101 protein-coding genes and 2 pseudogenes (1 of these 103 running past the window's edge) are annotated in these 115,343 nt (G+C 57.5%); 54 read left to right on the top strand and 49 right to left on the bottom strand.

What is annotated here, in order from left to right:
• A protein-coding gene (locus EO133_RS19040) for an efflux RND transporter permease subunit (protein ID WP_127074230.1) crosses the window boundary here: on the top strand, window positions 1–695 show its 3' end. Its footprint begins 2,671 nt before the window's first position; only the last 695 of its 3,366 coding nucleotides appear in the window; its start codon lies off the left edge, out of view; the stop codon is at window positions 693–695.
• A gap of 327 nt (window positions 696–1,022) precedes the next feature.
• On the opposite strand, the gene EO133_RS19035 is transcribed toward EO133_RS19040, so the two are convergent.
• Window positions 1,023–1,655 carry a LysE family translocator gene (locus EO133_RS19035; protein WP_127074229.1) on the bottom strand — a complete coding sequence of 211 codons (633 nt, stop codon included), beginning with the start codon at window positions 1,653–1,655 and terminating at the stop codon, window positions 1,023–1,025.
• 156 nt (window positions 1,656–1,811) lie between these two features.
• Between EO133_RS19035 and EO133_RS19030 the strand changes: the two genes are divergently transcribed.
• Window positions 1,812–2,267 (top strand): Lrp/AsnC family transcriptional regulator, encoded by a 456-nt coding sequence (locus EO133_RS19030; RefSeq protein WP_127074228.1) that lies wholly within the window; start codon window positions 1,812–1,814, stop codon window positions 2,265–2,267.
• A 208-nt stretch (window positions 2,268–2,475) separates the two neighbouring features.
• On the opposite strand, the gene EO133_RS19025 is transcribed toward EO133_RS19030, so the two are convergent.
• From EO133_RS19025 to EO133_RS18960, 14 genes are all read right to left on the bottom strand, one after another.
• Window positions 2,476–2,892, bottom strand: coding sequence for a GFA family protein (locus tag EO133_RS19025; protein WP_127074227.1), 417 nt, complete (start codon window positions 2,890–2,892; stop codon window positions 2,476–2,478).
• A gap of 47 nt (window positions 2,893–2,939) precedes the next feature.
• Window positions 2,940–4,835, bottom strand: coding sequence for an ABCB family ABC transporter ATP-binding protein/permease (locus tag EO133_RS19020; protein ID WP_127074226.1), 1,896 nt, complete (start codon window positions 4,833–4,835; stop codon window positions 2,940–2,942).
• Between the two features lie 56 nt (window positions 4,836–4,891).
• Window positions 4,892–5,218: an ArsR/SmtB family transcription factor gene (locus EO133_RS19015; protein ID WP_244640743.1), complete on the bottom strand. Its 327-nt coding sequence runs from the start codon at window positions 5,216–5,218 to the stop codon at window positions 4,892–4,894.
• Between the two features lie 96 nt (window positions 5,219–5,314).
• Window positions 5,315–7,288 (bottom strand): LysM peptidoglycan-binding domain-containing protein, encoded by a 1,974-nt coding sequence (locus tag EO133_RS20655; protein WP_244640741.1) that lies wholly within the window; start codon window positions 7,286–7,288, stop codon window positions 5,315–5,317.
• A gap of 62 nt (window positions 7,289–7,350) precedes the next feature.
• Window positions 7,351–8,946, bottom strand: coding sequence for a citramalate synthase (gene cimA / locus EO133_RS19005; RefSeq protein WP_127074224.1), 1,596 nt, complete (start codon window positions 8,944–8,946; stop codon window positions 7,351–7,353).
• A gap of 29 nt (window positions 8,947–8,975) precedes the next feature.
• A complete protein-coding gene (locus tag EO133_RS19000) occupies window positions 8,976–9,347 on the bottom strand; it encodes a VOC family protein (protein ID WP_127074406.1) in 372 nt (123 codons plus the stop codon).
• A gap of 2 nt (window positions 9,348–9,349) precedes the next feature.
• Entirely contained in the window at window positions 9,350–9,850 is a 501-nt protein-coding gene (locus EO133_RS18995) for a GFA family protein (RefSeq protein ID WP_127074223.1), read from the bottom strand.
• Window positions 9,831–10,328 (bottom strand): GFA family protein, encoded by a 498-nt coding sequence (locus tag EO133_RS18990; RefSeq protein WP_127074222.1) that lies wholly within the window; start codon window positions 10,326–10,328, stop codon window positions 9,831–9,833. The genes EO133_RS18995 and EO133_RS18990 overlap by 20 nt, the downstream gene beginning before the upstream one ends.
• Window positions 10,321–11,064, bottom strand: a complete 744-nt coding sequence (locus tag EO133_RS20715) for an endonuclease domain-containing protein (protein ID WP_127074221.1) — start codon at window positions 11,062–11,064, stop codon at window positions 10,321–10,323. Before EO133_RS20715 ends, EO133_RS18990 begins: the two co-directional genes overlap by 8 nt.
• A complete protein-coding gene (gene cysS / locus EO133_RS18980; protein WP_127074220.1) occupies window positions 11,046–12,452 on the bottom strand; it encodes a cysteine--tRNA ligase in 1,407 nt (468 codons plus the stop codon). The genes EO133_RS20715 and cysS overlap by 19 nt, the downstream gene beginning before the upstream one ends.
• Before the next feature lie 245 nt (window positions 12,453–12,697).
• Window positions 12,698–13,123, bottom strand: a complete 426-nt coding sequence (locus EO133_RS18975; RefSeq protein ID WP_127074219.1) for a cytochrome c — start codon at window positions 13,121–13,123, stop codon at window positions 12,698–12,700.
• A gap of 125 nt (window positions 13,124–13,248) precedes the next feature.
• Entirely contained in the window at window positions 13,249–13,584 is a 336-nt protein-coding gene (locus tag EO133_RS18970; RefSeq protein WP_127074218.1) for a VOC family protein, read from the bottom strand.
• Entirely contained in the window at window positions 13,584–14,339 is a 756-nt protein-coding gene (locus tag EO133_RS18965; protein ID WP_127074217.1) for an ABC transporter permease, read from the bottom strand. Before EO133_RS18965 ends, EO133_RS18970 begins: the two co-directional genes overlap by 1 nt.
• Before the next feature lie 41 nt (window positions 14,340–14,380).
• On the bottom strand, window positions 14,381–15,343 hold the full coding sequence (locus EO133_RS18960) for an ATP-binding cassette domain-containing protein (protein ID WP_127074216.1): 963 nt from the start codon (window positions 15,341–15,343) through the stop codon (window positions 14,381–14,383).
• Window positions 15,344–15,522: 179 nt separating this feature from the next.
• On the opposite strand from EO133_RS18960, the gene EO133_RS18955 reads away from it, so the two are divergent.
• On the top strand, window positions 15,523–16,290 hold the full coding sequence (locus tag EO133_RS18955; protein WP_127074215.1) for a TetR/AcrR family transcriptional regulator: 768 nt from the start codon (window positions 15,523–15,525) through the stop codon (window positions 16,288–16,290).
• A 141-nt stretch (window positions 16,291–16,431) separates the two neighbouring features.
• On the opposite strand, the gene EO133_RS18950 is transcribed toward EO133_RS18955, so the two are convergent.
• On the bottom strand, window positions 16,432–17,439 hold the full coding sequence (locus tag EO133_RS18950) for a fumarylacetoacetate hydrolase family protein (protein ID WP_127074214.1): 1,008 nt from the start codon (window positions 17,437–17,439) through the stop codon (window positions 16,432–16,434).
• A gap of 175 nt (window positions 17,440–17,614) precedes the next feature.
• On the opposite strand from EO133_RS18950, the gene EO133_RS18945 reads away from it, so the two are divergent.
• Window positions 17,615–18,751, top strand: coding sequence for a DUF2865 domain-containing protein (locus EO133_RS18945; protein ID WP_164735102.1), 1,137 nt, complete (start codon window positions 17,615–17,617; stop codon window positions 18,749–18,751).
• Here the strand turns inward: EO133_RS18945 and gltX are convergent.
• The 7 genes from gltX to rpiA form a co-directional block, all read right to left on the bottom strand.
• Window positions 18,696–20,024 (bottom strand): glutamate--tRNA ligase, encoded by a 1,329-nt coding sequence (gene gltX, locus EO133_RS18940; RefSeq protein ID WP_127074212.1) that lies wholly within the window; start codon window positions 20,022–20,024, stop codon window positions 18,696–18,698. The two genes, EO133_RS18945 and gltX, sit on opposite strands and share 56 nt — an antisense overlap.
• Window positions 20,021–21,691: an NAD+ synthase gene (locus EO133_RS18935; protein ID WP_127074211.1), complete on the bottom strand. Its 1,671-nt coding sequence runs from the start codon at window positions 21,689–21,691 to the stop codon at window positions 20,021–20,023. Before EO133_RS18935 ends, gltX begins: the two co-directional genes overlap by 4 nt.
• Before the next feature lie 128 nt (window positions 21,692–21,819).
• Window positions 21,820–22,644 carry a hypothetical protein gene (locus EO133_RS18930; protein ID WP_127074210.1) on the bottom strand — a complete coding sequence of 275 codons (825 nt, stop codon included), beginning with the start codon at window positions 22,642–22,644 and terminating at the stop codon, window positions 21,820–21,822.
• A 131-nt stretch (window positions 22,645–22,775) separates the two neighbouring features.
• On the bottom strand, window positions 22,776–24,152 hold the full coding sequence (locus EO133_RS18925) for a class II 3-deoxy-7-phosphoheptulonate synthase (protein WP_127074209.1): 1,377 nt from the start codon (window positions 24,150–24,152) through the stop codon (window positions 22,776–22,778).
• 148 nt (window positions 24,153–24,300) lie between these two features.
• Complete coding sequence (gene gor, locus EO133_RS18920; protein WP_127074208.1) at window positions 24,301–25,680, bottom strand: glutathione-disulfide reductase; 1,380 nt, start codon at window positions 25,678–25,680, stop codon at window positions 24,301–24,303.
• Between the two features lie 112 nt (window positions 25,681–25,792).
• Complete coding sequence (locus EO133_RS18915; protein WP_164735101.1) at window positions 25,793–26,311, bottom strand: DUF2059 domain-containing protein; 519 nt, start codon at window positions 26,309–26,311, stop codon at window positions 25,793–25,795.
• A 38-nt stretch (window positions 26,312–26,349) separates the two neighbouring features.
• A complete protein-coding gene (rpiA, locus tag EO133_RS18910; protein ID WP_127074206.1) occupies window positions 26,350–27,042 on the bottom strand; it encodes a ribose-5-phosphate isomerase RpiA in 693 nt (230 codons plus the stop codon).
• A 151-nt stretch (window positions 27,043–27,193) separates the two neighbouring features.
• Between rpiA and moaA the strand changes: the two genes are divergently transcribed.
• The gene (moaA, locus tag EO133_RS18905) at window positions 27,194–28,216 is read left to right on the top strand and encodes a GTP 3',8-cyclase MoaA (protein WP_244640739.1); all 1,023 of its coding nucleotides are present in this window, start codon (window positions 27,194–27,196) and stop codon (window positions 28,214–28,216) included.
• 61 nt (window positions 28,217–28,277) lie between these two features.
• Here moaA and EO133_RS18900 read toward each other — a convergent pair whose 3' ends face one another.
• Together EO133_RS18900 and EO133_RS18895 are read right to left on the bottom strand one after the other, a co-directional pair.
• Window positions 28,278–28,964, bottom strand: a complete 687-nt coding sequence (locus tag EO133_RS18900) for a retropepsin-like aspartic protease family protein (RefSeq protein ID WP_127074205.1) — start codon at window positions 28,962–28,964, stop codon at window positions 28,278–28,280.
• Window positions 28,965–28,977: 13 nt separating this feature from the next.
• Entirely contained in the window at window positions 28,978–29,811 is an 834-nt protein-coding gene (locus tag EO133_RS18895; protein ID WP_127074204.1) for an adenosylcobinamide-GDP ribazoletransferase, read from the bottom strand.
• Between the two features lie 66 nt (window positions 29,812–29,877).
• Here EO133_RS18895 and cobT point away from each other — a divergent pair, with 66 nt between their 5' ends.
• Together cobT and EO133_RS18885 are read left to right on the top strand one after the other, a co-directional pair.
• Complete coding sequence (gene cobT / locus EO133_RS18890) at window positions 29,878–30,894, top strand: nicotinate-nucleotide--dimethylbenzimidazole phosphoribosyltransferase (protein WP_127074203.1); 1,017 nt, start codon at window positions 29,878–29,880, stop codon at window positions 30,892–30,894.
• Between the two features lie 50 nt (window positions 30,895–30,944).
• Window positions 30,945–31,634: a glutathione S-transferase family protein gene (locus EO133_RS18885; RefSeq protein ID WP_127074202.1), complete on the top strand. Its 690-nt coding sequence runs from the start codon at window positions 30,945–30,947 to the stop codon at window positions 31,632–31,634.
• A gap of 6 nt (window positions 31,635–31,640) precedes the next feature.
• Here the strand turns inward: EO133_RS18885 and EO133_RS18880 are convergent, their stop codons facing one another.
• Window positions 31,641–33,167 (bottom strand): sensor histidine kinase, encoded by a 1,527-nt coding sequence (locus tag EO133_RS18880; RefSeq protein ID WP_127074201.1) that lies wholly within the window; start codon window positions 33,165–33,167, stop codon window positions 31,641–31,643.
• 297 nt (window positions 33,168–33,464) lie between these two features.
• Here EO133_RS18880 and EO133_RS18875 point away from each other — a divergent pair, with 297 nt between their 5' ends.
• Window positions 33,465–33,947, top strand: coding sequence for an Lrp/AsnC family transcriptional regulator (locus EO133_RS18875; protein WP_127074200.1), 483 nt, complete (start codon window positions 33,465–33,467; stop codon window positions 33,945–33,947).
• Window positions 33,948–33,950: 3 nt separating this feature from the next.
• Here the strand turns inward: EO133_RS18875 and dusA are convergent, their stop codons facing one another.
• Window positions 33,951–34,973 carry a tRNA dihydrouridine(20/20a) synthase DusA gene (gene dusA / locus EO133_RS18870; protein WP_280516110.1) on the bottom strand — a complete coding sequence of 341 codons (1,023 nt, stop codon included), beginning with the start codon at window positions 34,971–34,973 and terminating at the stop codon, window positions 33,951–33,953.
• An 87-nt stretch (window positions 34,974–35,060) separates the two neighbouring features.
• Between dusA and EO133_RS18865 the strand changes: the two genes are divergently transcribed.
• Window positions 35,061–36,134 (top strand): site-specific integrase, encoded by a 1,074-nt coding sequence (locus EO133_RS18865; protein WP_127074198.1) that lies wholly within the window; start codon window positions 35,061–35,063, stop codon window positions 36,132–36,134.
• 246 nt (window positions 36,135–36,380) lie between these two features.
• Here the strand turns inward: EO133_RS18865 and EO133_RS18860 are convergent, their stop codons facing one another.
• Entirely contained in the window at window positions 36,381–36,671 is a 291-nt protein-coding gene (locus EO133_RS18860) for a DCL family protein (RefSeq protein WP_127074197.1), read from the bottom strand.
• Window positions 36,672–36,743: 72 nt separating this feature from the next.
• Here EO133_RS18860 and EO133_RS18855 point away from each other — a divergent pair, with 72 nt between their 5' ends.
• Together EO133_RS18855 and EO133_RS18850 are read left to right on the top strand one after the other, a co-directional pair.
• Window positions 36,744–37,529, top strand: a complete 786-nt coding sequence (locus tag EO133_RS18855; protein ID WP_127074196.1) for a hypothetical protein — start codon at window positions 36,744–36,746, stop codon at window positions 37,527–37,529.
• The gene (locus EO133_RS18850) at window positions 37,526–40,693 is read left to right on the top strand and encodes a DEAD/DEAH box helicase (RefSeq protein ID WP_127074195.1); all 3,168 of its coding nucleotides are present in this window, start codon (window positions 37,526–37,528) and stop codon (window positions 40,691–40,693) included. The genes EO133_RS18855 and EO133_RS18850 overlap by 4 nt, the downstream gene beginning before the upstream one ends.
• A 497-nt stretch (window positions 40,694–41,190) precedes the next feature.
• On the opposite strand, the gene EO133_RS18845 is transcribed toward EO133_RS18850, so the two are convergent.
• Window positions 41,191–41,859, bottom strand: coding sequence for an ArsR/SmtB family transcription factor (locus EO133_RS18845; protein ID WP_127074194.1), 669 nt, complete (start codon window positions 41,857–41,859; stop codon window positions 41,191–41,193).
• Window positions 41,860–41,940: 81 nt separating this feature from the next.
• Between EO133_RS18845 and EO133_RS18840 the strand changes: the two genes are divergently transcribed.
• Window positions 41,941–42,669, top strand: coding sequence for an MBL fold metallo-hydrolase (locus tag EO133_RS18840; RefSeq protein WP_127074193.1), 729 nt, complete (start codon window positions 41,941–41,943; stop codon window positions 42,667–42,669).
• 6 nt (window positions 42,670–42,675) lie between these two features.
• Window positions 42,676–43,911 carry an MFS transporter gene (locus tag EO133_RS18835; RefSeq protein ID WP_127074192.1) on the top strand — a complete coding sequence of 412 codons (1,236 nt, stop codon included), beginning with the start codon at window positions 42,676–42,678 and terminating at the stop codon, window positions 43,909–43,911.
• A 225-nt stretch (window positions 43,912–44,136) separates the two neighbouring features.
• On the opposite strand, the gene EO133_RS18830 is transcribed toward EO133_RS18835, so the two are convergent.
• The 4 genes from EO133_RS18830 to EO133_RS18815 all read right to left on the bottom strand — a co-directional run bounded on the left by EO133_RS18830 (window position 44,137) and on the right by EO133_RS18815 (window position 54,106).
• On the bottom strand, window positions 44,137–45,588 hold the full coding sequence (locus tag EO133_RS18830; RefSeq protein WP_127074191.1) for an MBL fold metallo-hydrolase: 1,452 nt from the start codon (window positions 45,586–45,588) through the stop codon (window positions 44,137–44,139).
• Between the two features lie 4 nt (window positions 45,589–45,592).
• Window positions 45,593–49,192, bottom strand: coding sequence for a S8 family serine peptidase (locus tag EO133_RS18825; protein ID WP_244640738.1), 3,600 nt, complete (start codon window positions 49,190–49,192; stop codon window positions 45,593–45,595).
• A gap of 186 nt (window positions 49,193–49,378) precedes the next feature.
• Window positions 49,379–51,967, bottom strand: a complete 2,589-nt coding sequence (locus EO133_RS18820; RefSeq protein ID WP_127074190.1) for a DEAD/DEAH box helicase — start codon at window positions 51,965–51,967, stop codon at window positions 49,379–49,381.
• Window positions 51,968–51,970: 3 nt separating this feature from the next.
• Window positions 51,971–54,106 carry a site-specific DNA-methyltransferase gene (locus EO133_RS18815; RefSeq protein WP_127074189.1) on the bottom strand — a complete coding sequence of 712 codons (2,136 nt, stop codon included), beginning with the start codon at window positions 54,104–54,106 and terminating at the stop codon, window positions 51,971–51,973.
• 684 nt (window positions 54,107–54,790) lie between these two features.
• On the opposite strand from EO133_RS18815, the gene EO133_RS18810 reads away from it, so the two are divergent.
• From EO133_RS18810 to EO133_RS18795, 4 genes are all read left to right on the top strand, one after another.
• On the top strand, window positions 54,791–55,687 hold the full coding sequence (locus EO133_RS18810; RefSeq protein ID WP_127074188.1) for an ArdC family protein: 897 nt from the start codon (window positions 54,791–54,793) through the stop codon (window positions 55,685–55,687).
• A gap of 179 nt (window positions 55,688–55,866) precedes the next feature.
• Window positions 55,867–57,132: a metallophosphoesterase family protein gene (locus EO133_RS18805; protein ID WP_127074187.1), complete on the top strand. Its 1,266-nt coding sequence runs from the start codon at window positions 55,867–55,869 to the stop codon at window positions 57,130–57,132.
• On the top strand, window positions 57,132–60,614 hold the full coding sequence (locus EO133_RS18800; RefSeq protein ID WP_127074186.1) for an ATP-binding protein: 3,483 nt from the start codon (window positions 57,132–57,134) through the stop codon (window positions 60,612–60,614). The genes EO133_RS18805 and EO133_RS18800 overlap by 1 nt, the downstream gene beginning before the upstream one ends.
• A gap of 404 nt (window positions 60,615–61,018) precedes the next feature.
• On the top strand, window positions 61,019–61,345 hold the full coding sequence (locus EO133_RS18795; protein WP_127074185.1) for a DUF736 domain-containing protein: 327 nt from the start codon (window positions 61,019–61,021) through the stop codon (window positions 61,343–61,345).
• Between the two features lie 81 nt (window positions 61,346–61,426).
• Here the strand turns inward: EO133_RS18795 and EO133_RS18790 are convergent, their stop codons facing one another.
• Window positions 61,427–61,654, bottom strand: a complete 228-nt coding sequence (locus EO133_RS18790) for a helix-turn-helix domain-containing protein (protein ID WP_127074184.1) — start codon at window positions 61,652–61,654, stop codon at window positions 61,427–61,429.
• A gap of 69 nt (window positions 61,655–61,723) precedes the next feature.
• Window positions 61,724–61,972, bottom strand: a complete 249-nt coding sequence (locus EO133_RS18785) for a helix-turn-helix domain-containing protein (RefSeq protein ID WP_127074183.1) — start codon at window positions 61,970–61,972, stop codon at window positions 61,724–61,726.
• 121 nt (window positions 61,973–62,093) lie between these two features.
• On the opposite strand from EO133_RS18785, the gene EO133_RS18780 reads away from it, so the two are divergent.
• A complete protein-coding gene (locus tag EO133_RS18780) occupies window positions 62,094–62,369 on the top strand; it encodes a DNA -binding domain-containing protein (protein ID WP_127074182.1) in 276 nt (91 codons plus the stop codon).
• 56 nt (window positions 62,370–62,425) lie between these two features.
• Here EO133_RS18780 and EO133_RS18775 read toward each other — a convergent pair whose 3' ends face one another.
• Entirely contained in the window at window positions 62,426–62,668 is a 243-nt protein-coding gene (locus tag EO133_RS18775; RefSeq protein WP_127074181.1) for a helix-turn-helix domain-containing protein, read from the bottom strand.
• A gap of 150 nt (window positions 62,669–62,818) precedes the next feature.
• Here EO133_RS18775 and EO133_RS18770 point away from each other — a divergent pair, with 150 nt between their 5' ends.
• The 14 genes and pseudogenes from EO133_RS18770 to EO133_RS18710 all read left to right on the top strand — a co-directional run bounded on the left by EO133_RS18770 (window position 62,819) and on the right by EO133_RS18710 (window position 74,476).
• Window positions 62,819–63,094 (top strand): DNA -binding domain-containing protein, encoded by a 276-nt coding sequence (locus EO133_RS18770; protein ID WP_127074180.1) that lies wholly within the window; start codon window positions 62,819–62,821, stop codon window positions 63,092–63,094.
• 110 nt (window positions 63,095–63,204) lie between these two features.
• On the top strand, window positions 63,205–63,429 hold the full coding sequence (locus EO133_RS20645) for a transcriptional regulator domain-containing protein (RefSeq protein ID WP_244640737.1): 225 nt from the start codon (window positions 63,205–63,207) through the stop codon (window positions 63,427–63,429).
• A 43-nt stretch (window positions 63,430–63,472) separates the two neighbouring features.
• Window positions 63,473–63,976, top strand: coding sequence for a DUF2285 domain-containing protein (locus EO133_RS18765; protein WP_244640735.1), 504 nt, complete (start codon window positions 63,473–63,475; stop codon window positions 63,974–63,976).
• 138 nt (window positions 63,977–64,114) lie between these two features.
• Window positions 64,115–64,396 (top strand): helix-turn-helix transcriptional regulator, encoded by a 282-nt coding sequence (locus EO133_RS18760; protein ID WP_127074179.1) that lies wholly within the window; start codon window positions 64,115–64,117, stop codon window positions 64,394–64,396.
• A gap of 10 nt (window positions 64,397–64,406) precedes the next feature.
• A pseudogene (locus EO133_RS18755) lies at window positions 64,407–65,531 on the top strand (replication initiator protein A).
• A complete protein-coding gene (locus EO133_RS18750; RefSeq protein ID WP_127074177.1) occupies window positions 65,483–65,983 on the top strand; it encodes a DUF2840 domain-containing protein in 501 nt (166 codons plus the stop codon). The pseudogene EO133_RS18755 and the gene EO133_RS18750 overlap by 49 nt, the downstream one beginning before the upstream one ends.
• Window positions 65,980–66,531 carry a S26 family signal peptidase gene (locus tag EO133_RS18745; protein WP_127074176.1) on the top strand — a complete coding sequence of 184 codons (552 nt, stop codon included), beginning with the start codon at window positions 65,980–65,982 and terminating at the stop codon, window positions 66,529–66,531. The genes EO133_RS18750 and EO133_RS18745 overlap by 4 nt, the downstream gene beginning before the upstream one ends.
• A gap of 40 nt (window positions 66,532–66,571) precedes the next feature.
• Complete coding sequence (locus EO133_RS18740) at window positions 66,572–66,910, top strand: DUF736 domain-containing protein (protein ID WP_127074175.1); 339 nt, start codon at window positions 66,572–66,574, stop codon at window positions 66,908–66,910.
• Window positions 66,911–66,913: 3 nt separating this feature from the next.
• Window positions 66,914–67,693: a lytic transglycosylase domain-containing protein gene (locus EO133_RS18735; protein ID WP_127074174.1), complete on the top strand. Its 780-nt coding sequence runs from the start codon at window positions 66,914–66,916 to the stop codon at window positions 67,691–67,693.
• 243 nt (window positions 67,694–67,936) lie between these two features.
• Entirely contained in the window at window positions 67,937–69,673 is a 1,737-nt protein-coding gene (locus EO133_RS18730; RefSeq protein WP_127074173.1) for a relaxase/mobilization nuclease domain-containing protein, read from the top strand.
• Window positions 69,674–69,687: 14 nt separating this feature from the next.
• Window positions 69,688–71,667 (top strand): conjugal transfer protein TraG, encoded by a 1,980-nt coding sequence (locus EO133_RS18725; protein WP_127074172.1) that lies wholly within the window; start codon window positions 69,688–69,690, stop codon window positions 71,665–71,667.
• A gap of 3 nt (window positions 71,668–71,670) precedes the next feature.
• Window positions 71,671–72,093, top strand: coding sequence for a CopG family transcriptional regulator (locus EO133_RS18720; protein ID WP_127074171.1), 423 nt, complete (start codon window positions 71,671–71,673; stop codon window positions 72,091–72,093).
• A gap of 218 nt (window positions 72,094–72,311) precedes the next feature.
• Entirely contained in the window at window positions 72,312–73,820 is a 1,509-nt protein-coding gene (locus tag EO133_RS18715) for an AAA family ATPase (protein WP_127074170.1), read from the top strand.
• Window positions 73,817–74,476 carry an HNH endonuclease gene (locus EO133_RS18710; RefSeq protein ID WP_127074169.1) on the top strand — a complete coding sequence of 220 codons (660 nt, stop codon included), beginning with the start codon at window positions 73,817–73,819 and terminating at the stop codon, window positions 74,474–74,476. Before EO133_RS18715 ends, EO133_RS18710 begins: the two co-directional genes overlap by 4 nt.
• 93 nt (window positions 74,477–74,569) lie before the next feature.
• Here EO133_RS18710 and EO133_RS18705 read toward each other — a convergent pair whose 3' ends face one another.
• Both EO133_RS18705 and EO133_RS18700 read right to left on the bottom strand, forming a co-directional pair.
• On the bottom strand, window positions 74,570–76,918 hold the full coding sequence (locus EO133_RS18705; RefSeq protein WP_244640734.1) for an nSTAND3 domain-containing NTPase: 2,349 nt from the start codon (window positions 76,916–76,918) through the stop codon (window positions 74,570–74,572).
• 3 nt (window positions 76,919–76,921) lie between these two features.
• Window positions 76,922–78,790 carry an ATP-dependent nuclease gene (locus tag EO133_RS18700; RefSeq protein WP_206513551.1) on the bottom strand — a complete coding sequence of 623 codons (1,869 nt, stop codon included), beginning with the start codon at window positions 78,788–78,790 and terminating at the stop codon, window positions 76,922–76,924.
• A gap of 249 nt (window positions 78,791–79,039) precedes the next feature.
• Between EO133_RS18700 and EO133_RS18695 the strand changes: the two genes are divergently transcribed.
• From EO133_RS18695 to EO133_RS18630, 14 genes are all read left to right on the top strand, one after another.
• Window positions 79,040–79,909: a hypothetical protein gene (locus EO133_RS18695; protein WP_127074167.1), complete on the top strand. Its 870-nt coding sequence runs from the start codon at window positions 79,040–79,042 to the stop codon at window positions 79,907–79,909.
• Between the two features lie 99 nt (window positions 79,910–80,008).
• The gene (locus tag EO133_RS18690) at window positions 80,009–82,765 is read left to right on the top strand and encodes a UvrD-helicase domain-containing protein (RefSeq protein WP_127074166.1); all 2,757 of its coding nucleotides are present in this window, start codon (window positions 80,009–80,011) and stop codon (window positions 82,763–82,765) included.
• 197 nt (window positions 82,766–82,962) lie between these two features.
• Window positions 82,963–83,943: a P-type conjugative transfer ATPase TrbB gene (gene trbB / locus EO133_RS18685; RefSeq protein ID WP_127074165.1), complete on the top strand. Its 981-nt coding sequence runs from the start codon at window positions 82,963–82,965 to the stop codon at window positions 83,941–83,943.
• Window positions 83,940–84,272, top strand: coding sequence for a TrbC/VirB2 family type IV secretion system protein (locus EO133_RS18680; RefSeq protein ID WP_127074164.1), 333 nt, complete (start codon window positions 83,940–83,942; stop codon window positions 84,270–84,272). The genes trbB and EO133_RS18680 overlap by 4 nt, the downstream gene beginning before the upstream one ends.
• A complete protein-coding gene (locus EO133_RS18675) occupies window positions 84,272–84,553 on the top strand; it encodes a VirB3 family type IV secretion system protein (RefSeq protein ID WP_127074163.1) in 282 nt (93 codons plus the stop codon). The genes EO133_RS18680 and EO133_RS18675 overlap by 1 nt, the downstream gene beginning before the upstream one ends.
• 9 nt (window positions 84,554–84,562) lie before the next feature.
• Entirely contained in the window at window positions 84,563–87,079 is a 2,517-nt protein-coding gene (trbE, locus tag EO133_RS18670; RefSeq protein WP_127074401.1) for a conjugal transfer protein TrbE, read from the top strand.
• A complete protein-coding gene (trbJ, locus tag EO133_RS18665) occupies window positions 87,076–87,861 on the top strand; it encodes a P-type conjugative transfer protein TrbJ (protein WP_127074162.1) in 786 nt (261 codons plus the stop codon). Before trbE ends, trbJ begins: the two co-directional genes overlap by 4 nt.
• Before the next feature lie 23 nt (window positions 87,862–87,884).
• Window positions 87,885–88,142 (top strand): putative entry exclusion protein TrbK-alt, encoded by a 258-nt coding sequence (gene trbK-alt, locus EO133_RS18660; protein ID WP_244640733.1) that lies wholly within the window; start codon window positions 87,885–87,887, stop codon window positions 88,140–88,142.
• Window positions 88,143–88,145: 3 nt separating this feature from the next.
• On the top strand, window positions 88,146–89,417 hold the full coding sequence (trbL, locus tag EO133_RS18655; protein WP_127074161.1) for a P-type conjugative transfer protein TrbL: 1,272 nt from the start codon (window positions 88,146–88,148) through the stop codon (window positions 89,415–89,417).
• The gene (trbF, locus tag EO133_RS18650; protein WP_127074160.1) at window positions 89,414–90,103 is read left to right on the top strand and encodes a conjugal transfer protein TrbF; all 690 of its coding nucleotides are present in this window, start codon (window positions 89,414–89,416) and stop codon (window positions 90,101–90,103) included. The genes trbL and trbF overlap by 4 nt, the downstream gene beginning before the upstream one ends.
• The gene (gene trbG, locus EO133_RS18645) at window positions 90,100–91,110 is read left to right on the top strand and encodes a P-type conjugative transfer protein TrbG (protein ID WP_127074159.1); all 1,011 of its coding nucleotides are present in this window, start codon (window positions 90,100–90,102) and stop codon (window positions 91,108–91,110) included. The genes trbF and trbG overlap by 4 nt, the downstream gene beginning before the upstream one ends.
• Entirely contained in the window at window positions 91,107–92,261 is a 1,155-nt protein-coding gene (locus EO133_RS18640; protein WP_127074158.1) for a TraB/TrbI/VirB10 family type IV secretion system protein, read from the top strand. Before trbG ends, EO133_RS18640 begins: the two co-directional genes overlap by 4 nt.
• An 11-nt stretch (window positions 92,262–92,272) precedes the next feature.
• A complete protein-coding gene (locus tag EO133_RS18635) occupies window positions 92,273–92,494 on the top strand; it encodes a DUF2274 domain-containing protein (protein WP_127074157.1) in 222 nt (73 codons plus the stop codon).
• Window positions 92,495–92,751: 257 nt separating this feature from the next.
• Window positions 92,752–94,755, top strand: a complete 2,004-nt coding sequence (locus EO133_RS18630; RefSeq protein WP_127074156.1) for a lipase family protein — start codon at window positions 92,752–92,754, stop codon at window positions 94,753–94,755.
• Window positions 94,756–94,870: 115 nt separating this feature from the next.
• Here the strand turns inward: EO133_RS18630 and EO133_RS18625 are convergent, their stop codons facing one another.
• From EO133_RS18625 to EO133_RS18590, 9 genes and pseudogenes are all read right to left on the bottom strand, one after another.
• Entirely contained in the window at window positions 94,871–96,100 is a 1,230-nt protein-coding gene (locus EO133_RS18625) for a type II toxin-antitoxin system HipA family toxin (RefSeq protein WP_127074155.1), read from the bottom strand.
• Entirely contained in the window at window positions 96,093–96,683 is a 591-nt protein-coding gene (locus EO133_RS18620) for a helix-turn-helix domain-containing protein (RefSeq protein ID WP_127074154.1), read from the bottom strand. The genes EO133_RS18625 and EO133_RS18620 overlap by 8 nt, the downstream gene beginning before the upstream one ends.
• Before the next feature lie 205 nt (window positions 96,684–96,888).
• Window positions 96,889–97,581 (bottom strand): LysR family substrate-binding domain-containing protein, encoded by a 693-nt coding sequence (locus EO133_RS18615; RefSeq protein ID WP_248298021.1) that lies wholly within the window; start codon window positions 97,579–97,581, stop codon window positions 96,889–96,891.
• A 39-nt stretch (window positions 97,582–97,620) separates the two neighbouring features.
• A pseudogene (locus EO133_RS20890) lies at window positions 97,621–97,851 on the bottom strand (helix-turn-helix domain-containing protein); the annotation flags it as partial.
• A gap of 26 nt (window positions 97,852–97,877) precedes the next feature.
• Window positions 97,878–98,696, bottom strand: coding sequence for an ATP-binding cassette domain-containing protein (locus tag EO133_RS18610; protein ID WP_127074152.1), 819 nt, complete (start codon window positions 98,694–98,696; stop codon window positions 97,878–97,880).
• Entirely contained in the window at window positions 98,693–100,600 is a 1,908-nt protein-coding gene (locus EO133_RS18605) for a dipeptide/oligopeptide/nickel ABC transporter permease/ATP-binding protein (RefSeq protein WP_127074151.1), read from the bottom strand. The genes EO133_RS18610 and EO133_RS18605 overlap by 4 nt, the downstream gene beginning before the upstream one ends.
• Window positions 100,597–101,544 (bottom strand): ABC transporter permease, encoded by a 948-nt coding sequence (locus tag EO133_RS18600; protein WP_127074150.1) that lies wholly within the window; start codon window positions 101,542–101,544, stop codon window positions 100,597–100,599. Before EO133_RS18600 ends, EO133_RS18605 begins: the two co-directional genes overlap by 4 nt.
• A 78-nt stretch (window positions 101,545–101,622) precedes the next feature.
• Window positions 101,623–103,194, bottom strand: coding sequence for an ABC transporter substrate-binding protein (locus tag EO133_RS18595; protein WP_127074149.1), 1,572 nt, complete (start codon window positions 103,192–103,194; stop codon window positions 101,623–101,625).
• A gap of 137 nt (window positions 103,195–103,331) precedes the next feature.
• Window positions 103,332–104,540 carry an ROK family transcriptional regulator gene (locus EO133_RS18590; protein WP_127074148.1) on the bottom strand — a complete coding sequence of 403 codons (1,209 nt, stop codon included), beginning with the start codon at window positions 104,538–104,540 and terminating at the stop codon, window positions 103,332–103,334.
• A gap of 109 nt (window positions 104,541–104,649) precedes the next feature.
• Between EO133_RS18590 and EO133_RS18585 the strand changes: the two genes are divergently transcribed.
• From EO133_RS18585 to EO133_RS18570, 4 genes are read left to right on the top strand one after another with little or no spacing between them, the layout of a single operon-like run.
• Complete coding sequence (locus tag EO133_RS18585; RefSeq protein ID WP_164735100.1) at window positions 104,650–105,639, top strand: substrate-binding domain-containing protein; 990 nt, start codon at window positions 104,650–104,652, stop codon at window positions 105,637–105,639.
• Window positions 105,578–106,747, top strand: a complete 1,170-nt coding sequence (locus tag EO133_RS18580) for an ABC transporter permease (protein ID WP_206513550.1) — start codon at window positions 105,578–105,580, stop codon at window positions 106,745–106,747. The genes EO133_RS18585 and EO133_RS18580 overlap by 62 nt, the downstream gene beginning before the upstream one ends.
• A gap of 5 nt (window positions 106,748–106,752) precedes the next feature.
• Entirely contained in the window at window positions 106,753–107,550 is a 798-nt protein-coding gene (locus EO133_RS18575; protein ID WP_127074145.1) for an ATP-binding cassette domain-containing protein, read from the top strand.
• Window positions 107,551–107,601: 51 nt separating this feature from the next.
• On the top strand, window positions 107,602–109,212 hold the full coding sequence (locus EO133_RS18570) for an alpha/beta fold hydrolase (protein WP_127074144.1): 1,611 nt from the start codon (window positions 107,602–107,604) through the stop codon (window positions 109,210–109,212).
• A 453-nt stretch (window positions 109,213–109,665) separates the two neighbouring features.
• Here EO133_RS18570 and EO133_RS18565 read toward each other — a convergent pair whose 3' ends face one another.
• Both EO133_RS18565 and EO133_RS18560 read right to left on the bottom strand, forming a co-directional pair.
• Window positions 109,666–110,583, bottom strand: a complete 918-nt coding sequence (locus EO133_RS18565; RefSeq protein ID WP_127074143.1) for a nucleotidyl transferase AbiEii/AbiGii toxin family protein — start codon at window positions 110,581–110,583, stop codon at window positions 109,666–109,668.
• Window positions 110,584–110,585: 2 nt separating this feature from the next.
• Entirely contained in the window at window positions 110,586–111,296 is a 711-nt protein-coding gene (locus tag EO133_RS18560) for a type IV toxin-antitoxin system AbiEi family antitoxin domain-containing protein (protein ID WP_127074142.1), read from the bottom strand.
• A 423-nt stretch (window positions 111,297–111,719) separates the two neighbouring features.
• Between EO133_RS18560 and EO133_RS18555 the strand changes: the two genes are divergently transcribed.
• The 4 genes from EO133_RS18555 to istB all read left to right on the top strand — a co-directional run bounded on the left by EO133_RS18555 (window position 111,720) and on the right by istB (window position 115,266).
• Window positions 111,720–112,262 carry a MarR family winged helix-turn-helix transcriptional regulator gene (locus tag EO133_RS18555; RefSeq protein ID WP_127074141.1) on the top strand — a complete coding sequence of 181 codons (543 nt, stop codon included), beginning with the start codon at window positions 111,720–111,722 and terminating at the stop codon, window positions 112,260–112,262.
• Window positions 112,259–112,792, top strand: a complete 534-nt coding sequence (locus EO133_RS18550) for a flavin reductase family protein (RefSeq protein ID WP_127074140.1) — start codon at window positions 112,259–112,261, stop codon at window positions 112,790–112,792. The genes EO133_RS18555 and EO133_RS18550 overlap by 4 nt, the downstream gene beginning before the upstream one ends.
• 166 nt (window positions 112,793–112,958) lie before the next feature.
• On the top strand, window positions 112,959–114,485 hold the full coding sequence (gene istA / locus EO133_RS18545; RefSeq protein ID WP_127071377.1) for an IS21 family transposase: 1,527 nt from the start codon (window positions 112,959–112,961) through the stop codon (window positions 114,483–114,485).
• Complete coding sequence (gene istB / locus EO133_RS18540) at window positions 114,475–115,266, top strand: IS21-like element helper ATPase IstB (RefSeq protein WP_127071376.1); 792 nt, start codon at window positions 114,475–114,477, stop codon at window positions 115,264–115,266. Before istA ends, istB begins: the two co-directional genes overlap by 11 nt.
• Window positions 115,267–115,343: the final 77 nt, after the last annotated feature.

Below are 115,343 nucleotides of genomic sequence, written 5' to 3'. Positions count from 1 at the left end.
ACAGTTTCTATCAGGTGTTTCTCACGCTCTCGACCGTCGTTCTTGCAACCGCAGGCGTCGTTCTCGGGATGCTGATCACCGGCCAGTCCTTCTCGGCCATTATGACCGGCATCGGCATCATTTCGCTGGCGGGTATCGTTGTGAACAACGCGATCATTCTGATCGATACGTTCAACCGATTCCGCTCCGATGGTGTCGAGACTGTTGCAGCCACGCTCATGACTGCGAGCCAGCGTCTGCGCCCAATCATGCTCACCACCATTACAACGGTGATGGGCCTTATCCCGATGGCCATCGGGCTGAACCTGGACTTCTTCAATCGCGTTGTCGAAATCAACGGATTGTCGGGCGCCTGGTGGCTGCACCTCACCAGTGCAGTGATCTTCGGCCTGACCTTCTCGGCCATCCTGACGCTGGTGTTGATTCCGGTACTGCTGGCTGCACCCTCGATCTGGAAGGCTCAGATCATCGGCATAGGCCGGTTCGTCGCTGCGGCCTGGTCGTTCATCATGGGTCTATTCATCCGGCCCAAGACGGCGGTAACTGCTGATGGCGTCGAGGTCGAATTCCCCGACGAGATGACACCCGATCAGCGCGAAGCTGCCCGTCTCATCGCCAACGATGTGGATACGACTGGCCTGGTGGAAACCGAGAAAAACGGCGTCACTGTCGTCTCGCGTCAGGCGGCCGAATAACCGTCACGCGCGTCTGTTCGACTTGGACGCGCAACAGAAAGCCCTGGGTACGCGTCTTGATCGATGCGTGCCCTAACCTCCAAAGAGCCCAACTAAAGCCCCGCTCCCGCCCGAGCGGGGCTTTTTTATTGCGCGCTTCCACAATAAGCGTGCACCGTTTATTCGGCTCGAAAGCGCGCCAAACAATGGCTCAAAGGCATACGGTTGCAGTTGTAAAAAACGGACGCTTGGTACCGGCATGCAAGGGCCGAAATCTGACGCAATATTTGCCGTAACAATCCTACCCACAGCCACCCGAAAGCGGCCGCAAGGAAGATTGCAGTATCCTCATGCTGCTCGCCTGTCGGTCAGCAGACGCAGGGCGAAGAAGATCAATACACCGCCGGTAGCGCCGTCGAGAATTCGGGGCAGTCGCGTTCTGGTCAGTGCCATATGGAAAGGCGCTGTAGCAGCCGTAATCGTCGCAAAAAAAACCAACCCCATCGCGGCATGAATACCCGCAAGAAGAACGCTGAAAGGTACGACCGGAACCGCAGTGGGCAGGAACTGCGGCAGCAAGCTCATATAGAACACGCCGACCTTTGGGTTGAGCAGGTTGGTCATTACTCCGCGCAGAAACCAGTTCGGTGTCTTTGGCGCGTTTACGGTTGCAGCGCCCTGCGGCTTGGGCCGGATTGCAGCGCGCAGCATGCCCACGCCCAGCCAGATCAAGTAAGCCGCCCCTGCAAGCTGGAGGGTACGAAATGCGATCTCAGAAATCGCCAGCACCGCTCCTAGTCCTAGTGCCGCGATCACCCCCCATGCAAGGACACCCGTGACTACCCCGGCACCTGCCAGCATCGCCCGGCGTGGACCTTCGACTGCGGACGTGCGCAACACCAGCGCCGTGTCGAGCCCGGGCGTGATCGTCAACAATGCCGCCGCGATCGAAAAACTAACAAGCGCCGTGGTGATATCCATAAGCTGTCTCTCCGGTGTTGATGATTATAGTGGACCGGCGAGGGTTCCCTGACGATCCAAGCTCGTGAGCTTCACCGCAGTGGAATGAACATGGAATAGCAATTCATCGGAACGGATGCTATTTTTCCGATAATTTAACGGAACTTCGGACAGATCATGATGAGAAATGAACTAGATCGCCTTGATATTTCTATCCTCGAGGCATTGCAGGAAAATGCCCGCATGCCTTTATCGGAAGTTGGCCGACGCATCGGCCTGTCGCAACCAGCAACGTCGGAGAGGGTCAAACGTCTGGAGGAGCGAGGGGCCATATCAGGCTATGGTGCGCGGCTGGATGCGGCTGCCCTCGGGCTCGGCATGATGGCGATCATCAGGGTCAAGACCATACATGAGCAAATCCAACCAGCGCTGCGTGCCTTTGCCGATATGCCGCATGTAATAGAGGTGCATCGCATGACGGGCGAGGACTGTTTTCTACTAAAGGTATTGGTCCCAACGCCCGAACAGCTTGAGTCCATTGTCGACACGATCGCGCGTTTCGGAGCAGTCACCACGTCGCTCGTCTTGCGGTCCGAACCCGTGAAAGGGTTGGGCAAGGCCCTTCTCGGCTAGAAAGTTGCAAAGCGGTTTCTTGCCCCATCTGAACGATGTAAGCGTATTCAGCGAAACTTGTGGCACCCAACTCAGACGAGTATCCGCAGAAGATCAAAATCTGCCCTATACTTAAAACCGCAGCGCAAATACCGTCCGCTTAACAACATCATGGTACTAAAGCTGACCGTCTCCTGCCCACCCCTTTTTAGCCCTGAAACAACAGGGCCTATTGTTTGAAGACAGTTCCATTCTCTGCAATCCAAGGAAACGACGGCAACCAAGGAAGCACGGACCGATACCAGAATTGTCTTTTTGGCGTCAATTCGCGCCTTTGAGCCAAAGTTCCTAACCGGAGGCCGAAGCGCCGTGAACCCGGAGGTTCATCAGAAGTCGCGTAAATCGGAGAGCCGCAATCAGCGCAGAATGCCTGCTGTCGTTTTCTCCCGCTCTCGGCGACCTTGACGTAGATTTTCGGCTCACCTGTGAGGAGAAGGAACAGGCTTTCCTGGCAGGGGGCCGTGACCCGAAAAGCAGTGCCCGAAAGCTGCTGGCAATCTGTGCAATGGCAAACACGGACTTCATCTGGATTAATATCCGCCTCAAAAGTGATGGCACCGCAGTGACACGATCCGTCGACCTTCATGCTATCCTCCTCCACACCAAGGCATCTCCCTGGCTTGGTGCCTGGCTCTATGTGGTGTCATTCTCCCGGTCGCGCTTGCGGGTCAGAAAGCCTTCCGGGTCGTTCTGTGCGGCCGCAAGCCGTTCGCTGGCTTCGGCAGCTTCGCGCTGGCGGTTCCACATTTGGGCATAAAGCCCGTCAAGCGCGATCAGGTCGCCATGACGGCCACGTTCGGCGATCTGTCCGTCTCGCAAGACAATAATCTCATCGGCGTTGACCACTGTTGAAAGCCTGTGGGCAATCACCAGCGTTGTGCGGCCCTTGGAAACCGTATCGAGCGCGGTCTGGATTTCTTGTTCGGTTTGCGTATCGAGCGCCGAAGTGGCTTCATCGAGAATGAGGATCGGCGGAGCCTTCAGGATCGTGCGGGCAATTGCGACACGCTGCTTCTCACCACCGGACAGTTTCAGCCCTCGTTCCCCGACCTGTGTATCGTAGCCTTGCGGCAGGCTTTCGATGAAGTCGCCGATCTGCGCCATTTGCGCGGCTGCCCGCACATCCTCGTCCGTCGCGTCGGGCCGACCGTACCGAATGTTGTAGGCGATGGTGTCGTTAAACAACACCGTATCCTGCGGCACCATGCCGATGGCTGCGCGCAGGGACTTTTGCGTCACGTCGCGCAAATCCTGGCCATCGATAGTGATCTTTCCCTCGATGGTGTCGTAAAACCGGTAGATTAGGCGCGAGATTGTCGACTTGCCTGCTCCCGATGGTCCGACGACCGCAATTGTCTTGCCGGCAGGCACCTCGAAACTGACACCCTTGAGGATGGGGCGATTAGAATCGTAATGAAACCGCACATCTTCAAAGCGCAAAACCGGCCCTGTGATGGCCAATGGAGCGGCATCAGGCCGATCCTCGATTTCAGGGTCCTGATCGAGCAGCGCGAACATCGCTTCGATATCGGCCAGCCCTTGCCGGATTTCGCGATAGACGAAGCCGATCTGGTTGAGAGGACGCTGTATCTGCATCATGAAGGCATTGAGCAGAACAAAATCGCCCACGCTCAGGTTGCCGTTCATTACGCCAAAGGCAGACATCAGCATGAGCACGACCATGCCGCTCCAGAAGATCACGCCCTGCCCGAAATTGAGCACGCCCAGCGACGTCCAGATGCTAACCGCTGATCGCTCGTAGCCGGCCATGGCCCCGTCAAACCGGCGCAGTTCGAGGCCTTCGTTGCCGAAATACTTGACCGTTTCAAAATTGAGAAGGCTGTCGATGGCTTTGGAGTTGGCGTCCGTATCGCTCTCGTTCATCGCCCGCCGGATACTGATGCGCCAGTTCGATGCCTTGATGGTGAAATAGACATACAGCGCAATGGTGGCTGCCAGCACGGCGAGATAGGACCAACCGAACATCCAGACAAAGACCACGCCCACGACCACGAACTCGACAAGCGTTGGTGCCGTGGTGAGGATGGTGAAACGGACAATCGTTTCAATGCCCTTGGTGCCGCGCTCGATAACCCGGCTCAGCCCGCCAGTGCGCCGCGCCAGGTGAAAGCGCAAGGAAAGCGCGTGCATGTGGCTGAACGTGCGATGAGCCAACTGGCGCACGGCGTGCTGGCCAACCGAGGCAAAAAGAATGTCCCGCAATTGCTGAAAGCCATTGTCGACGATCTGACCGATACCGTAAGCGAGGACCAGCACGATCGGGATTGCAAGGCCAAGGATCACCATCTGGTCAGGGCCGGTCGCATCGAATGCATCGACAATGCCCTTATAGGCGAAGGGCACAAGCGTTGAAGCCGCCTTGGCCAAAAGCAACGCGCCACCGGCCTGTATGACGCGAAGCCTCAGATCGGACCGGTCAGCGGGCCAGATATAGCGCCAAAGACTGCGGATGGTGGAAAAAATTGCGCTGTCATCGGCGCTTACCGATGCCTTGCGATCCTCCGTCATGGGATTGTCTTTCTTTTGCCCGTGCGTGCAGTGAGGAAGGGCGGTCCGCCGACTGGTCAGCCAGCGGCTTCAAGCGTCCGGTCGCAGGATGATGTCTGGGCATCAAGATCATGTACATAGCCGGAAAATGCGCTGTTGAACGCCGTCAGGCGGTCGGTCCGCACCCGGTAATTGTTGCGCGTTCCCTTGGCCTCGCGCTCGATCACACCGGCATCAAGTAACACCTTGAGATGCTGGGATACGGTGCTTTGCGCCAGAGACAGGCAATCGGTCACGTCGTTGCAACAGCAGTTATTTGCACTTTTTGCCAGAATCGCAAGAATTTCCAAGCGCACCGGGTGCCCCAATGCGCGCATCATTCCTGCGAGATCATCCTTTTCCATCTCAGCCTCTTTCATCGTTATATAACGATAAAAGATTAAATGGCACCGTGCAAGTCATATGAGGAAAAGAAAAAGGGGGCCACAGCCCCCATTTCCTTATTCGCCGTCCTCGCCGATCACCATATCGGTTTCGGGCAGATCGAACACTTGCCCTGGATAGATCAGGTTCGGATCGCGGATCTGAGCGACATTGGCGTCATAGATCTGGGTGTAGCGAATGCCTTCACCATAGACACGCCGCGCAATCGTCCAGAGGTTGTCGCCTCGCCGAATGATGACACGCCCCGACATCGTGCGTTCGCCATCGGTCACGCCCACCATGGTTGGCACTTCGGCCTCTTGCGGCTCGACAATCGCGGCGGGCTCTTCAACGGCAGGCGTCTCAGTCGCCGCTTCGATCTGCTCATCGGCCACAACCTCGACAGGTTCCTCCACAACCGGAGTTTCCGTCATCGACTCTTGCACCTGGACCGGGTCGGCCTGGGCAGCCGCCTCAGGCTCCGATGCTTCGTCGCTGACCGGTTCGGCCGCAGGCGTAGGTTCGGCTTCAACAGCAGGCTCGGGTTCTGTAACAGGTTCCGGTGTGGACGGCGCCTGACTATCTTCGGCCACCACAATCGGCGCGTCGGTTTCGTCGGCCATGACGGGCAGATCGAGCACGAAATTGACTTCTGCACGCCCGGCGACAACGCCATCGTCATCGAGCATATCGACGCGCACGCGCTGGTTCCGTTCGGTCAGCACATTTATCGCCTCAACCAGCCAACGGCCATCGGTCACGGTTGTCGTAGCAACAACGCGATTGTCCACATAAAGCCTGACCGCGTAACCCTCAGTGCCAGATCCCGCAAAGAAGTTCCGGTCCCCATCGATCTCCACAGCATCGATTGAAGGTGGCGTGATAACGACTTCGGCTACCTGTGACTCATCGGCAGGCGCAGCAGGCTCTGCCGCAGCACCGGCGTCATGCTCTACAATTGCCGCAGCAACATCATTTTGCTCCACTACAGGCTCGGCGGCGGCATCCGGCTCAACCGGCGCGACGGCCAATTCAGCCTCCGCAGGCTCCGGTGTTGTAGATGCTTCAATCTCGGGTTGTGCCGGAGTGGAAGTCTCTGCAACCACAATATCCTCGTCAGCCGTTGCAGCGGGTAGTTCCGGTTCCGTGGCATCGGGCGTTTCGGTCACAGGCTCGTCCTGAGCCGCCGCAACTGGCACGTCCGGAGTTTCGCTCACTGCTTCGGCCAGAGCTTCGACGACAGGCACTTCTGCTTCAGTATCGGCTGGCGCGACCGGTTCATCCTGAGCAGCTTCAGAAGGCACCTGAGCCACTTCAAGCGCCGGCTGTTCCGCTGCAGCCTCGAGTTCAGCGATCTCGGCAACAGGATCTTCTTCTACGGCAGTCTCGGCTTCGGCAACACTTGCGCTGTCCACAATACCGGCCGAAAGCCCCTGCAGAATTTCGCTGGCTGCGCCGGGTTCGGAAGCCACGACCAGCGGCTCGGATTGCCGGTCTTCGTGAACGATCACCACCACCGAGGTTCCGGAATACTGCTCGCTCAGCGTGTCATAAACGCGCAGTTCCACCCCGCCACCGGGCAGCGGAGTGTCGGTCACAAATGCCCACTCGCCAGCGCTCGAAGTTTCTTCGCTGCCGATTTCATCTTCATTGGCAAAAATCTGTACGGCACCGGAGGGCGTAGCGACCCCTGCAATCACCGCCGACCCATCGGGCTCAACCCGCACCACATCGAATTGAGGCGCCACGAGCGCTACCGCTTCCACAACCTCTTGCTCGGCCACATCGTCAACGGCCTCAGCGATCTCGTCCTCCGCAGCATCCTCGCTCGCCTCGGTCACGGCAGGCTCGACAGCCTCCTGATCGGCGACCGCAACCGCAGGCTGGGCCCCAAAGAACGTCTCATTGATGCACTGGCTGAAATCATCGGTCTGCGAACAGGCGACAAGCCCCGGACCTGCGACAATACCAACGACAGCCGTACCGGTAATGACGGCAGCGCCGACGACAAGAACCAGAGGAGAGAAAGGACCGGCCAGCTTAGCCTCCATAGATGTTCGGGCCGCCGCATCGACTCGATGTTACAATTGCAGTGCTTTTACACTGTCATGAACTATAAGCGAGTCTTTGTCTTCATCAACTTATAGGTGAATGACTCATAAAGCGCTTCGAACGAAGCATCAATAATGTTCGGGGAGACGCCAACGGTAAACCAACGATCACCCGTATCGTCCCGGCTCTCGATCAGCACACGGGTGACCGCGCCCGTGCCGCCGTCCAGGATACGCACCTTGAAGTCCACAAGCTCAAGATCGTCAATGACTTGTGAATACTTGCCCAGGTCCTTGCGCAACGCAACGTCAAGTGCGTTGACCGGGCCGTTGCCTTCCGCCACCGACATGTATTCGGCCCCGTCCACATCGATCTTCACCACCGCTTCGGAGACAGTAACCAGTTCCCCCTTTGCGTTGAACCGGCGTTCGACCGCGGCACGGTAGGACGTTACCTTGAAAAATTCCGGCAGCGTTCCCAGCAGCTTATGGGCCAACAAGACAAACGAAGCTTCTGCCCCGTCGTAGGAGTAGCCGCGTGCCTCGCGTTCCTTGACGTGCCGCAGCAGCATGTTGAGCTTGGGGTCGTCCTTTTCCATGACGATGCCGAAGCGCTTGAGCGTTGTCAGAAGGTTGGATTTCCCTGCCTGCTGGCTGACCATGATCGCGCGCTCATTGCCCACGCTTTCGGGCGCCACATGTTCATAGGTCGAGGGGTCCTTGGCAATTGCCGAAGCGTGGATGCCCGCCTTGGTCGCGAAGGCGGAGGCCCCTACATAGGGGGCCTGTCGGTTGGGCGCGCGGTTGAGAATTTCATCGAACGCGCGCGAGACATGAGTGAGGCTCTGCAACTGCTCGGGCGAAACGCCGGTTTCAAAGCGCTCGGCAAGGCTGTCCTTGAGCACCAGCGTCGGGATCAATGTCACGAGATTGGCATTGCCGCAGCGCTCGCCCAGCCCGTTGAGCGTGCCCTGAATCTGTCGCACACCTGCTTTTACCGCGGCCAGCGAGTTGGCCACCGCCTGCCCTGTATCGTCATGGGCATGGATGCCTAACTTGTCGCCCGGCGCGACACTCAGCACATCGGCAACGATCTCCTCGACCTCGGCGGGCAGCGTGCCGCCATTGGTATCGCACAGCACGACCCAGCGCGCACCGGCATCCATCGCCGTCTTTACGCAGTCGAGCGCATAGCTGCGATTGGCTTTGTAGCCATCGAAGAAGTGCTCGCAATCGACATAGGCTTCCCGGCCTGAGGCGATTGCCGCTTCGACGCTTTGGCGTAGGCTGTCAAGGTTCTCCTTTGTCGAAATGCCCAGCGCTAGCTTTACCTGATGGTCCCATGCCTTCGAGACATAGCAGATCGCGCTCGCCTTCGATTGCAGCAGGTCCTGCAGGCCGGGATCGTTGTCGACCGACCGCCCTGCCCGCTTGGTCATCCCGAACGCGACAAATTTGGCGTTTCTCGTCCGCTCCTTGGCAAAGAACTCGGTGTCGATGACGTTGGCGCCAGGATAGCCGCCTTCGATATAATCGATACCGATCCCGTCGAGCAGTTTGGCAATTGCCAACTTGTCCTCAAGCGAAAATTCGACGCCCGTTGTCTGGGCGCCATCACGCAGGGTGGTATCGAAAAGATAAAGGCGTTCTTTTGTCATTTTTCTGCTTTGGTTCTTGAAAATCTCGATCAGGCCGGGCCGTGACACACTGCTTCGATATTGTGCCCGTCAGGGTCCAGCACGAAGGCGCCGTAATAGTTTTCGTGGTAAATCGGGCGCGGCCCCGGCGCTCCATTATCCATGCCGCCAGCGGCCAACGCCGCCTCATAAAAGGCATCCACCTTGGCGCGGCTGTCGGCGGCAAAAGCCACATGAATCTTGTCCACTGCCGCACCCTTGCTCACCCAGAAGTCGGGTTTTGAAATCCCGTAACCGGCGAAAGTGCCGTTCTCTGTGTCAAAGGCCATCAACTCATTGATGCCCAGCGGTGCCAAGGCCCTTACATAAAAGGCCCGCGCGCGATCCATATCCGTAACTGAGATCCCCATATGATCGATAATGCTCATGGTTTGTCCTCCTCTGGTGGCCAGGTATCAGTGTCGTGATCGGGGTGCTGGCGGTTGCTGGCCGCGATGGCCTCCGCCCAGGATTCGCCATTGCTTTCGGTCGGGCCGCTGTTTTCGATTGCCGTTATGGTGTCAAACCATCGCACCATGTTTTCCGTGCAGGTATTGGCACCCGGCGGAAACGCATGCGGGTCATCGAGCGACCCGATGGTCAGGTTGGTCCTGCCATTATTGAGGTCGTGATAGAAAAGCGGGGTGCCGCAATTGGCACAAAATCCGCGTTCCACATGCTCTGAGCTTTTCCAGATCGCAGGCTTGCCGCGCGTCCAGATCAGCTTTTCGTCAGGCGCTGCCACGAGGGCCACAAAGATGTTGCCAACCGCCTTCTGGCACATGCGGCAGTGGCACAGATGGGAATTATCGAGCATCTGGGTTGTGTGATAGCGCACCGCGCCGCATTGGCAGCCGCCGGAAACTTCAATATCGAGCCGTTCCATCGTCCTCACGCCCCTCAAGGTTTGATGCCACCGGCCAATCCTCGGTGTCATGGTCCGGGTGCTGGTTGGAATGAATGCCGGCCATGAAATCCTTCCACTCGTCGGTGGTTTCGCGCACCGGCAGGGCCGTCAGTTCACCGAAGAAACTCAGTCGGTCGCTCAGGTTCACCTGAATTTCGGGCGCGACCTTTTCGGGTTCGTCGAAAGCACCGATAGACAATTCCAATCCGAATTTGGTTTCATAGGCCAGCGGTGTGCCGCATTCACCGCAAAAAGCGCGCCGGGCGGCATTGGACGACTGGAACCATTTCGGTTCGCCGCGCGTCCAGTGCCCGTCATGGGTTGTCACCAGCGGACCGAAAAAGCCGCCATAGGCTTTCTGGCACATACGGCAATGGCAGATCGACCCGCGCCCCACCAGTTTGGTGGCAAAGCGCACTGCACCACACTGGCAGCCTCCCGTCAGCATATCAGCCATGCTGTTTCTCCTGTAATTTCGCCCACACGGCGTCAGAAACCGATTCCGGACTTTCGCTCAAATCGTTGTTCCATATGCGCAAAGTGGCAAAGCCTTTCGCCTCGAACCAATCGTCCCGCATCCGATCTGTATCCGCACCGTGATGCTGGGAGCCGTCAAGTTCAACGACCAACCGCGCCGAATGACAAACGAAATCGGCAATATAGCGCCCGATCGGCACCTGCCTGCGAAACTTGTATCCGTCAAACCGGCGATCCTTGAGCAATAGCCACATCTTGCGCTCCGCCTCGGTCGGATTGCGCCGCATTGCCTTTGCAAACCCGCGATTGCGCTTGGGATTTTCGTGGCGCCAGTTCGCGCCCGCCTTGGGTGTTGGCGCCCTTGACCCCTCATCCGTCTCGGGCCGTCGGCCCGATCCACCTTCTCCCTCAAGGGGAGAAGGGTTTCCGGGGCTCCGCAACGCTGGTGCAGATGTCAACGCTGCCGATCGAGGTTCGACCAGTGTACCCTTCGCCTTACTTTTTCCAGCAATTGTTGGCGGCACTGCCGTTCGCTGAGCTTGCGACTCTTTAGCCCCTCCCTGCCCAGCGATTGCCGATGGCGGTTCCTGATGCCGAGTCTGAGGCTCTTTAGCCCCCCTCTCCCCTTGAGGGAGAGGGGTCGGGGGTGAGGGGGTAACGCCCTCCGCCCCGCCACTTAGCGATGGCTTATGTTCGCTCACCGCTTGACCTCCCATTTGGTGCGGCGCTCACCGGTTTCCGGGTCCTTGTAATCCATCAACTGGATGCCCTGTTCGGCCAGCTTGTTCCTTATTCCATCAGCAAATGAGAAGTCCTTTGCCGCAAGTGCCCCAAGCCTTGCTTGGATCTGGTCGTCAACGCTCCATGTATCAACGGCATCAGACGTGATCAGGCTATCAAGAGGCAGCCCAAGGAATGTCAATGTTGCGGCCAGGCAATGGGCGGCGCCGCTCTCTCCACGATTCGCCTTTCGCGCCATTGCGTCGATTACGCTAGCCGAACGGCTGAAATTAATGTCGTCGGACAATTCCGTCAGCGCAGATGCGTCCGGCTCCACAGCTTTGGATCCATCTGCGGCCCGCTGCCATCCGGCAAGACGGTTTTCTGCCTCCTCCAACCGCGCCACGGAGAAATCAATCGGCTCTCGGTAGTGCGTCATCAGCATGGCCAGCCGCAGCACTTCGCCCGGCCATTTCCGACCGCCAAACTTTTCTGTCTCCAGCAAATCGTGGATGGTGACGAAATTGCCCTCCGACTTGCTCATCTTCTTGCCTTCGACCTGCAAGTAGCCGTTATGCATCCAGTAGCGGGCCATCTGCGAGGTGTCGTTGGCGCAGCAGCTTTGCGCGATTTCGTTCTCGTGATGCGGGAAAATGAGATCCAGCCCACCGCCGTGAATATCGAACGTCTCACCCAGAAGCGCCTTGCTCATGGCCGAGCATTCGATATGCCAACCCGGACGCCCGCGGCCCCAGGGGCTATCCCAGCCCGGCTCATTCTCGCTCGATTGCTTCCAGAGCACGAAATCGGCCGGGTTCTCCTTGTGACTTTCCACCGCCACACGCGCGCCCGCGATGTTGTCCTCAAGATTGCGGCCCGAAAGCTGTCCATATTCAGCCATCGAGGATACGCGAAACAACACCTCCCCACCCGCCGCATAGGCATGGCCCTTGGCAATCAGCGTTTCGATCATTGCGATCATACCGTCGATATGGGCGGTCGCGCGCGGCTCATAGGTGGGTTCGAGGCAACCGAGTGCGGCCACATCCTTGTGGAACTGGCTGGCGGTCGTTTCCGTGACCTTTGCGATCGCCTCGTTGAGCGGCAGGTCCGGGAAATCGCGCACCGCGCGTGCGTTTATCTTGTCGTCCACATCCGTGATGTTGCGCGCATAGATAACCCTTTCCGCCCCATAAAGGTGCCGCAGCAGCCGATAGAGCACATCGAACACGATCACCGGGCGCGCGTTGCCGATATGGGCGAAGTCATAGACAGTCGGCCCACAGACATACATGCGCACAGTGTTGGGATCGAGAGGCTCGAAAGCCTCCTTTTTCCGCGTCAGCGTATTGTAAAGTTTCAGCTTTGGCGCGTCTGCCGGCATCTAAGGTGTTCCCTGACGAAAGAGATAAGGCTCACGCTGGCAGCGGGTCCACTCGTTCTTTGAGAAGGGAAAAGGAAAACCGCGCCGCCAACAATGGTTAGCGGATAATGATGCAGCCGATAATACAAATCGGGTTAACGGTTTTCATGACGCGCACCATGGACGCGAAATAACATCAAATCAAGCATGAAAAAGGGGCGGGGTATGTCCCCGCCCCAGGCCATCTTCTGGCTTTGGAGTCTCGCTTATTGCCGGCGATAGGGGCCGTGGCAGGCGCTGCATGTCGCCGCAACGGTCTGGATGCCGGCAGAATATCCGTTCATGTCTCCGGCCTGAGCTGCTGCAAGTGCGGCTTCGGCCCCTTGACGCGCTTCGTCGAAAATGCCGACGAAGGCATCGAAATTGTCCCAGGCGGCCGGTTGTGTATTGCCTGGAAATGCCGGGTCCTCGAACAGAGCCGGCAAGGCCGCGAAATTATCTACAAAAGTCTGCGCGGCGGCAATCGCTTCATCGCCGGACGCCCGCGGCGCGGCGCGCAGCACCATGCCGTTAGACCGCATGATCGGTATGCGCTCGGCGGCAGGATCGTCGCTCTGGGCCTGAAGGCCGACCGGTGCGCTCAGTGTCACTGCCGCAGCCAGTACCAGTGCTGGAAAAATCTTGAAGTTCATTTATGCCCAGTCCCCTTTGTCGTTCGAGCCGCACTCGGCTTATGACCAAGTGCGCCCGATACGCAGCCCCGCGAGTCGCAGGCTCGCATGTGGTGGGGCTGCGTGGGAAGCGGCTCACGCAAATGTTAGGCTGTGATCTCCACCGTGAAGTTGCCCGGCGCCTCGACATAGACCGAATAGCCGTGATCGCGCGATGGTGCCGTCGGCTCGAAGCCACCCTCCTTGAGCTTTGCGGCAATGGCATCCACTTCCGCCTCACTTTGCGGGTAAAAGCCGATATGGAAGGTTTTGGGATAGTCGACCTTCTTGGCCTTCATCAGGGTGATGACCATGTCGTTGTCGTCGCGTACCAGCATGAAGCTCTTGCTGCCGCCCTCATTGCGCAATCCGAAATAGGTGCAGAGAAAATCCGCGGTCGCCGATGGGTCGGTCGATGTCAGGTTGATATGTTCGAGTTTCATTACAGGCTCGCTCTCTTGACTGTTACCGTGCCAACGGCAATTCCGGCTATGGCGACCAGCACGGCAACGAGTGCGCCATAACCCACGATGGGCGTGAAGACTTCCCCCATAAACAATGCGCGCTCCGCTTCCACCAGATAGGTCAGCGGATTGAACCGCGACGCGATATAGAGCCAGTCCGGCGCCATCTGCATGGGCAGCAGTACGCCGCCGAGCAGCATCAGTGGCAGGGATACCGAATGGGACACCATGTAGAACAGGCCGCCATCGTTCTTGGATGCAATCGCCAGCGCATAAGAGAACGATGCAACGCCAATCCCGAATATCATCAACAGCGCAAGCCCGATCAACATCGGCACTGGATACAGGTGCAGGCCGAAAGGCGCAGCCACCACGATCAGGATCAGGGCCTGAATCAGAAGCGGCGCCAATTCCTTGAGCGCACGTCCCACAAGCAGACCTGGCCGGCTTGCCGGAGTCGCCAGAAAGCGCTCGAAACTGCCGCTCACCAGCTCTTCGGTCAGTGCCCATCCGCACGAAACGGTTGTGAAAAGCACCAGCATCACCATCATGCCGGGCACGAACCATTGTAGTGCATTGCCGTCGCCGCCCATCGGCATGGCGGTCAGTAGCGGGACGAAAAGCCCCAAATACAACAATGGCTGAACGACACCGAAGACAATGTAATACCAGCTTCGCATAGTAGGACCGATTTCACGCCGGAATGATAGAAAAGTGTCTGAAATGAAAGTCATGGGAGGAAATCCTGAGATTTTGAATCGCGCATGAGAACCGGTTAGGCCGCTATTGCATTTTCGCGCAGCGAGCGCCCGGTGAGGTTGAGAAACACATCGTCGAGCGTTGGCTGCCTGACACTGGCAGTCGCAATATCCACGCCCCGTTCATGCAGGGCGCGCAGGAAGTGTGGCATGACCGCGGCCCCATCGCGCACCGTCACTGAGAAACTTCTGCCATTGGGGGCAATATCGCGGGCGTTGGGAAGGTTGGCCGCAACTTCCGCCGCGATCAACGTTTCACCTTCGCTCACCATGGCCAGCCGGATCGTATCGCCGGCCAGTTCGGCTTTAAGACGCTCTGGGGTATCGTCGGCGATCATTTTGCCATGGTCCATGACCATCACACGCTCGGCCATCGTGTCGGCCTCGTCGAGATAATGGGTGGTGAGAAAGATCGTCATGCCCGTCTCGCGGCGGATACGCATGACATGATCCCAGAGATTGGCCCTGCTGTGCGGATCGAGCCCGGTCGAAGGCTCATCGAGAAACAGGATTTTCGGGGTATGCATCAGCCCCAGGGCCACATCGAGCCTGCGCTTCTGCCCGCCGGAAAGCGAGTTGCAGTCGCGATCGGCCAGGTCTTCGAGTTCAAGCATGCCCAGAAGCTCATTGGCGCGCTTGCGTGACTCGGATTCGCTCATACGCTGCGCCCTGCCCTGAATGATCAGTTCATCGCGCACGCGATGATATGGGCCTGATCCGGTTTTCTGGCCCACATAACCGATCATGCGGCGCACTTTCTCGGGCGCTCGCGTGACGTCGTGGCCGCCAACGCTCGCGGCCCCGGAGGTCATCGGCAGCAGTGTGGTCAGCATACGTACCGATGTCGATTTTCCGGCACCGTTCGGCCCCAGAAAGGCCACCAGTTCACCTTCGCCCACATCGAGGTTCAAACCACGCACCGCTTCGACAGTGCCGGTCTTGGTCTTGAAAGTTCGTGTAATATCGCGCCCATGTATCATCGAATCCGCTCCATTGGTTCGTCGAATTCCGACAGCGATACCCGACACCGCTGACAGTGCGTGTCAGCAGGTGGAAACAGGTGTAAGAATTCAACGTAACGGCACAAGGGCACTAACCTTGTGCGCCGCACAGAGTTAGTGTAATTTATGTACGGTGTAAATAGTTTGTTGGAGAAAAAATGACGTCCGAGATTTCCGGCCGGGGCGATCCCGTCAAATTGCTTGAACTGATGTGGGGCAAGGAAGGCCAGAAACGTCGTGGACCCAAACCGAAAGTTGCGCTGGCCGATATTGTCGGTGCGGCCGTGGCCATTGCCGATAGTGAAGGGCTAGACGCGGTATCCACCCGCCGGGTTGCCGAGGCCGTCGGTATCTCGCCGATGTCATTTTACACCTATGTGCCCAGCAAGGCCGAGTTGCTCGATCTCATGCTCGATCACGTTGCAGAGCCCGGCAGAGCCGCACCGCCAGATTGGGCCGATATGGATTGGCGCGCACGCATGACCGTCATTGCCGAGGCTATGTGGGCCTTTTACCTGCAACACCCCTGGGTGCTCCAGTTTCAGACCCACCGCCCGGTGCTTGGCCCCAACACACTTGCATCCTATGAGGTTGCACTGAGCGCGGTCGATGGCATTGGCCTTGATGAAATCGAGATGGACCTTTCGATCACCGCTCTGATGGATTTTGTGGTTGGCGCCGTGCGCAATGCCGCGCGTCAGAAGTTCGTCTTTGAAGCGACCGGCATGAGCGACGATGACTGGTGGTATTCCATCCTGCCCTTTGTCGAAACCATCGACTATTCGCCTTATCCGATCTCAGAGCGCGTCGGCACGATAACAGGCGAGGAATACGGACCGGGCGATCCTGAACGCGTATTCCGCTTCGGACTGGAACGCTTTCTCGACGGCATGGCGATCATGATTGCCCGAAAACAGAAGGCATAGCGTCTTTGGCAGCCATAGTTCTTGCTTTCCGTGTCCGCTGGCTCACCTATTCACCCATTGTCATTCCGGGGTTTATCCCCGGAATCCAAGGGCAAAGAACACAAGCAGCGGCAGGCGGCGCAAACGCGCCAGAACGTGTACCTACTTCCCGAGCAGCGTGATCTGCTGATCCATGGCCCCAAAAACCGAGCGGCCATTGCGGTCTATTGCTTCGATCCTTATGCGGTCGCCTTCCTTCAGAAACGGCGTGCGTGCCTTGCCGATCCTGATCTTTTCGACCGTGCGCGCTTCCGCGATGCAGCCAAAGCCGATCCCGTCGCGCTTTAGGGGCAGAATATCGTCATGGGCGTTGGCAACCGTGCCTGAACCGATAATCGTACCAATACCCAATTCGCGTGTCTGCGCTGCCGCTACGATCAGATCGACGAAATCGAAACGAACGTCCTTTCCGGCGTCGGGCTGACCGTAAAGGTTATCGTTGACCGATATGCGCACTTTTAGATTGAGCCGGCTATTCCACCAGTAATCGCTTAGTTCCTCCGGTGTGGCAAAAACCGGCGCAAAACTGGTTGCCGGCTTGGCGTGGAAAAACCCGAATCCGTTCTGCAAATCGTCCACCACAAGCCGACGCAAGGACACATCGTTGCAGATCCCGATCAACCTTATCGAATTCGCCGCTTCTTCCCGCGTCGGGCGCATCGGCACATGCCCTGTCACCACGACCACTTCGGCCTCATAATCCACCGCCAGATCGTCGGACGGCACGACAATGGGTGAGCGCGGCGCAATGAAGCTGTCAGATCCGCCCTGATACATCAGCGGGCGCTCTTGCTGCAGTTCAGCATCCTTGCTGCCCTTGAGCGAGCGAACGCGCTCCAGGTGGGTCATATAGCCCGAACCATCGATCCACTGATAGGCGCGCGGCAGCGGGGCCAGTGCTTCCTCCGGGTTGAACACCATGCCCGAAATTTCACGATTGTTGAGCTGATCGCTCACAGCTTTCAATATCGGTGCGCAGCGGCTCCAGTCATCAAGCGCGTCCTGCAGGTTGGACGCGATGCGTCCTGCCGAGGCAAAGCGCGTCAGGTCCCGCGAGACGATGATGAGGTGCCCGTCGGGGCGGCCGTTGCGAAGCGAAGCGAGTTTCATGAAGCGTTTTCTACTCGAATTTGTTTGGGCGGGCGGATGAGTGCCAGTAAGATGCCCTATAAGACCTATTTCTTAAAGCCTTGCTTTGGTAGTGGCTGGGCACTACTCACCCCTTGATGACAGATGGTGATAAACGAATCGGAATATGAGCCTGTACCGTAGACTTTTTGGCAGTATGGGCCGTTTGGCCGTCCTTTCGGTGGTCGGCTCCGGTCTGGTTTTGGGCAATGTGGGCATGGTTCTGGCCCAGAATCAAAGCTGCACGCAGATAGCGAACATGCTGCGCAGCATCGACAACAATCGTTCATATGCAAATTACGAGGCGGCAGTATCCAATCTGCGGCTTATCGGCGGTCAGGTTCAGCAGGCGGAAAGCCAGTTCGTGCGCTTCGGATGCCAGGTCATGCTCAATTCGGGTCAGCAGCTAAGCCGCGAATGTATGGCCGTTGCTCAAACCATCACCAGCGGAAGAACGGAAGTTCAGCGTCTCACGGCCATGGCGCGAGAAGGTCAATCGCTTGCACAGAACCGTCAGGCACTGTTGCAGGATTATGCGCGCTTCAATTGCCGGGCCGGCGGCGGGTCGGGTGTTACCATCACCCGGCAGACCAATGATGGGCTGACGCGCCGGGGCAATCTCTTGCAGGAGATTTTCGGCGTCGCGCCGGAAGCTGACGGCATCGATTTTTACGACGATTTTGTCGATCCCTGGACTAGTATGCAGACACGCCGTACGGTTTGCGTGCGCACCACCGACGGTTATTTCTGGCCCATCAGCTTTGCCACCTCCGACGATTACATCGCGCAGGACGCCATCAAGTGCCACGAGATGTGTCCAGGTAGCGAGGTCATCTTGTTTTCCTATCGCAATCCCGGCGAGGAACCCGAGGACATGATTTCGCTTTCGGGCGTACCTTATCGTTCGACACCCTATGCTTTCGCCTATCGCGAGAATTTCGACAGCGAATCCTCATGCCAGCCACGCCCGACAACCGGTATAGTGACCCTTGCCGACCGAGGCGGGCAAAACCGCTCGATCATCTCGCTTGAAGATCTGGCCTTCCCGCTGCCCCAGCGTGATCCGCGCATTCGCGCTGCAGCAACACCAACGGTTGCGACGGCACCCGCCGCGTTAGCCGAGGCGGCTTATGTGCCCCTGCCCCGTCCGCGGCCACGCGAGGACGGGTCGGCGCCGGTTACGCCGACAACCTCTACGCCGAACTCTCTGCGCATTATCGAGATGAACAACCGGCCAGTCAGGATAGTCGGTCCACAGACACCTTTCGCCCCAGAACCGGCAGGAGAGACTTGAGTTCAGGACCGTCGGCCCGGCCGGTCAGAGCCAGTCGCAGCGGCAGGAACAACGCCTTGCCCTTGCGCCCGGTTTTTTCCTTTATCGCGCCGGTCCATTGCCCCCATGTTTCCTCGCTCCAGGGTTCCTCCGGTAGTAATTCGCGCGCCGTGTTTATGAAGTCGCGATCTTCCTCCGCGACCCCATTTTCAATCGGGCCCGTAACAATTGGCAGAAACTCTGAGAAATCGGAGATTTTTGACAGATTGGGCCGAAAAACTGCCCATAATTCTGCGTTTAGGGGTTCGATTCCAGCCAGCTTGGGCGCTGCGGTCTCAAAATCCATCGCGTGAATGATCCGCGCGTTCAACGAAGCCAGTTCGGCGGTATCGAACCGCGCGGCGCCGTGCGAAATCATTGAAAAGTCCAGCTTTCCGGCAATCGCCTCCAGGCTGTCATAGGGCTCAACCGGCAACGATGTGCCGGTGATCGCCGCCATGGTCGCAACAGCCAGCGGCTCGAAACCGTCCTCGCGCAATTGCGAAAGTGACAATGACCCCAATCGCTTGGAAAAGCCCTGCCCTTCGGAATCGGTCAAGAGATTGTGGTGGGCGAAGATCGGCGCGCTGCTGCCCAGAGCCTCGAAAATCTCAATCTGGGTTCCGGTATTGGAAACATGGTCTTCACCCCGGATTACATGGGTTACGCCCATCTCGATATCATCGACAACCGAGGGCAATGTGTAGAGATAACTGCCGTCTTCACGGATCAGCACCGGGTCCGACATCGACGCGGTATTGACCGTCTGCTCACCTTTTATGAGATCGACAAAATGCACCGGGCGCCCATCGAGCTTGAAGCGCCAGTGGGGCTTGCGCCCTTCCGCTTCGAGCTTTGCCTTATCTTCAGCGGTCAGGTTTAGCGCGGCACGATCGTAGATCGGCGGCTTGCCCAAAGCCCTGGCGCGCTTGCGCTTGCGGTCCAGTTCGTCGGCGGTTTCATAGCATGGATAAAGCCGCCCATCGGCGATCAGCCGGTCGCGGGCGGCATCGTAAAGCGCAAAGCGGTCGGACTGGCGAAACTTGGCGTCCGGCGTAATGCCGAGCCACTCCAGATCGGTCTCGATCCCTTGCGCAAATTCCTCGGTCGAGCGTGCGGTGTCGGTATCGTCGAGGCGCAGGATATATTGTCCGCCCTTGGATTTTGCGAAGAGCCAGTTCAGAATCGCGGGCCGCGCATTGCCCAAATGCAGCCGCCCGGTTGGCGATGGCGCATAGCGAACGATGACACTCATTTACAAAGACTCCCGTCACGATAGCCCGATGTGATCGGGTATTTGCGCCCGATGCCGAACGCCTTGGGGGTGAGTTTCGGCCCCGGCGCTGCCTGTCGGCGTTTGAATTCAGCGATATAGATCAACCGCTCGATGCGCTTGACCAGTTCCGGCTCAAAGCCCTGTTCCACGATCTCGGCCAGCGATTGTTCTTTTTCGACAATGGCTTCGATAATGGCGTCGAGCACCGGATAGGGCGGCAGCGAATCCTGATCGGTTTGATCGGGCCGCAACTCTGCGCTTGGGGCCTTGGCAATGATGTTGGGCGGGATCACAATACCAGCCGGCCCCCGAACATCGGATGGCTGATAGGAGTTGCGCCATTCTGCCAGCCCATAAACCTGCATCTTGAGCATGTCCTTGATCGGGTTATAGGCCCCGTTCATGTCCCCATAGATCGTCGCGTACCCCACGGCCATTTCCGACTTGTTGCCGGTGGTGATGAGCAGCGAGCCCAGCTTGTTGGAAATTGCCATCAGGATGGTGCCGCGCATGCGCGATTGCAGGTTTTCTTCGGTGATGTCGGGCTTCCGACCGGCGAAAATTTCGCTCAGGTTCTCGTTGACCGCATCAACCGGAGCGCCGATCGGCACGATGTCGTAACGCACGCCAAGCGTTTCCGCGCAGGCCTTGGCGTCGTGCAGGCTCGCCTCGGACGTGTAGCGATAAGGCAGCATGACGCAGTGGACATTTTCCGCACCTAGAGCATCGACGGCGATAGCGGCCACCACAGCGGAATCGATACCACCAGAAAGGCCCAGCACAACCGAAGTAAAGCCGTTCTTATGAACGTAATCGCGCAGGCCGAGCATCGCTGCATGCCATGGCGCTTCATTGACAGGCACCAGATCGGTGACTTTGCCCTCAACGCAATGCCAGCCCGTGATGCGCTTTTCCCAGTCGGAGATCACGAGTTCTTCAATGAAGCTCTTACCTTGGAAGGCCAGAGAGCCATCGATGTTGATACCGAAGCTGGCGCCGTCGAATATAAGTTCGTCCTGCCCGCCAACCTGATTGGAATACAGAATCGGAACACCGGCATCTGCGACGCGCTTTTTGACGAGATCAACCCTGATGCGTTGCTTGTTACGCCAATAGGGCGAACCGTTGGGACAAAGCAGCAATTCGGCGCCCTGCTCTGCCAGCGTCTTGCAGACCGGTTCGTGCCAGACATCTTCGCAGATCGGCACACCGATCGAGATACCCGCAATCGTCATCGGCTGAGGCAAGGGACCGGGGGTGAAATAGCGGCGCTCATAAAAGATATCGTCATTGGGCAATTCGACCTTGTAGCGCCGGTCGATGATTGCGCCGTCCTCCGCCAAGATGACAGCATTATAGAGATTGCCGTCTGCGCTCCAGATCGTAGGCAAGACCAGCGAGAGGTTGAGCCCTCTGGTTTCCTGCGCCAGCGCCTTGGCCGCTTCCATAGCCTCGGTTACGAATTGGCGCTTGAACAACAGATCTTCGGGGAAATAGCCGGTCAGATAAAGCTCGGTGAACATCAGGATGTCCACCTCCTGCGCTTCTGCCTCTGCAATGGCTTTTCTTGCCTTTTCCAGATTGGCGGAAATCGCCCCCACGGTCGGGTTCAACTGGGCGAGCGCAATACGAAGACGTTCGGTCACAACAACAGCAATCCATAGCCAGAACAAGCGGCGCAAGACTTATCCCGCCCGCCGCCCAAGAGCAAGGACGCAAAAGAAAACACCGGGCGTTCAGACCCGGTGTCGGAAAACTGCTATCGAAGCGATTTCTAGAAGCGGTAGGTCAACTCGACAACCGGCCCCCAGCGGAAGGTCTCGACATATTGTTCGCCCGGCTCATCGGATGAGACATAGCCATTGAGATATGTCCCGCGAGCACCAGCGCGAATAGTGAACTCATCGGTCGGATGGAAACCGACCATGACTTCTGCGGCACCGCCGTAGAGCGCCCCATCAATGCCAGTCAACGACTGACCAGGCGGGACGGGCAGGACATCTATATTTCCACTTACCCAAGCATAGGGAATGGCTGCAATTTCAGCACTGATGTCGAGCATGTCACTCAGTTCCGCGCGACCGGCAATACCAAGACGAAGGCCATGAATGTCTAAACCAGAATCCTGTGGCGATTCATTCGCGTACATGTAGCCAGCAAAAAAACCTGCGCGTGCGGCGCCCGTATCGAGTGGCGTATAGCCAAAGTCGGCAAGAGCGTAGGCAAGCCGTCCGGTCTGAAATGAATCTATTTCTGTGCCATTCTCTTTGTAAGTGCCATCTGTGATAGCGCCAAACCCAAAGTGCCCTTTGAGGTAGGTGGACGTTGATCGGTCGTCGATCCTGAGATGCGCTTCTAGAGAATGGGATTGATCGTCAGCTGAAAAGGTCGAACCGCCAAGCTGGAACGACTGGCTGCCGATGCCATAAAAATACCGCATACCGACCTCGAAGCCGAGCGGGCTTTCTTCTTCCCAATGCACGGGATAGGCAGGTTTGAAAACAGGGTCCTTGGAAACGCCCCAGTCTGCGGCATTGGCCGCTCCCATTCCTGCCACCAACACGCCCCCGGCGGCGAGGCCAACGAGAAGTCGGGACATTGAACCCTCCGATACTCAAAAACACGTTCGTATTCTTATGCATCGATTAGGGTTAATGTTCTCCTAAGTCGAAAAAGCAAAAAAGGCGCCTCAAACGAGACGCCTTTTGCAACTTTACTTGAGAATACTTTTTAGTATCCGACGGCCTTTGCGGCGCCATTTGTGCGCGCGCCGTGCATTTCCTCGGCGATGAGGAAAGCCAACTCCAACGCCTGGCTGGCGTTGAGGCGCGGGTCGCAATGAGTATGGTAACGATCGGACAACGAGGCTTCCGTTACAGCGGAAACGCCGCCCGTGCATTCGGTCACGTCACGCCCGGTCATTTCCACATGGACGCCACCGGCAATCGTGCCCATCTGGCGATGGATTTCAAAAAAGGACTTCACTTCCGACAATATCCGGTCAAACGGCCGGGTCTTGAAGCCCGACGAAGCCTTGATGACGTTGCCATGCATCGGATCACAGCACCACACAACGGTGCGGCCTTCGGCCTTTACCGTTTCGATCAGACGCGGCAGATGCTCTTCCACCTTGTCGGAACCAAAGCGCGCGATCAGCGTCAGGCGTCCTGCTTCGTCCTTGGGATTGAGCGTTTCCATCAGACGCTTGAGATCGTCGCTGGACATGGACGGTCCGCACTTCACGCCAATGGGATTGTTGATGCCGCGGAAGTATTCGACATGTGCGTGGTCGGGATTGCGCGTGCGATCGCCGATCCAGAGCATGTGGCCCGAGGTCGCGTACCAATCGTTTGTAATCGAATCCCGGCGAGTCAGCGCCTGCTCGTAGCCGAGCAGCAGGGCTTCATGCGAGGTGAAGAACTTGGTCTCACGCATCGCGGGCGTGTTTTCGGGATTGAGGCCGAGCGCGCCGAGGAACTCGATGGCGTCATCGATCTTGCGCGCGACCTCTTCATAACGCGGATACCAGTTGGAGTCCTTCATAAAGCCCATCGTCCATTCGTGGACGCGCGCAAGATTAGCAAAGCCGCCCGACGAAAATGCCCGCAACAGATTGAGCGTCGCCGCAGACTGGCGATAGGCCTCAAGCTGGCGAGCCGGATCGGGGATGCGCGCTTCGGGCGTAAACTCGATGCCGTTTATGATATCGCCGCGGTAAGATGGCAGTTCCACGCCATCGATGACCTCGGTGTCGGCGGAACGCGGCTTGGCAAACTGCCCGGCAATGCGGCCAACCTTGACCACGGGCTTGGAAGCGCCATGCGTCAGCACCACCGCCATCTGCAGGAACGCGCGGAAGAAATCGCGGATATGGTCGGCATGGTGTTCGGCAAAGCTCTCGGCGCAATCGCCGCCCTGCAACAGGAATGCTTTACCGGCTGCGACGTCGGCCAGTTGGGCCCTGAGGTCGCGCGCCTCGCCTGCAAAAACCAAGGGAGGAAACGACGCGAGCTTGGCCTCGACCGCCTCAAGCGCATCGGCGCTTGGATAGGTCGGGACCTGCAGGATTGGCTTGTTCCTCCAACTGTCAGGTGTCCACGTGCTCATCGTTTTTCTCGCTTACAAAAAGTGCAAAAGGCCCACGCAAACGCTGCGTGAGGCTGGCGGCATAGCAAGTGTAGGCCGCAATGCCAAGCATTCTATAGTCGAACATGGCGCCAGTGCGACCTGAAAAGCACGATCGCCAGACCATGTGTCAGGCGTTCACCTGCTTGCCATCACGCACGCAATAGGTCGGCGCCTTGAGCGTCACGAGTTCTTCGGCCGCCGTGGGATGCACCGCAATGGCCCGGTCGAGATCGGCCTTTGTCGCCCCCATGCCAATCGGAATGGCGACAAGCTGGATCATTTCGGCGGCGCCCGGACCAAAAATGTGGCAGCCGAGCACCCGGCCCGTTTCACTCTCCGTAATGAGCTTGAGCATCATCTTGTCCTGCTTGTCGGTCAGCGTATTTTGCATGGGCCGGAAGCGCGAAACATAAACGTCGATCGAGCGATAGCGCTCGACGGCTAACTCTTCGGAAAGGCCAACCGTGCCGATTTCAGGCTCGGAGAATACGGCTGTCGGGATCAGGTCGTAGGGCACGGTTGTCGGCGTATGATTAAAGACCGTCTGGGCAAAGGCTGAGCCCTCGCGGATCGCCACCGGGGTCAATGCCGCCCTGCCCGTCACATCGCCCACCGCATAGATCGAGGGGCAGCTTGAGCGCGAATATTCGTCCACAACGATTGCGCCGGCCTGGTCACGTTCGACATCGGCTGTTTCAAGGCCTAGTCCATCGGTGTTGGGATGGCGTCCGGTCGCAAACATGACGGCGCCAAAGGTGGCTTCTTCCCCATGGGAGAAGCTCACACAAACGCCGTCGCCGTCTTTGCGCAGACTGGCAATGTGGTAGCCATAGCGCAGGCGAATACCGCGCCCTTGCATCGCATCTTCAAGGCCCTGGCGCAGATCATGATCGAAACCGCGCAATATCCGGTCGCCGCGATAGACAAGGGTCGTTTCAACACCCAGCCCGGCAAAGATCGTGGCGAATTCCACGGCAATATAGCCGCCGCCCTCAATGAGGATAGTCTTGGGCAGGGTTTTAAGATGAAAGGCTTCGTTGGAGGTTATGCCGAGTTCGGCCCCCTCGATATGCGGCTTGAAGGGCGTGCCACCCGTCGCGATCAGGATGTATTTCCCTGTGAGTTCTTCGCCAGATTTCAACTTGACCGAATTGGGGCCGGTCACCATCGCACGGTCGTGATAAAGCGTTACGCCGGAGCCATCGAGCAGCGTTTCATAGATGTTTTCGAGCCGGTCGATTTCCTTGTCTTTATTGGCAAGAAGAGTCGACCAGTCGAAACTCGCATCGACTTGCCAGCCGAAACCGGCAGCCGTTTCAAACGTATCCTTGAACCGCGAAGCATAGACGAACAGCTTCTTGGGTACACAGCCGCGAATGACGCAGGTGCCGCCGTAACGGTATTCCTCGATGATCGCGACTTTGGCGCCGAAACCGGCCGCCATGCGAGCAGCCCTTACACCACCTGATCCACCGCCAATTACAATCAGGTCGTATTGCTCGCTCATCGCTTATTCCCCCGTCATCGGTAAATTGCGTTGTCCTATATGGGGAGCGGGTTCGCACAAAAAAACCCCGCGCACAAGGCGCGGGGTTTGTCATGACTTAATGTCAAGAAGATCAGACGTCATAGCCCTCTTCACGCAGAACCGCCCGGACGCGCGAAAGGAATTCGGTGCGTGCATTCTGTTCCCAGATGTTGAGCACGTTCTGCATGTCATTATTGATGCCGGGATTCTGCGCCAACAGCTTCTGACCGACATCGGATTCGTAAAACGTCACGATTTCGGTCAATTCTTCATGGGTGAAGCGCGACGCATAGATGCGCGCAAACTGATTGTAGAGCTCACCCTTGCGGGCGGAGTATTCCTCGACAACCTTCTGCACCGCATCGGGAAGAGGCTCAACCAGCGCTGCATCCTGCTGCACCAGCGTGCGCATGACCGCCATGCCCAACTCGATAAGGGCCAGTTCATAAACATTGGAGCGGTCCGACATATCGACATACTGGCGGGCAGTCGCCAGGTGCTCGGGCGAAATTTCCTGCTGCGCAAAGGAAACCGATGCAGTGGAAACGGAAATGGCTGCCGCAAGGCAGATCGCGGCGGGCAGACGATAGAGTTTGGACATGTATGACATGATGCTCGATCCCTTACGGTTTGTTGATTTCAGGCACATTACCTGGACAATTGAATTACACCATTTGGCGTTGCCAGATAGGCCTGCTGGCACAGACCGATGAACAGGCCATGCTGCACCACTCCCGGTATCTCAAGCAACGCGGTCGAGAGTGCTTTTGCGTCCGAAATGCGGCCAAATGATGCGTCCAGAATGTAATGCCCCCCATCTGTGATCAGTATTTCGCCATCGGTCGACTTGCGCAAGACCAGCCCGCCGGTTGCCCCCATATTGCTCAGGACCTTGGCCACTGACCTTTGCGTTGCGGCAAGTCCAAACGGGTTCACTTCGATGGGAAGCGGAAATTTCCCCAGGTGTTCGACCAGCTTGGAGTCGTCGGCAATAACGACCATGCGGGCGGACGCGGCAGCAACGATTTTTTCGCGCAAAAGAGCCGCCCCGCCGCCCTTTATGAGTTGGAAGTCGCGGTCGATCTCATCGGTTCCGTCGACGGTCAGGTCCAGCGAATCGATCTCTTCGAGCGTCGTGAGCGGGATAGCGAGGTCTCTGGCCTGGCATTCGGTCGCAATCGAGGTGGGCACGCAAAGGCAATCGAAGCCCTGAGCCACCTTTTCGCCGAGCAGATCGACGAAGTGCTTTGCTGTCGAGCCCGTACCAAGACCGATGCGCATGCCGGACCGGACTTCATCCAATGCGGCCCTCGCGGCCTCTCGCTTGAGTGCGTCGCTCATGGTTTCTCCCAAGGATTTCGATTTTGGCGCACACTTGTTTGCGATTGGCACAAAAGTCAATTGTCGTAAGGTCCATGTTTCTTCACGGCGTCTTTTATCTCTGGCCGACCTTTCAACCCAGTCGCGCTGCACCTATACTCGATTCATGAACATGCACGCGCGCCAAACCGGTGAGATTCAACGCCCGCTCATAGACAGCTATGGACGGCAGGTGAACTATCTGCGGGTGTCGGTAACTGATCGCTGCGATTTCCGCTGCACCTATTGCATGGGCGAGAACATGGTGTTTTTGCCCAAGAGCGAAGTGCTCAGCTTTGAGGAAATCCAGACCATTATTGCGCAATTTGTTGCTCGTGGCGTGCGCAAGGTGCGGCTGACAGGCGGTGAGCCGCTTGTGCGGCGCGACATCATGAAACTTATCGCAGCCCTGTCTGAAAGCCATCTGGCGCAGGGCACACTGGATGAATTGACGATCACCACCAACGGTAGCCAACTGGCGCGACATGCAGCAGAACTTGCGCGTCTTGGCATCCGCCGCATCAATGTTTCGCTCGACACGCTCGACAATGCTCTATTCACCGAGATCACCCGGCGCGGACGGCTTTCGCAGGTTCTTGAGGGTATTGAAGCCGCACAAGCTGTGGGCATTGCCGTCAAACTCAACATGGTGGCCATGAAGGGCGTCAACGAGGATGAGATCATCCCGATGATGGAATGGGCACATGCCCGTGGATACGAGCTTACGCTGATCGAGGCCATGCCACTTGGCGAGGTTGCCCTTGATCGCGCGGACGCTCATCTTTCGCTCAAGCAGGTGCACGATCGCATAGCCGAGCGCTTTACGCTCGAACATATCGCCAAGCGCACCGGCGGCCCTGCCCGGTACAAGCGCGTCACCGAAACCGGCGGCACCCTGGGCTTCATCACCCCGCTCAGCCACAATTTCTGTGAAAGCTGCAACCGCGTCAGGCTCACCTGCACGGGCCAACTCTATATGTGTCTTGGGCAGGATGACCGTGTCGACTTACGTGCTGCGTTACGGGAAGGCGGCGTCGAGGCGCTCGATGCCGCGCTTGATCGAGCCATGATCGCCAAGCCCAAGGGCCACGATTTCGTGGCCGAACGTATCCAGACTCCATCGGTGGTGCGGCATATGTCGGTGACGGGTGGGTAGAGCATTTGTTTTGTCGCGTTTCCGAACCGGATAAGTGGTGTCCACTTATCCTGGAAACACTCTAGTTTTCCAGTTCCAGCAGGTCCTGGCTGACCGAGAAACGTGACAGCGTATCGAGGAAGGTCATGCCCAGCAGTGAGGTTTCGAGCGCGCCTTGCGGTAGCACGAAGGCGCGAATGCGGCTGCGATCAATCGAACCGATCCGCATGGAATCAAGCGTTACTCCCGCCGCTGTCGCCAAACCGTTGGCGGTTTGCACCGGCACCGTATAGCTCAATCTGTCTATGTCGATACCAACCCTGCGGGCATCGGCTCGCGTGAGCACGACCGCCGTGGCGCCGGTATCGAAAATCATGGGAACTTCAACGCCGTTGATGGCGGTGTTAACCCTGAAACTGCCACCGAATGAGCGATTGATCCGCACCCGTTGTCCGTCGGCCTCGACAATCGCCACACCAGGTTGCAACTCCCCCATAATGCGTTGGCCCACACGGCTGAAATCGTCCCTGTAGCTGTAGCCGAGAATAAGCAGCGCACCGATTGCGGCCCAAATTGCGAAACCCGCAATGATCTCTCCTATCCGGTGCCGGCGTCCAACCACGGCGCTCGCCACCAGCGTCAGAATGATCAGCAGTGGAATGATCCGCGCTGCCTGGTTCTGGGTCAGGCCGACCACGGCTCCCAAATCGGCGCTTATTGCCAAGGCAATGCCAACCATTATCAGAATTGCAAAGGCAACAAACAGCATCAAAATATCCGATCTATCCAACCACCATACGCATAAAGGTGCCCAAAAGGACAATTTCAAGCAGCGCCTGAAGAGCGCCGATCAAATCTCCGGTGGAACCGCCCACAAGCCTTTCACAAAGCCGTGTCCAGCCCCACGCGACCGCCGCCGCCAGCGCCAGCCCGACGCCGAGCCCCATAAGGCCGGTAAATCGCGCAGCCAGCACGACACCGATGATCGAAGCAAAAACGAGCCCAAGTACGAATGCGTTCCGTGACAGTTCTCCGACTGCCGCCGCAGCGCCGGTTTTCCTTGCCGGAGCAAGCCGGAATGCAACATAAAGCGAACCCGAACGGGCGATCATGCCGGCTGCCATCCATATCAGCGCTGCCGCAAAGACATTGACTGCCGCGATCGCAGCGAGCGCGGAAACCTTTAGCCCGACGACAAAGACAATGGCCAGCACCCCATAGGTTCCGTGGCGGCTATCCTTGAGTATCTCCAATCGCCGCTCGGGTGAGGCGCCGCCGAACAATCCGTCGGCCGCATCGGCCGCCGCATCCTCGCTCATGGCGCCGGTGATAACGGCAAAGACCGCGACAGCCAGAACGGCAGAGAACAGCGGCGGCATTCCGCCGAGGACGCATATGAAAAGCACCGCTGCTCCGGGCAGCCCCATGATCAGGCTGGCCAACGGCACCGCCATAGCGATCCGGTTCAAGCTGGGCACCTCATGCGGACTCGAGCCGGTGGGCAGGCGGGAATAGAACCGAAGCGCCATTACCATATCGGCAAATAGATTGCCGCTCTCGGGGGGCGAAAGATTATCGTTCCGGGCGTTTTGCGCCCCATTGTTGTCATCGTTCACATTGCGTTTCCATCGACTATGGCTCACAAGAGACGCCCCTCATATCATCCGAATCCTGGAGCCGCCATGTCCGCAAAAGCCTATGCCGATTTTCAAGACCTTCTGATGCTGGGGCCGGAAGGCGACGAGGCCGCTGTCGCTGCCGTCCGCGCACGCGACGCACAACTGACCAAGCCGGCCGGATCACTGGGTGAAATGGAACGGCTTGTGGAGTTCATGGCACGCTGGCAGGGCAAGGCCGAGCCGACATTCGAGGACCCGATGGTGGCGATTTTTGCCGCAAATCATGGCGTTACCGATCAGGGTGTTTCTGCATTCCCGCGCGAAGTGACCAAGCAGATGGTCAACAATTTCACCAAAGGCGGGGCGGCCATTTCGCAAATCTGCGCTCTGCATGAAATCAATCTGCGGGTGTTCGAGCTTGCACTCGATATGCCAACTGGCGACATCACGATTGTCCCAGCTATGGACGAACGCACCTGCGCGGCCACAATCGCTTACGGCATGGAAGCGATAGCGGGCGAGGTTGACCTCCTCTGCATCGGGGAAATGGGCATCGGCAACACCACCGTAGCGGCCGCAGTCTATGCTGGTCTGTTCGGCGGCAGTGGAGCCGATTGGGTTGGCCGGGGCACCGGCGTGGATGATGAAGGCCTTGCCCGCAAGGCCAATGCGGTCGACCGCGCACTGGAACGCCATGCCGGGCGCCTCAATTCACCATTCGAGGTGCTTGCGCATCTGGGCGGTCGTGAAATCGCTGCCATGCTCGGCGCCATCATCGCCGCGCAGCACAATCGTATCCCCGTGATCGTTGACGGATTTGTTGCCACCAGCGCTGCGGCGATTGCTCAGGCTGTCGCGCCGGGATCGATCGATCACTGCATCTTTGCCCACACATCCGCCGAAACCGGCCACAAGCGCGCACTGGAACACATGGGCAAGACGGGGCTTCTTGATCTTGGTATGCGTCTTGGCGAGGGCAGCGGTGCGGCTCTGGGCGCGGTTTTATGCAAGACAGCCCTGCACCTGCACAAGAATATGGCGACATTTGCCGAAGCCGCGGTCGACGAGAAGCTGGACTGAACACCAGTATCTAGGTAAGTATTGCTTACTAATTTAAGGGAGGCTGCGCCATGTATGCGCTTTATATCGCCAACAAGAACTATTCCTCTTGGTCCCTGCGGCCTTGGGTGCTGCTCAAGGCACTCGGTATCGCGTTTGAGGAACGATTCGTGCCGTTCCTTGAGGGTGAAACTTACGAGGCTTTCCGCAAGTTTTCGCCGACCGGGCTGGTCCCCTGCCTTGTCGATGGCGATGTGACGGTGTGGGACTCGCTCGCGATCACCGAATATGTTGCGGAAGATCACCCCAATGTCTGGCCGGCGGATCGCACAGCCCGCGCATGGGCGCGTTCAGCCACTGCAGAAATGCACTCCGGTTTTTTCGCTCTGCGCAATATCTGCGGCATGAATGTCGGTCTGCGGGTTACCTTGAATGAGGTTTCACCCGCCTTGGCCCGAGACCAGGCACGGATCGAAGAACTCTGGTCCGAAGGTCTGAAGCGCTTTGGCGGCCCGTTCTTGACCGGAGAAAGGTTTACTGCCGTCGATGCTTTTTTCTGCCCCGTCGCCTTCCGCATTCAGACCTACGGGCTCGACGTCGGACCAGAGGCAAAGGCCTATGCCGAACGCCTGTTGAACCTTCCGGCTATGCAGCAATGGTATGCCGAAGGGATAGCGGAAACGCTACGCGATCAGCCCCATGATGCGGAAGTTCCGCTTGTCGGAACGGTGACAGCCGATTACCGCGCTGTGGCCAAGTAAACGGGTCTAACCGGCTTCGGAATAGATTTCGAGGCGGTTGCGGGGCTCGACGACCGGAGCCAGACCTTCCATCACGCGCGCGCGGGGGAAGGTTGCGATTGCTTCTGTTCCGAAGCGCAGCTTCGAGAACAGATCGAACCGCCCCTGATGCAGGTCCATGATCTTTTGAACGATGGGCAGGCCCAGCCCTGCCCCTTGTTCTGCGGTTTTCTGCGCCAGTGAACCCTGCCCGAACGAAGACAGTACGGTTTCAATTTCGTCGTCAGGTATGCCGGGGCCGTTATCCTTGACCGAGACAAACTGGCCGCCGTCGTCGCTGCGCCCCACCGAGAGCAGGACCTTGCCTGATTGTGGAGTAAATTTGATCGCGTTTGACAGCAGGTTGAGCACAACCTGCCGCACTGCGCGCTCGTCCGCCCATAGCTTTGGTAGGTCATCGTCTACTTCAAAGCCCAGCTCCAGCTCCTTGCCCCTTGCACGGATCTCAAGCATCCGACGGCAATCGGCTGCGATATCGGTCAGGCTGACAGCTTCTTCATTAAGGTCATATCGCCCGGCCTCAATGCGGGAGAGGTCGAGCAACTCGTTGATGAGATTCAAAAGGTGCTGGCCGCTGGCGTGAATGTCGCCCGCATATTCTTTGTACTGGGGCACGGTATGGGCGCCCAGAAGCTCGGATTTCAGAACTTCGGAAAAGCCGATGATCGCATTGAGCGGGGTGCGCAATTCATGGCTCATTGTGGCCAGAAAACGCGATTTGGCGATATTGGCCTGTTCGGCATGACGGCGCGCCTCGTCGGACATGTTGCGCGCTTCTTCGAGTTCGAGGATCAGGCTGTCTTTTTCAGCCTTGTGCTCCAGATGGGCGATTTGCGCCTTATGTAGCTGACGGGCGAGGAACATGAAAAAGAAGAACGCGCTGGCGGACACCGAAGCAAGCGCATAGTTCAGTGTGCCACCCGCGAAAAGCAGCGTCGCACTGACGGCCAGACTTGCAGGCAGGGTTGAAACCAGTGTCGCGCGTGGCAGGGCGCGGGTCGAAATGGAATTCGCGGCGGTGCCGACAAGCAGCATTGCGAACATGATGACGTGAACGCCTTCCCCTTCCGCCGCAAAGGAGAGCAGCGGCAGAAGCGCCCACGCAAGGCCGAACGCACTTTCCGCGAAAATGAATATTGCGGTCCAGCGGCGTGCATTGAATCTGTCACGCGGCTCCTGCGTAAACTTCCAGCAGGCAAAGGTCACAGCCAGATTGGCCGCGATCACCAGAACGGCCCAGAGCAGCGCCATTGCCGGCGTGACCCAAAGCGCGGCGAAACCAGCCAGAAAAACGAGCACCACCAGCATCGGCGCAAGTCCGGCAAGACGCGCTGAAGCATAGTCATCGAGCAGATCATAATCGAAGGATGCGCGTGTACCGGAAGTCGATGTCAGGCGCTGGCGCGCATCGAACACGGTTCGCTGCGCGTCACGCCGCGTGTCGCGGCCAGACGGCGAGGCCTCTTTCGCACGATTTGCCTGGCGGAACGCCATTTGGGTACTCAATACACACAACTCGAAATTAAGGGCTCATCAACTTTTAAGATGAACCGGTACGCAGGGAGCCAAACTATCGGACTTGTAGTTAATGAGCGGTTGAACGCTATGGTTAACGCTTTCCTACTTCGCCTTGGGCAATTGCGTTATCAACAGACTTCAAGTCCCGGCAAAACTTCAATTCCTCGCCTTGACATACGCAAGATCAACCCATCAAATAGCGGGCGAGGCGGACATTTTTCCTCTAGCGTGAAATTTTACGTCAAATTTAGGAAATTAATTTCAGGGGCACACATGGCGCTCGATAAGCTCGATCGCAAGATTCTTCAGCTGCTACAAAAAGATGCTACCATGCCGGTAGCCGAAATCGGCCGAAAGGTCGGTTTGTCCACGACGCCTTGCTGGCGGCGTATCCAGAAAATGGAAGAAGAAGGCGTCATCAAGCGCCGGGTTGCGGTTCTCAACCCCGAAAAGGTCAATGCCGGTGTGACCGTCTTTGTGGCCGTGCGCACTAACGAGCATAACGATGCCTGGTTGCGCAAATTCGCTTCTGTCGTCGAGGAATTTTCCGAGGTTGTCGAGTTTTATCGCATGAGCGGCGAGGTCGACTATCTGCTAAGGGTCGTAGTGCCTTCGATCCAGGCTTATGACGTTTTCTACAAGAAGCTGATCTCCAAAATCCCGCTTTCGGACGTCAGTTCATCCTTTGCGATGGAGCAGATCAAATATACCACCGCCCTGCCGCTCGAATTTGCTGTCCTTAGCGACGATAAATAGAAGCTACGCAGTCGCCATCGCTTTGGCAGGTTCAAGAGCGGCAAAGGCGTCAGCGATGACCTGCGGGCTTGCGCCTGGTATGCATGCTTTTACGCTCAATATCTGGCGGAAGCGCCTTGCGCCCGGCATACCGTTGGCAAGCCCCAGCATATGGCGCGTGATCTGGTTCAGGCGCGCGCCTTTGGCCAGTTCACGTTCGGCATAGGCCGTCATCGCGGCTTCGATCTGCGTAAGCGTTTTGGCCGGTGCATCCTCGCCGAATATCGCGCGATCCACGTCCGCCAGGATCATCGGGTCGTGATAGGCGGAACGGCCAAGCATAACGCCATCGACATAGCGCAGATGCACCTGGCACTCTTGAAGCGTCTTGATGCCGCCATTGATGAACACCGGAAAATCGCCCAGCCGCTCCTTTAGCCGATAGACACGCTCATAATCGAGTGGCGGAATATCGCGGTTTTCCTTGGGTGAAAGCCCCTGAAGCCACGCCTTGCGCGCGTGAATATAGAGCGCTTCGATCCCGCTTTGCAGCACGATATTCACGAACCGGTCGAGGTCGGCCTCGCTATCCTGATCGTCGATCCCGATCCTGCATTTGGCCGTCACCGGGGTATCCGTTGCATCACGCATGGCAACCAGGCAGTCGCGCACCAGTTCAGGCTCGGCCATGAGGCAGGCCCCGAACCTGCCTGATTGTACCCGGTCGGACGGGCAGCCCACATTGAGGTTGATTTCGTCATAATCGAAACGATCACAGATCCTGACGGCTTCGGCCAATTCAACAGCGTCCGAGCCACCGAGTTGCACTGCAACAGGATATTCGCCTGCATCACGCGCAAGCAGGCGCTCGGGATCACCGTGAACCAGTGCGGCGCTCGTCACCATTTCAGTGAACAACAAGCTCCGGCCCGTTAATTGCCGGTGCAGATAGCGGCAATGACGATCCGTCCAGTCCATCATAGGGGCCGTGGAGAACCTACGCGCTTGTTTTAAAACGGTTTTTTTAGTATCTTCAGAACGTTGCACGGCGGTAGAGGCACCCTATTTTTCGATCCGATACGACCTTTTTCGCCACGTTTCGATTCTTCATTGCACACACAGCGCACACGAAAAATGGCTACGCTTACGAAACTCAAGTCCGGCTCATGGCGAGCCCAAATCAGACGCAAAGGAAAGTATGCAAGTGATACTTTTCTGCGTCGCGGCGATGCAGAGGCCTGGGCGCGCAAACTCGAACACAAGATTGATCGTGGCGATCCTATACTATGCGATCCCGAAACCACAAAATCCTTCGCAAGCCTTATTGATCTGCACTGCAAAGATCTCTCGCAGGTAGGAAAGAAGTTGGGGCGTTCCAAGGCAGCAAGTCTGGCAATGCTTTCAAGGCGGCTCGGGAGTCTTCGGCCAGTTGAGCTCGATCGCGAACGCATTATCGAATTCGGAAAGCAGCGGGCCAAGGAGGGCGCGGGGCCCGTGACCGTGTCGATCGACGTCGGATACATCAAAACAATACTATCGCACGCGGCCGCCGTGCACGGCGTGGTGGTCTCAACGGAGGGCATCGATCTCGCGCGGATAGCGCTGGGCAGGTTAGGCCTCGTGGGCAAAAGCAACGAACGCGATCGCCGCCCGACGGACGCAGAACTGGATGCTATCATCGCTCACCTCGAAGCCAATCCCCTTCTAACAATTCCGGTGGGCAGGATAGTGCGGTTCGCTGTGGCAACAGCAATGAGGCAGGATGAAATTTGTCGCGTTACCTGGGACGACTACAACCCCAGAACGAAAATGCTCTTCATTCGAGATCGAAAGGACCCGCGGAAAAAGGAGGGAAATAATCAGCGAATTCCCCTTCTCAACGTGTCAGGCTACGATGCGTGCGCGCTCATTGAGGAGCAAGGACAGCTGGTCGGCAACTGTCGCGGCAAGATCTTTCCGTACAATAGCAAGTCCGTCGGCACAGCATTTCGTCGAGCTTGTCGCGCCTTGGACATTGAGGATTTGCATTTTCATGACTTGCGTCATGAGGCCACCAGCCGATTGTTCGAGGCTGGTTTTGCAATCGAGCAGGTTTCGCTCGTCACTGGGCACAAGGACTGGAAGATGCTGCGCAGATATACGCACATTCGACCTGAGAGCTTGCATGCAGTTGCCGCCCGAAGCACCTTAATTGCGGGTCGGTTCTAGCTGTGGATTTTTTACCAGAACTGTGGGTCTTTGCCTGGCGCAGAAGCGCCAAATCGAGAACTATATAGTCGACTTTGCTCACGAAGCGACCGAGCGCCTCGGGAGCAGATTTTATGGGCGTATATGTTCGAATCCCACGCGGCCCGCCGAACACCGCCGTTTTGTTGCGCTGGAGGGCGCTGCTGGCGACATGGCAAAGCTCCCTCCGCCGCTGATGCAATGGCTGGCGACGGTCCGGGGACCCTGTCAGACCAGACTCTTGTACGAGAACCGGTTGGTCGTACTATCCGTCCGCACCACCCAGAAGCATTGCTTCCCGTACTCATCACTACGCACTAGGAAGTGATCAACTCCCGCTCCGATCTTTTCGTCCGCCTCTGGGTGACGTGGGAGTGCGGCCTTGAGAAATGCTGCATCGTCTTCCGCCACCCGGTCGCCCGGGGAGTAACGCCAGAGCATCATGCGCAGATGCTCGAGGGCATCTCCCTTGCGTGGAAAATGAATGCCTCCGATCGTAACCGGCATGCCTCTGGCCATTTTCACTCCCTCAACGTTTTATTGTAGCTCTTACCGTTATATAATTATACTTGGCGTGTGACAGGGGGAATCATGCCACTCGCTTTGAGTATCACTCAGGCCTATCCAGCTGCGGGCGTTGCCCAATGCTGGCGCGGGGTGAACATCGACAACGCGGACGAGTTCGACGTCTATTTGCGTGGACCAGTATGGAATCGGGTCAACGACGCGGAGTTCGAGGCCGACCTGGCCCAGGATCTTCAGGCGCTCGCGACAACCGACATGGCGACACAGACGCTAGAATCGTTGCTCAATGCCGTGGTCTCGCCACAAGACTGGGAGATTGGTGAGGCTATGGCCGAATGTCTCTTGAGTGACGAAGTGGGCGCGGTCTGGCCATGGAACGAGAACCGCGATCGGAAGACGCCGAAGGCCTCCCTGCCTGGCGCCGACATCGTCGGCTTCATCGGCGAGGACGATGACACCACCTTCCTGTTCGGCGAGGTCAAAACATCGTCTCACGCTGGAACACCTCCCGGCGTCATGAACGGTCGCAGCGGACTGGCCCATCAGATCGATACGCTCGCCACGACCCCGAGCCATCACTTCACCCTCATCAAGTGGATCAGCGCGCGCTGCACGACCGACGACTTGCGCGGTCGCTTCCGCACGGCCGCCCAGCGCTATCTGACTTCCGAGGGGAAGGATTTCGCGATCATCGGCGTGCTCCTGCGCGACACCGATGCCCATCAAGATGATCTTCGGACCCGTGGACAGACGTTTGGCGCTGGACCGATCCAGCCCCGAATTCGCCTTGACGCCTGGTATACACCGCGCCCGATCGCGGACTGGGTCAACATCGCGTCCACCGCAGCATGACCGCCTGGCTCTACGAGGCGCTGGGCGACGACCGACGGCGACTAGCTGAGCAGGCTGTCGGAGCGCATCTGCTTTCTGATCTGGGTTTCGAGCGCCCCCCGTCCTCCCCTGAATATCAATTTACGACCAACGCCTATGCGCTGGCCGTCCACACTTTGCTGGACACGCCAGACGCAGCCGATCAGTTGCGAAAGGCCTCCGAACTCGCCTTCGAGACGTTGAGAGTGACGGACACGCCGCCAGCCGACGACGAAGCGCTGCACCTCCTTCATACAGCCTGTTACGGAATTCTCGGCGACCGGACCCCCGATGTTGCGCGGTTCCTGCGTGCTTTGCCGCTCCCCGAAGCACTCGACGCGGAGGCGGATTGGGGCGCACGTGTTCGTGTGGCTGTCAGCCGTCTGTGGCTGCTGTTGATGCGGAAGGACGGCTGGGCCGATCTGGACGCGCTCCTAGCGGAAGTCGTCGCGCTGCGCGAGGCGCAGCGGATCGCGGAGACGGCCTATCTGGAAGCGTCCGAAAGCCCGAGGGTGGATGCTTGGCGCCTGATCGTGTCCTACCACCTCTCCAAGGCGGCCGAGATTCTTGCCACCTACTCCGCGCAAGGCTCAGTGGCCGGCGGCTTCAATGTCCGCGAGCAGCTCCAGGCTCAGTTCGACCGCAGTCTGATAGCGTGCGAACGGGCCGAGCTCGCCCAGCTCCATGCCACCGTTCGTCTGCTCTCCGCGACCGCCGAGCGTATGGTCTCCAATAGCATCTGGACAGTCACGCGAGGGACGGGCAGCCGCATCAGCCGCTTTGTCGAGGGGCTCGCAAACAGGGGCCAGGATCGGCCAGTGTTCGAGATGCTGCCGCCTCAGCGGATCACGCTTCGCGACCAAGGGCTGCTGACGACTGGCGCCCGCGCGGTCGTGCTCAGTTTGCCGACGTCCAGCGGCAAGACGTTCATTGCGCAGTTCCGCATTCTGCAGGCCTTGAACCAGTTCGACGCGGATCGCGGATGGATAGCCTATGTGGCCCCCACGCGCGCACTCGTGAATCAGATTTGCGCGCGCCTTCGCCGCGACTTCGCCCCGCTGGGGATCGTGGTTGAACGGGTCAGCCCCGCGCTCGACATCGACGGCGTGGAAGCCGAACTGCTCGTGGAAGCCGACCCGGCGGCGGCGTTCCGCATCCTGGTCGGTACGCCGGAAAAGATCGATCTTCTGTTGCGGGGCGGTTGGGAGGCTAAGATCGGCCGCCCCCTCACGCTGGTGGTCGTAGACGAGGCGCATAATCTTTCCAGCGGCGATCGAGGCCTGAAGCTTGAACTATTGCTGGCGACGATCAACCGCGAATGCCGCAACTCGCAGTTCCTTCTGATGACGCCCTTCATCGAGAACGGCGACGAGGTTGCGCGTTGGCTTTCGCCGGACAGTTACGCCGACATGTCGGTGCATTTCGACTGGCAACCCAACGACCGCGCCATCGTCATCGCCCAGCCGGAGAAGGCTGAGGGCCGCGGCGCGTTCAAGCTGTCTCTCAAGACAGTCAGCACCTCTCGTTCGACGATCGAGGTCGATGACGCGCTCTCGCTGTGCGAGGGACGGGAACTCGGACTTAGCTGGTCCCGCGTCCACGCCTCCCAGTCTAACGTCGCGGCGGTCACCGCGACCTGCCTGAACCGCAGGGGGCCGATCATCGTGGTCGCGGGCAAGGTCCCGCACACATGGCCGATCGCGCGCGTGTTGGCCGAAGACCCGGCCCTGACGGATAAGGCTGCCGAGCGAGATCGGCGGCTTGGCGCCAGGGACGACGCTGACATTCAGTTCGTCGCTGACTTCGTCGCGCAGGAGTTCGGCGCTGAGTTCGAACTCATCGAACTGCTCAAGAAGCGCATCGGCCTGCATCACAGCGGACTGTCGGACGACACACGCGTCCTGATGGAATGGCTGATGGAGAAGGGCGAGCTCGACACATTGGTAGCAACGACAACGATCGCTCAGGGCCTGAACTTTCCCGTCACGGGCGTCGTGATGGCGTCGCACCAGTATCCCTATGGCGCGGATATGCCGCCAGAGGACTTCTGGAATCTGGCAGGCCGCGTGGGCCGCGCGGATCAGGCTGGGACCGGTATCGTGGCGCTGGCCGCCACCAACGATGAGAAGGCCGAAGTCCTGAGCGAGTACGTTCGACGGAACGTGTCACACCTCAACTCTACGCTGGTGGCCATGGTGCGGCGTGCGCTTGAGCGATCTCCCCAGTTGGAGCTGCACGCTCTCTTCCACATGAAGGAATGGTCCGCATTTCTTCAGTATCTCGCCCATACCTACCGTCAGATCGGCGATCACGCTGAGTTCGCCAACCAGATCGAACAGGTTCTCCGCGGAAGCTTCGGTTTTCAGACACTCCGGCGCGAGGACCAGGCCGTCGCCAATCGCCTGGTCGCTGCCGTCAACGATTACGCTGCCGTAATCCGAGGCAAGCCGTTGGCCCTCGTCGATAGCACCGGGTTTTCTTGGGAGAGCGTCAGCTTGGCGTTGCACGGCGTGCGAGATGCGGGGATCCGTGCGGATTCGTGGGACTCGGAGCGCCTGTTCACTGACAACGACACGACTCTACAGCGCACCTTCGGAGTCCTGTTCAGAATCCCGGAACTGCGTCAGGAACTGGCTGAGGTTACGGGCGGCGGGCGCGGCAATGGCGATATTCTGGCCCGTATCGTCAAAGACTGGGTGAAAGGCGCTTCGCTCCCTGATCTGGCGGAAGCCTATTTCTCGGGCGATGACGATGATCCGACTGCGGCGATCTCCAAAGCTTGCCGGCTGGTATATGGCCGTCTTACTTCAACGGCATCCTGGGGTCTCTCCGCGATCCAGAGCATAACGGTCGGCGACGCGCTCGATGGGATGAGCGAGGCTGAGCAGAAGCGCTTCCGGAACCTTCCATCGCGCATCTTCTACGGCGTGAACTCGGATATCGCGATCGACCTGCGCCTTTTGGGCGTTCCGAGAAACGCCGCCCAGCCGCTTTCAGACTATCTGGCAAACCAGCGCGTCGATGGTGGACTCAGATCCATGCGCAATACCCTCAATGGCCTGACAGATGCGGACTGGCGGCGCGCGGTGGGCCCCGCGGGACCCACTTATCAGAAGGCATGGAAAATTCTCGAAGGCTACTCCTAAGCCCGCCGACTCAAGTTTGGCTGCAGGCTCCGGAACATTACGCCCGTCGGCGCGCATGTCGGTTCTCAAGGGTCTGACGAGATGCTAGGGCTCCGGTAGCATGGCTTATTAAGGCTGAGAATCCCTCTTCAATCGCCATCTTGCATCGGATTTTGTTCCGGTGTCAGAAGAGCCATGCGCTCATCCAGACGGGACTATCATGAGAGGGCTATAGCGTAGGTGTAGTTCTCAGTTTCTTCGGCTTCGGCCCGCCAAACACCGCCGATTGCCCTCTATAGCGCGATATAGCCGCCGATCATCGCATTCCACCGGGTGAGATAGCAAACCGCCGCGTCTACGATGCAGCCCGATATATCTTAAAAGTCAGAGACGTCAGCTTTCAGCCCCGATGTCTCTGTTGTGCTGATGGTGGAATCCCCGCATGGATGACCAAGCTGGGGTGGGAAGGGGACTGTCGGCTTATGCCTTCATTGGCCGCAAATCAGCCGTTCGCACTATCATGTCAAGTCACGTGAGATTTCTAGCCCGGCCGTACGCCATTGCGGCAAGCCGCCTTTCAACCGACGCGCAGAGAACCCGGCTTGACGCAGCGCGGCCACAGCCTCGAAGGCGTAAACACAGTAGGGTCCACGGCAATAGGCAATGATCTCGCGATCCTTTGTCAGGTCGCCAAGGCGCTGTTCCAGTTCCGACAACGGAATGTTGGTTGCCCCCGGAATATGTCCTGCCGCGTATTCATCGGCTGGTCGAACATCCAGCACCGTCACAAGGCCCGCCCGAGCACGTTCGAGTAAGTCCTCGCGTGAGACTGGCTCCATCCCGTCTCGCTTGTCGAAATAGCCCCGGACGATGCGGTCCATCTCTGCCGCATGCTGCTCGGTCACCACTCTTAGCGCCGAGATCAGAGCTATCACCTCGTCTCCTGACACCGAATAGAGGATGAACTTTCCATCCCGCCGCGCGCTCACCAGCCCGGCGCGCTTGAGCGTTTGCAGATGCTGTGAGGTGGTTGCAACCGTCATCCCAGTGCGCTCTGCCACGGCCTCGACGCTCCGCTCTCCTTGTGCCAGTAACTCGATGATTTCGATCCTGCCCGCATGGCCAAGGCACTTGGCGGTCTTGGCAAACTCCTCAAAGACAGCGCGTTTGGGGGAGGTGGTTGACATGGTCATTCAATTCACATTATTACATTCAACATAACTATTGAATGTCTGAATTCGAAGTTCCTGTCAAGGAGAGAACAAGCCATGATCGTCCGCCAATTCCTGCACACCGATCCAGTCGGCGCATCCTATCTTCTCGGCTGCGGCGGAAAGGCCGCGGGTGCCGTCATCGATCCCATCGGCCCGATCGAGCCCTATCTTGAGGCGGCTGAGCAAACAGGCACGAAAATCCTCTATGTCATCGACACTCACGTCCACGCCGATCATATTTCGGCAGGACGCCAATTGGCCGAGGTGTCTGGCGGCAGGTACGTGCTGCACGAAAGCGCCGATGTTACGTTCGACTTTCACAAAGTTGCAGAAGGAGATGTGCTCGAGCTCGGCAATGTAACACTGAAGATCATGCACACGCCGGGCCATACGCCCGAACACATTTCGCTGCTCGTCACAGACCGCACCCGCGCGAGCGAACCCTGGTTCGTCGTCACCGGCCACACGCTGATGGTCGGCGACCTTGGCCGCACCGAACTGGCCAGCAGCGCCGAGGACGGCGCGCGCAATCTGTTCGCCAGCGCCCAGCGGCTCAAAACCCTACCGGATCATATAGAAGTGTTGCCCGGTGCTTTTTCGGGTTCGGTCTGCGGCCGCAAATTGTCGGGCAAACCAACATCAACCATAGGGTTCGAGCGCCGTTTCAACACTGCCTTCGCCATTGAGGGCGAGGCCGATTTCGTTGCCGCAATGGTTGCCGACATTCCGCCGCCCCCGCCCGGCGCGGCGCAGACCCGCGCCCGCAATGCCGGACGCGATTGATCCACGATGACGGCGGCCACGCACCAATTCGGTATTGTCGCGAACCGCGCCCAGTTTGCCCATCAACTCGGGCAGGTTCTGCTCGTCGGCTTTGCCATCGGCATGACCCGCACAGTCGTTCCCGCCTTGGCTGAAAGCGAATTCGGGTTGGAACGTGGCTCCTTTCTGCTCCTGTCGGCCTTTGTCGTCGCCTTCGGGGTGGTCAAGGGCGTGCTGAACTTCGTTGCGGGGCGCCTCTCGGAGCGGATCGGGCGCAAGAAGGTTTTGGTGCTCGGTTGGCTCGTTGCTCTCCCCATCCCTGTGATGATCGCCTTCGCACCAGACTGGAACTGGATTGTCGCCGCCACGGTTTTGCTGGGCGTCAACCAGGGTCTTTGTTGGTCCATGGCGCAAACGTCCAAACTGGACCTTACCCGACCAAACCAGCGGGGCGTCGTCATTGGGCTCAATGAGTTCTCCGGCTATGTTGGCGTTGCCCTCGCCGGGATCATCACCGCCTACGCCGCCACCCTAGTGGGACCGCGTGAGGGGCTGCTTGCCTTTGGCTTGGTCGTTGTCGGGCTCGGGTTAATCCTGTCCGTATTTTTCGTCCGTGACACGCTCCCATGGGCGCATTCCGAGGCCAGGTCGGCAGCTGCTACCGCGCCACTTTCCACGTGGGAAGTCTTCACGTTGATGTCCTGGCGCGACCGCAGGCTGGCCGCGATATCACAGGCAGGGCTGGTCGAAAAATTCGTCGACGCGCTTGTCTGGGTCATCTACCCCGTCTTTCTGTTCTCGCGCGGCTTGAGCCTGCCGGAAATCGGCTGGGTCGTCGGCATTTACGGCGTTGTCTGGGGCGGCTCGCAACTGCTCACCGGCCCACTCTCGGACAAGGTTGGTCGTCACTGGCCCAATGTATCGGGCATGTGGATATGCGGCGTCGGGGTGGCCATGATGGTCCTTGGAGAAGGCTTCATCTGGTGGTCCCTGTCGGCGGCGGTTTCGGGTCTGGGCATGGCGCTTCTGTATCCCAACCTTTCTGCCGCCGTGGCCGATATCGCGGCCCCGACCTGGCGCGGTTCGGCGATTGGGATCTACCGCTTCTGGCGCGACCTCGGATATGCCATTGGCGCACTCGGCTTCGCGCTGGCCGCAAATCTTTCCGGTCAGATCGAGACGACCTTCTGGTTTGTTGCCGCTGCAATGCTGATATCAGGCACGGTCCTGCTCATTTGGGGTGAAGAAACGCGACCGACTTGAAGCAAGGTCGAAGTGGCGCGTTGTTCGCGTGCCCTGGGACAGGCAGCTTTTGAGCTTGCTTCCGACAATAACGAACGGCCAAAATGAGGTCGACTGCGGAATGGCGGCTTACCTGGCTCTATGGCTGGAACCGGACAGGCAGATTGCGGCCCCCAACTAGACATGCGATAGGGCCGTATGCAGGTGGATCCGCGCAGCGCAGATTGCCCAGCCCCATCAACCTGATCAACCGATTTCCAGTTCAATCCATAGGCCACCGGGGTCATGATTTAGTTTGCGGATTGAACCTGATGGAGCAGCGAAGGCCGGCTCCTTGCCTGTTGTGAGCCAATTATCGTCTGCTCTGATTACGCGCCCCGAGGCTCTCCGCTCAAGTGCCCCAAGTATCGGACCATACGGCATATGTTTCCATCCTACCTTTAAGGCCTGCTCCTTGTTGGTTGGTATGAAAGCCGACAGATCGGGATGCGTCATCAATTCGAGCCCCTTTTCCTCAAGCGTCGCGTTTTCGCTCCCGTGGTGAGCAACCTTGAAATAAACTGTGCGGCTCAAAAGGTCTCCAGCTGTCGTGGTCGTTTCGGCTATCGTCCATGACAGGTTGTGCCAACTCAACCAGTTGCCAACCTGTGCATCGCCTGGGAAGAGCACGACCCGCCCGCTATCCGTGAATTCAAACGCCAGAACGAGGCTGGTGTTATTCACTCCCCGATCGAGCTGCAAAGCCAAATCCTCGGCTACACCGAGCCAGTCTGCGTCAATCCGGCGCCATCCATCGTCGAGTTCAACATCGCCCTCGCTTGCGTAGTGGTTCCTTACAAAGTCAATTACCTCGGGTTCCCCCTCCTCTGCCGGCTGGGCGGCCTGAGAAAGAACGGTGTTCAGATCAGCGCCTTGCTGAGAATCGAAGGGTGCGCCCCAGTCGCCGCCGCTACTCCTATGGATTCCCAGCCCTGGTGCGGCTGCAAGCGTCCCAGCGAGCGCCCAACCTCCGCCCATTCCCGGCCCGTACATTTCGGAGGTCCTCGTCTCTATGTTGAATAGAGCGGCATCGAGCGGAGGACCCAGCACAAAAATACGGAGACCTGGAACGCTCTCGAGGTGAAGAGGAGCATCAGACGGTGCAAGATAGGTGACGGACTTTGCCAGATCACGCGCCTTGTTGCGGGCCGTGCGAACGCGATCGCCTTTGGCACCCAACTCAAAGCCCAATAGGGATTCCAGTTGTTCGCCTTTGGTGCGCAGTGCCGGCGAACCGGATCGTTCCAGTTTGCCCATCACCGATCGCAACGCGGCAAAAGCCTGCCCCTTATAGCTGTCAAGCCGGCGTGCGAGTGGGTTTTGCGGGTCTTCCGTCCAAGGCATCCAAACTTCGTCGACGTCTAGGCCCTCGAGTGCTTCGGCGGCATAGAGAAATCCGGACACGTGATCCCAATGCTCGTGTGTGACGACCAAAAGATCGATCTTTTTTGTTTGGGCGAGAATGTCCTTGGCGATTGCGCGCAGAACCTCCGTGCCGCCCTTCACCGATGAGTGGACGCCAAAGTCGATGAGTATCCAGAAGGGACCGTCTTCACCTGCGAGACGCAAGAGGTGGCAATCTCCAATCCCTTGGCAATAGTGCCGGATCGTCATCTTCCCGTCTGTGGTGTGGTCACTTGATTGGGTAGTTCGACTCATGGTCCTATCCCCGCCCCATACCGTGCACCAGCGCAAACGGCTCCGCTGCAGGCTCGCCTCGCAGGTAAAGAGAACGAAGCGGCGACTGCAGCTGGCCCAAAGCGGTCCTCCGCTGACGCTCTTCACGCGTCCTGCTGTTTGTGTTCTTGATTAGGCTATAGCGAACCACTTCATTGCCTTTGCAGGGATCAATCAACAACGTCGCTCCGCCCCGGAACCAGAACCATTCCCCAGTGGGATCTTTGGGGTCCAGGAGGACGGGTCTGCGCTGATGGATGACTGCGACCAGCTCAGTGCGCACAGAACCGTCGGGCAGATTGCGGCGGGTCGGTCGAACACTGAAAACGTCAAATGTTGTGCCCGACCGATTTCGTGAGGCTTGTTCACGCCCATTTTCGTCATAGCGTGGCAGTCCCGGGGTTAGCCCGAACTGCGCACAAAGCTCAGGATCCTTTGCGAATTCCTGGTTAAGTCGTCTCCAAAGTGCCCAGCGATTGGCTTCATCAAGCTCGAATTGTTCGGATCGAGATGGATCCCAGTTCCACGCTAGGTCAACGTTCTCAAGCACGCGCCCCAGCCACCCCGGCTTAGGATCCAGAAAAGTATTCCAAGTGAGGGACTCTTCGGAGACCGTTCTCACGTCACGAGGCAAGATACCCCGATGCCGGAAGGCTTCCATTAGAGCCACCCGATAGCCTAGCCGGTCTTCCGGCATCACATCGATATCCGCGGTGATCAAGGCGCGCAGATACTCGCCGAAAGTGATGTCAACGGCCGGGCAATAGTCCAAAGCGCGGATGCACATATGCAGCATATGCCGGGCGGTGTTTGACGCCTCGATGGTCAGTCGATTGACGAGATCTGGATGCAGTGCCCCGGGGGAAAGTACTCCCGAGCCGCCAGTTGCCAGTCGCAGCAGGTCCTGAATACGCCGCTCAAAAATCTTAAGGAAAGCGTCATAGACAGCAAACACCAGTATCGAGCCACGATCGTGAGAGCCGCTCGCTTCGTCATAACGCTTCGCCATCGTGGGATCGGTGTATCGGCGCAGGGCGCCCCTGCGACCGCTTCCCTCACCAAACTGCCGCGCAATACCACCAAGCAGAGTTGCGGCAGAAAGATCACCCCGCGCCCGACCGATCTCGAAGCGAACTAATTCGGTCAATGTGAAATGCTGAAAGAGCGCTACGATGTCGGCAAAAGCCTCGTGGAAAGCGAGAACGTCAGGATTGGAAGCCTCTAGAAAGCGCCGGTGCAATCCATCGAGCAATGCATGCGACATTTCATGGACGATGATATCGCTCGATAGGCACGAGAAGACCATTGAGCCTGGTGCCGTCCAATCTGAATCGGAGGATTCAGCCGGAAAATAACCAAACAACAGCGCCTTCTTGTCAGGACTGTAGTAGGCATTGGAGGTCCGCAATGCGTGAGGATAAATGCGCAGACGCCTGACTTCTTCAGCCTTACCGTCCTTGTTCCTGCGCGGTGCCCAAAGCGCCTTCCGTCCGAGTGCTTCCTCGAAATGCTTTATGGTGGTCATCCCGACCGCATATACCATCTGCTGATGAAACTGCGGATTGCCTTCTGACGGTGCCCACCCGTCCTGGGCTAGCAGCAGCGGGTCATTGAGATCGACGGGCTCGTATACCTTGTTCGACGCCGGGTCGACATCGATAACCTCCAGATATTCACCGATCGGGCCGGGAAGCAGCTTTTCCTCGGCCTCAGGCAAATCATCCCAGGGTACCGAAAGCGTCGCTTCACGAACTTCAAAAAAGTCGTTGCTTTGGGCCACGCTGGGGTCAAGTGCATAGACGCGCAGCCGGCGCTTAGGTACCGGCATGGCGCGTATTTCACGCTGCACCACTGGCCGTTCTGCTAGCTCAGCGCCAGATGCGCCGGGCCGGCCAACCAACGTTTCAAGAAGCGTCTTAAGAGGTTTCGACGGGTTGCCATAGTCGAGCGCGGCTTCGAGATAACGATTTTTGGCGCTGTTAGGGATCTGATCGTCTGGGCGATCTGGATCATCGATCGCCTCATCTACTTCCCTAATCCGCTGCGCAATTTGGGTCAGTTCGAGAGCGAGCATCTTGCGACCGGCCGGGCTCCGTGAAAGTTCAGGCGCAAGCGTTACACCGCCACCAAACAGCATGTTCAACCACGACCAAGTGGGTCGTGCGGCCGGCAGCTTTTGCAGTTGGCTCGCTTCAGGTGGGCGAATGTCGAGTGCATCCAAGGCGCGCAAAACGCCATTGCCAGCTTTCTCGATGGTTTCTAGCTCGCTCATTAGGGCCGTGCGTCTTGCTGCCGAACCGAACAGCGCGGTACGGGCAGCCTCGACCCGCATCCATGGTTCGGGGTATGCGCGCAGCTTCTCGAAATGTTCAGCCATCCAGAGCGCCGCAGCGGCAGCAAGTTGCGGCGTCACAGAGGACGTACCAGCGCCGTTAAGATCGACTGTCGTCGGGCATCCAATTTGCGCCCAAAGGATATTGGGAGAATACGCCCCCATCGCTGTCGGCATTTTTTCTGCCGGTCCGTAATTGCCCTGCATGGTTCCGGCCGCAAGACCCGAATAGGACGCGCCGTTGGCCATAACCCCACAGGCAGCGAGCACGCGCTTTAGGCGTGCCGGGAAAACGATGGACGAGGGAAAGGGGCGATTGGCGTATGAATTTCCTGCTGCAGCGACCATAAAAACGCCTGCGTCATAGGCGACGTTTACGGCATCAACGAGAATTTCGGAAGACAGCCCTCCAAGACTCATCGACAACACATGCGCCTCGCTTAATCGGGCGTGATTGATGCCTTGTGCCAAAGACTCCGTCGTAAACTGGACAACCCAGTTTGCAACCCGGACGGGCATGATCTGCGCCAACGGGGCAGCCCCAATGTAATCATCAAAGCCATTCCACCCCGGGGCTCCCGCGGGCAGTTTCGCTCCCGCAAGAATGCTTAGCGTACCTGGCCCATGTCCTGGGTTGCGAAATGGGGAATTGCCCGTCGGTGTGCGATCACGCGCGTCTTTGGAATGGTTTCGATCGATGAAATTGTGCTGGAGGTCGACTCGGATATTGGGCGGCACGGTCGCATGATCGGGATCGAAACCGGTATCGAGGTGGGCGATGAGGATCTTCTTGGCCTTGGCTCCAACCCGATCGCGCGCTGCTGCCAATTGCGTGAACTCGGGGCCGAGATGCCACGCCCCGCCGTCGGGATGGGCAATTTTGCCACCCGCCGTATCGGGTGGGTCAAAGGCGCAAGGTTCGCTTTGACCATCAGCTGCAAGTCCTTGCTCAGATACCCGGTCGAATGGCCATTCTTGCTCTAGATTAGGCTCAACAGCCTCTACCGTACTACCGGTTTCCAATGCTTCGGTTAGCGCGGCGTGCGCGAGATCCCAAGGAGTTGCATCCTCTTGCGCCGGCTCCACACGAAACCAGCTCGAGATCCTTGACCGACCAACGGCAAGACCATCCTCCCGTGCGGGGACGTCCATAATCCGTGTTACATCGGCGAACTTGGAGGGCTTGGCCCGCAACCCGGTCGAAAAGCCCCTGCCCTGCCCGCGTACCTTTAAAAGAACCTCGGTTTTAGCCAATTTCCAGCGCCCCCCTACACTGTCCGCGACCTTAGGATAATGCTGAACGGCAACAATGGCGACCGTTTATTGCCGATAGATACTTTTGGGGCGCTGGGTCAAATCGGTCCGATGGTTTCAGGTTGCTTCAGGAAACAGATTGATAATGGCATCGACTAATGTATTTCGCTGCACTTCAAAAGCTGCTCAAGGCAAGTAGTCTGTGGCGACATTGCCTTCGTACACCACCTTGATCGATGTCGCTGCAAAGATCCATGCGCGAGTGGAAGGCTCTAGGAGGTCCAGTACTCGGAATTTTTCACCAAGCTTTGCCACACCTTCGATCCGGCGATAGTGCTCGCCATAGCTTTCGGCATACCGAGCCAGCCCCTTCAACTTAGGAAGAGCGTCGCCGAATTGGATTCCGTGCGGATCCACAATGTCCGCAACAACAGTTCCATCATCCTGCTGCACAAAGAATAGGAAATCGGGCCGCACGATCTTGGGATCGCCGCCGTCCTCGTAAATGATACCGAGAGAGTCTTGGCTGGCACGCGAAGGGTTCCGGTACCATGCCACGGCCCCAGGACGTTTTAGTTCGGATCTGACCACTTCGCCTTCCCAAGAATTGAAGTCTTCCGGAAACAATCCGTTCTCATCGCACAACATGTGCCGTTCAAAGGTCGGCAATGGCATTTCTGTGCCGTCAGCCTCGCGGATGGTTGTTGGCTGGATCCACGAGGACGGACGCGCCAAATCAACATCCATTGGATTGGCACTCATCTCGCGGATTTGCCGATACACATCCTGGCGCTCATCGGAGAGGTTTTTGATATCGACCCTGAAACGACTTAGCCATTGATTGGCCAGTTTTTCAGCCTCGGCCTCCAGCACGTCCTTGATTTCAGGTACCAAACCCAATGCGCCTATCGTGACATGTGCATCGATCAACGCGGCCTCCAGATCGTCTGTGCCACCCTCATTCCGTGCAAGGTAGTCGCTATACGAAGTTGCAAGATCAGGACTGACTGCGCGCCCAGCCCGACGATAGGCATCCTCGATCACGGCGTAATCGGCCTCCTCGAGGAAGTCATCAAATGACATGCCGCCGCCCTTCAGGTCTGCCTTAAGGCTCTTTCCTTCAACCGTTAGGACCGATTTCCGCGCGGTTTCGATTTCCGTTTTGTAACGGGCGCGTGCTCCATCGAGCACCTTGTGCATTTCCGCATGAGCCGCTTTACCTGCATCCGCAAGCAATCCATCCATGGCAAGCTCATGGGCTAACGACGTCAGTCTTTTGACAGGACGGGCATGGCGCTTCGGTATGCTCTGCGAAGGGAGCGACAGCAGTTTGTCCCAGACCGCCTCTGAGACTTCCGGGTTTGGTTTCAGTTCAACAGGATTGACCAGTACGCGACGGCCGGGCAGCTCGTCACCCCCGTCCCCACCAGACATCAGCGCCTTGGCGACATCTTTGACCGAAGCTTCGTCAAAGAACGGCAACAGGCAGTCGACGGAGTTTAGGCGATCATTACCAGGGATGCGTCGCGCAAGTGGCGTCCGCACCATGCGTCCCAACAATTGGGTGATGTGCGTTCTGTCGCGCGCGGGCCGGAAAGAAACCATGACCTCTGCCCTCGGGCAGTCCCAACCGGTGCTTATGGCGTCCTTTGCGATCAATACTCTTACCCAGGTCGACTCCTGGACCCGCTCAGGCGAAATGTATTGAACGTCGTAACGGCCAAACTTTTGGGTTGTGTGTTCACCGAAGACATGCGCCACCGCCTCTGCCGGAAGTTCCGGCCATTGCGCGAAGATCGTGTCGAGTGCTTTGCCGATGTCATTATGATCTGGCGCGTTCGGCACCTGAAGCAGCATCAATGGCAGCACAGTATCTGCGTCGTCCTGCTGCTGTCCGTATGCCTCCCAGGCGGCTGAGATTTCCTTCAGCTTATCCGTTCCGCGACGCACCAAGACAGTATCGAACTGCCCCGCTTCCCTAGGCACGTCCAGAATGATCGTGTCCTTCAGCAGACCCGACGCCTGGACCTTAGCTGAATCCACGACAACGTTGGGCAGAGTTGCCCGACTTTCCATGTCAGTCATTGCGGCGTTGAACCGCTCTACTGTGGCCGAGATGCCCCAGACAATAGGGATGCCAGACACCGAGCCACGGCCATTGATTAGCCGCTTAACTATGGTGGACTTCTCGCCGGCACCCGTCGCCGCACGCATCCCGCGATGTGCCTCATCGAGAACCAGGTAGAGTGTCAATGCAGGGTCATCGATGGTATTTTGGATCGTGTCCCAAATGGTGAAAGACCGGCTGTCGGGCATCAACCGAATCTGTCCATCCTTCTCAATCCCCTCATCGTCGGGATCGTGGCCACGCACCAAAAGGCTCGACTTACCTAGCTTTTGGGTGTTGAGGAAATAGACCTTTCCCGGCTCAAGAGCTTCGCGCTGGAAGGTGTTTTGCACCACCACAAGGTCCGAGATTGATAGCCGGTCCGATGCTTCGAGCAGGCGGAACCGCGACTGTTCGTTCAGAGACGGATCGTCACTGAACCAAATCACCACTGCGCCTGGGTCGGGCTCGATGTCGTAGTTGTCGTCGCCATGGAACAACGCTTCGAAAACCGCGGCCGCCATAACCGTTTTGCCCGCGCCTGTAGTCGCGGTTAAGGAGAAGGCATGCTTGTCGCCATCCTCGTGCCAGCGCCGAGATGCCTTCTTGAGGTTTACCAGGACCTCCCGAACGGCCTCTTCCTGATAGTCCTTCAGCGTGAACTTCATAGCTTAGCGGCCCATCGAAAAGCGGAAATTGGAAAGATAGGATTCGTAGAGCCGCACAGGTTCTACGCTGTCCGGCAGTGCACGGGCCACGGCTTGGAACCGGCGATCGTCATCGGTCACGATATAAGCGATCCGCGCATTCGCTTGAGATGCAACCGCTTCGCAGAACGCAGCAGAGCAATCGAGATCCACTAACAAACCATATGTGTCAGCAACCTCCCAGCCGGTGTGGGGGAGATCGTCGATGCGGCGCCCTTCTGAACCCGCGCGCATCCACAGCAGTGGAGCGATGCGCTGGAAAGCGAGGTTATGGCTGACGGCTACCGGGGTTTCGTAAGTCAGGGTGAAGAATTCGGCATTCTCCTCAAACCCCTCCGCCATCGGGAATTCGTCAGTGAATTTGTAATCCCCCGCGATGTCCTGGCCCTCCGGCGTCTTACCGGTGATTGCGGCGGCAATGCGTGGTTTGGTGATATAGTCGCAGATGCCCAACTTCTCCCAGTCTGGATCGCCAGGACGGAGGCCTTCCTTGCGGAGGGCAGCCTGTTCATCGGCTGCGACCTCATTGTTCGTGACTGAGATGCATTGCCGCCGCCCGCCGTCCTGCCGGTTGAGGCGCATAATGGCGTGGGCCGTAGTTCCTGATCCGGAGAAAAAATCGAGGATCAAGGCCTTAGGCTTTTTAGCTACCGCAATCCGAAGGGCGTCTTCTACGGCATATAGAGACTTCGGAAATGGGAACGCCCTACCGCCCAAGAATTTTTTGACCAGAAGCGACCCGTATTCTCCGGCCTTGTGTCCCGGACGATTCCAAACAGTTTTCGGCGTGCGCTTTGCTTCATCGGTCGTTGCTTCGAGCAACAACGACCCATCTTCCCGCTTCCCTGTCACGGCAATTTCACCATCAACTATTCGTCGGATCTGCGCCTTACCCAGGTAAAGCATTGACCACCGATCGTTCTTCTTATCGTATGCCCCGACCCTGGCGTGCCCGGCCTTCAACAACTCTCTCAGATAGCTAGGAGACGTTCGCCAATTTGCTTCTTCTCCCGTAGTCCTTAGTGGCCAAACAGTTACGAGCCCGGGTCTATCGCTCACACTTTCTTTGGGCTGTCCCAGAGGAATAGCGTCACCGACATCTACAACAATTTTTTGCTGTGGATCGATAAATATTGGATAGAAGAGATTGGGCCTGTCCTGCCTACGCGAATTCGAACCACCGCGCATAAGCCACTCCCATCGCACACGACTTGCTCCAGTCCCAGTTGTACTTTCGGTATCAAGCAAGCTGTCCGCTAGAAGAGCAGGGGAGGCATCTCCAAAAAATAAAAAGAAAGCATATTCTTCGACACGCGCAAGTTCGCGTCCTCGCGCTACACCATTGGGATTAATAACTATCGTGACCATCTGCTGCGCCGCCTCTGGAAAGCATTGCTGCAAAAGCAACCCGAGTCTCAAATATTCTTTTTCGTCAATCGTGACGATCAATATTGAGTTCAGCGGATCCAACAGTTCCCGAGCTATTCTGAGACGACGCTCCATGAACGCCAGCCATTTTGAATGCCGATAAATATCCTCTCCCTCAACGTAGTTGTTGTTGTATTTCCAATCCCGCGCCCCGGTATTGTATGGCGGATCAATATAGATGGCGTCGAACTTTCCTCGATGTGTGTAGGTCAGCGCCTCGAGGACATGAAAGTTCTCGCCGTTGATCACGGTGTGGAACGGCTTGTCGTCGCCGCGTTCAACTTTCCCGGTGCTGACCAGGCCAGGGTAAATGTAATCACGAAACTCCGCCAAAACGACCAGATCGGCGACGGCCACGTCAACCATCTCTGGATCTTCAACATCTATCAGGGACACCAGCGCGGTTTGCGGCTCGGCGCCTGCATTGAGCCGAATTACTCGCCATAACCGCTGGTCACCACGCTCAACACTACCCCGAGGTGGCAGGATGCGCACCTTGTCGCCACGCCTCACCGGGCGGCCCGGCAATTCCACACTTTCCGGGCGATGCCGTTCAAAATTCAGTCCGAAGGCACGCCTCGACGCCAGAGTTTTGAACTCGCGCTCAAGCTCTTCTCCCAAGGCACGATCCTTCGCCTTGGCGCGTGCGATAAGATCAGTCAATCGCGACATACCTGTCCCCCAAATGACGCATTTTGTCCGAGCCAATGCACAGAAAATCTGGCTATTTTGCTGCTTTGGCTAGGTGCACTGGACCGCAGACCACTTATCATCGAAGACCGTTCTGCGATCACGGCCATTGTTTAACGCCCGCCTTGTCAATCAATGAGATAAACGTCCAATGCATGAAATTGCGCTGAAATTACTGCCTTTTATCGCCAGAGCCTAATCTGGACGAGCAGGTCGAAGCAAGTTTGGCCTGCTTTAGGCGCTCGAAACATTGCGGTTTCCCACGACTATCCGCCTCGACTTGGTTGTGGCGTTTGCGCCTACGGGGCCGCAGCGCAGCGCCAGGCGGCCTGGCGCCCTACTAGATCGACGATTGCGTTGATTCTCTGTTGCCTACCGCACAGCTCGACTTCAGATGAGGGTCGACGGAAGATACGCTCAATTGGGGTGACAGCCCCAGCACGCGCTCCTCTAGCCATTTGGCTCAGTCGCATTCCAATTCTTGCCCCGTAATTCGCGGCCCTCTTTATGCCGTTGTGCGTCGTGACGCGGGCGCTTCAAGGCCTTCGGCCTCGGCTTAAGCCCATGGCTTGCCGCCCCAAGGGTTCCGCACCCGCTGGTTAGCCCGACGCTCTTGCTCCGGCATCGGGACTGCCAATTCCGGCGGACCGGGAAAAGGAGCAAACCATGACCAGCAAAGCCCCTCATCGCCGCAATGTATATGCCGAGATCACCAACCAACTCATCGCTGCCATCGAATCTTCACCTGGCGAGTTGACCTTGCCCTGGCGTCGTCGCGGTGGCCATTTGCAAATGCCCGTCAATGCCCAGACTGGCCAAGCGTATCGCGGCGTCAATGTCATCAGCCTTTGGGTCACTGGCGAAACCCGAGGCTACGACCACAATCTTTGGGCAACCTACCGTCAATGGGCTGAACTTGGCGCACAAGTTCGCAGAAACGAGAAATCTGCCCACGTCATTTTCTACAAAGAGTACGAAACTGATCCCGATCCTCAGAACCCCAACGATTCGGGTAAGCGCCGCATCGCCCGCGCCTCGGCGGTGTTCAACGCCGCCCAGGTCGATGGCTTTGATCTGCCCAAGGCACCCCACCCCCTTGGCCCGGTAGAGCGACTTACGCGCGCAGATGCCTTCGTCACCGCGACAGGAGCATGCGTCCGCCATGGTGGCGATCGGGCCTACTATCATCTCACGAGCGACCATATCCAAATGCCTGACGAAGGTCTGTTTGTTGGAAGCACGACGCTTAATCGCACCGAAGGATACTACGCCACCCTCCTCCATGAGCTCATCCACTGGACAGGCCCTGGACATCGTCTTGACCGCGACATGGGCAAGCGCTTTGGCGACCGTGCGTACGCTGCCGAGGAGCTCGTGGCCGAGATCGGTGCAGCCTTCCTATGCGCTGAACTCGGGATCACTGCCGAATTGCGCCCTGACCATGCGAGCTATCTGGCCAATTGGCTGCAATTGCTCATGGATGATGAGCGGGCCATTTTCGCCGCCGCCGCTCGGGCGTCTGAAGCTGTAACTTGGCTCAAAGACGCATGTGCGGACCGTTAGGTCCGCACAATCTGCCTCTGACGCTCTGTGGTCGGCCATATAGCATTGAGTCCTTATGGCAAATTGTACTTTCTAACCCTCCCGGCCAAACTTGTGGAACGCCCAGAAATCTTCGACCAATTGAGCGCCGCGGTGCGCTAGTGTAGTCGCCTCTGTAGCGGAGAGACCGTCGATACTTCATGCCATTTCGATTTGTACATACCGCGGACCTGCACCTTGACTCGCCATTGCGCTCTCTAGCCATGCGCAATCCCGAGCTTGGCGAGCTTATTGGGGACGCGACACGGCAGGCGCTGGTGTCGATCGTTGATCTTTGCATTGAGGAGCAAGTCGATGCGCTGGTGATTGCGGGCGATCTTTATGACGGCGAGCAAACGTCGATGAAAACGGCGCGCTTTCTGGCCAACCAAATGCACCGCCTACACGAAGCGAACATCTCAACTTATATCATTCGCGGCAATCACGACGCGCTTTCAAAAATTACCCAAGAGCTCATCCTGCCAACGTCTGTGACTGTATTCACTGGACGGGCCGACGCTGTGGAAATAACGCATGGCAATTTCCCGGTCGTCATGCATGGCCTGAGCTTTGCCAAGCCGCACGCACCCGAGAGTTTGCTCGAGAAGTATCGCCACCCAACCCCAGATGCCATCAATATTGGTATCATGCACACTAGCCTTGTTGGCGCGCGTGGTCATGATCCTTACGCACCGTGCACGGCGTCAGACCTCCATAACTGGGGATATGATTATTGGGCGCTCGGACATATTCACGCCCGCGCAATTCATGAGGGTGAGCGCAATGTTGTCATGCCCGGCATGCCGCAAGGCCGGGACATCAACGAGGCGGGCGCAAAGACTGTCTCTCTCGTGACCGTTCATGATGATCGTAGCATTTCTATCCAAGAGCATCTGACAAGCGTTGCGCAATTTGAGCGGGTTTCAATCGACCTGGCTTCAGCGTCAACATGGCGAGAAGCAATCGATCTCGTCGAGAGTAGCCTTGGCGTTACTCGAGACAGTACAAAATCCGATCATCTGGTTGGTCGATTGCGTCTAACCGGCGTTACCCCCCTTGCCTGGCAGCTTCGCCGCGATCGTGACTTATTGCTCACCGAAATCGAACATCGTGCGGAACGACTGGGGAAGACCTGGATCGAAAAGATCGAAATCAAAGCCTCCGTTCCGCAATCTGCACCCGAAACTGGATCTGCCGATCCCATCATCGAACTGGGACGACTGATGCAGGACGACGTCATCCATCAGCATGCGATCCGCCAGACCGTAGGTGATCTTGTCGCCGAAGTGCGTGACGACCTTCCCCCAGATGCGCGCAGTTTCGGCGGCACCGATGAGACAGAATTCGAAGCGCTAATCGACCAGCTCTTAAAAGAGGGCAGCGAGGACATGCTCGCGCGTCTGTCTCAGAAGGCTCAGGAAAACTAATGCGCCTGCGCCGACTTGATCTCACCCGATATGGCAAGTTCACCGACTACGAGATCGATTTCGGCGAACACGTGTCCGGCACACCCGACTTGCACATCGTTTATGGTCTGAACGAAGCGGGAAAATCGACTGCTGCCTCAGCTTATCTCGACCTGCTGTTTGGAATCGAAGAGCGCACGCGCTTTGGCTTTCTTCACCAGGGCAAGGCGATGGAAATCGGCGCCTGTGTGGCGTTTGATGGACAAGAGCACAGTTTCAGGCGGGTCAAGCAACGCAATAATTCCTTGCTCGATGCGCAGGGCCAGCCGGTTGGCGAAATGGCACTCAGTGTTCCATTGGCAGGGCTGACACGTGATGCCTATCGCATGATGTTCTCACTCGATGACCAGACGCTTGAAGACGGCGGCAATGCCATCCTCGAGAGCAAAGGCGACCTGGGAGAGTTGTTGTTCTCGGCAAGCGCGGGCCTTGCAGGGATCAGCGCGGTTCTCGAAAAGACGCTCGAGGATGCCGGCAACATTTTCCGAAAGCGCGCAACTTCAACTGCCATTGCCCGACTCAAGCGCGAAGCGCTGGAGCTTAAGTCCCAGCGCGATGAGATTGATACGCAGGCATCGGCCTATCGCGCTCTTACAACCGCATTGGACCAGGCGAGCGCCGCATATGAAAACGCTGTGGGGCAGCTTGGCGCCGTAAAGGCCCGACGCGATGAACTGGCTCGGCTGATGCGAGCCATCCCCCTCGCAACGGACTATCAGCGCGGGCAATCCGAGCACCAAACCTATAAAGATTTGCCTGTCCCACCCCCTGAGTGGACCGAAACACTTCCTGCCCTCATGGAAGCCGAAACCCGCCTGCAAACGCAACGCGCTGGTCTTATGCAACGAGAGGTTGCTCTAAAGGCTGAGCTCGAGGGACTGGTTGTCGATGAGCCATTGCTTGCTTTGGCGGATCGCCTTGATGCGCTTTCCGAGCTGACTGCGCGCTATAACACCGCTCATGACGATCTTCCAAAAAGACGATCAGCCCTGACCGAATGGACCGGCAAGATTGCGCTCATTCTTACCGAACTCGGGCAAGCCGATGTCGAAGACCCCAAAACCCTCATCGTAGACGCCGCAACAATAGGCTCGATACGTGACCTGATGGCTCAAAAGTCGGGCGTTGATGTCCGTCGAGAAGCTGCTGAGCGGGAAAGCGAAGCGGCAGCAAAGGCGATCGAGAGAGCTCAAGCCGTCCAGGGGACCTTGCGCAGTCACACCGACGCTCTCGAGGTCGGCATGGTGGCCCAATTGCAGTCCATCCTGGCCCGTGTCCGCCAAAGCGACCTCAACGCAGAGCTTCGCCTTTCAACCCGTGCGATGGCCGAAAGGCAACAGGATTTCGACGAGGCTCTTGCCAAACTGCAACCCTGGTCCGGCGACCGAGCCATTTTGAAGGCTTTGGCATTTCCGCAACCCGAGCAAATCGAAAACTGGGAGGCCCTTTACACGGATATAGAGGCGCGCCGATCAAAGGTCCTCGAGCGCATCAACGCGTTGGAGGCGGAGAAAAAGGAAGACGAAGCGCGGATTGCGGCTTTGCGTGAAGCCGCGGGCGTCATCGCCGACGCCGACGCCGCTGCAGCCCTTGCCGATCGCGAGGAAGCCTGGCAGCACCATTTGGCGTCCCTGGATCAGAAAAGCGCGGCACAATTTGAAGGCAAAATGCGTAAGACAGACGCTCTGGCAAACGCCCGCCTGGCCGCAGCACAAGAGCTCGAAGAGCTTCGCCGGCTGACGTCCGAACTGGCGGTGACGACAGCGAAACTCGAGCACGAAAATACCGTCTCCCAGGATATCGAGAGAGAGTCGGAGTCGTTACGCAAAGAAATCCGTCGGGAAACGCCGGGAGAAATTGCGCTTTTACCCGATGCGTCAATTTCTTATTGGCTATCCATCATTGCATCCTGGTCTCAGCACCACTCTACGGCCTTGTCTGCATTGGCAGATCTAGAGCGAGCGACGCGAGATCACCAAACCGCCAAAAGTGCAATCGAGGCCGAACGCGCAACTCTAGCCACTGCCCTTAAGAGTGCTGCCATCAAATGCGATGACTTGGCACTTGAAGCTCTAATGCAAGCGGCAGACACTCTTTTGGCGTCCCACGCTACCCAGCAGGCAAAGCTCATCGAGGCCAATGCGCGTGTCCTCGAGCTTGAGCAGGCCTTAGCTGACCGAAACAATGACCTTGAGAAAGCTATGGCAGCCTCCAGAGAGTGGCAGCAGGAATGGGACGATGCCCTGGCTACAACATGGTTCGCAGATCGGTCCGAAAGCGTTGGCGCCATAAAAGAACTCCTCGATACCCTCGCCCATCTTCCTGAAGCTCTGCGCGAACGCGACAATTTGCTGTATCGCATACGCGCTATGGAGGAAGACCAAGCCGAATTTGGGCAGGCTGTGACCGATTTGCTCGGCGCACTTGGAACCCAGTACAACGGTGACGATCCCCTCGCCGCAGCGCGCGATCTCCTCAAGCGCTACACCGAAACACAACACGTTCGGACGAAACGCCAGGAGCGCGTTCAAGCCCTGGATGCTATCAAGGTCGAAAGCGACGATTTGGCGTCCGAACTGGACTTGCACGACGCGCGCACGAAGGAAATGACCGCGTTCTTTGGCGTTGTGACACTCGCCGAGGTGCGGCAAGCCCTGGATCGCTGTCGAAAGCGCGACGAGCTGGGCGCCCAGAACGAGAAACTTGAGCGCGACATCCTCTCTGAGCTCAATCAAAATTCGATAGCCGATGCCCTCGCACTCATCGAAACGCTGGATGTGAGCGCGCTACAGCAAGAGCACGGAGAGCTTGAATCCCGCCTCGAGGATCTCGAAACACGGTCCCGTGAGCTCTTTGCCGAAAAGGTGCGTGCTACCGATAAGCTCGATGCCATTGGGGGTGATGATGCTGTCGCGCGCATCGAGGCGCGCAGACGCGCGGTGCTGATCGAGCTCGAGGATCTCGCCATAGGGTATTTGCGCCTCAGAACAGGCAGCCTCGTGGCCGAGCATGCCCTACGTGCTTATCGCGACAAGCATCGCAGCGCTATGATGGACCGGGCATCCGAAGCCTTTAGGCTGATCACGCGAGACGAATACACCGGTCTTGCCACCCAGCCAGACAAAGATCGCGAAACGCTTATTGGACTATCTCGGCACGGCGGCTCGAAACTGGCCACCGATATGTCCAAGGGCACGCGGTTTCAATTGTATTTGGCGCTCCGTCTGGCAGGATATGAGGAGTTTGCGAATGCGCGCCCCTCCGTGCCCTTCATTGCCGACGATATCATGGAGACCTTCGACGAACCCCGGTCCGAAGAAGTGTTTCGGCTGTTCTGCCAAATGGCCCAAGTCGGTCAGGTCATCTATCTGACCCACCATCGACATCTATGCGATATCGCCAAGCAGGTGTTGCCCAGCGTCACCATTCATGAGATCAGCTAGCGCCCGGTAAACGTCAGCAGTGGCATTCCAACTGTCTCTGGTTGGCAGGCGCAGGCTCGTCTGCCCGCTTAAACGAGCTTGAGCAAATCGCGCCGCTGGTCACGTTGCCGTGGACCCGCCCTCTTTCTCCTTGGCCCTCTGTTTTCCAAACGACACCTTAGCGCCTCTAATCGCTTGATCTGGCCAGGGGACGGCCGAAGCCTCGATTGGTCCAATGCAATGGCGGTCTGCAGCTTTCTTCCCCTGAACGCTTTGCGTCCATTCCGCGCGAACCAAGAAAGCTGCCCCCGCCATCCTTCGCTTGCGCTGCGGTCGCCAGCGATGCATCGCCAATCGCCCCAGGCACTTGATCGCCATCGAGGCCGCAATGGTGCGGACTTGGATTAAGATCAAGGAGACTTAAAATGGCTACCATCGGCACCTTCAAAAAGACCAGCAGCGGCGAATTCACTGGCGAAATCGTTACCCTCAGCGTCCAGGCCAAAAAGGTTCGCATCGTTCCCGAAACCCGCCCCAATGGCGAGAACGCCCCGAGCCACCGTGTTTTCGTCGGTCGCGCCGAGATCGGCGCCGCTTGGGCCAAACGCTCCCAGGAAGGCCGCGACTATCTGGGTCTCAAGCTCGACGACCCGAGCTTTCTCGCTCCGATCTTTGCCAACCTGTTTGGCGACGAAGACGGCGAACTCTTTAACCTCATCTGGTCACGTCCGACGCAGCGAACGGCCGAATAGCAACAACTTCGCGCTTCGGCGAAATCCCCGCCGGAGCGCGCATCAACAATGCTTTAGCTTTCTAAAGATCGCCTCGGAACATCACTTGGATCGGGCTTCATCGTCCGGCTCAACGAGCGCCATATGGCTCACGCCGAGCGTCTGGGCCAGTTCGTAAAGGGTGATAATCGTGGGGTTGCGATTTCCGCGTTCGAGGCTGCTAAGATATTGCTGACTAAAGCCTGAGCGAGCTTCAACCTCTTCCTGGGTTAAGCCCTTCTCTTTCCGCAGGCGTGCGAAGTTTCGGCCAACAAGTTTGCGCATATCCATGCGCAGAGCGTTGGCAATTTACATACTATAAGTTTATCAACTATAGTATGTATTTTCCATCACCGTTGCTCACTCGAGCACTTGGACCTTTTCCGTTGAGCAGCCCTTATCGATTTTCCGAACGAGCTCACTTGGATCCACATTTAGTCCGTTCGCAATCTTCCCAAGGACCGTCACGCTGGCAGAGACATCGGCACGTTCAATCGCTCCAATGTATCGGGAGCTCAAACCCGAACGATCGGCGAGCTCCTCTTGCGTCATGTTTGCGCCATGCCGGATCCGACGCAGATTGATCGCCATGACCTCTTTAAGGTCCATGGCAAGATTGGAAGCAGCGCTAGAACAATCGCTCCAGGAACGATCGTTCCTGTTCGGATTGTTCTACGTCAGTTTAGTATCAAGGAGCACGCGAGCATAAATGCTCGGAAACGAGAACCGAATGCCTAAGAACATTCAAGACCAGCCTCCCGACGGCTTGAGTCTGACTGAATACGATCGTGCACACATGAAACTGTATCTCCGATTACTTGACGCCGCATCGGAGGGTGCTGATTGGCGCGAGGTGACGGCAGTGTTGTTCGGGATCGACCCCCAGCAAGATCCAAAGCGTGCACGACGCATGTATGAAGCCCACCTGGCCAGAGCCCGCTGGATGACCAACAATGGGTATCGTCAGCTTGTCCAATCGAGCCAGGTCCAGAATAAGACCGACTAGAACGCAGTAAAGCCGTCTCCACTGTGGCGCGAGCAATGCCCGTGAGGCGGCGCCGACTATTTGTCGCCGCCAACCCCGGTCGTCGGTTGGCCCGGCGACTTCAGGAGTTCATGGGCATCAACCGACAACGCACCCGCGATACTGGCAACAACGTCGATTGTAGCGCTGTAGACGCATCGCTCCAGCGCACCGATATACGTGCGATCAAGGCCCGCGAGATGCGCCAGCTCCTCCTGCGATAGACCCTTAGCCTTACGCAGAATTCTCAAATTTTGTGCGAGTATCTCTCGAATCTCCATAGCCGAGAGAGCAGCGTCTTGTAGAGTATTCTTCCACGGAGTATACTCTACATTGTGTATTGGATGGCCGATGCGCTGGATGCGCCACTATCGCGTTGTAACAATGAGACCCCTAAGTCAGCGGCCCAGAGTGGGCCAGGGCAGTCCATAATGGATTCCAAAGCCTTTCTAGTGCCGCAGCACGAACCACCGGCAAGCGTGCGACTCACCGAATATGATCGTGCACACATGAAGCTTTATCTCCGATTGCTTGACGCCGCATCGGAGGGTGCTGATTGGCGCGAGGTGACGGCGGTATTGTTCGGGATCGATCCCCAGCAGGAACCCATACGTGCACGCCGCATGTATGAAACCCATCTCGCCCGCGCCCGCTGGATGACGAGCAATGGATATCGTCACCTGCTCCAAGGTGGTCGGCGCGAATGACGGAGTGGTGCGCAAAACGCATCACGTGGTGCTAACAGCGTGACTTCCCCAATCGATCTCAACCAGTAATCGTTCGAGCGCAATGCAACCAGCAAGCTCGGAGGACTGGGATGTCGGTGGAACAATCCCAATGGCGCTCGTCGGAAAACTACGACTATGTCGATCGCCTCAGCGCGTCGGACATCGCCTGGGAGTGGTTGCGACGCAACCCGGAGTATCAGCGAGATTACCGGAAATTGTCAGGCGCCCGCGAACCGACATTCAATCTTCTAGAGCGCGCCAGCACGCGGTGGGGTCTACGATTTCCCCGTTGCACCGCACCTGCGCGCAACTGACACTGCCGTTTTTTGGCTGCCCTCACTCGATACGAGCAGTGTTGTGCTTACGCGCCAGCCCCTTCTATTGGGGAACGCGACAGGCCCGGCCCCCCTTGAGGGCGCGATCGATCGGCCGGCAGAAGACGGAACACATGTTCTTAAGACCCTAGGTGACGGACAGCATCTTCATCTCGCGCTTCCGGATGATGCGCACCTGCATTCCTCGCTCGTGGCAGTGGTGCCGCTCGGTTGGCAAGGGTTCGATCGTTTAGAGGCAATTGCGCGATTGCTCGCATTCCTGCATGGCAAGCGCCCTCAACCCGACACCCGTTTGACCGGGCAACAACGCGCCCGCGCCAAGCGCATGTTACAAGCCTTTGACGGTCGTTGCGACGGCGCGACCCAACAGACCATCGCCGAAATCATTTTCCGCACGGGCAAGCTCACGCGCGACGAGTGGCAAGCTGCATCGGCTCGCCATGCTGTTATGAGCCTTTTGCGGTCAGCGCGCACCATGATTGCTGGCGGCTATCGCAAGCTTTTGCGGCATCGACGCCGCAAGTAGCAGACGCGCCATCGCGCTGTTGTGCCTTTTTTGCACCCCCTAACTTCCCCCTGCATTTCGCCTTCGGCCCTCCTCCATCCTTGCCCGCATCGGTCGCTGGTTGGCAGCGACACAAGGAAACGCTCGGAGGCCCGATCCATGCGACCCGATCTCGCCACGCTCCCCCCACGCTATCTGCGCACCAAGGAAGCTGCAGATTTTCTCAGCCTCTCTGCCCGGACGCTCGAAAAGCACCGCACTTACGGGACCGGGCCTGCCTATCACAAGCTCGGTGGACGCGTTGTCTATTCGGTCGAAGACCTGCAGTCCTGGGTCAATAGCGGCTCGGTGACATCGACGTCAGACCCTGGCGGCAACGTCCTTCCGGCCAAACGCCGTGCCCATGAGGGTTCGGCTACGCGCGCTTCCCTCCAGCGCTAGGACGCCCGCGATGCATGCCGATCACGTCCATAGGCTAGATCCCTTCATTATCGCGACCGGGAAGGCCAGTCCGCGTGACCAGCGCGACCTCATGGAGCGCCCGTTCTTTTCACTGGCAAAGACCAAGCGCACGTCCCCGATCCTTTACGAGGCCGGAGGCGTCAACGTTGAAGTGTTCGCCGTTGCTGAACATGGCATGGCAACCATTTGGGACGCCGATATCCTGATTTGGGCCGCCGGGCATGTCGTCGAGGCGCAAAATCAGGGCTATGCCACCTCTCGGCTGCTCCGCTTCACGCCCTATCATCTCCTCAAAGCGATCGGACGCGAAACAGGATCACGCGATTACCGGCTTTTAAAGGGCGCATTGACGCGCCTGCAATCGACCGTCGTGCGAACAAGCATCAGGCAGGGCGCGCATTGGCGCCGCCACCAATTCTCCTGGATCAATGAATGGAAAGAGCGAACGACGCCGGATGGCCGCGTCGAGGGCATGGAAATCGTGCTCGCCGATTGGTTCTATCAAGGCGTCACGGACCGATCTCTGGTCCTCGCCATTGACCCGGCCTATTTCCGGCTAAGAGGCGGATTTGAGCGCTGGCTTTATCGCGTTGCGCGCAAGCACGCCGGACGCCAACAGCAGGGTTGGGCATTCGAGTTCGGCCACCTCCATCAAAAGTCCGGCAGCCTCATGAGGCCCTCTGACTTTGCTATCCAACTCCGACGCTTGACCGCTCGCCAGCCCCTGCCCGGCTACAGCTTGGCGGTCCGCCGTGATCGCCAGCGCGAAATCCTTCACATTTCGCCGTCGCGTCTGGGCCCAGTGCCTGTGGACAGCGCTGTGAACACTATTGGGACTTCGCACGCATCACCCATCGGGATTTCCCACGCACGCCGGACGGGACTTCGCTCGCAAAGAACGCACCGAAGCCACTGAATTCAAACGACGATCCCGCCCCGTAACTCAGAGTCTAACAGAAAACCTAACTCTTATTTTGCCGCGAAAAATCGGGGAAAAGCGCTGCCGCCACAGGGGACCAAAGTCTCTTGGCGTTTCGGTTGCCGCGTCTGCTACGGAGATCGACTATGTCCAACACGTCGTCATCGTCTGCCAGAACTGAGACCGGGCGCATGACGCATGTCGAGCTCACCTGGCAGGAAAAACGGATCGAGTTTTGGATCAGATTTGGCAACGCCCAATCCGAACAACGACTTGATCGCCACCGCCGTATCGTTTCGTTCGGCCCTAACACAATCTTTGCGTTCGTGCGCTGGGCTGCCAATGACTATGGTACCGTCATCTCTCGTATCGATATTGTGCGGACAACCACTGACCGCGAACCTTTTCAAACACTGCCCTTCGTACGTCCAGGCGGGGAAATCCTGCTTAAAATCCAAAGCTGGCAGCGCGTCGAACGCGTACTCTCCCATATCGATAGTATCGAAGCGCTCGACATCGATCCCACTGAGGTTGCACCCGACCATTGGCGGCATGTCCATAGCCGCGTGATCACGGGTCTTGAACCGCGCACCTACACATTTGCGCGCCACCAAGCATGGCTCAAGCGGCGGAGTGTCGGCCAATGAACCGGATCGCCATCCTCTCAATCATGCTGGGCAGCGCCGGTTTGGTCATCGCCCCCGCATGGTCGGGACATAAGCCAAGTCTCATCTGGAACGCTTCAGCGAGTGTCCCAGTTGGGCTCTATAAAGTCCATCAAATCGGCACACTGTCGGTCGGCGATCTTGTAACCATTGTGCCACCGCCGGCGCTGGCAGATGCCCTCTCCCAGCGCGGCTATTTGGCGTCCGGCGTTCCCCTTATCAAACGGGTACTCGCCCTTTCGGGAACGACGGTCTGCCGTATCGCACAAACAATCTACGTCTATGGCCATCCCTTTGGCGAGGCTCGAACGCGCGACAGCCTCGGGCGCGAGTTGCCCTTGTGGCAGGGGTGCCGACCGCTAAGCGAGAACGAAGTTTTCCTCATGAACTGGGATGCGCCCGACAGTTTTGATGGGCGCTATTTTGGACCGCTTTCGGCCGACACCATCACTGCCCGCCTCTCCCCGCTCTGGACCGACGAAGAGGAAAACGGGCGCTATCACTGGCATCGTGACGAGCCGTCTCCCTGACATTGATCTTCCCACCAACTCTCGAAAAAGGAGCCGCCAAATGACAAAGATTGGACAGTTTACGCGTGAGGACACGGGGTTTACTGGTCACCTCCATACGCTCACGCTCTATCGTGAAATCTGCATCGTTCCAGCCGAGCCGTCCGATGTCAGTGGCGCCCCCGACTACAGGATCTTCCATGGTGCAGATGATCTCGCACCCGAAATCGGAGCGGCTTGGACACGCACCAGCGAGAAGGCCGGCGAATTCTTATCGGTATTGATCGATGACCCTGCCCTCCCCGAAACCATCCGCGCGCATCTGTTCTGCAATGGCGCCGATAAGACATCTTGGTCGCTGCATTGGAGCCGGTCGCCCAAGCGCGACGGGAAAGACTGAGCCATGCCGCGCCCAGACCATTTTATTCGCAGTTTGCGCGGGCTGGCAGGAAATATCGCGGCTCGGCGCATCGCGATCATCGTTCTTCTCGGCTTTCCAAATGGAGAGCTGTTCGTCCCCACTGTTTATGCCGAGCCTGTGCATCCTGTGGATGCATCATTGCACCATCCAACCGCATCTTACATTGCCGAGGCCGCGCTTCGGTTTGGCATACCAGAGCACTGGATCACAGCAGTGATAGAGGCAGAAAGCGCGGGGAACGTCCGCGCAATCTCTTCTGCCGGTGCAATGGGATTAATGCAGGTGATGCCAGACACATGGGCAGAACTGAGCGAACGATATGGTCTCGGACATGATCCCTTTGATCCGCGCAATAATGTCTTGGCGGGCACAGCCTATTTGCGCGAAATGTTTGATCGCTATGGCAGCGTTGCTGCAATGCTCGCTGCTTATAATGCGGGGCCCGGACGCTACGACGACTACGTGGCCAAGGGTCGTACCCTGCCGGCCGAAACCCTCGCTTATGTCGCTTCACTCTTACCGTTAGTCGATAGTGAAGCTGTAGCTGCGCTTGGGCAGACTGCACCGCCAATACCAGACGATTGGCGTTCCGCGCCGGTCTTTGTTGCATTGGGACATGGGCCTAACGCCACCAATAGACACCTATCCGAAGACAGGCAGCGAACTGGACCGTTGCCGGCAACGGCACCGCAGGAGGGCAACATCGCTCCACCCAGCGATACCCTCTTTCCGAACCGCCCGGCTTTCCGAGCTGGCCAATGAAGAGAGCGCGGCCCATTCGCAGACCTTCGCATCGCAGCGCACCGCAGCGAGAAGTCAGGTTGGAGGCAGAAGAAGCAACCGGGAGATGGCGAGATAAAAGCACGCACATTGCGCGTCGGTCGGTCGGTTGTTTTCGTTCGCGTTTTCGGCGTTTTTCACACCTTGCTATCGCACTTCACAAGGTGCGGGTACCCGCGCTTTGCCCAGAGGCATTCGCATTTTCGCACATTGTGGAGCCTTCTCATGGCAGATGAGGAGTTTCGTATTCGTCCAGGCCGTCCCCGCTCAACGCGCGCCCAAAGCGCGCGTCCGTTCATCGCCCAGGCGCTGGCAGCGGCACAAAAAGCTGGTGGACACGTCTCGCGCAATGGCCGCGTTCGCGCGAGCAACGGCTCGCGTTTCGGGCGCGGACGTACGGCTACGGTCCAGGCCAATCACCTGCTCACCCGTCGTACCCGCATCGTGGTCATTAAGGCACGCGTGGTGCGGCATCATAAGCGCGCTACGCCAATGTCAATTCACATCAACTATCTACGCCGCGAAGGCGTTACGCGCGATGGCGAAAAAGCCATGCTGTTTGGTGCCGAAGGTGATGACTTAGACCCCAGCGCGTTCTCCGAGCGGTGCAAGGACGACCGACATCATTTCCGCTTCATCGTATCGCCAGAAGATGCAAGCAGCCTGTCAAATCTCCGGGGATTTGCAAACGAGCTCATGGCGCAGGTTGAAAAGGATCTCGGCACAAAGCTCGATTGGGTTGGTGTCGACCATTGGAACACCGACAATCCGCACTTGCACATCCTAGTCCGCGGCCGACTCGCCGATGGCCAGGACCTTGTCATCTCTCGCGATTATATCAAAACTGGCATGCGCGCGCGGGCCCAAGACCTCGTCACACTTGAATTGGGACCGCGCACCGATCTCGAGCTTCAGCGCCAAGTGCAACAGCAGGTCCAAGCTGAACATTTCACACAACTCGATCGCCAATTGCATAGAGATGCCCAGCCGACCGGCGTGATCGATCTCGCCCCCGCGCCCAAGCGACAACCCGATGAATATCAGCTTCAAAAAATTGGACGGCTCCATAAGCTCGAAAAGCTAGGACTCGCGCGCCAGCTTGGCCCCAACCAATGGATTCTCGATGAGAATTGCGAGACGATTTTGCGCCAATTGGGAGAGCGACGGGACATCATCAAACGGATGCACCGCGCCTTAGCCTCGGGTGGTATCGAACGCGGGGCTTCGAGTTATGTTCTTGCTGCCGAACATCTCGAGGCGCCGATCGTGGGGCGCATGGTTGAGCGTGGGCTGGACGATGAGCTAAAGGGCACGGCCTATGCTGTGATCGATGGGGTCGATGGTCGAACCCACCACATCAAATTACCCGATCTCGGCGCAGCCAGCGATGGCACTCCAGGCGCGATCGTGGAGCTGCGACGCTTCGATGACGCGCGCGGACAAAGCCGAATTGCCCTTGCCGTCCGCTCTGATCTCGACATCCAAACACAGGTCAGTGCTTCTGGGGCCACATGGCTCGATCGCCTTGCGCTTTCCAATGAAACCAGCGCACTTTCTGAAGGTGGTTTTGGCGCTGAAATACGAGACGCACTAACCCGGCGTGCCGAGCATTTGATCGAACAGGGGCTCGCTGAGCGCCGGGGCTCACGGATCATCTTTTCTCGCAATTTGCTCGAAACCCTCAAGCGCCGCGAGCTCGACGCGGTCGGTCAAAAACTATCGACCCAAACGGGACTGAAGTTCAATCGCCTCAGCAATGCTGACTATGTCTCCGGGACCTATCGGCAGCGCCTCGCACTGGCGTCTGGACGATTTGCCATGATCGAGAATGGGCTGGGTTTCCAACTCGTGCCCTGGACGCCCTCGCTCGACAAACAACTCGGCCGGCAAATCTCGGGCATCGCGCGGGACAATGGCGGCGTCACTTGGGACTTCGCGCGCAAACGCGGCATCAGTCTCTAGCCGGGAGCAGCACCATGGCCGCCACAAAAATACTATGGGGACAGATTGGCGTGGTCTTTCTCGTTGTCCTCTTTACGAGCTGGTCCGCAACGCAATATGTCGCCTGGAGTCTTGGCTACCAGGCGCAGCTCGGGGCGCCTTGGTTCGAACTCTTCGGTTTGCCGGTGTATGTCCCGCTCGCCCTCTATTGGTGGTGGTATTTCTATGGCGCCTATGCACCCAACCAATTTGCCATAGGCGGAGCCATCGCGGCCTCTGGCGGGGTGATTTCGATTGTGGTGGCCGTCGCAATGTCCGTATGGAGGGCGCGTGAGGCTACGTCCGTTGCAACCTATGGCTCTGCCCGTTGGGCGGAGCCCGAAGAGGTTGCAGCGGCCGGCATACTCGGGCCAGACGGTGTCGTCCTGGGTAAATATGATGAACACTATCTCCGTCACGACGGGCCTGAGCACGTCCTTTGTTTTGCCCCCACACGATCGGGCAAAGGCGTCGGTCTTGTCATCCCCTCACTTCTAACCTGGCCTGGTTCAGCGATCGTCCACGACATCAAAGGCGAAAACTGGCAGCTCACCGCCGGATTTCGCTCTCAGCACGGCCGCGTGCTACTGTTTGATCCAACCAACCCTCAGTCCGCAGCCTACAATCCCCTACTCGAGGTGAGGCGCGGCGAATGGGAAGTGCGCGACGTTCAGAACATCGCCGACATCCTGGTGGATCTCGAAGGCTCGCTTGAAAAGCGTAACCATTGGGAAAAGACAAGCCACGCTCTGCTCGTGGGCTCAATACTCCACGTGCTTTACGCTGAAAAAGACAAGACGCTGGCCGGCGTTGCGTCCTTTCTCTCCGATCCCAAGCGCCCCATCGAAGCAACACTGATCGCGATGATGCAAACGGCACATTTGGGCGAGGCTGGTCCCCACCCGGTGATCGCCAGCGCTGCACGAGAACTTTTGAACAAAGCCGACAACGAACGTTCAGGGGTCCTCTCCACCGCGATGTCGTTTCTAGGACTTTACCGCGATCCGGTGGTGGCACGCGTGACGCGACGCTGCGACTGGCGCATCAACGATCTTGTCGACAATGAGCGGCCGACCTCACTCTACCTCGTCGTGCCGCCGTCGGACATCAATCGCACCAAACCGCTCATTCGCCTCATCCTCAATCAGATCGGGCGCCGGCTCACCGAAGATTTGCACGACAAGGGCAGCCGGCATCGCCTCTTGCTCATGCTCGATGAGTTTCCCGCCCTTGGCCGGCTCGACTTTTTCGAAAGTGCGCTCGCCTACATGGCCGGCTATGGGCTTAAGAGCTTTCTGATCGCTCAATCCCTCAATCAGATCGAAAAGGCCTATGGCCCGAACAACGCAATTCTCGACAATTGCCATGTGCGCGTCAGTTTTGCCACCAACGACGAAAGAACCGCCAAACGGATCAGCGATGCTCTGGGCACCGCGACAGAAATGCGCGCGATGAAAAATTACGCCGGGCACAGACTTGCCCCCTGGCTCGGCCATCTGATGGTCTCGCGATCAGAGACCGCCCGCCAACTGCTGACTCCCGGAGAAATCATGCAGCTTCCCGCAACCGACCAGATTGTGATGATTGCCGGCACGCCACCGATAAGGGCTAAGAAGGCGCGCTATTACGACGACGTTCGCTTCACCGATCGCGTCCTGCCCCCTCCGACCCAAATGCGGACGCCGGATCCCATGGGCAACGACTGGAGCCAATTACCGTCTCCCGCACAAAACGCGGGAACCGAGGGGCTTGCTGAACCTGAAGCAGAGGATGGAGAAGCGACCGAAGGCGCACTTCACCTGGAACTTGCTGGCTGCGAACAGAGGTCCGTCGCGCCACACCCTCCGATCGACAACGAATTCGAGTTCGAACCATCCGAGTCCAGCGAAATTGCGATCCATAAACGCTCGAGCCGAACCAAGAAGGGGTTGGCACGCCAGGCCTCGCTCGATCCCAACACTGGCTTGGAGCTCTAGATCATGACCCCGCCGAAGAAAAAAGCCCAGCTTTCCGTCTATCTTGATCCGACCTTAATGACCTCCCTAAGCGACTACGCGGCGCGACGGGAGCTGTCTATGTCCATTGTTGCTGAAGCAGCAATCGCGTCATTTCTGTCGCCCGACGCCGATGAGCGGCGAGAGGCAGCCATCACCAAACGTTTAGATCAGCTCGATCGGCGACTAAGACGTTTAGAGCGTGATATGGGCATTTCCGTGGAAACCCTGGCGGTGTTCGTGCGATTCTGGCTCGCAACGACACCTGCCCTTCCCGAACCGGCAGCCAGCGCGGCGCGTGCCAAAGCTATGGGGCGTTATGAGGATTTCGTCACGGCACTGGGTCGGCGTTTGGCAAAGGGACCGAGGCTCAGCCAGGAGGTTAGCGAGGACGTTCGAGGAGAGTGACACATTTCAAATGTGTGCCATTTCCGGAATGCCGTGGATCAGTCAACAAGCAAACTTTGCGCCTACATCAATTTCAGCCCCTTCCGTCGCTTCAGGTATCCCCTGTAATGGCGAACATGGAATAGTAGTAGTCGAGCTTCGAAAGAATCGAAGTGGGCCCTAATCTTGACTATGATGGGGGGGCATGTTGCAGATAAAGTGGGGCTTCAGAAAGAATTATGAAGAACAGGTTCAGGCTGCTGCACGCACGGCTAGCCGAAATTGAAACCAGACCGAGATGGCGCCTGGAGGCATCACCGACACCGGCTGCTGCGGTGGAGATTTCGTTTCGCACCGCCGCGAACGATGCGTCTGGATTGGCCAATGACAGTCATGTATCGGTACTGCTCGGCCGGAATGGTGAAGGAAAGAGCCGAATCCTGTCGGGAATTGCCACAACCTTTCAACTGCTACAGGACTATGCTCGAAGTGGTTCACCACGCGGAGTCCCTCTGGCTAGCCTAGAATACATCGCTTGCGGTCGCCACCATCAGGTTACCTGCAGCGGCTCGAAAATCCTGCTCAGCATCGACGGCAATTCGGCGCCCATTCATGAGGCTGCCTTGCCAAAGCGGGTAATCGGCCTGTCAATGACTCCCTTCGATAAGTTCCCCATAGGTGGAGCGCGGCGACCACGCGCTCTATCTGATCTGCAAATGTCTGATGTCTACTCGTATCTCGGGATGCGAGAGCGAATGGGCCAAGTGTCCACAAGCGCGCTGCTAACGCGCGCGCTGGAGGGCATGGTATCCCGTATAGCCCGTGACGACCGTGGCCGCCTAACTCGTGTTTTCGATTTACTCGGATATCTGCCAGCAGTCGACATCGTCTACCGACTTCATGAGAGGAGCTTGATGGAGGCCTTGGTCGAAGGGGCAAACTTGGATGAGCTACTCGGCGCACGTCATCGCAATACGGTTTATAGCAATAGGCTGCAAGAGCTATTGGCAAGAGATGAGGAGGCAGTCGATGAGGCGCGTGAAGCCGCCCGTAACGTGCTAAGCGAATCGAGAAGAGGCTTCGTCCATCTCAGATTCGATTTTGAGCAGCCCGATTTTTCAGGGCTAAGGTTTTATGCCAGCTTGCAGCTCTTACGCCGACTCGGTCTCGTCCGGTTGTACGCCGTCGAAGTCGGACGAAAGAGTGGGGGAATGATTGATCTCAAGGAAGCCAGCTCGGGGGAGCTGAGCATCGCAATTACTTTCATGTCCCTAGCAGCCGCGCTCGAGGATGACTCGCTAATCTTAATCGACGAGCCGGAGACCAATTTACATCCCGAGTGGCAGGCACGCTACCTTGATCTGCTCCTAAGCACGTTCAGTTCTTATCGCAACTGCCACTACATACTCGCGACACACTCCCCGCTAATACTCAGTGATTCTCCTCAAAACGCGACCTTGGCATCGCTGAGCAGTGCTTCGTTGAGACACGGCGAGGAAGTCTCAGGACGCCCGGTCGACTTTCTCTTGGTTGAAGCCTTTGATGTCGCCAGCGGTGACAATTATTACGTCCAGGAACAACTGGTGAAAGCACTCCGGCTAGCAGCCGACGGTGAGGCGAGAGGTTCAGAATACCAAAATACTGTCCGCTCACTCGTCCGGATCCGATCAATGATCAAGGATAATCCTGGCGTGGTAGAACTAATCGGCGACCTGGAGAGGATTGCACAAAAGGTGGTACAAAAGTGATCGCCAACCCCGTAGCCTATGATTCAGATGAACAGGTTCTCGTCTCAACTATCCTGGAAAAAGAAGGTTTCGACGCAACAATCTGGAGCAGTGAAGAGCTGGGTGACCTGAAATCACGAATTAAGCAGCACTACATCCGGGAACAGAACTATCGCTGCTGCTACTGCCAACAGCCGCTTTATGCACATCACGGACGGGCGTGGGACATTGAACACGTCATTGCGCGCGCCACTCGTTGCGAATTTATGTTCGTGCCGCAAAACCTTGCCGTCGCCTGTGTCGAGTGCAACCAGTCGAAGGGCACAGAGTTGGTGAGCGATCCCGATCGAAAGAGCTTTCCGGAACGAGCTAACCTTTACAAGATCGTGCATCCCCATTTCCACATTTGGCATGAGCACATCGAGCTTGAGGGCGAAGCAACTTACCATGCCCTTTCATCCGAGGGTAAGTTCACCATCTATCATTGTGACCTATTTCGATTCCGGGAACGAGTGGTGGGAACCAAACAACCAATACGCGACCGCAGGTTCGAACGAGACATAGGCGAACTCCGAATGGCGAAGACCTCGGCAGAAGCCCGGCCGATAATTGCTTCGATCATGGCTCGACTGGAGATAGAGGACGAACGCCAGCAGGTAGCCGGAGTTGGAATCTGAAGAGCGTTGTGCACTAAGGAGCCCGCTTAAGGCGTTGTAATTTCACTAGGTCGCATCGCCCGCCCCAATCACTCACTTCAAACTGCGACCTTTTCATTTGTCGACATCGTCGAAAATCGAGCGCTTCGGTGACTCATCATTTGGTGCAGGCGCTTCTCGCTCTTGAGACAAAATATGCGCCCAGTCTATTTCATCGCCCGATTCTTCATCTCGTTCTCGTTTGCGCTCCTCGAGATTACCGACCGAGCGCCTAACCTGATCCCGAGCCTCTTCAATGAGGACTTCTGCGTCCTCGTCGACGCCGAGCGCTTCAAGCCAGTCGAGAATTCCAAGCACGTTTTTGAAATGGCTGTCGGGCTCTTCGTCAAGGTCTGCATCTTCAACAATCTGCTCAATCCGAGCCTCGAGAGACGGCAGTACCCGCGTGCGCAACGCCAACCCTAATTTAGCGAGTCGAAGCGAGGGCAACAGCGCAAGAATTTCCTCCTCTTCAAAAAAGGAAATATCGTTGTCGTCGAAAACGGCTGATTCCAGTTCATCGGCAGCACGTTCTCTCAGCTCCGATGGCAACACTCCTATCCGTTGGGCTCGCCCAAAAGCCGCCATGCGGGGATCGCGGGCAAGGAGATCATACGACCAACAGCGGCGCGTCAACACACTCGGATATTGGCGGACAATTTTGGCAATGACCGCGTCGCTAGCTCGGTAAGCTAAGTACTGAAACAGCATCCAGTTGAGCTGAAGTTCATCGGGCGTTCTGCCGAGGCGATCAACTAGTGCATCATCCAGCGCTGAAGGTACGACCAATGCATCGCGGATGGCAGGACTACCTTCGCATATGAAGCTACTGAGAATCGTGTCGATCGTTGCACCGCGGATTAGCGCAGCCATCATATGCGGTTTCTGACGAAGAATTTCTGTCAGTGCATCAGAAATCGTAGGGTGTGCAAACGTCCACTTGGTGCCCGAAAGCTTGAGGAAGGATCCTTTGAGCTCGGCAAAACAATCCTGGAGTTTGGTTAAGCTATAGCCTGTTAGCTCGGCGACCGCGTCCGCCGCGGCACCATTGTGATCTGTTGGATCGAAACCGGCTTGATGAACATATACAAGGAGAAGTGCAGCCTGGAGTGGGCCATCTAGCGCGTTCACAGTGTCAACAAGATGCTCGCGAGGTTCTTTCATGAAGCGCACGAGCGACGCCGCGCGGGGCTCCAGACCTTTTGTAAAGTTCGGATCGCCAAGTCGTTCGGCAATGCCTGGTAGAAAGCCATCAACCTCCGCGACTGCCGCTAGGTGTGGTTTAACATTTGTACGCCAGCTTTGGCTCTGTCCCCCAAAATTGACGTGGTTGTAAAGGATCTGCGACTTTTCCATTAAGGTCAGATCACCAACATCGACGACTGCTTCATTATTAGTGAACTGGGCGAGATTGCGCGCACCCAAACGAAGCCGAGCGGCTTCATAAATGTGCTTCCGGGAGGTGAGTAGGAAGCGATTGCCATGCGAGATTGCAGCGCGCAGCTTAGCGAATGCGGAACTCCAGTCCTGCACATAGTCGTTGCGCAGAACGTTCGAGCCAAATGCATCATCGATCCAAAAAAATCGACCCGGGTCGTTTGGATTCCATCCAGCCTCGAAATCCCGCGGACTGGTCAGCGCAAGTACAGTGCTATCCGGATTTTCCGACGCTATGGTCGAAATGATTGCACCTATAGCGGATTTTCCGCTTGACGGATTGCCGAGGAGTAAGACTACGCCGTGTCGAGCGATAGCGTGCACTGCATCACGGTGCGCCTGGGTCGGCACATACGTACGCAACTTCGGGAGCCAACTATCAAGTAGCATTCGGCTTTGTTCACTTAACCGTTCATCCACGATGGAAGTCAGATCGCCCAAGCCATATACTTGCGGAACCAGCGCTCGCAAACGAGCACTGTGCCGGATCGTGCGAATGACGTACTGGCGGCCAAGAATGTGCGGCTTGCGCACACCCAGTGCTCGGAGCCTTTCACGGAACTGTAAAGCGACAGGCGCATCGACGCTCATATTCGTCATGAATGCGTAGGTGTCGGCTTGCCCAGCTTTGACCAACGCCTCAACGTGCGCAAGTTCAGGTGTGAGATCACTTACACGAAGCGATTTTCCAGCTTCAGAGGTGTGTTTGCACTGTACGGTGCCGATAGTCGCGTCACCAGATCTGGAAGGTATCAGGAACACGGCATCCTGGCCTCCATCTTGTGCCTCTCTAAACACTTCAACAGGACGGCCGAGAGCCACTTCGCAGACCTGTGAGCATAGATCTTGGAATGCACGCCACCCGATTGTATGCAACGCCAAATCAGTCCATGGGCCGATAGCCTGTCGTGAACGAAATCCCGCCCGCCCTGCCTTCGCATTCTCGCCGAGCACACGCGTTTCTTCCCGATTTGGCTCGAAACGCATAAGTCACCCGGCCTTGCCAACTACGCGAATATCATCGGGTTCGCCGTGGGTATTGTTCCATTCGTGTAGAGCCGCGGCCACTTGGTCGATATAGGTTGTACCCTCAGGCAATTGGCCGAACGGATCTGACTCGCCGTCACAAATGTCCACGAGATATTGCTGCAAATTCTTTCGCAAATCAGGATCACCAGTGACGCGCAAATATGCAGAAAGCGGTTTGTCTTTGCCGAGCTCTGCGCCTCCGAGGCTGCGCTCGAAATCGGGAATGTTGCAGCGGTGACGCACGACGATGCCGACTTTCCTACATTCGACTATCTCGTCATATATCGACTGGTTTATGGTCCACATTCCATTGCCTCCACCATCCCCGTTAAATGGCCAGTCGACATCATGAACAATGCTGAACGATAAATGAAAGTGCCGAAGCATCTTTATTAATCCTGGCAAAATTGCCTTGCCTCGCGCCCGTATAACTGTCGCTCGATCAGCGAGTTCGTGATTGGCTTCAACGATGGCTGCAATGAATGCTGCGTGCTCTGTGTCACCTTCGACCAGTATTGGATGGGACCCAAAGAACACCTCTGAAAAACCCGCATCCATTTGCTGGACCGCCTTCAGATTCCTTTTGGTGTCCGCGTCAAATGCAACTTCGTCAGCCCGATAGGTCTTAGTCCCTAGCGCAGACTGGTCGCCTCCAGTCCGCTCGAGGCGGACGACAGTCGTATGATCTTCAAGCGGGTTGACGAAATAGGGCGAGTGTGTCGTCATTATCACTTGCCATTCGGGATCTTTCGCTAACTGATATAGATGACGCTGGGCAGCACGCGCCGCAGTTGGATGAAGCGCGTTTTCAGGCTCGTCGATCAGCAGCAGATAACCGGGGAACGCCGGGTCGTCTGCTTCCGGCACCTTCTCTCCAGTTTGAAACGCCTCCAGCTTAGCAAGCGCTGCCGCCTTAGCTTCTTCTTTCTTGGCCGCCTTCACCGCCTTTTCGAGCGCAACCTGTGTTTCGTTGTAACGCGAAAGTTGATTGTGAACTGTAAGCATTGACCAGAACAATGCCCGACGCGCCCCTGACCCCTGTTGTTCTAGCGACGTTTCGACTGCTCCGTCGGTTACGCGAATTCCCGAGCCTTCTTTCAGAAGCTTCTCGAGGTCATATTTCGGTTCGGCCATCGCTACCTCAAGTCGAATACCCAATCCGGGAAAAATGCCCGCGAACCCTTTATGGACGTCTCCAGCAATTTCGGAGAAGCGCGCTTCGTGATTTTTCGACAGTTCCGACACGATCTCGGACAGCTTCGCGACCGATAGAGCGAGGTCGGAACCTGGGTCTTTTTGAAGTTCGCCAAGGTCTTTAGCAAACGGAGAGAGAGCTAGGGCTAGCAGCACGGTTTGGGTTTCGGAAGCATCTTGCAGTGAACCGACACGCAGGGGACGCGGTAATCGCGACTTAAAGACATTGTCCGCGCCACCTGCTTTTTCGTTGTCCGACCAATCACCCGTTTCAGGATCCCAGGTCTTACGCACTGAAGTGCCATCCGCCGCCCACTCCCAGCGGCTCCGAACAACCAGCAAGTCATTTGTTTTTGTTTTCCACTTTTCATCGACGTTAGCCACCCCTTCGGGGATGTGAACGTCGAGTTCAACAATCGACGGTTCACCCTCTGGCGCCCAACGACAACGATCACGGGGGCCGGCAAACAATGTCGGCTTAATCGCCAGCTCGTAAGCACGAAGGATTGTCGATTTTCCGGCATTGTTCTTGCCGACCAAACAAACGACATTGTCGAGCTCGACGGAAACGCCCTCGGGCCCGATGCAGCCCAAATTCTTGACGACCAGTTTCAACAGCTTCGACCGGCTAACCATGCGCACTCCCCCCGAAAACATGCTAAATGGCTAAACTAGCAGAATGTAAGGGGGATGAGGCAAGTCGCGTCAAGGTAAGATGCAGAGAAATGGACAGTCACACAAACCGCTATTCGAATTTCTGTGCTTTTGGCGCGCCACTGCCGCGCCTCAAAGAACTGGGAGCGGGTTTCCGCGCAAACGAACCAATAGCACTAGAATCACTTAGATTTACATCTCTATTCCCATAACATCAAAGCGCACGAATTCATGCCAATTGAAATCCACGAACGATTGTCCGAATTTTCGTATGGGTATGGGGTGACTCGGGAGGTGGAGCAAATCCTGCGATCGCGGGGGCTTTCAACAACCCCCTTCCTGCCGAGCCTAATTCACGAAGCAAGTCTGGGCTTCGACGTTGCGTTCGATGTGCCGGGCGCACCGTTGTTACTTCAGTTTAAACTTGGCCAAGCGATGCGACGGTTCTCCCCGGGGCCGCGACCTTCGCTTGCACAGCCGTTCTGGCGGTATCGGATCGACACTGCCGAGCCCGATGGTCAATTCGAACTTCTGCTCAAAGCCGAACATGACGGAGCCGATGTCTTTTACGTCGCTCCAAAGTTTCACGACTGGGAAGCCTATTTGCGCGCCTTCGAAGACGGTCGGGTGCTCCGTAAGTCCTTGATCGTTCGACCAGGGGAAATTCGACAAACGCTGGATGCTAATGGCGTGCCCGATGGGCATCACAAAATCGTCTACGACAGACAAAATACCTATCTGTGCTCGGACCCCCTGGAACTCAGGCGAATAAAGCCCCGTAAGTTGGCGGACGAGGTAGAAGCGCGGATCGAAAGTCGAACAGTCCCAATCGCGGACGTGCTTGAAAAGGTTTTTGTCGGGTTGGGAGATAGAACGCCCATTCGCCGACCTGACCGTTCGACACAAGAGGTCGATTCTGAGCGCCTGACCTATGCCATCGCTTCCGACGAAGGCCGTCAATCAGCACTGCGCCAAGAACGACTAGATCGCATTGTCAAAAGCGGCCGCAACCGTGAACAGGCCATCGCCCTAGCGGTCGGAGCAGAGGCTTGGGCTTTGGGGGCGCAGCTGGTCTATGTCACCAAGCCCAACAACGGTTGACCGTACGAGACGGCGGCAAGGACTTTTTGCCCTTAAACGCAATTTCCACCAATTGATCGGAAGTCTTCAGTTCAACGCCAAGTTAGGGATCGAAGGCCAATGGCATCAGCTACCGATCGCGTTTATCGTCCTGGCTTGCTTGCCGGCCTTTTCCCAACCTTGCGGTGGGAGCTGGTGCTTGATCTGAAGCGAAACGGGACTGTACGCCTTTTTCGTGGAGACGTCCCTGCTGAATTGGCGTGTCTCGACATCACTTCGATTTCCACGGCAAAGGGTTGGATCTGGCACGCGGTTGAATTCAGCATGGGCGGGCAGACGTTCAAACTGGGCGGCCTGTCGCATCAGTCGGCCGAACAGCTCGCGGCAGAGCTCTATACATTTGTAAATTCACATCTTTTTGGCCTGATCGACCAAGACCGCGCTTCGCTCCTCAAAGCTAATTCCGGCTTGCGACGAGACCAATATCTGGCCCGCTCCGATCTCGATCGTGCCATAACGCTTCTGTCGCCTAATGTTTCTTTGGCGGTTCGGCATCCCTTGTTTGATCCAGAGCTCATGCCGGACACCTTTCGGGCTGCCCTACCCCATTGGCTGGGTATGCTCTTAAGTCCCGGGCTTCGGCATGAGCACAACGACGCTTTCGTCGCCGCAGAGCATGCCGCCTTTCGCGCGTTTTTTGACGATCTCGACGGACGATCGCTTTCGCTTCAACAACGCGAAGCCTGTATTCGCCTTGAGGACAACAATCTTTTGGTGGCATGCGCCGGATCAGGCAAATCCGCAACCATGGTGGGCAAGCTCGCCTATGTGCTCGAGAAAAAGCTCTACCGGCCGGACGAAATTCTTCTTCTGGCCTTTAACAAGAGCGCGGCCGATGAGTTAAAAAGCCGAATTGCCAAGCAATTAGAAGTCGAAGAAGGCGCAATCGAATGTCGGGTCACGACCTTTCATGCGCTGGGACGGGGCATCATACAAGAGGTCACAGGACGACCGCCCCAGCTTGCCAATTGGGTAGGCCACCCGGCTGGCGAGGCAAAACATTTGGATGTCATCATCAGCTCGCTATTTGAAAGCGACCAAGAGTTTGCTGACCTCTGGACCGAACTGCTCGTCGTACATCCCAAAGCCGACATCGCGCCCCAATATTTTGATCGGCAGGCAGACTACGATCGCTATATCGCAGCCCAATTCCACGATGGGAAGGTGACCGTCGGAACGCTCGCTGACCTGTATGTCAAATCCCTTCAAGAGCAAAAGATCACCAACTGGCTGTGGCTCAACTCGGTTGATTTCGAATACGAGACCCAAGTTGCAGTGGAGGACGAGAACGGGGAAACCCGCCATTTGCATCCTGACTTCTACTATCCTCAGACCGGCACCATTCACGAGCATTTCGCGCTCAATGCCGATGGCACCTCGCCGTTTGCCGACTACGCTATCCATGCGGAAGCCAAGCGGCAGTCCTATAGCCTGAACGAGATCGATTTCTTCGAAACCACCTCAGCCCAGGCCAGCGATGGCACGCTCATCAATGTCCTCAAAGCAGCGCTGACCGAGAGGGGCTATGTTTTCAAACGCCGTGGCTATTCCGAGATCAAAAAGGCGCTCAAGCCGGTAGTGATCGAGCATTACCACAAGATCATCTCCACCTGTATCAAGCACATTAGGGCACGACACCTCACGCTCGATGCTCTGCTCGAGCAAGCGAAAACCCTGCATGACAAGGCACGCGCAGAGCTATTTGCTCGCGTGGTCTGGGCAATAAGTCGGGAGTATTCAAAGCGGCTGGAAAGAGCCAAAGAAATCGACTTTGACTCAATGATCGCCGACGCCATTGGATTGATCGAGTCCGGCCAGTATCAAAGCCCCTACTCCTTGATCCTGATCGACGAGTTTCAAGATATCTCCGAGCCGCGCGCCAACCTCACAAAGGCACTCCGGCAGCAAAACTCTTCGTGCAAACTGTTCGCGGTCGGTGATGATTGGCAGTCCATCTACCGCTTTGCGGGGTCCGATATCAGCCTTTTTACACAGTTTGAGGATCACTTTGGTCAAGCCTGGACAGGACGGCTTGAACAGACCTATCGCTGTAACCAGTTGATCGCCGAGACGGCCGCTGACTTCGTCCAACGCAATCCCGCCCAGCTCAAGAAATCTGTGCGCTCGAACCGTGACGCAATTCCACGATCAATCCGGGTCATTCCGGTCGGCGACAAAGAGACCAAACCCGACTATACCCAAGCCTGCCATGCGCTGCTCGAAAGGCTCGACGCCGGCCTTGGAAACGTAGCAGAGCAATGGCGGACACAACCCGGCCATAAGCTCAAGGCGCTTGTTCTCTGGCGCTACAATCGGCTCGATCCTTTCGCAGGTAAGGCTCCAAGCTTTGAGAACATCGAAGTCGCCGGCATGTCCTTTCACCGTGCCAAGGGTCTGGAAGCCGACTATGTGATCCTCCTGGACGTCAGCGAAGGCGACTATGGTGTTCCCAGCCAGATCGAAGATGACGAATTGCTCAATCTCGTTATTCCCCGCCCAGAGCCCTACGCATATGCCGAAGAGCGACGATTGTTCTATGTCGCGCTGACGCGCGCGAGCAGAGCGGTCTATCTCCTCGCCCATCACCGCCAATCGTCTCGCTACATCCGCGAGCTCTGTGACATCGCCGGTGATGATGTTGGCGTGGAAACGATCGACGGTTCACCGCTCCAAGACCAATGTCCCGATTGCAAGATAGGTCAAGTGGTCCAAAAGAGTACTAAGACCGGATCGTTCTTTCGCGGATGCAATCAGTTGCCGACCTGTCGATACAGCGAAAATATCCCCTCAAAGGCCACGCGACGTCGCTCCAGCTAGTCGGTCGGTGAGCGCAGCGGTGAAAGGGTTTCACTTTTTGGTTGGAACGTCTCGCGCTGATGAGCATCCGTTTTTTATCCAGCAGCCGCCGATCACCGCATGAGGACAATTCGCTGTTGAACCAAGCACAAAAGTCGTTCTCTTAGTCAGCCCCAAGACGGGGCAACCAAATTTGCCCCGCAACGCAACGGGGCAAAATGTCTTCAGATTCCAATCTCCAAACCCATGATCGCGGCACACGGATGCTGCGCTCGGCCATGGGGCCAACCATCGCACAGCTGCTCGAAGAGCAGGCCGTTGTCGAGGTCATGCTCAATCCCGATGGGCGGATCTGGGTCGATCGGCTCACATCGGGCATGCAAGACACTGGCGAGCGCCTCGCGGCCGCTGACGGCGAGCGCATCATTCGCGTTGTTGCCCATCATGTGGGCGCAGAAGTCCACGCCCGCGCCCCACGGATATCGGCAGAACTTCCCCAGACCGGTGAGCGGTTCGAAGGCCTATTGCCTCCTATCGTCATGGCGCCAGCTTTTGCTATTCGCAAACCGGCAATCGCGGTGTTCACTTTGGATGACTATGTGGAAGCCGGAATCATGGCGCAGGGCCAGGTCGCCTGTCTGCGCCAAGCCATCACAGACCGTTCCAACATCCTTGTTGCCGGTGGCACCTCTACAGGCAAAACCACTCTCACCAATGCCCTTCTTGCCGAGCTTTCCTCAACGACAGAACGCATCGTCATCATAGAGGACACCCGCGAGCTCCAGTGCGCCGCGCCCAACCTCATCGCCATGCGCACCAAAGATGGATTGCTCTCTCTCTCCGATCTTGTGCGCTCCGCCCTTCGCTTGCGCCCAGACCGCATCCCCATTGGAGAGGTACGCGGCCCAGAAGCCCTTGATCTTCTCAAGGCTTGGGGCACGGGACACCCAGGCGGCATCGGCACCATTCACGCCGGCACAGCCATTGGCGCCCTACGGCGGCTCGAGCAACTGATCCAAGAGGCGGTCATCACCGTGCCACGCGCCCTAATCGCCGAAACCATTGACGTCATCGCCGTCCTTACCGGCCGCGGTTCAGCCCGCAGGCTGACCGAGCTCGCCCATCTCGAATCCCTCGGTCCAGATGGTGACTACCAGCTCATCCCCTTTGACCCTTATGCTCTGGGAGACGCCCTATGATCGCTTTGTCCCCCGCATTCCGCCGTATACTGAGCGGTTTCACTGCCACCTTCATTCTTATCCTGATTGCAGCCACTCCTGTCTTTGCAGCCGGGTCCTCAATGCCCTGGGAAGCCCCGCTCCAACAAATCCTAGAATCCATTGAAGGTCCCGTGGCCAAGATCATCGCGGTGATCATCATAATCATCACCGGGCTCACCCTTGCTTTTGGCGACACCTCGGGCGGCTTTCGTCGACTGATCCAGATCGTCTTTGGCCTTTCAATTGCCTTTGCCGCCTCGAGCTTTTTTCTCTCGTTCTTTTCCTTTGGCGGCGGAGCGCTGGTCTAATGGCGGCACAGCTTGAATGCGCCATCGAGGTGCCTGGCTTTGCAGCGCCAGTGCACCGCGCACTGGTCGCGCCCATCCTCCTCGCCGGCGCACCGCGCGCCATCGCCATTCTCAACGGCACCTTGGCAGCAGCACTAGGACTTGGCCTGCGTCTCTGGTTGGTCGGGCTGATCCTTTGGGCGATCGGTCATTTGGCGACCGTCTGGGCAGCCCGGCGCGACCCACACTTTCCCGAAACCGTCCGGCGCCATTTGCGCATCCCTGGATACCTCGCGGTCTGAGACACCATGATGATGAACCTTTCCGAATATCGCCGCACTGCCACGCAACTCGCTGATTATCTCCCCTGGGCCGCGCTGATTGCCAAAGGGATCGTGCTCAACAAAGACGGGAGTTTTCAGCGCACGGCAAAGTTCCGAGGCCCTGATCTCGACTCTGCCGTCGCAGCCGAACTGGTGGCCGTTGCCGGGCGCCTTAACAACGCGCTTCGGCGTTTAGGCTCGGGATGGGCAATTTTTGCTGAAGCGCAACGCGACGCAGCCGCCACCTACCCGCAATGCCTCTTCCCGGACGCCGCCTCGGCCCTGGTCGATGCTGAACGACAAGCGCAGTTCCAAGAGGACGGCAGTCATTTCGAATCGCGCTATTTCTTGACCTTCCTTTTTCTTCCTCCACCAGAAGACTCAGCGCGCACCGAGAGCTGGCTCTATGAGGGTCGAGAAAAACCAGGCTTTGACCCTCACGAAGCGTTGCGCGGGTTTACCGATCGAACCGATCGGTTCCTGGCTCTGCTTGAAGGCTTTATGCCCGAATGCCGCTGGCTCGACGATGCTGAGACACTGAGTTTTCTCCACTCGACAATTTCGACCAATCGCCATCGGGTACAGGTGCCGGACGTACCGATGCATCTCGATGCTCTTTTGGCGGATCAGCCGCTCGCTGGCGGCCTCGAGCCCCAACTCGGCAGTGCCCATCTCCGCGTCTTGTCAATCACTGGATTCCCAAGTGCAACCACGCCCGGCATCCTCGACGATCTCAATGGTCTCGCCTTTCCCTATCGCTGGTCGACCAGGGCCATCCTCATGGACAAAACCGACGCAACGCGCGTGGTGACAAAAATTCGCCGACAGTGGTTTGCCAAGCGCAAGTCGATTGCCGCTATCCTGAAAGAGGTGATGACCAATGAGCAATCAACACTTCTAGACAGCGATGCGGCTAACCAAGCCGCGGATGCGGACCAAGCCCTACAAGAACTGGGCGCAGATATCGCCGGTCTTGCCTATGTGACTGCCACGCTCACGGTTTGGGACATCGACCCCAATGTCGCCGATGAAAAGCTGCGATTGGTCGAAAAGATCATCCAGGGCCGCGATTTCACGGCAACACTCGAAACCGTCAACGCCGTGGATGCCTGGCTTGGCTCATTGCCGGGACACGCCTACGCCAATGTGCGCCAACCGCCAATTTCTACGCTCAACCTTGCCCACATGGTGCCCCTCTCCGCCGTGTGGGCCGGGCCGGAACGGGACGAGCATTTCGGTAAGCCCCCCTTGCTTTATGGCAAGACCGAAGGTTCGACCCCGTTCCGGTTCTCCCTTCATGTCGGTGATGTTGGTCACACACTCGTCGTGGGCCCAACTGGTGCAGGGAAATCCGTTCTTCTCTCGCTGATGGCGCTTCAGTTCCGGCGCTATGAGGACAGCCAGGTCTTTGCCTTTGATTTTGGAGGCTCGATGCGAGCAACCACGCTTGCTATGGGCGGCGATTGGCACGATCTTGGCGGAGCCTTAAGCGAAGATGACAACAACAACGTTTCGCTCCAGCCCCTCGCCCGCATCGATCAAAGGGCCGAACGGGCTTGGGCCGCCGAATGGCTCGCTGCCATTTTATTGCGTGAAGGACTGGCGGTCACGCCCGAGGTCAAAGACCATATTTGGACCGCACTCAGCTCCTTGGCGTCCGCGCCGATCGAGGAACGGACCCTCACCGGGCTTTCGGTCCTCTTGCAATCGCACGAGATCAAACACGCTCTCCGCCCCTTTGGTGTCGGTGGATCCTATGGGCGCCTCCTCGATGCCGAAACCGAGCAACTCGGGTTCGGTTCTGTTCAAGCCTTTGAAACCGAGGGTTTGATTGGCACAGGAGGCGCACCTGCCGTTCTCTCCTATCTCTTTCATCGCATTGGCGATCGGTTGGATGGGCGACCCACGCTCTTGATTATCGATGAGGGCTGGTTGGCACTCGATGATCATGGGTTTGCAGCGCAACTGCGCGAGTGGCTGAAAACGCTACGTAAGAAAAATGCCTCGGTCATCTTCGCCACCCAATCTCTATCGGACATCGATGCCAGCCCGATCGCGCCGGCAATCATTGAAAGCTGTCATACAAGGCTGCTCTTGCCCAATGAACGCACGATCGAGCCGCAAATTCATGCGATCTATCGCCGCTTTGGCCTCAATGATCGTCAGATCGATATCCTCGCCCGCGCCATCCCCAAACGTGACTATTACTGCCAGTCGCGCGGGGGAAACCGTCTGTTCGAACTTGGCCTCGGCGAGATTGCGCTGAGCTTGTGCGCAGCCTCTGGCAAAGCCGATCACGCGTTGATCGACCGCCTGTTGTTCGAGCACGGGAAGAAGCGCTTTTTGGATGCCTGGTTGCGCGCGCAAAACCTTGGCTGGGCCGCTGACCTCATACCAAACCTACCCAACATGCAGCCCCCGCCGGAGCACAGGCGAGAGGGGCCAGGCCCCGAGCACTGCTCAACACAAACCTCCTCCATCGATCAAAAGGACCAATCACCATGACTTTCCACTCACGGTTTCCAGCCCGGTTGGTTCGAACTTCGGCTATCGTCCTTGTCCTTGGGGTACCGCTTGCGCTGTCCCCAGTCCTATCTTCGGTTGGCTACGGCTTTTTTTTCGGCAGTGGGATCGTCTATGACCCCACCAATCACGCAGAAAACCTACTGACGGCGGCACGCTCACTCGAGCAGATCAACAATCAGATCGCAAGCCTTCAGAACGAAGCGCAAATGCTGATCAACCAGGCGCAGAACCTGGCAAGCCTGCCCTATTCGTCCCTTGCCCAACTTGAGCAATCCGTCCAGCGCACCCAACAGCTCCTGGGCGAAGCGCAAAACATCGCCTTTGACGTGCAGCAGATCGAACAGGCCTTCGGCACCGTTTATGGAAGCCTGGATCTTTCCGCATCTCACGAGCAGCTGATGACCGACGCAAAGCTGCGTTGGGAAAACACAGTGGCCGGCTTACAGGACGCCATGCGCATCCAGGCCGGCGTCGTGGGCAATATCGATACCCAACGCGCGCAGATGAACGCCCTAATTGGCCAAAGCCAGGGCGCAGCAGGCGCCTTGCAAGCCGCCCAAGCTGGCAATCAGCTGCTTGGTCTTCAAGCACAACAATTGGCAGATCTGACAGCTCTCCTGGCCGCCAACGGGCGGGCTGAAGCAATGCTTGAAGCTGAACGTGCAGCAGCAGCCGAGCAAGGTCGCGTCCAACGCGAGCGCTTTATTGCGCCTGGTCCAGGCTACCAGCCCGGCAATGCGCGCCTGTTCGATAGCAACTGACGCCCAGCAAGAGGGAGGGGATCGTGATCATCCGCATCGCGGCAATCGTTTTTATCGCCCTAGCCGCAACATTTGCTGCAATTGAGATGGTGCGCAAAAATCAAGCGACACCTTTGGCTCAGCCCTCGCCGAGCGCTTCTCAAGCACCCCGGCCAGACTTGCTGCGCGAGCAATTGATCCATTGCCAGGCAATGGGAGCGAGCGCCGCATCTGAGCCTGACTGCCTTGAGGCTTGGGCCCAAAACCGACAGCGGTTCCTTGGGCAGGACAGCGAACGCTGAGCCATGGACAATACAGGTGTCATCGACCGCTTTCTTGAGGTCTTTTCTAGCTATATCGATTCCGGTTTTGGGCTCTTGGGCGGTGAAGTGGCGTTCATCGCTACAACACTGATCGTTATTGATGTGACCCTGGCTGCGCTTTTTTGGGTCTGGGGCGCGGACGATGACATCATTGCGCGGCTGGTCAAAAAAACTCTTTTTGTGGGGGTTTTCGCCTATCTCATCTCCAATTGGACAATGCTCGCCAACATTGTCTTTGTGAGTTTTGCTGGCCTTGGGCTTTTGGCGTCCGGAACCGACTTCTCCCCGCAAGACCTAATGCGCCCAGGACGCGTGGCCCAAACCGGTCTCGATGCTGGTCGCCCCCTTTTGGAATCCATCTCAGAGTTGATGGGTTGGATGGCCTTTTTCGAAAACTTCATCCAGATCGCGTGTCTGTTTTTTGCCTGGACCCTGGTCATCTTGGCGTTCTTCATCCTCGCGGTGCAATTGTTCGTCACGCTGATCGAGTTCAAACTCACCACGCTTGCCGGTTTCGTGCTCATTCCTTTCGGGCTCTTTGGCAAGACCGCATTCATGGCCGAACGCGTTCTGGGCAACGTCGTCTCGTCAGGCATCAAGGTGCTCGTGCTTGCCGTCATTATCGGCATTGGCTCAACCTTGTTTGGTGAGTTCACGCAAGGCTTCGGCGATACACAACCCAATATCGATGAAGCCATGGCCATCGTTTTGGCCGCTCTCTCGCTTCTCGGACTTGGCATTTTTGGTCCCGGCATTGCCACCGGCATTGTTTCGGGTGGTCCACAACTTGGCGCCGGGGCCGCGATCGGCACGGGTCTGGCCGTCGGCGGTGCAGCCGTCGCTCTCGGTGGCGGCACCATGCTCGCGGCGCGCGGCAGTTCGGCCATGCTCTCAGGTGGCGCGGCCGCGGCACCCACCCAAGCGGACATATCCCAAGACACAGGTGGGTCTACCCCCTCGCCTCTCAAACAGGCCATGGGCGGCGCCTCGCAAAGCCCTCAGTCTTCTATTCAACTCAGTGGTCAGCCAGCAGTTGGCGCAACCGCCAGCGCCTCATCACAACAAGCCGTCGGTAACGAAGCCGCAAATCACGCGCCTGAAAATCCCTCTCGTAACGCACCAGCCTGGGCGCAGAACATCCGACACAGCCAAGCGCTGAGCCATGGCGTCACCGCCGCCGCCCATGCGGTGCGCGCGGGCGATGGTGGCAGTTCTGGCAGCTCAATCAGTCTAAGCGAAAGTGACCGCAAATGACCCTTTTCAAGCGCCCGACGACGCATTACGGCAAGACACCGCAACCCGAGACCCCTTACCAGAAGGCCACCCAAGTCTGGGACGAACGCATAGGCTCAGCGCGCGTCCAAGCCCGAAATTGGCGCCTCATGGCCTTTGGCTGCCTAATCTTATCTGCAGGATTTGCAACCGCTCTGGTCTGGCAATCAGCGCGTGGCACCATCGTCCCCTGGGTGGTCGAGGTCGATAAATTAGGTGAAGCGCGTACCGTAGAACCCGCCTTGGCCGATCATCGCCCGACCGACCCCCAGATCGCGTTTCACCTTGCTCGCTTTATCGAGCAGGTGCGTGGGCTCCCATCCGATCCGATCATCGTTCGCCAGAACTGGCTTCGCGCCTATGAGTTCACCACCGATCGCGGCGCCACTGCGCTCAATGAATATGCGCGCGGCAATGATCCTTTCGCCCGCGTGGGGCGCCAACAAATATCGGTCGAAGTCTCGAGCGTTATTCGCGCCTCGCCCAATTCCTTTCGTGTCGCATGGACCGAGCGACACTTTGAAAGCGGTCAACTCGCCCGCACTGAACGCTGGACCGCCATCTTAACGATCGTCATTGAGCAGCCCCGGACGGCCGAACGCCTGCGCGCCAACCCACTGGGGATTTATGTCAATGCCATCAATTGGTCTCGGGAGATGGAACAATGAGTACACAAGGCACCCACTTCGATCCCCGCATATTCAGAGCCTACACCGCTGGCTTTCTCAGTGTCGCGGTCGCACTCTTGGCCGGGTGCGCGACACCGCCGCGCCCACCACAAATTTCCTATGACGCCGATGTCCCGCCATTGCCGCGAGCACCGAGCCTAGCCACAATTGAGGCATCACAGCCCCTGCATAGCCCGCCCAATTGGACGCCTGCACGCGGCGGCGATGCAGCCCAAACCCCCGCCGGCCAAGTTGAAAACGCCAATGCCGCGGCGCGGGTCGAGCCAAGGCGCGAAGGCTATTACAACGCCATTCAGATCTACCCATGGTCTGAAGGCGCGCTCTATCAAATCTATACCGCACCCGGTCAGATCACCAATATCTCTCTTGAACCGGGCGAAAGCCTCACTGGGGCTGGCCCAATCGCCGCAGGCGATACCGCACGCTGGATCATCGGCGACACCCAAAGCGGAGCGGGCCAAACCCGTCGTGTTCATGTCTTGGTCAAACCCACCCGATCTGACCTCACGACCAATCTCGTCATCACAACAGACCGGCGCACCTATATGATTGAGCTGCGCTCGGGCGAGCATCCCTATATGCCTGCCGTCGCCTGGGCCTATCCCGAACAGCCAAATGCCCAACGGCGCCCCGTTCCGACGGCGCCCGTGATCCCGGCGGCCTCAGCGCGCAACTACCGCTATGGGCTCAGTGGAGACGCCCCACCCTGGCGTCCGGTCTCGGTCTATGATGATGGGCGCCGTGTCTATGTCGAATTCCCCCGTGGCATCGTTCAAGGTGAAATGCCGCCCATCTTTGTCATCGGCCCGAATGGCCAACCAGAAATCGTCAATAATCGAGTCCACCAAAACATCTTGATTGTTGACCGACTTTTCGGCGCCGCTGAGCTCCGGCTCGGCAGTGATGATCGCGCGCAAATCGTCCGCATAGTCCGTACCGATGGAACCAACCGGACAGCCGAACAAGCAAGTGGTGACCGCCCATGAGTGCCGTTGACACAAACCAAACAACGCCACAGCAGCCGAAACCCAGCGATACCGTTTCCGCCATGAGACTGGGTGCTCCGCCACCGCGCGTTACCCGCATCTCGCGAAAGGTCCTGACCGGTCTTGGATTGGTGGTCGGCATCGGTATTGGTGGCGCGTTGATCTTCGCGCTGCAAGCGCCCGAGCGTCGACCAATGCAAGAAGAGCTGTTCACCACTGAACGTCGCCAGACCGCCGATGGCCTCCAAGGCATGCCGCGCGACTATTCTGCCATCCCTCAACTGGGCCCTGCCCTACCCGGCGATCTTGGCGCGCCCATTGTGCGCGCACGTGAGGATGGGCGGGCGATCCCAGCCCAACCCTTGCCAGTCCCTCAAACCGATTCCGAAGAACAGCGCCGTATGGCGGAACAAGAAGCGGCGCGCACCAGTGAATTGTTTTTCCCATCCCGCTCGCCTGCCAATGCGTCCCAGCCCGTATTGCAAACTGGAGCTACGGTCACCGCCTCATCGGCGATCAATCAGAACACACATCTCAGTTTCCTCAACACCCAAGCAGATCGGCAAACCGTTGCTCCCGATCGCATTCAGCCTCCAGCCTCCCCTTTTGTCCTCCAGGCAGGCTCGGTCATCCCTATAGCCCTCATCACTGGCATTCGGTCCGATCTTCCCGGTCAGATCATCGCCCAGGTAACCCAGAACGTTTATGACAGTCCCACCGGCGCGATCCTCCTGATCCCTCAAGGAACCCGTATTGTCGGAGAATATGACAATGATGTCGCCTTCGGCCAACGCCGGGTTTTGCTCGTCTGGCACCGCCTGATCTTTCCCGACGGTCGGTCGCTCGTGCTCGAACGTCTGCCGGGCGCCGATAGTGCGGGCTATGCAGGCCTTGAAGACGGCGTTGACTATCACTGGTGGGATCTCGCCAAAGCCGCGGGGCTTTCAACACTCCTGTCTATAGGCGCTGAACTCGCCGTGAGTGATGAGGATCCGCTCACCCGCGCAATCCGCGAAGGCGCTGGCAATACAATCAACAGTGCTGGCCAACAGATTATTCAGCGCCAGCTGCAAGTTGCGCCCACGCTCACCATTCGACCAGGCTTTCCCCTGCGCGTGATGGTGACCCGTGATCTCGTCATCGAACCATAACTGGATCTGCCATGACCAAGCTCAAGCTTGATGCAATTATCGATGAAAAGCCTGTCAAACTCTCATTGGACATCCCTGCTGCTCTTCACCGTGATCTGCTAGCCTATGCCGAAATTCTCGGACAGCAGGCCGGACAGCCCGCACCAGCACCTGCCAAGCTGATCGTTCCAATGCTCGAGCGTTTCCTTAAGACCGATCGCGGCTTTGCGCGAGCGCGGAGGGATCAGAGTTAAGCCTACCTGAGGGAGGTAGCTCGGCGCATCATCATTCATGCAACACTCGCCAACAGCCCCTGTCAACGCCAAACCAAACCCGCTTCGCTATTCGCTGCCGACTAAGTACCATTGAACAGAAGGCAACCGCGATGACCTTCGCGGTAGACGTCAACGCGACAACTAGTAGATGCACACAGCAGACCCTAGCCTTTTTCGTGTTCCCTACCATGCTGGCAAAAGTGTATAGTGCAATCATAATTTTTGGGGGCACGATTATGCTGAAGTCGTTTTCGACCTTCTGTATTTTTCTTTCTATAGCCATTCCACCCTTGAGCCCCGTACATGCAGATGATTTTGTCGACGACAGTTGTACTGTGCTTTTCGGAAACTTGAACTCGCGTTTCGTCCATTGCGAGGGAGCACAACGGGATTTCCGAACGGTCATTGTGGCTATCCACGGCTGGAATGGAAGTTGTCGGGAAACCTTTGGCAAAGGCGAAGGGTCGCTCTATTCCGTCCTCGATGACCGGCGCTTTTATGATTGGGATTGCTATCAATACGACAGCCATGCCTGGCAGATTCAACAAAGCGGGGCTGGCTTGGCGAAGCGAATGAGCGAGCTCAAGAAAATGGGCTATGAACACGCGATGTTCATAACCCATAGCGCCGGCGGCATTGTGGCGCTCGAATACCTAACCCATCGTCTGTTCTCATATGACCATAGCGGCTACGCGCGACGCACGGATGATCCGGTGACGCAGATGCGCGAGGAACCGATCGTTTTCCGTTCCATCATGTGGGTATCCCCCATTAATGGTCTTGAATGGTACGCATCACTCCTCGCCGACTTTGGTTCTGGATTGTCGTTCTTGCCACCAAACCAACAGACTTTGCCCGACCTCGCGCAAGATTCCCGCTATCTCCAGCAGCTTAGGACACGTTTGAATGAGTACGCAGACTGGAGAGACGGGTTAGCAGCCTCAGACCGTCGTAGGGCCGACATGCGCCTGCTCTTTCTTCAGAGCATGTTCGATGGTGTTGTACGCTATCTCGATCCTAGCAAAGATGCCTGGTTATGGGACTATCCCTTTGCCGAGGTTCAGGATGTTCGAATTGTTCATACCGACATGGCGATGGGCAAGCCCGATCTTCTTCATATTGGGGCGTATCTGAATGACTACGTCGCAGTGCTAGAAGCGCCGCTCGTCATTAGGATGGATGAGGTTTTTGGTAACGCCTCACCCACCGATCGAAGTGCCGACCGGCAGGCAGCGGTAATTTCCGGCGTTTCTTATTTCGCTGACCGAAATTTCGATCGTGCAATCATTCCGGCAGTGGAATTGATGGTGTTCATGTTAACCGAGGACTTCGCACGCGGTCGGACCGTTGATCTGCAGATGGTGGAGCTCCTGCTTGACTTGTTCGCGCAAGAATTGTCCGATCCAGAAATGGCCTTAAAGGCTTACGGGCCTCTCATAAATGCGATCAACGCTTATGACTATTCGCGCACCGGAGCTCGCGATGCTGCCCGATCACCTGATTTTGTCGCAAAAATCCAAGAGCTCATTGACCTAATCCTGCGTTCTGCGCCCGAGCAACATCGCCCCCAGATCGAGGCAAATGCCCTTAGCGCAAGTCTGCGCATCGCCAATACGACGCTCAATTCTGATCTGCGTGACAATGCATTGCAAATGTTGGCGCAGCACACCAGCCTTGTTTCGACGGATTCTCTTGTCGGGTCGGGCGTTCTTGGCGGCCTTGTGCAGGACTTCTATGCAAAGCAGGCCAACCTCTTACCTGCCTCCACCAAAAACGCCCTGGCAGATATACTTCAATCAGCAATGGAGCGCGGTGACGCGGCAACCTTGCAGGCCATCGATCTGATTGGCTCAGAAGTGAACTTCCGTGGCCAGATGCAACCCTTGTGGCGATCCCTGCAATCGGAAGAATTTACAGACTATCTAAACGATTTTCGAAATCGCGAATTCGTCTTTGAGTTCGACGTCCCAGACCAAACCGAGGATCACTTAACGCGTCTCGACTTCGAAATGCTTATGGGGGTGGGATTTGACGGCCGTAGCACAGACATCGCCACCGATGCTCTTAGGCGGCTCCAGACCAACACAACTGCGGACGGCTTGAGCGGCGTCTTGCTCGAAGCACAACCAATCACAACGCTCACCGACCTGACAGCCCACCCGGGCCTGTTCAAGGAGACGCGTCAAACCTTGGGAGTAATGTACGGACCAGTTTTTGAAAGTCTTTATTTTGATAACTGATTCAAACGTATTGGTTCGACGCTTTCGAGCGTTGGCGGGCTGCGAGCCCTTCGACATTAAGGCGATACAGACGTCTCGCTGCTCGATACAGGACTCCCGGTGCCTCCCTTTTCGCTCAAGCAAGTTCCTTGTAGAGCGGCACAGTCGGGGCATGTCTGTCTATTGCTTCCGCGACCGATAAAGCCAAAGGAAGATGCGTCTTTTCTGCCTCCCAAACCTGACGGAAACGCTGGACGGTTTCAGCGGCGGTATCGATGACGAGCTTTTCGGGCAGCAGCGCCTTCGCCGCCATATGGCGGAGCTCATCGGCATCAAACGCGGCCATCTTCTTGGTTCGGGAGAAATTAAGCGCGGCCGTGTCCTCGCCCTCGATATAGGGGATGGTCGACACCAGATCGTAGGCTGGCGATAGGGCAGCAGTACGCCGGTCGGGGTAGATCAGCGACCAATTCTTAAGATGCATGTCCCCATTGCCGATTAGCGCGCTGAACACGAGGCGACGAATGAACTCGGCGGCGCCAACATCTCCGGCCTCGATGCCAATGACGCGCGCGATATTGGCATAGCTGGCGCGATTGTACTTGTCGTCCGGGAAGACCCCAAACACCTGCGCGAAATCTTCTGTGTGGACGGGGCCGTCGGCGGATCGATCGAAACGGCCGACAGCAAGTGCCTGTCCGTTAAGCTCGCCCACGCCTTCAGGAATGCCGGCGATCGCATCAAGGTCAATCAGATTGATGACTGGCACGTCCATGCCGATCATCTTAGCGATCGTCATCATCGAAAACTCGTTTTCCGGAACGCCCGTAAACTGCTGGGAGGGAAGCTTTACGATCCACGAGCCGCCGACGCCCTCGGCAGGGATGGTTAGCCCCCCGCCCTTCCCTGCGTTCTCAAACGCGGAGAATTTGAGCTGCACGCCAGCGAGCGAAAATCGCAGCGCATTGGGTTTGGCATTTTCCGGCAGATCCTCGTCAGCACCAGGCGGAAGAGCGTTGCCAGCCGCGGGATGAATCGAGAGAGCTCCGGGTAGATCGAGGCCCAGCACCCAGAGCAGGAAGAATTCGCGCTGCTGATTGACCCCGGCGCGCTCAGCAAGGTAACGGCGCAGGCTGCCCTCCGGCAAAAGGTTCGAAAAAAATGGCGGTACAACCCGTTGCGTTGTGCGGATGTTGGTAATGAGCCCCCCTAGGTCGTCCTTGAAGGACAGGCTGAGTGTCGGTCGGTCCGAATTCTCGACATAGTCTTCATTGAAGGCAAAGATCGTTCGATCACCTTGCAAATGGGTTAGCGTGCCGATTGGCTCGTCATAGAGCCGCACCTCAAGTACCGAGACATCAGGCATCGGCGTCTCCATCGTCCAACGAATAGGCGGGCCGGGGCTCGGACGGAGCCGCATGGGCGATCGAGTTGCGCAGTCGCTGCAGGTTCTGCGCAATTTCACGGACGATGGGTGCTGCCTGCGCGCTCGCCTGGTGGTGATCGAGGCGGTCGATCAGCTCGCGCACGAGCTGCATTTCCTGATCGCTGAGATTGACCCGGCGCAGAAATCGCAGCAGATCATCGATGCGATCAAGGTCGGCTGAACTCCCATAGATCTGCCTCAGCTGTTTGACCAAGCGCTCGGCACGGGCAAAGCGTTTGTCGTTGGGCTGTCCGGCATGGATATGCATACTCGGCGTCGCCTGGGCCTTCACAAGATTCAATATGGCGGGCACAAGCTTTTTGGGCACAAGCACGAGCTCTAGATCGAGGGCGCGGGTCATATCGATAAAACTCGACAGTCCAGGCTCCATCTTGCCACTCTCGATTTGAGAGATATGGCTCTGCGTCAGTCCGGCTCGTTCGCTAAGGGCACGCTGACTGACACCTGAGGCCTCGCGGATCTCGCGCGCTTGCGCAACCAAACTCTCTCTCTGGTAGGCCATGATACATAATCCTAGATCGCATGGAGCATTTTGATCATTATTTTGTATCTATACCCATTCCCTTTGACGGTCAATTAGATTTGATACATGATAATGATTGTTTGCGTGTCTCTATATATAATTATGTATCGTTTCTTGAAAGGCCGAGCGTCTCTACGAGAACCACGGACCTGCCTGGGGTCTACTCTCCGTATGCGGAGAGCCGCTAAAGCCCAATTCCCCTATTCGACAATGAACTTAGCTCACGCGCGGCCTCCAAAACATGTTCAATATCCGGCCGGGTATTGTGAGGACACCAGAATAAACTCACGAACATCAATTGATCAGGTGCGGCGATCGGCTTGAAGGCCACATCGTGGCGTGCGGCCGGATAAGCGCTAAGTGGCAGAATGCTCGCGCCGCGCCCGGCCGCCACAAGGTGAAAAAGTGAATCGGGCAGAACCGGCAACACGTCAAACTGGGGAACTATTCCCTGAGCACCCAGTACATTTGCGCATATCTGAGCCAGATCGGTTCCCCCATCGAACATGCTGAACAGCAGGACCTGCCCCGAAAGCGCACTCCACTGAATTTCTTGATGGGCCAGCAAGTCATGACCCAGAGGCAACGCCACGACCAATGGCTCAGCCTCAATAACTCTATGGCTCATGTTTGGGGCCGCACGGGTGCCAGGCACCAACGCCAAGTCAAGCTCAAGTCGGCGTATGGCTTCAAGATGAAACGCACGATGCCCGTCATTGAGGATGAACTTGGACGCCAAATCGCTCGGCGCCAGCCTATCAAGGAGCCGATCCAAAACAGACCTGGTTAGGCACCCGCAGGTACCGATGCGAAGTGCTCGCTCAAGGCAGTTCGGCTGTGGGCGCACGCTCCGGATCGAAAAATCGATTTGCGCCAAGGCCGGCATAACCTGATTGAGAAACCGTTTTCCTTGGGCCGTCAGGCAAACACCGCGGCTTGACCGTTCAAAAAGATCGAAGCCAATCCGTCCCTCAAGCGCGCGGACACCACGGCTTACACACGACGATGTCGTCCCGAGCGCGGTAGCGGCGCGCCGGAAGCTAGACCAATGAGCGGTCTCAAGAGCGTAACGGAGCTGGTTAAGATCGAGGCGCAGGAGATTGGCCAATATCTGATCTCGAGTGTCCTTGTCCCAGGATCCGATCATCACCCCGCCGCCTTTGCTCCAGGCTATCAGATGGCCATATTGGGTGCCGGTTTCCCTGATCCATACCGAGATGGATCGGGAAGCAAAATGGCATCTAGGAGCCGCTGGGTGTAGGCCTGGGTCGGGGCGTGCATGAGGCTTTGGCCTGGGCCTTTTTCAACGATAACGCCGGCCTCGATTACCGCAACGTCATGCGCCAAATATTCGACAACAGCCATATCGTGCGACACAAAAAGAAAGCTTACACCCGTTTCCGCCTGCAGGTCTTTGAGGAGGTTGAGGACCTGCCCCTGGACGGAGAGATCGAGTGCGCTGACCGGCTCATCAAGTATGATCAGTTTGGGTTCGAGCATCAGCGCGCGCGCAATACATAACCTCTGGAGCTGCCCGCCCGAAAAATGGGCCGGATACCGGCTTAGGGCATCTGCCTCCATGCCAACGCGCGCCAAATTTTGGGCAATCCTGTCTTGAGACTTGCCGGCTTGTCCCTGCGCCTGCAGCGGCTCAGCCAGCGACGCACCAATCGTCAATGCGGGATTGAGAGATCCCAAAGGGTCCTGAAAGACCACTTGGATATCGCGCGAAAGACGACGCCGATCGGAGCCAGTCAGCCCATTAAGGGAACGGCCGTCAAAAAGAATGCGGCCTGAGCTAATCGGCGCTAGGCCCAAAATCGCATTGCCCACCGTGCTTTTCCCGGCGCCAGATTCCCCAACCAGCCCAAGGGTTTTCCCGCGGTCAAGTACAAGGGAAACGCCCTTAAGTATGTGGGCGCTACGTCGTCCCCGACCGAAGGTAACGTGTAGATCCTCGATCGATAGGAGGGGTGCGGTCGGGACTGTCATCTAGGAACCTTAAGTTCGTTAAGTCGAATACAACGCACGTGCCTGTCATCGCCATAGGTCTCAAGTTCGATCGGCTTGAGAGCGCAACGGGCAATTCCAAACTGGCACCGCGCCTGGAAGTTGCAGCCCGAGGGGCGCTTGCCTGGTGGCGGGACTTGTCCCGCTATAACCGGCAAGCGCTCTACTCCCCTCTGCCCATGAGGATCAGCTGCTCGCAACGCGCGCGTATAGGGATGTCGGGGATCGAAAAATATGTCGCTGACCCCGGCACTTTCAACGATCTCCCCAGCATAAAACGTGATGACCCTTTCGCACATACGCGCAACCACGCCCCAATCGTGCGTCACCAGGAGGATGGCTAGTCCCTTTTGCTGCTGCAGGGCTTTGAGCAAATTGAGAATCTCGAGCTGTACAGTGACGTCCAGCGCAGTTGTTGGTTCATCTGCCACGAGCAATTGGGGATTGCCAGAAAGCGCGATGGCGATGGCAACCCTCTGGGCCATGCCACCCGATATCTGATGAGGATAAAGTTCTAGTACCTTTGAGGGCTCGCGGATCTGCACAAGATCGAGAAGTTCCATCGCTTTCTCGCGTTCTTTTCCTCGCCGTGCGCCATCATGGAGCGCAATCGCTTCACACAACTGATTTCCAATGGTGAAGGCGGGATCAAGGGCCGCCATGGGTTGCTGGGAAATATAGCCAATGCGCGGGGATGGCACGCCTCTGGCTGGCGGCACCACCTCTCGACCCGCATAGCGAATTGTGCCCTCAACAACGCTGCCATTGGGAAACATATTGAGAATTGCGCGGGCCGCGACGGATTTTCCCGCACCCGATTCACCGACAAGTCCCACGATCTCCCCATGCCGCACCGAAAATGATACGTCTTGGATCAACCAAAGCGGGGTCCCGCGGCCCCCGATCCCAATTGAGAGCCCACTTACCTCGACTAACGGCTGTTGATTGGATATGGCGACAGTGCCAAAACGCGCCCCGGCGCCCGGCATATATCGAACCGAGGGTCGTATCGGGCTACCTCGGCCGATCCTTGTAGTGGCGGCGTCTTGAAACGCGTCACCGACAACCATCACAGCCAAAATCGTGATCGAAATCATGACCACCGGCGGAATGATCATCCAAGTGTCTGTGAATAGGACGGCCGCGCCATCCATCAGAACACTTCCCCACGTGGGTGCTGGTGGCTTGCTGCCCAAGCCCAAAAAGCTCAATCCAACCTGATTTACAATCGCGAGTGCAACCACAATGGCCGATTGCACCATCAAGACAGATCGAAGGCGTCGGGCCAAATGACGCCAGAGAATTGTCCACGTCCCAACCCCCGCAAGACGCGCAGCCAAAACATAGCGCTCCTCTGAAATCGACATTGTTGCCGCCCGCACAACCCGGAACATTGCGGCCGACGCCAGCACGCCGAAAAGGATCATGGCCGCATGAATGTTGCCTTCAAACACCGCCAACACAGCGAGCAATACGGCAATCGCCGGAACCGACTGCAACATGTCGGCGATCGCCGAAAGGATGGAGTCCAAACGCCCACGTACATATCCAGCCGCCAACCCCGCGGTGACGCCAAGTCCAAAGGCGATTAGAAGGGCCTCACTCGCCCCCAACATGACTTCCCTGGCGCCGTAGATTAGACGCGCAAAGATGTCGCGCCCCAATTGATCACTCCCGAGCCAAAAGTGTTCGCCCGGTGGCATTTTGGCGCCGAGTAGGTTTTGTCGGAGGGGATCCCCAACACCGATAAAGTCCGCGAAGACGGCACCAAGCGCCAGTAGCCCAAGATAACCGAGTGCTATCACACCGCGGATTGGCAAGCCGAGACCGGTTCTGACCGTAGACTTGGTTCGGGCCGGCTTATGCGTAAGAACCATGTCGCTCATGCCTCGGCAGTCCTCAGTTTTGGGTTGAGCGCGCCATAGGCCAAATCAAGCAGGAAATTTGCTATGACAACTGCAAGGGTGAAGATGACAGCGACGCCCTGGACGATCGGCAGGTCACTGCCCGCGGTGGCCATGACCGCAAGACTCCCAAGGCCCGGGATGTAGAACAAGGACTCCACAAGGACCGTACCGCTCAGCATGGCGGAAAAAATCACCCCCACGCTCGCAAGTATCGGAAGCGCTGAGTTCTTCAAAGCGTGCTTGAAAATGATGGATCGCCGAGAAAACCCATTGGCAATCAAATTAAACGTATATTCGCTCTGCAATGCGTCCGAAAACGAGGCCTTCACTTGCTGGGCAAGGATGCCAACTGCAAAAAAGGACAGACACACGACCGGAAGGATCATCGATCTTGCCCAACCGAGCAACGAGACATCGGGAGCCACATAGCCCCCCGGTGGCAAGAGCCGAAACATCACAGCAAAGATCGCTGTAAGGCAAACGCCAAGGACAAAATTGGGTACGGCCATCCCAAACAGAGAGAGCAAGTCCACGATCCGTCCGAGCCGCCCCCCAAATACCGCGCCAGCGATGCCAAGGATAAGCCCAAAAACAACCGTCACAACCATGGTGAGTGAAACCAGCGAGACCGTGGGCCCTAATCGTTGCGTCACTGCTGTCAAAACCGGCTGCCCATTGATCAAGGACCGCCCAAGATCTCCCTCAAAGGCGCCAACGAGCCAATGCCAGTATCGGACGAGTACGGGATCGTTCAGCCCGAGCGCTTCGCGCAACGCGGCATATTGCTCAGGCGTGGCATTGGACCCCAAAATGGTGCGCGCCGCGTCACCAGGACTTAGGGAAACGAGTACAAAAGTAAGCATGGAAACGAGGATCAGCAAAGGCAGGGCCATCGCTAGACGGTAGAGAATAAGGCGTTTCATTGCGGCTTTGCCGCCTCCCTTGGCGTTCGGCCGGGGCAGCAACGCGCCCCGGCATACAGCGAATGACGTTGAATTGGATTAACCCGCCGCGGGCTCCACGAGCGTAGCATTGGGATAGGTCAGCGAATTGTTGACGTTCTCCACATGCCTACCGTGAGCAAGAATCTCGCCGCTGCGCATCAAAGGTGCAAACCATGCTTGGTCAGCGATGATTTCAATAATATCATCATAGAGAGGCCCGGCTTCAGAGGGCGGCGTGCGCGCAATCGTCTCATAAAGCTCATGCATCTCGCGATGAACGGCTCTGAGCGGATTGATCACGCCAGTGGGCGCGATGATCTGCTGGAACATCGAATAGACATCACCTACCCCCCATGCCGCGACAATCACAGGGAAGTTCCCGGACTCAACCCGCTCCGCATAGGCTGGAAAGGTGGTGGCCGTTTCAATGTTGATGGTAATGCCAATTTCGGCCAGCTGGCTGGATACCACCTGACCAATCCGCGACATAAGCGCGTCAAAGGAGGGCACAAGCATGTTCAGGGCAAACCCGTCTTGTGCACCCGCCTCGGCCATCAATGCCTTGGCACCTTCCACATCATAGGGATAAAGCGCTTCAAGCGCCTCATTGTATCCCGGGTGACCAGGCAAAGTGACAAGCGACGTCGGTTCGCTAAAATTGGGCGCCAAGGCTTGAGCAATCAGATCCCGATCCAGCGCCATGTTTATAGCGTGCCGAACGCGCACATCCCCAAGCTCGGGAACAAGCTTGCCGTCACGGTCGATCAGAAACAGGCCGATCCAACCATTGATATTGACGACCGTCTCAAGTCCGGAATTGACCGCTGCCGTACCCGTTTCCGGGTCAACGGCAACAATGTCAGCCTGACCACTGAGCAAGGCTTGCAGGCGCGCGTTGGGATTATCGATCACCTTGACGATGATGCGGTCCCAATGGCGTGACTCCGGTTCAAAATAGTCCGGATTGCGCTCATAAACATATTCCGAGCCTAAAAGCGTTTGTTCGGCAACCAGTCGATAGGGACCGACGCCATCGGTCGTGCTGCCCAAATCCTCGGGTCGCTCTGCAATCGCACGGGGATTGGGCACGCAGCCCCACATACCCCCTTCAGAGAACTGCCAAACCAGATTAGGCGCTGGCCTATTGAGATGGAGCCGTAGCGTATAGGGTGATCGGACTTCGATGCTATCGATGACCGATGCCGTTGCGGCGAACGGTCCACCCGCTCTCACATAATATTCAAGGTAGTCCTTGAGCGCGTTGGCATCAAAAGGCGTGCCATCGGCATAGTTGAGGCCAGAGCGAAGATCGATTTCAAATTCCGTGTTGTCCGAAGCGGTGTAGCGCAAATCCTCGGCCAAGCGCGGTGTTACCTTCCCATCGACGTCGATGTGAACAAGCCCTTCATATGCTGGCGACACAAAAATCTCGTTGACGCCACCACCATTGCGCGCGGGATCAAGGCTTATGGGCGGCGTTGCGACCGCTACCGTCAGTGTGCCGCCCGCCTGCTGAGCGCGAAGCGGACCGGCTCCCGACAAAATCGCCGCGAGCGTTCCGCCAGATACCATAAGATTAAAGTTGCGCCGATTTAGCGTCGGTCCGGACCGATTGTTTCCTGCTTGCATTGATATCCTCCCCTTTTGACCGCTTTGTCTCGACCCGAATCCGGATCGCACGGCCACTCACAATTAAGTTCTATTATGAACTTATTTAGGGAGTCAACGCTTCATGTCATTCGATTAAGTGCGTTTGTGAACTTAGTTTATGCGCTTCTGGTAAATGGCTTTTCTCTTAACACGAGCCCAACAGCGCCTAGTGTTGAGTCTCGGTTGTTGGAGAAGGTGCCAGCGACAATAGGGGTTACTGACCCGCCATCGGTCTGGTCACGGATGTGAAAATGGCGGTCAAAACTTTCTTGCATCGCGCGCAGAAACACCTCGCCCGCCAAGACATAGCGGCCGCCGACCACGATAAGCGGCGGGTTGAGTACAGCGCAGATTCCGGCAAGCGCACGTCCGGCCGCAGCCGCAGCGTCCGATATTAATCGCACGCAGCCTGGATCGCCCTCCTGCGCACGACCTGCGATCTGCGGAAACGTAATGTTCTCACCAAAAAGGGCACGCGCTGGTCGCACGATCGCGTCCCAGCGCATCATGGCTTCCAGACAGCCCCGACTCCCGCATGTGCATAGCGGTCCGTCAGGATCGACCATGAAATGGCCAATCTCTCCCGCGGCCCCTAGCGCGCCCCGAAGCACGCGCCCATCAACAATGACCGCGCCACCGACCCCTTCATCGAACTTTGCATATAAGAAATCTTGCTGCCCCAGCGCTGCGCCCCACGTCATCTCTGCAATGGCCGCGCAATTGGACTCATTGTCGGCAATCACTGGCACATCAAACCGCTTGGCAAAATGGGCACCGATGTCGAGATCGACCCAATTGGGCAAGAGTGTTGATCGCAGCATGACGCCAGTGCGGTGATTGAAAGGGCCCGGCATGGCCAATCCTACCCCCAGTAGCGTCTCGCGCTGCAAGCCCGTTGCGGCATAGGCCTGCTGCACCAGCTCGGCGACCGCCTCAACCCCTTGATCGACCGAGTAGTTAGGCTTGATTTCCACTGAACGCTCGTCTCGGATGCCATGCGCCGCGTCAACAAGCGCGATGCCAATAAAGTCAGGGCCCGGCAGTACGCCAACGCTCGTGCCTGCCTGGGGATTGAGCGAGAGTTGTACCGCAGGCCTTCCTCGGCTAGATGCGCGAGCGTCTTTACTCGGCTCAGGCTCGATGATGACGCTCGCGTCCTTGAGCTCAGCAACAAGGGCAGACATCGTCGACTTTGCCAATCCCGTGTGCCGCGAGAGCTCGATCGCACTGGCCGAGCCACGCTCGGCCAAAGCGCGTACGACCTTGTACGCAGGCGCTCCAACATCTTCCGATAGAAAAATCTTAATTAGTTCATTGCTGGACATAAATAATCGCCAACCCCGATTGACTCGCGTTAATAGTTCACCCTAGAACTAAATGATTGTCAGGAGATTGGGAAGCCGTTCAGTCAGGCTTCCTATGGGGAGGAAGATTATGCTTCGTTCAGGCGCATTGCTTATCGCTACATCGCTCGTCACCATAATGGCCGTGGGGCCTGCCAGTTTGGCACAAGAAAGCGCACAGCCTCAAATCATCATGGTCTCGGGACCTCTGTTCGATCCCTTCTTCAGTGCGCTGAAAAAGGGCGCGGATGATGCCGCGACTCATCTGGGTATCACCTACCAGTATTCCACCGTTCAAGACGTCAACAATGTGCAGGCCGACATGGCACGCGTTGTTGACCAGGCCGTAGCCGTTGAGCCAGATGCGCTGGTCGTTGGCAATTTCTTTCCCGATGCACAAAACCCGATCATTCGGCGCGCGGCGGCCCAGGGGATCCCCGTCATCATCCAGGATGGAGGTTTTGCCAGCTGGCAGGAGAATGGCGCCATAAGCTATGTGGGCTACAATCCCGAGGAAGTGGGACTCCAAGCCGGCGCATTCCATCGCGATCATGGCGTAGAGAACGCGCTCTGCGTCAATCACGTCCCGGGCAACCCGACGCTCGAAGCCGCATGTACAGCGTTCCTGAGTGTTATTGAGGAAGCAGGTGGGAAAGGCCGGGTGCTGACCATCGCGCTACAGGACGCCCAGAACCCCCAAGCCAATCTCCAAGCCATGCGGGGCGCGCTCGAGTCCGATCCCACGATCGATGGCATCATGACGCTTGGGGGCACCCAGGCAAGCCTTGCAGCTCAAGCGGCCGACGAAGCCGGCTATGGAGCAGGCGAAATCATCATTGGCGGCTCAGGTCTGACGACACAAGTGCTCGAAAAGGTGCGGGACGGTGAAGTGGCCTTCGCTATCGATCTCCAGCCTTATTTGAGCGGCTATTATGGCTTGCTCCTTGCCTATCACAAGGTCGTCTATGACCTCGTGCCTGCCGAGCCTGTGATCATCGGCCCGCGCTTTGTATTCGCCGATGAGGCGCAGCCAATCCTCGACATCAACGCTCAATACACAGGCATCCGCGGCATCAATTGATCCGGTCGGCGGACCCTATGGCGATCCGGCGCTTTGGGTGCCGGATCGCCCCTTAAGTCTCTTTGAAGGCGTCCCAATGCTCAATCCCAATATTCTTAAATCGACATCTTCGGAAAGTCGGAACGCGCCATCCTCCCAATGGCGACGCCTCGTGGTCCGCCCCGAGGCCGGTGTGGCGATCGCATTGATCGTGATCTTCGTTTTCTTTGCGATCGCCACGTCCCATACCCGTTTTCTTTCGTTTAACGGTCAAGCTGCCTGGCTCAATATCGCCTCGCAACTCGGCATCATCGCCCTTGCGGTAGGTATGCTGATGATGGCAGGCGAACTCGATTTGTCGATCGGATCGGTCTTGGGCGCGAGCTCCATCATGCTGGCCATCGGCTGCACGCTCTTTGGGGTCAATGTCTGGCTCATGATCGGGCTGACATTGGTGAGCGCTGCTGCGATCGGCCTGCTTAACGCCTTTCTCGTCATAAAGACTGGAATTCCCTCCCTGATCGTGACGCTCGCGAGCAATTTCGGGGTGGCTGGAGCAGCGCTTGGCATCTCGCGTTGGCTCACCAATACCACTTCCACTTCGATGGTTTCTGATCCCCTGGCAAATGCCGTGTTTGCAGCACGTTGGGGCCAGGCCAGCATTTCGATCCTCTGGTGGATCGCACTCACCCTTATCGCTTTGTGGGTGTTGCGTCGGACCCCGTTTGGCAATTGGATCTATGCCACTGGGGGAAATCTCGATGGCGCCCGTGGAGCTGGCGTTCCCACCGCCCGCGTTAAGGTGACGCTCTTTGTAACCACGGCACTCGCTGCATCGCTGGTCGGCATTATGCAAACCATCGAGTTTCATTCGGGCAACGCGGCGAACGGTCAAGGTTACGTATTCCAGGCGCCAATCGTGGCCGTCATCGGCGGCGTCCTTCTCACAGGTGGATATGGGTCTGCGGTCGGTATCGCCTTTGGCGCGGCTCTCTATGGCATCATTAGCGTTGGCATTTTCTATTCAGGTTGGAACACCGACTGGATCCAATTGTTCCTAGGCGCCCTTCTTGTTGCTGCCGTCCTGGTCAATAGCCAGTTCCGGCGCCTAGCGCTATCTGCACGGTGAGCCCCATGACAACAGCACTCGTCACCTTGAAGTCAGTTTCCAAGCGCTTTGGCAATATCGTGGCGCTGACCGATGTATCCCTCGATGTCTATCCTGGCGAAATCGTTTGCCTCCTTGGCGACAACGGCGCCGGAAAATCTACGCTCATTCGCATTTTGTCGGGGTATCACGGCGCAAGCACGGGCCGGATGCTGATTAATGGCGTCCCCACCACACTCTCAAGCCCCCGTCAGGCCAGGCAATTGGGCATCGCAACCGTGCACCAAGATGTTGGCACCATTCCTATGATGTCGGTCGGTCGCAATTTCTTTGTTGGCGCTGAACCGACACGCACGATCGGTCCGTTTCGCTGGTTGGACATCGACAAAGCCAACACGATTGCCGTCGAACAAATGCGAATGTTCGGCATTACGCGAGTGAACAGCGGCGACCAACTGGTGGGCACCCTTTCAGGGGGTGAACGCCAGGTTCTGGCCATTGCCCGGGCCATGTATTTCGGGGCCAAGGTGCTCATTCTGGATGAGCCGACTTCCGCTTTGGGCGTGAAAGAGGCCGCCAAGGTCCTCATCATGGTCAAAAAGGCCCGAGAACAAGGCGTTGGCATCATCTTCATTACCCACAATGCGCGCCATGCCGAACTGGTTGGCGATCGATTTGTGGTGCTCGCCCATGGCCGGGTCCTGGCTCGATTTGGCCGCAACGAAAAGACCCGGGACGAAGTCCTGAACCTTATGGCGGGCGGCGAGGCAATCGAGCACCTCCAAGCAGAACTCTCCGCCTTTGAAGACGACATGCGCGCCTGAAAGCGTTGCGCCAACCTTCCCATTTTCGCCTGACTAGAAGGAAACGCCCCTATGGACGAGAAAAAGACCGACCTCGATTGGATCGAGGGCATGATGCGCGTGAGCCAGTTTCATTTTCCCCAAGCGGGGCCTTTCGTTTCAAGCACAGAAGACGAGCCGGACGGCATGGTGCATCTAGGATGGGATCAGAACAAACTCTTCCCTGCCTATCGTGTGACCAATCCTGATGGAAGCACAGAACTTGTGCCCTTCACGCCCCTGGCTCAAACCCCGCCAAAGGGCTATGTCGGGGACTTTTATGTCGATGAATTCACCGACCAAGCCATCAAGATGCGGTGGAAATCCCTTCGGGACCGCGACGCCATGGAGCTCGTTTTCGAGGCACGCCGTGACATCGCCATCCCCCATCAGTTCCGAGCAACCGGAACACTTGATCCTCGCGGGCGGATCGAACCGGAAGGCGATGTGGACCTCAGCACCATTCGCCGACCAGCATTCTTTGGTCAGGCGCCGTTTAATGAACCCATCGCACAAGCAGATGGGGCCACCAGCATCGTCGAGTTCACGGTGCCGCGCGAACCCCATGAAACCATACATTTGGGGCTAAGTGATTCAATCAAGCTTCGCGGCTGGCATCTGCGCGGCCGCGGCGTTCCGGACGGAAAGGGTGGACACGTTCGCGCCGTGGTCGTTGTCAATGCCGGTCGGACCATGGAGACAACGGCAATCCAAGGCAGCAGCGAACCCCCAATATATTGGGAAGACTCCAGGGAAAAATGGATGATCAATCCAACCGGCGTTGGCTTTGCGCAGAACGAATGCTGGGGGCTAGCTGGATGGCGGACCAATCACATTCTCGCCTATTGGAAGGCCGGGTTTGATGTTCTGACTTTCGATAAGCGCGGGCATGGGATCTCAGGCGGCCAAAACGACTCCAATACAAACGAGCAAGCCCAAGACATCTTTAGGGCTCTTGATGCGCTTGAAACTGGAAAGGGCTTGCGAGTTCTAACACCCCGAGGTGAGCTGGTTGAGGGCGATCGCGCCGCAGGTTTGCTCTTAGCGGAAAATACGAGCGCCAAGGACGTGCCTGTGATCATCACCGGGGCGTCACAGGGCTGCATGATCACCTGCTGGGCAATGCACAAGAATTTCGTAGGCGGGTGCGACTTCGAGCGCGGGGACGTCAAGCAAGACGGACCGCTCGGCTACAATGTTCGCGCCGCGATCCTGTTTGCGCCCTTTCCTTCGGGCTTGGGCTATCGCGCGCCCATCGATTCCCTGGTCGAAGCCTCTCGGCGGCTGGACCTCAATGTTCAAATGTTTCTCTCAAGCGAAACACTGGCAACCGTTGATCGCTGGCCGGGTGTCTTTATCGGCCGCGGTCTCTGGGACTATTCTGAATCGCTTGAAGGCTCGCTCGAAATCTATCGCCGCGCCAAAGGTCCAAAGGCCTTCGTCACCGTGCGTGGACCCCACGGCGAAAACGAATGGGGACCAGAAAGCACCGTCTATATGCGCGACCATATGGTCACGTTCGCGCTCAATATCATGGCCGACAAGCCCATGACGGATCTACCCCAGCCACGTTCATTGAGGGAGGCGGTGGAAAATGCTCCGCCCTTTTGGTCATTTGGGGCGCAGCTACCCAACAAGTCTTGAGCGATCACACCGGCATTCGGGCGACCTTCCGGTCGCCCTTTTTTTAATGCCGCATTTCGCGAACGGGCCCAAACAAGGGATCCTTGCAGGATGCGGTTTCGGAGTCGTGGCATCGCGCATGACTGCAGAAACAGGGAACGCCCGGGCGGGGTGTATTTGCGCTCGGGTAGCATGCGCCGCGCTTCTGTCGAAAGAATCTCGCAGCCCGTGGGTTGAAACGCAATCACCAACGTCGAAAAGCGCTCATGCAGAGACGCAATGTCGATACCGAGACAAAGTATATTGGCTGGCCATTGATGGAGAACGAGCCATAATACTGTCAAAGGAGTGGTCGTGGGAGGTACCGTCGCGCTGTTTTAAGGGCAGTCGATACAATAAATCGTCAGGAAAATAGGGGGCGCATAAGGCCACGAATTGTAACCTGACTTCCCAAATAGGCCGGCGTGTGAATCCTCACAGCTCTAATTTCTCTTCCAATCGTGCCAGTAGGTCGGCGTGTTTACGCGGGTTAGACTGCTTTAGCCTACGAATGTTCTCAAGCTTCCATCTCACGGCGGGCATGTACTGCAGTGAGGGAAACGGCAGGAGGCTCCAGTCGGGTTCTCCAGCTTTCAGACCGATGAGAAAATCCCGCTCCGTTCCTGTCAGGCTTTTAGGCAACGCCTCGAACTGCCAGATGCGGGTTTCCTCAAGTGCTTCCAGGCCGACTTCATCCCGCGTCATGCCGACAAAGTCATTGCGATAGGTGGCCTCGAGCGGTTGCGGGTTCGGCGTCAGGATTTCGTTGACAGGGCGATTGTGGGCAGCGACATAGGCGACGAATGTCTGGCGTATGTCGGTGGTCAGCCCTTCGTTCTGGCGTAGCAGCAGGCAATCGAACCAGTCGCGCGGGTGCTGTCGATCCATCGCGGCGACACGTTTGCTGCCATAGAGTTCCGCAGGCGCCAGGATCGGCAGCCTGAGGGAGCGCTTGAATTCATCCGCCGCCGATGCGCAGAGTTCGGCCGGGAGCGTGGGCAGCAGCGTGCCGCGACCGACCGGGTTGACCTCAACTTTGACCTCGGAACGACCCCGGCGCACAAACAGCTTAATATCGCCGGTGCCGGTCGATGCTTGCCGCCTGACGGCAAGTCCGCGCCGCTCCAGCTCGGTCGCTGCCCGATCCAGTGCCTGGGATATGGCGCCGAGCGCTTCCTCGCGAACACGATCTCCGTGAATATAGACCACGTCGATATCAACCGAGAGCCTGGGCATGTCGCGGTGAAAAAGATTGATGGCCGTGCCGCCCTTCATGGCGAAATCCCCACCCCGAAAGATGAGTGGTGCGACATCAAGCAGAAGCTGCACGGTCTCGAAATAGCGTTTGTCCACGGTTAGGTCCTGATCGTGCCGGTTGCGTGGCGGCGTACATAGGGCGTGGCCGATCCGGCGCGGATCCGGGTCCTGTCGAGTTCCTCCATGATGGGGAGGGAGGCCTGTTTGGCGAGGTTCAGGAAAAGCCGCACCGCCTTGATGCTGCGACAACTTTCCAGAAGCGGTTGCATCAGCGTCGCGCGCAGACCGAACAGGCTTTCGACGAGATGGGTAGCCTCTTCCAGCGTTTGATGTTGCGGGACCCCCCACAGCATTTCCAGAACGGCGCGTTCAGGTTCGGCAACCCGCAGACTCGCCATGTCGCGCCACAGCGCAACGCCCTGGGCATGATCGTCAAAAAGGTGACGCTTCCGCACTGTGAGCGGAAAATGCGCCTGCATCCATTCAGGCAAACGGAACGGGCCTTGCGCGAAAAGTTCGGTATCGGGGCGATGGGCAAGATTGTGCTGGTAACCGTGCCAGGCGAGCGCTGTCTTGCCGCCGATATGGAAATTGCCCGGCAAGGCCTCCAGGGAAAGGAGCAGTACCGGTTCATCTCCAGCGCGCAGGAACCAGCCATGCCCGAGCCTGACGAGCCAACCCGCCTGAACGTAGTGATAGGCTAGCTGCGCCGACACGCCCTGCTCGGCGAGCCAGGCCGCTGTCAGCGGCTGGCCCGGTCGGGCATGTGTCAGCACCTGTTTCAGAAGTCCGTACTTTTCTAAAGTCATACTATATAAATAGGCTGCGTTCTCGCGCTGTCAAGATAGCTGGTTTCAGAAACCTCTTGATTTATAAAGTTTGGCTTTATGAATCACAGCATTAGGGTCATCGATGCGTTGGGCTCGTTTAGCCACAACTGAGCGACTCTAGAATCATCCGTTTTCAGCTGACGTCAGACGATTCCGTTTCGGGGCGATCTTCTGCCGAAGATGAAGGATGAACAATAAACAGTTCCCGCCGTCGAACCAGACAGCGAAAGTCCGCTTCAAAAGCCAGCTTTCGGGTTCCAAGCCCATCCCAAGCAATAGTCCCAGCATTTGGACGATCTCCATCAGCCCCTATCGACCAAGTGATGTGAAATTTCACATGCATTCTTGACAAACTAATTAACTTACCTAATTATCTAACCACACTACCTACGGGAGGCGCTGGTGAAGCAAAACATCCAATTCGAACGCACGGTGGGACGGGAGGAGCTTTTGATCGCTGGCAAGGACGACGCATTCCGCGAGATGGTCCACAACCTCCTGGCCTTTGCCGCTCGTCTCGAGCAAATCCGAGCCCGTTTCGGTGGCTTTGTCGGCTTATCCGGCGTTCAATACACGCTGCTGATCAGCGTTAGGCAGCTGCAAGGCGATGTTGGCGTGGGGGTAAAAGCGCTCGCCGATCATCTCGCCTTCTCTGCCCCTTTCGTTACCAGCGAAACCACCAAGCTGGTCAAACTCGGGCTGATCACCAAAACACCCAACCCAGATGATCAGCGCCGTGTGCACCTCAAAATTTCGCCCAAAGGCGTCGACCTGCTTGGCCAACTGGCGCCCGTCCAGCAGGAGGTCAACGATTTGTTGTTCGAGCCGGTAACCGGCGAGAACTTTGCCGAAGTTCGCGCCCTTGCCGGTGCGCTGCGATCGAGTGCGGAAAAAGCCGTCCTCCTCTCGGACTATTTGATTGGGACCGAGAGGGCAGATCAATGAGCGCTTTGGAAAAACCAGCTCTTGATGGACGCGCCTTTCGGCATGCGCTTGGTCAGTTTCCAACCGGTGTCTGTGTCGTGACCTGTCGCGGCAAGGACGAGGATATTGGCATGACCATGAGCTCGTTTAATTCGCTCTCGCTCGATCCACCGCTTGTTCTTTTCAGTGTCGACCGACGCGCGATGAGCCTACCGCAATGGGAGGCCGCAGGCGGCTATGCGATCAATGTTTTGGCTGACAACCAGCAAGCGATTTCCAACCGCTTTGCGCGCGCCGGCACCAATAAGTGGGAGGGCGCGCATTTCGAGCGCGGCTTCGCAGACGCCCCCGTATTAACCGGCGTGGCCGCTGCCTTCGAATGCCGCCGCTGGGCGACCCATGATGGCGGCGATCATGTGCTCTTTGTCGCCGAAGTTGTGCGCCTGAAATCGGCTCCCGACCGACAACCCCTCGTCTTTTCCAAAGGCCGCTACGCACGGCTCGAGCAAACAACAGACGTGGCCCCCTGGCCGCTCGATATTCACTACTGACACAATGGAGGAACTCGCCATGGTGAAAACTGGCGCACAGCATATCGCCTCGCTGTTGATTTCCACTGAGAAGTGACCCGGTTTTGGGGGGTATTTTCACTGAGAACTGACCCATGTTTGAACGCTATCCTGCTCGTTTTGGGCGGGAGTTTATGGAGTGTTGGACATGGCGTTTTTGAGCGTTATCCGGCGCTGGCATTTCCGAGACGGCCTATCGATCCGGGAGATTGCACGGCGCACGGGTTTGTCCCGGAATACCATCCGCAAATACCTCAGGGCTGAGGCTGTCGAGCCGAAGTTTCGTGTTCCCGATCGACCGAGCAAGATCGATCTTTTCGCCGAGAAGCTTTCCGCTTGGCTGCGGTCTGAGAGCCGCAAGCCGCGCAAACAGAAGCGCACCATCAAGCAGATCCACGCTGATCTCGTGGCTTTGGGCTTCGATGGCTCTTACGGCCGTGTGGCAGCCTTTGCCCGCCGTTGGAAAGAGGAGCGCCTGCGCGAACAGAACACGACCGGAAGGGGCGTGTTCGTTCCTCTGGCCTTTGATCCCGGAGAGGCCTTCCAGTTCGACTGGAGCGAGGACTGGGCGCAGATTGGAGGGGAGCGCATCAAGCTTCAGGTGGCCCACACCAAGCTCTGCTACAGCCGAGCCTTTGTCGTGAGAGCCTATGTGCTCCAGACCCACGAGATGCTGTTTGATGCCCATAACCAGGCCTTCAAGGCTTTTGGTGGCGTTCCGCGTCGGGGGATCTACGACAATATGCGAAGTGCGGTCGACAAGGTCGGGCGCGGCAAGGTGCGTCAGGTCAATGCCCGGTTCTCGGCCATGGCTAGCCACTTTCTGTTCGAGCCCGAGTTCTGCAATCCCGCAGCCGGCTGGGAAAAGGGAATGGTGGAAAAGAACGTGCAGGATGTTCGTCACCGGCTCTTCCAACCCCTGCCGCGTGCAAACTCGCTCAATGAGTTGAACCTCTGGCTCGAGCAGCGCTGCGTGGCCCTATGGGAAGAGATGGCTCATGGCACCGAACCGGGAACGGTTGCCGATGCATGGAGGGTTGAAGCCCAATATCTGATGGCCGTGCCGCGGGCCTTCGATGGGTTTGTTGAGCACACCAAGCGCGTCTCGCCCACCTGCCTGGTTCACCTCGAGCGCGTGCGCTATAGCGTACCCGCCTCGTTTGCCAACAGACCCGTCAGCGTCAGGGTCTATCCAGACCGCATCGTTGTTGTCGCCGAAGGGCAAATTGTTTGCGAGCACACGCGGATCATCGAGCGGCATCATGGGGCCGGGCAAACTGTTTATGATTGGCGTCATTACCTGGCCGTGATCCAGCGCAAGCCCGGTGCATTGCGCAATGGTGCACCCTTTGCCGAACTGCCGGCAGCGTTCCGTCACCTCCAGACCCATCTTTTGGGCAAACCCGGTGGTGATCGGGAGATGGTCGAGATTCTGGCCCTCGTTCTTCATCATGATGAACAGGCAGTGCTCGCAGCTGTCGAGATGGCGCTCGACGCCGGGGTGCCCACAAAGACCCATATTCTCAATCTGCTGCACAGGCTCATCGATGCCAAACCGGGAACCGTTCCTCCGGTCCAGGCGCCGCAGGCGCTTGCCCTGAGCAAGGAGCCGCAGGCCAATGTCGAACGCTACGACACCCTTCGCACTGATCGGGAGGTGCGCCATGCGTCATGATCCGGCAAGTGCAGCTCTGGTCATCATGCTCAAGAGCCTTAAAATGGCAGGCATGGCTCAGGCGGTCAGTGAACTCACCGAGCAGGGTTCTCCAGCCTTTGAGGCGGCTGTGCCCATCCTCTCGCAATTGCTCAAGGCTGAGATGGCCGAACGCGAGACGAAGTCGATCGCCTATCAGCTCAAGGTCGCCCGCTTTCCCACCTATAAGGATCTCTCGGGCTTTGAGTTTACCAGCAGCGAGGTCAATGAAGCTCTGGTGCGTCAGCTCCATATCGGCGCCTTCATCGAGAAAGCCGACAACGTCGTCCTCCTGGGTGGTCCGGGAACAGGCAAGACCCACATCGCAACGGCCCTGGGCATTCAAGCCATCGAGCATCATCGCAAACGGGTGCGCTTCTTCTCAACCGTTGAGCTGGTCAATGCGCTCGAACAGGAAAAAGCCCAGGGCAAGGCCGGTCAGATCGCCAACAGGCTCATTCATTCCGACCTGGTCATTCTCGATGAGCTCGGATACCTGCCGTTCAGCGCGTCTGGAGGCGCCTTGCTCTTCCATCTGCTCTCAAGGCTTTACGAGCGCACCAGCGTCATCATCACCACCAATCTGAGCTTTGCCGAATGGGCCAGCGTGTTCGGGGATCCCAAAATGACAACGGCATTGCTCGACAGGCTCACCCATCATTGCCACATCCTCGAAACCGGCAATGACAGCTTCCGGTTCAAAAACAGCTCGGCGAAAACCGACAAAACCAAAAAGGAGAAAACACCGAACTTGACCACGTGACCGAACCCAAATCATATCAATGAAGCGGGTCAATTCTCGGTGAAAAAACCGGGTCACTTCTCAATGGAAATCAACAG

This window comes from Pelagibacterium lentulum, from assembly GCF_003992625.1.
GTDB lineage: Bacteria > Pseudomonadota > Alphaproteobacteria > Rhizobiales > Devosiaceae > Pelagibacterium > Pelagibacterium lentulum.
The sequence above is the reverse complement of the archived record's forward strand: the minus strand, read 5'-3'. Positions and strand labels throughout refer to the sequence as shown.

Coding starts and splice junctions, on each gene's coding strand:
- EO133_RS18680 (WP_127074164.1), top strand. CDS start 83,940: ATGATCGCTTTGTCCCCCGCATTCCGCCGTATACTGAGCGGTTTCACT.
- gor (WP_127074208.1), bottom strand. CDS start 25,680: ATGAGCGAGCAATACGACCTGATTGTAATTGGCGGTGGATCAGGTGGT.
- EO133_RS18815 (WP_127074189.1), bottom strand. CDS start 54,106: ATGTCGCGATTGACTGATCTTATCGCACGCGCCAAGGCGAAGGATCGT.
- EO133_RS18610 (WP_127074152.1), bottom strand. CDS start 98,696: ATGACAGTCCCGACCGCACCCCTCCTATCGATCGAGGATCTACACGTT.
- EO133_RS18925 (WP_127074209.1), bottom strand. CDS start 24,152: ATGAGCACGTGGACACCTGACAGTTGGAGGAACAAGCCAATCCTGCAG.
- trbB (WP_127074165.1), top strand. CDS start 82,963: ATGTCTTCAGATTCCAATCTCCAAACCCATGATCGCGGCACACGGATG.
- EO133_RS18845 (WP_127074194.1), bottom strand. CDS start 41,859: ATGTCAACCACCTCCCCCAAACGCGCTGTCTTTGAGGAGTTTGCCAAG.
- EO133_RS18835 (WP_127074192.1), top strand. CDS start 42,676: ATGACGGCGGCCACGCACCAATTCGGTATTGTCGCGAACCGCGCCCAG.
- EO133_RS18590 (WP_127074148.1), bottom strand. CDS start 104,540: ATGTCCAGCAATGAACTAATTAAGATTTTTCTATCGGAAGATGTTGGA.
- EO133_RS18945 (WP_164735102.1), top strand. CDS start 17,615: ATGGGCCGTTTGGCCGTCCTTTCGGTGGTCGGCTCCGGTCTGGTTTTG.
- EO133_RS18735 (WP_127074174.1), top strand. CDS start 66,914: ATGCCGCGCCCAGACCATTTTATTCGCAGTTTGCGCGGGCTGGCAGGA.
- EO133_RS18970 (WP_127074218.1), bottom strand. CDS start 13,584: ATGAAACTCGAACATATCAACCTGACATCGACCGACCCATCGGCGACC.
- EO133_RS18805 (WP_127074187.1), top strand. CDS start 55,867: ATGCCATTTCGATTTGTACATACCGCGGACCTGCACCTTGACTCGCCA.
- EO133_RS18550 (WP_127074140.1), top strand. CDS start 112,259: ATGAGCGCTTTGGAAAAACCAGCTCTTGATGGACGCGCCTTTCGGCAT.
- EO133_RS18630 (WP_127074156.1), top strand. CDS start 92,752: ATGCTGAAGTCGTTTTCGACCTTCTGTATTTTTCTTTCTATAGCCATT.
- EO133_RS18695 (WP_127074167.1), top strand. CDS start 79,040: ATGCCAATTGAAATCCACGAACGATTGTCCGAATTTTCGTATGGGTAT.
- EO133_RS18950 (WP_127074214.1), bottom strand. CDS start 17,439: ATGAAACTCGCTTCGCTTCGCAACGGCCGCCCCGACGGGCACCTCATC.
- EO133_RS19020 (WP_127074226.1), bottom strand. CDS start 4,835: ATGACGGAGGATCGCAAGGCATCGGTAAGCGCCGATGACAGCGCAATT.
- EO133_RS18960 (WP_127074216.1), bottom strand. CDS start 15,343: ATGATACATGGGCGCGATATTACACGAACTTTCAAGACCAAGACCGGC.
- EO133_RS19030 (WP_127074228.1), top strand. CDS start 1,812: ATGATGAGAAATGAACTAGATCGCCTTGATATTTCTATCCTCGAGGCA.
- EO133_RS18965 (WP_127074217.1), bottom strand. CDS start 14,339: ATGACTTTCATTTCAGACACTTTTCTATCATTCCGGCGTGAAATCGGT.
- cysS (WP_127074220.1), bottom strand. CDS start 12,452: ATGCCGGCAGACGCGCCAAAGCTGAAACTTTACAATACGCTGACGCGG.
- EO133_RS18675 (WP_127074163.1), top strand. CDS start 84,272: ATGGCGGCACAGCTTGAATGCGCCATCGAGGTGCCTGGCTTTGCAGCG.
- EO133_RS18580 (WP_206513550.1), top strand. CDS start 105,578: ATGAGGCGCAGCCAATCCTCGACATCAACGCTCAATACACAGGCATCC.
- EO133_RS18725 (WP_127074172.1), top strand. CDS start 69,688: ATGGCCGCCACAAAAATACTATGGGGACAGATTGGCGTGGTCTTTCTC.
- cimA (WP_127074224.1), bottom strand. CDS start 8,946: ATGACAAAAGAACGCCTTTATCTTTTCGATACCACCCTGCGTGATGGC.
- EO133_RS18855 (WP_127074196.1), top strand. CDS start 36,744: ATGCCACTCGCTTTGAGTATCACTCAGGCCTATCCAGCTGCGGGCGTT.
- EO133_RS18955 (WP_127074215.1), top strand. CDS start 15,523: ATGACGTCCGAGATTTCCGGCCGGGGCGATCCCGTCAAATTGCTTGAA.
- EO133_RS18780 (WP_127074182.1), top strand. CDS start 62,094: ATGCCTAAGAACATTCAAGACCAGCCTCCCGACGGCTTGAGTCTGACT.
- EO133_RS18745 (WP_127074176.1), top strand. CDS start 65,980: ATGAACCGGATCGCCATCCTCTCAATCATGCTGGGCAGCGCCGGTTTG.
- EO133_RS18585 (WP_164735100.1), top strand. CDS start 104,650: ATGCTTCGTTCAGGCGCATTGCTTATCGCTACATCGCTCGTCACCATA.
- EO133_RS18915 (WP_164735101.1), bottom strand. CDS start 26,311: ATGTCATACATGTCCAAACTCTATCGTCTGCCCGCCGCGATCTGCCTT.
- EO133_RS18990 (WP_127074222.1), bottom strand. CDS start 10,328: ATGGCTGATATGCTGACGGGAGGCTGCCAGTGTGGTGCAGTGCGCTTT.
- trbG (WP_127074159.1), top strand. CDS start 90,100: ATGAGTACACAAGGCACCCACTTCGATCCCCGCATATTCAGAGCCTAC.
- EO133_RS18865 (WP_127074198.1), top strand. CDS start 35,061: ATGGCTACGCTTACGAAACTCAAGTCCGGCTCATGGCGAGCCCAAATC.
- EO133_RS19025 (WP_127074227.1), bottom strand. CDS start 2,892: ATGAAGGTCGACGGATCGTGTCACTGCGGTGCCATCACTTTTGAGGCG.
- EO133_RS18600 (WP_127074150.1), bottom strand. CDS start 101,544: ATGAAACGCCTTATTCTCTACCGTCTAGCGATGGCCCTGCCTTTGCTG.
- gltX (WP_127074212.1), bottom strand. CDS start 20,024: ATGAGTGTCATCGTTCGCTATGCGCCATCGCCAACCGGGCGGCTGCAT.
- trbJ (WP_127074162.1), top strand. CDS start 87,076: ATGACTTTCCACTCACGGTTTCCAGCCCGGTTGGTTCGAACTTCGGCT.
- EO133_RS18885 (WP_127074202.1), top strand. CDS start 30,945: ATGTATGCGCTTTATATCGCCAACAAGAACTATTCCTCTTGGTCCCTG.
- EO133_RS18810 (WP_127074188.1), top strand. CDS start 54,791: ATGACCAGCAAAGCCCCTCATCGCCGCAATGTATATGCCGAGATCACC.
- EO133_RS18595 (WP_127074149.1), bottom strand. CDS start 103,194: ATGCAAGCAGGAAACAATCGGTCCGGACCGACGCTAAATCGGCGCAAC.
- trbF (WP_127074160.1), top strand. CDS start 89,414: ATGACCCTTTTCAAGCGCCCGACGACGCATTACGGCAAGACACCGCAA.
- moaA (WP_244640739.1), top strand. CDS start 27,194: ATGCACGCGCGCCAAACCGGTGAGATTCAACGCCCGCTCATAGACAGC.
- EO133_RS18605 (WP_127074151.1), bottom strand. CDS start 100,600: ATGAGCGACATGGTTCTTACGCATAAGCCGGCCCGAACCAAGTCTACG.
- EO133_RS20655 (WP_244640741.1), bottom strand. CDS start 7,288: ATGGAGGCTAAGCTGGCCGGTCCTTTCTCTCCTCTGGTTCTTGTCGTC.
- rpiA (WP_127074206.1), bottom strand. CDS start 27,042: ATGAGCGACGCACTCAAGCGAGAGGCCGCGAGGGCCGCATTGGATGAA.
- cobT (WP_127074203.1), top strand. CDS start 29,878: ATGTCCGCAAAAGCCTATGCCGATTTTCAAGACCTTCTGATGCTGGGG.
- EO133_RS18760 (WP_127074179.1), top strand. CDS start 64,115: ATGCGACCCGATCTCGCCACGCTCCCCCCACGCTATCTGCGCACCAAG.
- EO133_RS18570 (WP_127074144.1), top strand. CDS start 107,602: ATGGACGAGAAAAAGACCGACCTCGATTGGATCGAGGGCATGATGCGC.
- EO133_RS18715 (WP_127074170.1), top strand. CDS start 72,312: ATGAAGAACAGGTTCAGGCTGCTGCACGCACGGCTAGCCGAAATTGAA.
- EO133_RS18640 (WP_127074158.1), top strand. CDS start 91,107: ATGAGTGCCGTTGACACAAACCAAACAACGCCACAGCAGCCGAAACCC.
- EO133_RS18880 (WP_127074201.1), bottom strand. CDS start 33,167: ATGGCGTTCCGCCAGGCAAATCGTGCGAAAGAGGCCTCGCCGTCTGGC.
- EO133_RS18875 (WP_127074200.1), top strand. CDS start 33,465: ATGGCGCTCGATAAGCTCGATCGCAAGATTCTTCAGCTGCTACAAAAA.
- EO133_RS18750 (WP_127074177.1), top strand. CDS start 65,483: ATGTCCAACACGTCGTCATCGTCTGCCAGAACTGAGACCGGGCGCATG.
- istB (WP_127071376.1), top strand. CDS start 114,475: ATGCGTCATGATCCGGCAAGTGCAGCTCTGGTCATCATGCTCAAGAGC.
- EO133_RS18775 (WP_127074181.1), bottom strand. CDS start 62,668: ATGGAGATTCGAGAGATACTCGCACAAAATTTGAGAATTCTGCGTAAG.
- EO133_RS18820 (WP_127074190.1), bottom strand. CDS start 51,967: ATGAAGTTCACGCTGAAGGACTATCAGGAAGAGGCCGTTCGGGAGGTC.
- EO133_RS18785 (WP_127074183.1), bottom strand. CDS start 61,972: ATGGACCTTAAAGAGGTCATGGCGATCAATCTGCGTCGGATCCGGCAT.
- EO133_RS18790 (WP_127074184.1), bottom strand. CDS start 61,654: ATGGATATGCGCAAACTTGTTGGCCGAAACTTCGCACGCCTGCGGAAA.
- EO133_RS20715 (WP_127074221.1), bottom strand. CDS start 11,064: ATGGGAGGTCAAGCGGTGAGCGAACATAAGCCATCGCTAAGTGGCGGG.
- EO133_RS19035 (WP_127074229.1), bottom strand. CDS start 1,655: ATGGATATCACCACGGCGCTTGTTAGTTTTTCGATCGCGGCGGCATTG.
- EO133_RS18800 (WP_127074186.1), top strand. CDS start 57,132: ATGCGCCTGCGCCGACTTGATCTCACCCGATATGGCAAGTTCACCGAC.
- istA (WP_127071377.1), top strand. CDS start 112,959: ATGGCGTTTTTGAGCGTTATCCGGCGCTGGCATTTCCGAGACGGCCTA.
- EO133_RS18740 (WP_127074175.1), top strand. CDS start 66,572: ATGACAAAGATTGGACAGTTTACGCGTGAGGACACGGGGTTTACTGGT.
- EO133_RS18730 (WP_127074173.1), top strand. CDS start 67,937: ATGGCAGATGAGGAGTTTCGTATTCGTCCAGGCCGTCCCCGCTCAACG.
- EO133_RS18575 (WP_127074145.1), top strand. CDS start 106,753: ATGACAACAGCACTCGTCACCTTGAAGTCAGTTTCCAAGCGCTTTGGC.
- EO133_RS18620 (WP_127074154.1), bottom strand. CDS start 96,683: ATGGCCTACCAGAGAGAGAGTTTGGTTGCGCAAGCGCGCGAGATCCGC.
- EO133_RS18795 (WP_127074185.1), top strand. CDS start 61,019: ATGGCTACCATCGGCACCTTCAAAAAGACCAGCAGCGGCGAATTCACT.
- EO133_RS18830 (WP_127074191.1), bottom strand. CDS start 45,588: ATGAGTCGAACTACCCAATCAAGTGACCACACCACAGACGGGAAGATG.
- EO133_RS18705 (WP_244640734.1), bottom strand. CDS start 76,918: ATGCGTTTCGAGCCAAATCGGGAAGAAACGCGTGTGCTCGGCGAGAAT.
- EO133_RS18840 (WP_127074193.1), top strand. CDS start 41,941: ATGATCGTCCGCCAATTCCTGCACACCGATCCAGTCGGCGCATCCTAT.
- EO133_RS18635 (WP_127074157.1), top strand. CDS start 92,273: ATGACCAAGCTCAAGCTTGATGCAATTATCGATGAAAAGCCTGTCAAA.
- EO133_RS18850 (WP_127074195.1), top strand. CDS start 37,526: ATGACCGCCTGGCTCTACGAGGCGCTGGGCGACGACCGACGGCGACTA.
- EO133_RS20645 (WP_244640737.1), top strand. CDS start 63,205: ATGTCGGTGGAACAATCCCAATGGCGCTCGTCGGAAAACTACGACTAT.
- EO133_RS18900 (WP_127074205.1), bottom strand. CDS start 28,964: ATGCTGTTTGTTGCCTTTGCAATTCTGATAATGGTTGGCATTGCCTTG.
- EO133_RS19015 (WP_244640743.1), bottom strand. CDS start 5,218: ATGGAAAAGGATGATCTCGCAGGAATGATGCGCGCATTGGGGCACCCG.
- trbL (WP_127074161.1), top strand. CDS start 88,146: ATGGACAATACAGGTGTCATCGACCGCTTTCTTGAGGTCTTTTCTAGC.
- EO133_RS18560 (WP_127074142.1), bottom strand. CDS start 111,296: ATGACTTTAGAAAAGTACGGACTTCTGAAACAGGTGCTGACACATGCC.
- EO133_RS18995 (WP_127074223.1), bottom strand. CDS start 9,850: ATGGAACGGCTCGATATTGAAGTTTCCGGCGGCTGCCAATGCGGCGCG.
- EO133_RS18700 (WP_206513551.1), bottom strand. CDS start 78,790: ATGGTTAGCCGGTCGAAGCTGTTGAAACTGGTCGTCAAGAATTTGGGC.
- EO133_RS18770 (WP_127074180.1), top strand. CDS start 62,819: ATGGATTCCAAAGCCTTTCTAGTGCCGCAGCACGAACCACCGGCAAGC.
- EO133_RS18690 (WP_127074166.1), top strand. CDS start 80,009: ATGGCATCAGCTACCGATCGCGTTTATCGTCCTGGCTTGCTTGCCGGC.
- EO133_RS18930 (WP_127074210.1), bottom strand. CDS start 22,644: ATGTCCCGACTTCTCGTTGGCCTCGCCGCCGGGGGCGTGTTGGTGGCA.
- EO133_RS18860 (WP_127074197.1), bottom strand. CDS start 36,671: ATGGCCAGAGGCATGCCGGTTACGATCGGAGGCATTCATTTTCCACGC.
- EO133_RS18975 (WP_127074219.1), bottom strand. CDS start 13,123: ATGAACTTCAAGATTTTTCCAGCACTGGTACTGGCTGCGGCAGTGACA.
- EO133_RS18720 (WP_127074171.1), top strand. CDS start 71,671: ATGACCCCGCCGAAGAAAAAAGCCCAGCTTTCCGTCTATCTTGATCCG.
- EO133_RS18625 (WP_127074155.1), bottom strand. CDS start 96,100: ATGCCTGATGTCTCGGTACTTGAGGTGCGGCTCTATGACGAGCCAATC.
- trbE (WP_127074401.1), top strand. CDS start 84,563: ATGATGAACCTTTCCGAATATCGCCGCACTGCCACGCAACTCGCTGAT.